The sequence below is a fragment of the Tardiphaga sp. 42S5 genome, assembly GCF_034044155.1.
Classification (GTDB): domain Bacteria; phylum Pseudomonadota; class Alphaproteobacteria; order Rhizobiales; family Xanthobacteraceae; genus Tardiphaga; species Tardiphaga robiniae.
The window spans coordinates 4,906,251-5,018,172 of sequence record NZ_CP139027.1 but is presented as its reverse complement, the minus strand read 5'-3'; the positions used below and the strand labels follow the sequence as shown (position 1 = coordinate 5,018,172).

The window sequence follows — 111,922 nt, the reverse complement described above, 5'->3', positions numbered from 1 at the left end:
AGCGCCGTTGGCCAGCGCGGTGGCCTGCGCCGCCGTGGCCAGAGCCGATGTGCCGAATGCGCTGGAGCCGAGCCCGGACGAAATGGCGGAGGAGCCGTAGGCCACGCTCGAGCCCCCGGACGCGAGTGCATGATAGCCGGTTGCGATGGCAGACGTGCCCGTCGCCCCGTACAATTGGTTGCCGCCGCCATCGGTCCCCGAACCCGTGTTGATCGCGATGCTGTAGTCGCCCTGTGCAAGGCTGCCGAAGCCGAACGCCGCGCTCTGCTGGCCGGTCGCCGAGGTCGATCCACCGACGGCTGTGGTGAAGCTGTTGGTCGCGTGCGCCACATAACCAAACGCCACGCTATTCATGCCGATCCCGCTTGCGATGGCGTCGACGCCGCAGACGGTATTCTGGAAAGCGCCGGCATCCGACGTTCCCGAAGCCGCGCCGGCGGTTCCGTCGCAGGTGAAGGCGTGCGCCGGGTCCGTTCCGAGGCACGACACGGTTGCGGCCGATATCGCGATGGCCGCAGCGAAACGCCGCACCCGGCTTGACGATCGGGCAGCAAATGCCGTTCCTACACGTCGGCAGAGTGTCGTCCGCGTCGTCAATTCAAGTCCCCTTGTTCGGGGCGAAACTAGACGCTGGCGGTGCGCCCGCAACTGCAGAAATTTGGTCGTATCTGGCGAAATGTAGTGTCTCGCGAATTAACTAAAGTAGCGCGCGAGCGCGAACGGACGTGGAATGAAACAGGTGGCGGCGCCGGGGGCAGGTGATCTCGAGGCGAAGATTGCGGCTCTGCGCGCGCATCCCGCGTTCCCGCAGGCCGCCCGCAACATGGCGATCGGACTCACCGGCTTCTATCGTGGCGGGCCGCTGCTAAACTGGCTGATGGACGACCGTGCCCGTGTCGTGCTCAGCCATGTCGTGCTCCATTGCCATTTCGCACGCGATCCCGCCGATCCGTCTTCCGGCCTGACGCCGACCCGGATCAAGCAACTCTGCCGCGAATTCGATCTCTGCAGTCCGGGGCGCGCCACTGCGATGGTGTCGCTGATGCGCTTTGCCGGCTACGTCGCGCCGGATCCAGATGCCGACGATCGGCGCCGGCGGCCGCTGGTGGCGACACCCAAGCTGCTCGACCTGCTGCGGCCGCGCTGGCGATCGCATTTCGTCAGCGGCGTTCCGGTGTTTCCCGACGGCGCTGTGCTGGCTGATCGCCTCGACGATCCGGTCTTCGTGCGAGCCTTTGTTGCCGCGATGTTCGCGCGCTACGAGGACGGTTTTCGGCTGATCATGTACACGCCGGGGCTTGGCCTGTTCGGCGACCGCAGCGCCGGCATGATGATCGCCTCGACCTTCCTGGCGGCGGGCGCCGAAGACGACACCGTGCCGCCGTCGCGTCCGTTCGCGATCTCGATCTCGGAGCTGTCGCGGCGGTTCGGCGTGTCGCGCGCCCATGTCGCCAAGATGCTGCGCGACGCTGCGGACGAAGGGCAGTTGGTGCGCGCCGGCGACAATGGTGAGGAGATTACGCTGACGCCGGTTCTGGCGGAGGCGCTGAGCGTGTTCTACGCCAATGCCTTCATCTACTTTTTCGACAGCGCGCGCGAGGCCGCCACCACGCTCGATGCGAACGCTCGCGCCTCCGACGAAAGCCGGCAGCGTTCCGCCTGACACCGCGCATCTGACAAGATTGTTGCGTTTTCGACGAACCGAAACGGGCCCTAAGGCCGCGTCTTTTCCGGCATCTTGGAGGCGCGGTCCAGCAGATCCCGGCCCAGATCCTCCAGCACGGCCCGCGAGGCCAGATAGAGGCTATGGCCACGCTCAGTCTCGAATGCCAGCGCGACCACGTCCGGCCGGTTGGGATCGGCGATCAGCTGATAGGACCGAAGCGGATAGGCTTCGATCTCGATCTCTTCATCGTCGCTCATCGGCTCAGCCCTCTGCCAGTGTGCGCTTCACGTCGGGCGGTGTCGCCTCATCGACCAGCGCGGCAAGGGCTTCTTCGAGCGAACTCACCTTCTGGCCATCGCTGCCGAGACGACGCACCGAGACCTGGCCGGTTTCGGCTTCCTTCTTGCCGACGACGAGCAGAGCAGGGATCTTGGCCAGCGAGTGTTCGCGGACCTTGTAGTTGATCTTTTCGTTGCGCAGATCGATCTCGACGCGGAGGCCAGCCTTGCGCGCGGCCGCGGCGACGACCTTGGCGTATTCATCGCCTTCCGAGGTGATCGTGGTGACCACCACCTGCACCGGCGACAGCCAGAGCGGGAAGTTGCCGGCGAAGTGCTCGATCAGGATACCGATGAAGCGCTCCATCGAACCGCAGATCGCGCGATGCACCATGACGGGCGCCTTCTTCGATCCGTCGGCGTCGATATAGAACGCACCGAAACGTTCCGGCAGGTTGAAGTCGACCTGCGTGGTGCCACACTGCCAGTCACGGCCGATGGCGTCGCGCAGCACATATTCGAACTTCGGTCCGTAGAACGCGCCTTCGCCGGGGCTGATCTCGGTCTTGATGCGGCCGCCGGACTGGCTCTCGATCACCGACAGCACGGTGGCCATCACGCGCTCGGCGTGATCCCACATCTCATCGGTACCGACGCGCTTCTCCGGCCGGGTCGACAGCTTGACGACGATGTCGCCGAAGCCGAAATCCGAATAGGTCGACAGGATCAGGTCGTTGATCTTGAGACATTCGTCGGCGAGTTGGGCCTCGGTGCAGAACACATGGGCGTCGTCCTGGGTGAAGCCGCGCACGCGCATCAAGCCGTGCATGGCGCCCGACGGCTCATAGCGATGCACGACGCCAAATTCGGCGAGGCGCAGCGGCAGGTCGCGGTAACTCTTCAACCCGTGCTTGAATATCTGCACATGGCCGGGGCAGTTCATCGGTTTCAATGCGAACCAGCGCTTGTCCTCGGCCTCATCGCCAGCGGATTGCGCTGCGAACATGTTCTCGCGGTACCATTCCCAGTGGCCTGAGGTCTCCCACAGGACCTTGTCGAGGATCTGCGGCGCATTGACTTCGCTGTAGTCGCCATTGAGGCGACGCCGCATATAGGCGATCAGCGTCTGGAAGATGGTCCAGCCCTTGGGGTGCCAGAACACGACGCCCGGGCCTTCTTCCTGGAAGTGGAAGAGGTCGAGTTCGCGGCCCAGTTTACGGTGGTCGCGCTTCTCCGCTTCCTCGATCTGCTTGAGGTATGCGTCGAGGTCTTCCTGCTTGGCGAAGGCGGTGCCGTAGATCCGCGTCAGCATCGGATTGTTGCTGTCGCCACGCCAATAGGCGCCGGCCACCTTCATCAGTTTGAAGGCGTTGCCGACCTTGCCGACCGAGGTCATATGTGGCCCACGACACAGGTCGAACCAGTCGCCCTGGTAGTAGATCTTGATCGGCTCGTTGCCGGGAATGGCGTCGACCAGCTCGACCTTGAAGGCTTCGCCCTTGTCGCGGAACACCTGCTTGGTCTTTTCGCGATCCCAGACGTCCTTGGTGAACGGTTTGTCGCGCGCGATGATCTCGCGCATTTTCTTCTCGATCGCGCCGAAGTCCTCGGGCGTGAATGGCTCGTTGCGGAAGAAGTCGTAATAGAAACCGTTCTCGATTACCGGACCGATGGTCACCTGGGTGCCCGGCCACAGCGTCTGCACGGCTTCGGCGAGCACGTGCGCCGCGTCGTGCCGGATCAGCTCCAGCGCGCGGGGGTCGTCGCGGTTGATGAAATCGATCTTGGCGTCGGCGTCGATCGGATCGGAGAGATCCGAGACGGTGCCGTCCAGCGCCATAGCAACGGTGCGCTTGGCCAGCGACGGCGAGATGCCCTTGGCGATCTCGAAACCGGTCGTGCCCCTGGCGAATTCGCGCTTGGCGCCGTCCGGGAAAGTCACGGTGATGTTGTTGGTTTCGGCGGGGGTGAGGTTGGCGAGGCCGAACTTGAATCCCGAGCCTTCATTCTCAGTCATGTCTTCTCTCCTGTGGCTCACTCCTGCACACGGGCGCAGGTAAGCGGACGAGCGGTATAGCAGCCGATTCGGGCGTTGCAACACCAGTCTGGCTGACCTGATTTGCACGCTTGGCTTGCAGGTTTGACTTGCATGCAGTTGCATCCATAAGATGCGATATCTTGACAGTTTCCCGCCCTTACGCGCCCACCGCACTCATGATCGGCAATTTCGTCACCGGCATCGGTCTGCTGGGGCCGACGGCGATGCCGGGTGAATTGTCGGCAGGCCTCGGCGTCACGATCCGCGAAGCGGGACTGCTCATCACCTTCGGCGCAGTGATGCTGTGCATCTGCTCGCCGCTGATGTCGTGGCTGACCAGCCGGATCGAGCGACGGCACATGTTGATCGGCGTCATCGCGGTCGTGGCCGTGTGCAATCTCGCTTCGGCCCTTGCGCCCAACTATGCGGTGCTGCTCGCTATCCGCCTGGTGATGTGCATCGCTGCGGCACCGTATACTCCGCAGGCGGCAGGCGTGGTCGGCATGCTGGTGCCGCGGGAGAAGCGGGGCAGCAGCGTCGCTTACGTCTTTCTCGGTTGGACCCTTGCTGCTGCGGTCGGTCTGCCGCTGGTGACGTTCATCGCCAGCCGCTTCGGCTGGCGCGAGGTCTATGGCTGCGTCGGCGTAATGAGTTGCATCAGTCTCGTGTTGCTGGTGTGGCGGATTCCGCGCGGGCTGTTCGGCGCCACTGTCGATCTCAGCACATGGTCGTCGCTGGCGCGCAACCGGCTCGTGCTGTTGTTGCTGTCGATCACCATGCTGCAGATCGCCGGGCAGTTCTCGATCTTCACCTTCATGGCGCCGCTGCTCGAACGTCTCGCGGGCGCAGGGCACGACGCAGCGGCATCCGTCTTCGCGATCTACGGCGTCTGCGGTTTTCTCGGCATCATGACGGCGACGCGGATTGTCGATAGCTGGGGGCCGCTGAGGACCTCCATTCTATCGACATCGCTGGTGTTGGCTGGCATGACGGTCTGGACGCTCGGCGCAGGCCATCTGCCCGTAATGGCGCTCGGCGTCGCGATCTGGGGGCTCGGCTTCGGCGCCATCACGTCGATGCAGCAGGTCCGCTTGATCATGGCGGCACCGTCGGCCGGAGCAGCATCGGTGTCGCTCAATACATCGATGCTCTATGTCGGCCAGGCGATTGGATCGGGCATCGGTGGCGCGCTGTTCGCCGGCGGATACTTCTACGCGTCGGGGTTTGTCGCGATGGGTTTCCTGACGACGGCACTGGCGGCTATCGTGTTCAGCCGTAAAATGTCGGGACGTGTCGCTTAGTCGCAGATGCGGGTCAGTTGCGCCTTGAACGGCACGCCGGGCAATTGCAGCGCACTGCCTTCGAAATCGAGCAGGTCGCCATTGACGCGACCGGTCAATGCCAGTGTGACACCTTCAAAGCCGAACACCGACTTGAAGTTCTGATCCGGGTTGTAGCGTTTCGATGACACCTTGACAGAGATGGTCTCGCCTCTGTTTTGATAGTTGCCCATGAAGGCGAAAGCGGAGTTGCCGCCGCGCAGCTTTCCGCCGATTGCATAGACGACGCCGGTCCCGGTGCCATGAATAGTATGAAAATGTACTTCGTATAGGCCGTCTTCCACCTGAGTGCCCCGGGCAATGATGTTAAGTGAAGATGAATTTGGCGAGATGAAGTGGCGGCACCCTATGGTATCAAATGTTATTCAACAATCCCACCAGTAGGCATTTTGTAAAAATAGCTTTGATAATTTGAGGTTCGGCGTGCCGCGACATATCCGCCAACTGTTCTCCGCATGCCTTGCTGCATTAACAGTCAGTGTGCTGATGAGCGGCTGTGCATGGCTGCCGCAAGCGTGTCTGCCGCCGTCGCGTGTGATGGCTTCTGCGGAGATGATCTTCGGTCGCAACATTGGCGATCGGCCTGGTATCAGCGAATCTGTATTTGCAAATTTCGTCGCAAGGGAAATCACGCCTCGCTTTCCCGATGGTCTCACCGTCGTCGATGGAGACGGGCAGTGGCGCGACGGCGTGCGTAATGTTGATGTCCGCGAAAGGGCAAAGGTCGTTCTGATCACTTTCGCCGACGACGCTCAGAAACGTGCCGACCTCGTTGCCATCGCGGAAAGCTATAAGCGGCAGTTCAGTCAGCAGTCGGTGCTCACGAAGGTCGGCAATGTCTGCGCAAGCTTCTAGTTTGCGCTGTCATTGACACCGCGCCAGCGTGCGTAGCGCCACGGTGTATACCAACGGGCATCGGGCGTCAGCTTGGCCGGCACGTTATCGATACCCGAAGTGCCCCATGGCTGGCAGCGGAGCAGCCGCGCCAGTGTCATCCAGCCGCCGGCCCACAATCCGTAGCGCTCGATCGCTTCGTCGCCATAGACCGAGCAAGTCGGGAGATGACGGCAATTGTATCCGACCAGCGGAGACAGCGTGTGGCGGTATATCCAGATCATGCCGCGACCGGCATTGCGTGGCAGCCGTTGAATAGTACCGGCGCAGTTGGGGCACATGGATGAATGTTTCATGGTCGGATTGCTATCAGATCAGCCGGGTTTTGCCCGGTTCCTTTGCATGGAACCCATCTACTTATGCATTGGAGACACACCTGCCAATTTATTGCATGCAGTGCAGCAAAAGTAACTGGACGCTGCGGCGAAGCTCGTTAGGTTTTCACTTAACGCCCGTGTGACAGAATCATGAGCGTTGTTTGGGGCCGTTGCCATTGCTCATGAGAGTGCGGGGAAGGAACCGACTTGGGACGTATGAGGTCGCTTCGATCGGGTAGTTCGGCGCTGTTTCGCGCCGCGGCCTTTTGCATCGTTCTTCCAGGACTCGCGGCCGGCCTGCTGGCTTCGGTCGCGTTTTCTGCCCAAGCTGCAGCCGTTCTCGAAGAACGCAAACTCCCGATGCGCTTCACCTGGGTCGCCTGCGAGCCGAATTGCCGTGGCTGGATCGGCGCGGTGGGGATTGTCACCGGCGACACCGTCAGGGATTTCGACGAGTTTTCCAAAGGCCGCGATCTGACTGACGCGACAGTGGTGCTGGATTCCAGCGGCGGCTCGGTCAATGACGCCATCACCATGGGCCGGCGCTGGCGCAAGCTTGGTCTGCGCACCACAGTCGGTATCACGGTCGACCTGCAATCGTCCTCGGGCGTCATGAAGCCGGCGGTCGTGCCGCAGGCTTATTGCGAATCCATGTGCGTTTTTCTGCTGCTGGCGGGCAAGACCCGCTATGTGGCCGAGGAATCCCTTGTGCGCGTCCATCAGATCTGGATGGGCGACCGCGCCGACGACCCGAAGGCTGCGAGCTATACAGCAAACGATCTGATGATCGTCGAGCGGGATATCGGCCGTCTCGCCAAATACACCTTCGACATGGGAGGCACGGGTGATCTCTTGTCATTGTCGCTCAGCGTGCCGCCGTGGGACGATCTGCATCGGCTTACGGAAGCCGAATTGAAGATGACCAATCTGGTCACCAGCCATAGTGTCGATGATGTGTTGCCCGAGCCTCGCGAGCAGGAGGCGCCGGTCGCATCACTGGTGCCGAAGTCGGTACAGGATCGTTTCGTGAGCGGGCCGGAGAATGAAAAGACCCCGGTCGCTTCGGCGCCGGTCGTGTCTTCGACGAAGTCGACCAAGACGGCCGAGGCCTCGGTACCGACTGGCGGCGTCGCATCGGCACCGTCAGGGAAATAGCCGCGCTGGCGTTACGCCGGCGTCGGCTGGCTGGCCTTGGCGTTTGACTTGGCTTCGATCTGCCCGATGGCGTCCACGACCGCATCGAATGTGAGAAGCGTCGAGGCGTGGCGCGCCTTGTAGTCGCGTACCGGTTCGAGCAGGGCGATATCTGCCCACTTTCCGTCCGACGGCGGTGCGCCGTTTTCCTTCAGCATCTTGCGCACGGTCTCGCGCAGCGCACGCAATTCTTCGGCGGTCGAGCCCACCACATGACGCGCCATGATCGACGACGAGGCCTGGCCCAGGGCGCAGGCCTTCACGTCATGGGCGAAGTCGGTGACCACATCGGCATCCATCATGAGATCGATCTTGACGGTCGATCCGCAAAGCTTGGAATGGGCGGTGGCTGACGCATCGGGGGCAGGGAGGCGGCCCAGCCGGGGAATGTTACCGGCGAGCTCGATGATGCGCTTGTTATAGATGTCGTTCAGCATCTGGTTCGGACCTTAACTGTGCCATCGGTCACCGGGATCACGTCTTTGGCGCGCGAGGAACTGGACTCTATATAGCGTCCATTCCATGAAATAAAAGATCAGCAGTTTCAATGGTCTGTGAGCAGTTATGTTTTGGCGGCGCGCGGATTTTGCACGTCGCAGCCGTCCCCGTCGTGTAGGGACACTCTAGCGATCGCCCAACATCTTCAGAAAGAAGGCACGCCGATCGGATCACATGCGATCCGTGATGGGAACAGACCCAAAGGCTCGATGCCTCCGATCAGCCGGCGCTCGTCCTTGGGACAGACAAAAAAGAATCTCGGATCCCGCCGCGCCGCTTAATCGCTTCCGCGGCTGACGTCTCGCCGAGCCTGCGCGCGCTTGTTCGCCTGCGACACCCTCCCAATCCGTGAAGGAGGAATCTTGATATTCCGGCGCCGGCTCGGGATGGCGCGCATTCCTTCACCAGGGCGAAGATCATTTTGAGGTCGAGAGAATTGCTGTGCCCGTCGCAGGGCCAATGCGCGCCTGGCGGCCTCTCCGAGTTCCTTTTTCGCTTCGAAGTTTTGCAGGCGCTTTAGCTCCTTGCTAACGCGTTTTATAGCAGCGACGAAGAGTTGCTTGCGCTGAGTTGCATGCTCTGCTGTTCCCGAAAAGCTGCTGCCCCGCGGTTCGGCTTTTCCTCTTGCTTCGCGCTGTCGATGCCGCGCTAGGGTGTGCTCCTTGCCATGAAAATCCCGTAGCCTCGAACGAAGGATCTCCAGCTTGTCGCGCGTTAATTCGCCGATGGCGGGATGATGAGTAGCAAGAACGATTTCTTGCTCGTCGTGTTTCAGAATGCTGATTTCATACTTGCAGGATGCTGCCATCGCCTTTTCCTCCAACCAATGCCTGGGTTACGGATCGTTCGCGCTGTTTCTGGCACGTCCCTCCGGACCTGCGTCCTCCATAAGAGTCGCGCGGGGAGCTGTTTGACGCGATGCGCGCTGCCAAGATTGTTCCTCCGTGCCGTTCTGAAGTATCGGGTCATCACCCTAGGCTCACATGGGAACTGCCCGCATCGCCCTTGAATCGCGTGCTGGGAATAATAGGAAAAAGACCAACGATTTAAATGTGATGAGTGGGTAGCCTGATGGCTGGCAACAGTCGTAATGGTCCACTATATAGGGCGCAGCCTGGGCAACAGAGCGCCGGGCGTTCTCCAGATCGCCGGAATTTGAGAATTCAGTTCGGCGGCCTCGGTGTTATTGTCGCAAGACGATGTTTTATTGACGGACTCAGGCGTCCGGCGGCCTTGCCGCCCCGTCTGCCCGGTGACACTCCGGCCTCCCGTGGGGCCGGTCGAACGGAGTAAAGATGGACGCTGTGATCAAGCCGCTTCGCGGCAAATCCCCGGATGGCAAATCTTCTGAAGTTAGATCTGCCGAGAGCAAAGTGCAGGAATTCCGGCCGGCGGAGCTCGATCCCGCCGAATTTCTGGCTGCGGCGGTAAATCCCGACCAGCTGCGGCCCTCGCGCGCCGAGGCAGAGCAGGCCGTGCAGACGTTGCTCGCCTATATCGGCGAGAATCCGCAGCGTGAAGGCCTCATGGACACCCCGCGACGCGTGGTCGAGGCCTATGACGAGCTGTTCCAGGGCTATCATCAGTGCCCGGCCGAGGTTCTGAATCGGACCTTCGGCGAGACCGCGGGCTATGACGATTTCGTGCTGATCCGCGACATGGCCTTCGTCTCCCATTGCGAGCATCACATGATGCCGTTCTACGGCAAGGCGCATATTGCCTATACACCGGTGGAGCGTGTTGTCGGTCTCTCCAAGCTGGCGCGTCTCGTGGATATCTTCGGCCATCGGCTGCAGACCCAGGAGCATCTGACCGCGCAGCTTGCTGCCGCGGTCGATGAAGTGCTGAAGCCGCGCGGTGTTGCGGTGATGGTCGAGGCCGAGCACACCTGCATGTCGGCCCGCGGTATCCGCAAGGAAGGCTCACGCACTTTTACCACGCGTTTCACCGGCAATTTCCGCGACAATCCTGCCGAGCAGGCGCGGTTCATGTCGATGATCCAGTCCATGTCGCGCTAAACCCACGTCGCGCTGATCGCGCGACGATCGTGATTTGCTGCTAGAGTATCGGGCGCATCAGGCGCCCGATTTTCGTTTGACGACCACAGCGAGAGATTTTCCCGTGTCCAATACATCGCACGCGCACAGCCATGATCTCGAAGAAGGCCTCGTGCTCACGCCGAAATTCGACGCTGCCGGTCTCGTTACCGTCGTGACGACCGACGTGGCGAATGGCGACGTGTTGATGGTGGCGCATATGAATGAAGAGGCGCTGCGCAACACTATCGAAACCGGCGATGCCTGGTATTACAGCCGTTCGCGCAAGGCGCTATGGCGCAAGGGCGAGAGCTCGGGCAAGACCCAGCGCGTGGTCGAGATGCGAATGGATTGCGACCAGGATGCGATCTGGATCAAGGTCGAGCAGATCGGCGGAGCCGCCTGCCACACCGGCCGTCGCTCATGTTTCTACCGCGCGATCACCAAGGGCGAGGGTGGGGCAGCGAAGGTGTCGTTCATCGATGCGGACAAGGTGTTCGATCCGGCGTCGGTCTACGGAAGCTGAACTGGCTCTGATCTCAAGTTACGCCAGCCGGCTGGCAAAATCCTGCCGGGATTCGGCGGCGTTGATGCCGGTCGGATCGGCGATCATGTTCATGTAATCGACGGCCGCCGACCGGAGCTTGCCGTCCTTCATGGTCATGACGCCAGACAGGGTCTGGATGTTCATCGAACGGATATTGTAGTTCTTCCAGGCTTCCGCCTGTTTCGCTTCACTATTGGTCGATTTTTTCTGCTCATTATAGAGATCGAGCGAAGCTTGCGCCGCCTTCAGGGCATTCAGGCCCGAGACTTCCTTCATCTCCTTGGCGAGCGCCGGATCGTCGCTGAACATCTTCTCTATCTTGGCCTTCCAGGGGCCTTCGGCAGTCACGTTGCCGAATTTGTCGACCTTCATATGCGTCGCATACTCCGGCGGGATGTTCATTTTCTCGAACGCTTTGGAGAGGCGGTCGGCCAGGGCGTCGGTCCGCTTCGTCAGCATTTCGTCGAATGTATCGGTGAGTCCCTCGGTCGCGGCCTGATCGGCCTTGGCCTTTTCGATAATCGCCTTGGCGCGGTCTGACAGCGATACGAAGGCGGCAGGGGCTGTCGGCGCAGATGCAGGCTTGTCGGATGAGACGGATGGCTTGGCGGGTGCAACGGCGGCGGGCGCCTTGTCCCACGGTTGGGTCGACGTTGAATTCGCATTTGCGACCGCAACCATCGTGAGCTCCATTCTCGCTGCCGACGGGAGCGAATTTCCGTCAGAGACATACGGAAACACCCTCTCGTTAATGCTTTGTAAAATATGCAACCACGGATGGAGGTGTTGGGCGCCAAAACCGCCTTAGCGTTTCGTTAACCATGAATGTCCCACTGTGTCCGCGGCTTCCGCACGGCTGGCAGGGCACGATTCCCGGTAGTCATTTCGCGGCAGCGGGGCACCACACTATGGCGGTCGACGCGACCAACCTCGCATCAGCACTCTCGTCAACGCGCAGTCAGGTGACCGGCGCGATCAAGAATGCTGCCGGCACCACGGGCACGAGCTTCGAATATCTGCTCGCCACCGCCAAGATGGAATCCAATTTCAATCCCTCGGCCACGGCTTCCACATCCTCGGCCAAGGGCCTGTTCCAGTTCATCGAGCAGACCTGGCTCGGCACTGTGAAGGAAGCCGGCACGCAGCTCGGCTACGGCAAATATGCCGACGCCGTCACCAAGTCGCCGTCGGGCAGTTATTCGGTGAGCGATCCCGCTGCGAAGGCCGAGATCCTGAAACTGCGTGACGATCCCGTCGCGAGTTCAGCGATGGCCGGCGTGCTGACGCAGTCCAACAGTTTCAAACTCACTGGCGAGATCGGTCGTCGCCCCAGCGATGCCGAACTCTATATGGCGCATTTCATGGGCGTCAGTGGTGCATCGAAGCTGATCAACAATGCGGCGAACAATCCGAGCGCATCGGGCGCTGCGCTGTTCCCGAATGCCGCCGCAGCGAACCGGCCAATCTTCTACGATCAGAGCGGCAGCGCGCGCAGCGTGTCTCAGGTCTATTCGGTGCTGTCGGCGCGCTATGACAGTGCTGCGAATTCCACGGCGACACGGACGGCGATGGCATCTACTGGTGTGGTGACGGCGCAGGCAGTCTCGCCACTGACGCCGTCCAGCAATGCGACGTTCCTGTCGCGCTTCCCGGATCTGAGCACGGCGCAGGTCGCAAGCTTTGCATCCGATCAGTCATCGACGGCCGTGCAGGAACAGCCGATTTTCCGGTCGCTGTTCCAGGGCGGTGATCGTGCGCAACCTGTGTCGCCGGCCGTGCAGGAATTGTGGGGCAACCGCACGTCACTGACGTCCACGTCGCTGCCGAAAGCACCTGAAGTCGGCGTGCCCAAGCCGCTCGATCTGTTCAGCGATCGCGCCGGGACTTTTAGTAGTTAGCTCCGTCCCCTCATGGTGAGGAGGCGCGCAGCGCCGTCTCGAACCATGAGCTGTTGGCAGGCATCGCCGCTAGCGGCCATCCTTCGAGACGCGCGCAAGGGCGCGCTCCTCGGGATGAGGGCGGAGTGTGTGATATTCACCGGGAGCCACAGATTTCCCCGCGTGTCCGATCCCTTAATAAAACCTCAACAAACCCATAAGCTTATGGTGAACCGTTTGTTAAGTGGGATGGTTTATTTTCTCTGACAGTGGCATCGCGTTTCGGTGTTGATCTTGTTGCGTAGGCTGGCAGAACCATGATTGTTCGGCAGTTCATCAGTTGGGTACGGACCGCTCCAGCCAGCGAGCGGGCAGAGGCAACGCGCTCTTTGGCGCGGGCCTGGATTTTTTCTGATCTTTCAGACGACGACCGTGCCGCCGCCGAAGGCGCGCTGCTGATGCTGCTCGATGACGCATCGCCGCTGGTGCGCCAGGCCATGGCGCAGGTTTTTGCCCGCGCGCCGTCGGCGCCCCCGGCCATCGTACAGGCGCTGTCGGTGGATCAGCCCTGCGTGTCGCTTCCAGTGCTTGAACATTCGCCGCTGCTGATCGATGCCGATCTGGTCGACATCGTCGCGACGGGGAACAGCGAACTGCAATGCGCGGTCGCGCGCCGCATCAATCTGCCGATTTCGATCTGCGCCGCCATTGCCGAAGTCGGCTCTGCCGCTGCGGCGCTCGAACTCATTGAAAATCCGTATGCCGAACTGGCGCAATTCTCCTGGGACCGTATCGTCGAGCGTCACGGTCATCTCGCCGCCATCCGCGAAGCGATGCTGGCCCTTGGCGACCTGCCGGCCACGACGCGTCTCGCGCTGGTGGCCAAGCTCTCCGAAACACTGACCCGCTTCGTCGTTGCGCGTAACTGGCTGTCGCCGGATCGTGCCGAGCGCATTGCCGACGAGGCGATGGCGCGCTCCACGGTCAACATTGCCTCGCGTTCGCGCGGCGACGAGATGCGCGATCTCGTGCATCACCTGCGCGAAGCCGGGCAACTGACCGTCGGCCTGATCCTCCGCGCCCTGCTGTCGGGCAATCTCGACCTGTTCGACCAGGCGCTGGTGGAGCTGTCCGGCCTGCCGCAGAGCCGCGTGGCCGCGCTGGTCTATGACGGCGTCGGTGCCGGGCTGAACGCATTGCTTGCCCGCGCAGGCCTGCCGGAGTCGACATTCCCTGCCTTCCGCGCCGCGCTGGCTGCGCGCAATGAAATCGGTTTCATCGGCTCCGTTGGTGGCGCCGTGCGGCTGCGCCGTCGCATGGTCGAGCGGGTGTTGACGGTGTGCGAGACCGATGAAGCGGCGTCCGAGCCGCTGCTGATCCTGCTGCGGCGTTTCGCAACGGAATCGGCTCGCGAGGAAGCGCGGGTGTTCTGCGATGAACTGGCCGAACAGGCGAATGCGCGCGACGAGTATCAGCTGATCGCGGCGTAAGCATCGAATATCTCAGTCATGCCCGGCCTTGAGCCGGGCATCCATCGTTCGACATCAGCGCATTTCAATAGATGGATGGCCGGGTCAAGCCCGGCCATGACGTGGAGAGTGTTTCGATCGCATCAAACGAAATTGCGGAGCGACGCTATTCCTTCGGCACGATGCTCGGTGCCGAGATCATCTCAAGATGGTCCGGCCGATCCCGATTGACGACCGTCAAATAGTCATCCGCGACGGCACGCAGGCGGGCGCTGAGTTCGTTGGCTACGCCGGCCTTCTCGATGGTGTTGTGTTCGCGCACGATGGCCTGGATCGCATCGATATGGTGCTGGATCAGATCCGCCGGCACCACATCGAGATCGGGGGCGTGTTCGAGAATCCGGCACAGGCTTTCGGCGGCGACGCCAGCGGCAGGAAAGCCGAAGGTCGAGGCGTCGCCCTTGATGTCGTGAGCGGCGCGAAACAGCTCGCCGCGGGTGTGCGTATCGAAGCCCTTCTTCAGGATCGCGGCATGTGCTGCGGCAAGGCGGTCGCATTCGCTGCGCATCCAGGTCTTGAACTCGCCGGAGAGATTGGCCAGAGCCTGTTCGGCGCGCGCGACGGGATCGTCGAGCTCACGATCGATGACGCGGCGGATCGCGTGCTTCAGTGTGTTCGGCGGCGTGATGACCTGGTGATCGGCGAAAGCCTGCACCTTCGGCGGCGCCGGCGCTTTGTTCTTGGCCATGGTCGTTTCTCCGAACATTGCGCTAGCCAGTGACACGGGCTTTATCTAGCAGCGACGGCTGCTGCAGAACCTCGGCTTCGCCGCCGTTGCGGCGTTCAGGTCCGATATAGGCGACGGTTGTGTTGCGGCGGCGGTCGGGCCCGAAATAGTTCTTCGTCTTGATGAAGGGGCGGGGATGCGCGACCACGCTCATGATGCGCAGATAAAGGCCCTTGGCCGAGATCGGCTTGGCCAGAAATTCGGTGACGCCGGCATCGCGCGCCATGGTGATGCGTCGTTTTTCGGAATGGCCGGTCAGCATGATGATCGGCGCGTAGGGATTGCCCTTGGAATCCGGCTGCCGGATCATCTGCGCCAGTTCCAGCCCGTCGAAAATCGGCATCGCCCAGTCGGCGATCACGATGTCAGGCACGTAGTGGCTGTACATTTCCAGCGCCGTGGCGCCGTCCTCGGCTTCATAGACTTCGCGGGCGCCGAACGAATGCAGCAGCGTGCGCAGGATGCGCCGCATGTGCGGATTGTCGTCGCAGACCAGAAAACGCAGCTTGTTGAAGTCGATACGGAACATGATGCGGCTCGAACCGGGCTGGGACCGTTACCCGACGTTAACCATACCGCGCCGCGTCTTAACGAATGGTTGAGGCACTGCAGGAGCCCAATCCGCTATGGGGACGTCCCAAGTCGACGCGATATTGCAAGAATCGCGTCCGCGGTCTCTGCGGGGCGGAGCATGGGATGCAAATGCGTGCCATTTAGCCTCGTAACTGGCCAGGCGCGTCGCTGAGCTTCTGCGGCTGCATGATCGTAAATTGTTGAAGTCTGGATGAAGCCGGCAGGCACATGATCCCAGCGCGGGAGTTCGATCGTGTCATCGAACCAATCGACGTGCATTTTGGGAAGTTCACTTTCGAATTGCGCGAAGGCTACGGGATCTCTGGCCAAGATATCAATGCCAACCAGAGATGCGCGACGGGCATCCCCAAAAAACCATTGTGACCAAATCGGAAGCGTCCCGTCGGCACCGGCGAGGTTTTTCACGTGGTCGTGCAAGGCGGGTCTGACGGGTGAGGCTGCGCCATGCGATGGGGGCACATCGCCATCGACAATGATGACACCACGCATGGGCAGCCTGGTCGCCAGATCGACAGCAAGATGACTTGCAGAACTATGTCCCACCACAATCAGTTGGCTGCTCGGCACGATATGATCGAGAAGACTTTGGGTCCATGCGCTCTATGCAGGTGGCGAGGCATGGTAAGCCAATATGTCCGGTACTTGGACATGGCATCCTGCCCCCCGCAGATGTTCGGCCGCCGACTCCCAGCTTGATCCTCGGACCAAGGGGCCTGCCACAAGGACGAAATCGAACGGCATAAGTCCCTCGGCGGTATCAGTTGGATGAATTCTAGTATCCGAACTGTTCGCTCAGGATGCGTTCTTCCAGGCTGTGGCCGGGGTCGAACATCATGCGCATCGAGATCGACTTGTCGGAGATGATTTCGACCCGCCGGACATCGCGGGCTTCCTCATTGTCGGCGACGGCGGCCACCGGGCGCTTTTCGCCTTCCAGCACCTCGATCGCGACGATCGCCGTATTGGGAAGCAGCGCACCGCGCCAGCGCCGTGGGCGGAACGCGCTGATCGGCGTCAGCGCCAGCAGCGCGGCATTGATCGGCAGGATCGGACCCTGCGCCGACAGGTTGTAGGCGGTCGAGCCGGCCGGCGTCGCCACGAGGATGCCATCGGCGGCAAGTTCGGCCATCCGTTCGCGTTCATCGATGAGGATGCGCAGGCGCGCCAGTTGATGCGTCTGGCGAAACAGCGAGACCTCGTTGATGGCGTGATGGATGTGCACGCCGCCATGGACGTCCGTGGCGCGCATCAGCAGCGGGTTGATCAGCGTCTCGCGCGCCGCGGTGAGGCGCGCATGCAGATCAAGCGTTGAGAACTCGTTCATCAGGAAACCGACGGTGCCGCGATGCATGCCGTAGATCGGTTTGCCCGTGCGCATGAAGTCGTGCAGCGTCTTCAGCATCAATCCGTCGCCGCCGAGGGCTACGATGATATCGGCGGTTTCCGGATCGGCATTGCCATAGAGCTGCGTCAGCTGGTCGAGCGCTGCCTGCGCTTCCGCACTGGTGCTGGCCACGAAGGCGATCCGGTCATAGCGCTTGGACGGGTTCATCAGGGGATCGCCGGCTCATGCTGCGTGATTGCGCGGGGTCGTCTAGCCGACCTCGCTGGGGCTTGTCGAGCGAAAGGATAGCAGGTCTTTGAGACGGCCGGGCTGCAGGGAGCGCCGCATCGTTAACGGGGCGAGCGGCGCCCGGTTGCTCCATATTTGCGGGTCAGCTCCTCCGCGACCGCCTTTTCGGGCCTTAATTTACTGCCGGCGAGCCAAACCTCGGTCACTTTCCCGGTCTTGCTACGGACCCTCCGGACTGCTTCCCCATAACTGGAATAACCCGCGGCCGCGGCGATCGTGCCCTTGTCCTTGCCGGTCACCTCGATCTCGGCGACGTCCATGAAGGGATTGATCGCCTGAGGCGTGGCGACCAGCACCCGGTCTCCGATGGGCACCAGATCAAACGCGCTCCATGAGGTCCACATGCGTCCCGTCCAGTCGCGGACGCGCTTTTGCGGCGCGCCGCGCTGGGCGAATGCGCGCAGGATATGCATGGCGCCATCAACCCAGATGGGCGCCCAGCCGTCGGTGGCATTGGTGAAAATCGAGATCGTCAGCTCGCAGGCCGGGATCACGGCGGTGCGCGAGATATAGCCATGAAATCCGCCATTGTGTCCGAACCAGTCCCAGCCGGCGGTGGTGCCGTTCATGGTGCCGAGGCCGTAATAGCTCTCGATAGTTGCGTGCGGATTGCGCCAGTGCCGCCGCGTCATCTCACGCCGGCCCGCCGCAGACAGCACGCTGTGCTTTGCATTGGGTGCAAGCTGCGCGAAGAAGCGCGCGACGTCGGCTGCGGTGCTGACGAAGCCCGCAGCAGGCGTGATGGCGTGGCACGGCGTGTCGCCGGGAATGACCAGACGGCGGTCGAGCGGAAGCCGCGGCGTATGACCTTGCGCGAGGGGCGCGCCCTTTGTCAGCGGCATGTCGGGCTGGGTCTCGCGCAGGCCGACCGCATCAATGATCTCGCGCCTGATCCAGTCGCGATAGGGCTCGCCGGTGACAGCTTCGATGACGAGGCCGAGCAGGCCAAAGCCATGGTTGGAATATTTCAGCCGCGTGCCGGGCGCAATCGCGGGCGGTTGCTGCAGCTCGGACAATAGCTCCTTCTTGTCGAGATAGGGGCGGCTGTCGATGAACTGCCCGGCATCGACGCCGTCGCGCGTGAGGCCGGCGCTATGCGACAGTAATTGTCCGATAGTCGTTGCAGCGACCTGCGGATGCAGGCCTTTCACATGGTCGCCAACGGGATCGTCGAGGCGCAATTTGCGTTGCTCGCGGAGCTTCATCAGTCCGGCAGATGTGAAGCTTTTCGAATGCGAGGCGATCCGGAAGCGATGCCGCGGCGTCAGCTTCTCGCCGGTCGCGAGGTCGGCGTGACCGAAGGCATATTCAGCGACGATCTTGCCGCGATGCGCGATGGCCACGAGGCAGCCGGGTTGCTGCGTCGTTGCCATCTGGAATGAGAGCCAGTCGTGGATGTAGTCGAGTGCGGGCTTCAGCCAGGGATCCATCAGAGGTCTCAATGTGAGGAGAGCGTCGCAGCCGCGAATATGAGCTGATCTTTCAGCCATAACAAAGCCGGCACAATCCGAAGGATTGCACCGGCTGACTGATCCGCGAATGGGATCAGTAGGTGGGACCGGAGCCGGGCGCCTTTTCAAGCGCAGCAGCGAGCGATTTATATTCGGCGGAGTCCTTGCCGCTCAGCGAAGCAATCTTGTTGAGATGATATTGCGCCTGATCGCGGTTGCCCTGTTCGACCTGCCACAATCCGTAATACTGCCAGGTGCGGACATGAGCGGGGTCGGCCTTCAGCGCGCGCTCGTACCAGATCTGCGAGACCTTGTAGTCGCCGAGCTTGCGATAGGAGTAACCGATCAGATTGGCGACATCGGCGCGATCGTCCTGGCCGAGCGCTTTGAGCTGCGCGATGGCGGCCGTGTAGTCCTGCTTGTCATAGACCGTGGCATAGGCCGCACGATAGTCGGCGAGGAACGCGGTATTCTCGGTGTTCGGATTCCTGGTTTCGGTTTTCTTCTTCTTGTCCTTGGTGCCCTTGGTGTCGGACGCCGGCGGTGCGGAAGGCGTATCGCCGCCTGCGGCATAGGCCGAGGTCATGAAGGGCGTGGCGGCAACGGCCACGGAAAACATTGCCAGCGTCGTCAGCCTGATCGCGAGGTGGGTCATGCAGCGCTCCTGTTTGCAACAGCAATAATCTGACACGGAAGTCTCAGGTTGTGAACACCGGGCGTGGGTGTTCATTCCCGCTTTTGCCGACATGAGGAGCAGACTTGGGGCAGCAGACTTGGGGCAGGACGCCTGACCCAGCCGATCATGACGAGGATGTCACCGAGATGAACGAAGTCTGTCCGGCGCCGTCAGAGTGGGTTCAGGGCAGCGTCGCTAGTCTGACTGCATTGATCGACAAGCCCGGCCAACCGACCGGTCAACTTCGTGATCGAGACCGACAGGAGACGACCATGTTGAAGATGTTTTCCGCAGCTGTGATTGCCGCATCCATCCTCGCGGCGCCAGCGATGGCGGCCGGGCCGGGCCGCACCGTGACGACGCACAAGGTGGTGACGACCGAGCGTCACGTGCAGCCGGGTGCGCTGAATGCCAATGCGAAGATGATCCATCGTCATCACGACTATCGGCATCACCAGCGCCATGTGCGGCCGCATTTCCACTTCCACAAGAAGCTAGGCGTGAGCCACACGCACAAGCACACCGCCATCCAGACCACAGTCGTGCACAAACGCGGCTGAGGGGGCTCCGCGGTCGCGGCCTCATATTGCCCAGCCGCGATCGCGGAGTTTCAAGGCCGGCCTGCTGCACCTATCCCCTGGGATGCATAACATCCCTGAGGTGCGGCAGGCCGGTTCGTTTGCGCGGGTCCGTCACCGAGATGCGAATTCCAATTCCGGAGCGAACCGTCTAGGAGAGGCATGACGGGGACACGCCTGCGTAATTGAGACGGCGCGACAGATGAGACGGCATTTGGGGATATCTTTGAGACGGGCAGCAGCGGTACTGCTGCCGCTGTGGCTTGCAGCATGCGGAGGAGGCGGCGCCGGTGGTATCAGCTTCACGGATGATCAGGGCGTTGCCGCCCAGCCATTTCCGACCAATTATCGCGTGGACCTTTTGGCGTTCTTCAAGACCTATCTGAACAATCCGGTCGGCGTTCGTGACGCCATGATGGCTGAGCCGGTGCAACGCACCGTCGGCGGACGGCTGCGCTATGTCAGCTGCGTGCGCTATACGGCGAAGGATTTCGACGGCAGCTACACCGCGCCGCAGGAGCGGGCGGTATCCTATGTCGACAAGCGCCTCGATCGCATTGTCGAGAATGTCACCGAAGCCTGCGCCGGCGCCACCTACGCGCCGTTCCCCGAAATGGAAAAGATGACGCGGTAGCGCGTTGTTGGCAGCTCTTTAGATCTACTGTCCGGTGCTCGATGCGAGTACGCTTGATGCCGGCGTTGTCGCCCTCAACTGACCGCAACGTCGCCACAAGATTGCCGCAGCCCGACGTGGGTATCCAGACACTGAAAAACCCGATCAAGTTCGTGTGAGCACTGAACCAAAAGCGCTTCTGCTCCGTCTGAAAATGAATAAATCCAAAAGTGTTGCTGCTTTGTCGCAGTCGGCAAACATCGATGTGGCAACGCCTGCCGTGAAGCAACCAAACTGCCGCCACGTTGTTTTTCGATGGTCATTACGCAACACAGGGGAACAACCATGAAGAAGCTTTTGCTCAGCGCGTCGGCCATCGTTGCCGTGGCCGCGATCTCGTCTTCAGCCTTCGCTGCCGACCTTCCGGCGCGGACCTATACCAAGGCCCCGGCCTATACGGCGCCGGCTTTGGTCTACAATTGGACCGGTTTCTACATCGGCGGCCATCTCGGCGGCGCCTTCGGTGACGGCAACAGCCTCGTCGGCGATAGCGGCCGGTTCATGGGCGGTGTGCAGGGCGGCTTCGACTATCAGTTCGCCACCAACTGGGTGGTCGGTGTCGAAGCCCAGTACAGCTGGCTGGCGAGCAGCAATACCAGCCTCGTCTTCCCGAATGGCACGACCATCACGGGCGGCGGTAACGATCAGCTCGGCTCGGTCACCGGTCGTCTCGGTTACACCTGGGGTCCGGCACTGCTCTACGCCAAGGGCGGTTACGCCTGGAAGGATAACAACAACCTGACCATCGCCGCTGTGGCTCCCGCGGTTGCTGTCATCGATGGCAACAAGAAGGACGGCTATACGGTCGGTGGCGGTCTCGAATACATGTTCTCGCCGAACTGGTCGGGCAAGGTCGAATATCAGTACTACAACTTCGGCAACACCACGATCACCTCGACGGCCATTCCCGGCGGCTCGACCAGCTTCAACAACGACGAGCACACCATCAAGGCCGGCCTGAACTATCGCTTCGGCTGGGGCGGCCCGGTGGTCGCCAAGTACTGAGCAAGTACGAAACCGATTCAATCTTCGACGGAAAGGCCGGCATCACGCCGGCCTTTTTTGTTTGTGGGGGTGTCGTCCTGCCGCTACGTGTGTGGCGCTGATAACGCGTTACGTCGTCACGGATCCAAATTTCAAACAGCCACTGTTCTGCAGACATGCGTCATCGCCCCCATTATTTGCGGCGCGGGGGCGCCGTCGTCTCTTGCATTCCCACCCTCTTGTGAGAGGGCGTGCGGAACGCCGGGTGCCCGTTGCACCCTTGGGCCTGATGCGAATGCGGTCTTCCGCAAGGATAATGCATCAGGACTTTCGGAGGCGCCGAGCGATTGCCCGACGTTCCGCATACGGTGTTTTTTCGGTTGCTTGCACTTTGCCTCAGCGAACGATCCGATCACCGAATTAAAGTCCCAAGGCGATGGGAAGGGAGCCTCAAGCGAGTAAGCCGAACGCGTTTTGACTTGGTCGTCCGTCACACTGTCCAGGGGTCTTTCCACCCAGGGCCAGCCGTCTCCTTGCCAGTGGCAGTGCTGGCGCAGATCCGTCCTGCCCGAAGACAGACGTCACCCGTGAACCGCGTGACGCCGCATCTCCGGCGTCCACCGCATCCCACCCCGCGAACGTGACGATCGCGATCGCCCCTCTCGGTGGGGCAGCACGAAGGGGAATATAAACCTGATGGAGATGTTGTCAACGAGATATAGGAAAAAATGTTTGGGTGCTGTCTTGCCGCCCCGCACTCGTCATTCCGGGGCGACTGCGCGCGTTCGCGCAGGCGAACCCGGAATCCCGACCTGTTCAGCGCAAAACACTTCGAGATTCCGGGTTCGCGCTCTGCCGGCTTCGCCGGCGACGCGCGCCCCGGAATGACGAGCGCGGGGCAGTAGACAGTCGAGCTCTCCGCTGCCCCCGCACCAGGAATCGAAAGTAAACGAGTCCTGAATCCCGGGAAAAATAAGGTTCGAGACTCCCTTGCCAGAATCGCTTGATGGTTGTCGGGCGATGAGAATGATCGACAATATCCGCAGCGACGGGGTGCAGGTGGCACTCACGGTCGCCCTGATGGCCGCCTGTGCGGTCAATCTGCTGCTGCTTTACGCATGGCTGTAAGCGCATGCGCCGGTTTGGCGCGCGGGAGTAGCCCTTGCCGGACAACTCTGATATCTGACTGCGCGACGCGGGCAGGCGACTGATCCGGACGTCCCATTTCGATCTTGGGCAATCAATTAACCCATTGATCTTGTTGCCGGTTTAGCTCAGCGGTAGAGCAGCGGTTTTGTAAACCGAAGGTCGGGAGTTCAATCCTCTCAACCGGCACCACCAATTTAGCCGAAAGATAGTCATCTGGGTTTGTAAGAGCCGCTAGACGGCCCTTGTCTCGATACGATATGGCGCATTCTTAGATCTTGGCAGAACGACGACAGAATCAATGAGCTCACGGAGGTTGTGGCGTAGCTGTTGATCGACCGTTTCAGCGATGGTGATGTGTTCCAAACAATCTTGGAAACGCTTTATCGCAGCCGGCTGCAGATCAGCTTTTAGTATGCTTTCGTCTGATTTTGCGCTCTCTAGTCGAAGTTTGGCAAGCGCCTCCCTTTTGTGGAGGTACCGCCATAATCATCGCGTGACCGTCAAAGCCATCCGCACAGATGCCAATAGGCACGCGAACGTGCCCGATGGGGTTGAAGCCGCCGTCAGTCCGCCTTGGCTCGCGGCCCTAGTCGTTCTCCCGACGCGAAAGGGAAGCAGCCGATCCATTCTCAGGCGGCCAAATCGCTTGATACGTGTTCCGCGCGCTGCCTTTGGCTTGAGGATGGCTCGCGTCATATTCGGCTGCGATAAGGTCGCCGTAGGACCATTCAAGAACGCGTGAAAAATTGAGCTTCCACGATGACCAGTTTGGCGAGCGCATGTGTGCGTTTCATTCGGTTGGCGGTTGAAGCTTTCAACCAGTACAAGCAAAGGGTATGCCACCCTTTCTTGGTGCTGCTCCGAGTGTCGATCACATGAAAGGCGCCGTCTCTTGGGAGGCGGCCCGCTTCGCCGCTGCTGGGCGCGATAGGCGCCAGCGTTCCCGCTCTGAATAGCGTAGCGCCGGTCCAGTGTAACGGCCGCTCGCGCAGCGACTACGGCATGCGTTGACAAGGAAAAGACGATCGAGTGTGCGGATTGCAGACAGCCTGCTCGATTGAGACGGCAAGCTTGCCGGAGATTCAACCGAGGCATCTTAAGAAATAGCGGGCAACCCATCTCGGCTTTGGTTTAAAAGAGCGCTTGGATCGACGCACGCAATACGTCGCCGGCGCCCGCGGCCGCTTAGCGGCTCATTTGAATATCCTTCACGACCACATCGCCATCGATCACGACGGGCTCGTCGTCGAGCAGAAGTGAGCAATTGCGCATCGGGATGTCCAGGTGGCAGGCGGTGTCGTTGGGGCCGCCCAGTTCGCTGTTCGGGCCCGTCGAGAACATGACGTTCCCGTAGAAGCTGCGCGGCTCCATTCCCATTCCGCCGGTAAATTCGCCCGGTACGAAGTTGTGCCATCTGGCCTGCGGGTTCATGCCCCAGCCGACATGACTCATGCCGAAACCGCGCTTGTCGTTGAACGAAGCCATATAGGCTTTGACTATCTCCGCCTCGAGGCCACCGCGGATGTCGGTGACCCACCCCTTCTCGATGGTGTAGGTGATCGGTTCGCGCACCATGATGTTCTGCGGCAGCAGGATATCGCCAGTCGCCACGACGATCTGGCCGTCGACGCCATCGTCGTCTCCGCCGGTGAAGACGAAGCCTGATGGCCAATGGTCCCAGCGACCGGGTGTGTCATTGCAGGCATATTCTGCAATCGTATCGTAGGTGTTGAGCTTGTAGGTCACGTCGGTGCCGTGTGGCGACGTGATGCGCATGACCTTTGCCTTGTCGAGAAGGCCGGCGGCGATTTCGACTTTCTCGCGTAGCTCCGGATAAGGCAGCATCCGGGCAAGCAAGTCCGGTGGCTCGACCGCGGTGAGAATGCGGGTGCCGGCGGCCTGGATCGCAAACTGCTCGGGCGAGAACAGCAGGAAGATGCAGTCGATCAGCATGTCGCAATTCTTCAGCGCTTCGACTGCATCGGGCAGGGCGGCCAGGCCGGTCACGCCGACGTTCCAGCCCGCGGTCGGCATCGGTGCGGGAAGGCGCATGTGATACATCCTGGCGCCGAGACGCTGGCCTGCGGCCATGAAAGCGTCGGCATATGACAGGCGATCGCTACCCTGAGTCAGAACGACGAGGCGCTCGCCTTCGCGAACCCCGGACATCTTGAGCTGATGCAGGCAGATTTCAGTGAAGCTGGCGTGATCCATCACTCTTCCTCTCGAAAGCTTATTGCGAAAGCTCGGCTCCTTTGTGGAGCGGCGCCGCATGATCTGTCGTGTACGCTCGCAAGCGCCGAGATCGCCGAGCGCGTCTTCAACACTCGTGTTTGGCGCCACGCAAAATAATTAAACGCACGATTAGTTTTCTTGCAAGAGGTTTTGATCGGTACTGTGCCGGCGGGAACGCCAGCCGAGCTGCGAAGGTGCTCAGCCTCTGAAGCCTGAGGCCGTGAACCGAACGATCTCCTCGATCAGCTTGGCGGCGGGCGGCGGGCGGCGTCGTATCCCGCTGATCTCTTCGATCCGATGGGCGTCTGACAGGATGTAAATGTAGATGCCGATGAATTGCGCAAAACGGAGATAGAGGTGCTCATCCGTTAGACGCGGTAACAGGTTGGCCAGAATTTTTACATAGGCCCGCACCGGCTGGTCGTAAACCTCGCGGCGCAATGCGTAGGCCGTCTCATCCGGCTCGGCGTGAAGCCGCGCCTGCAGACGCAGGAACGCGCGCCCCTGAGCGGACTCGCGCAGCTGAAATGGCGGCGTGATATAAGCGCGAAGAATGTCTTCGAGGGCGTAACGCTTCTTGGCGGTCACCTCGTCGAGCAGTTCCATGCGGCGCGTCGCCAGCCACGCACCGCGCCGAAGATAGACCTGTCGAAACAGCTCCTGCTTTGTTCCGAACCAGTAGTTGGCCATGGCTTGGGTGACATTGGCGTCTTCAGCGATTTCGCGTAGATTTGCTGCTGCATAGCCACGCTCGGCGAAGTAGCGCTCGGCGGCATCGAGCAGGGCCTCGCGGCTCTCGGTGCGTCCTTCCGGCCGCCCCAGGCTTCCCCGTTTCTTGGTCGCGCGAGCAGTTTTCGCTACCGCCATTTCAACCTCAGTTATCGCCATATCGATGCCGCGCGTCCGACGCGGTGACGGCGAAGGCTTGTCAGGCATAGCAATCGTGAGCTTGAGAGGCCAGAGTCGGGGAACGATCATCGATATAGTGACTGGCCGTCATCGTCCCGATCCAGGTCCGGGACAACGGCACTTTCACGACGTTTTTCGCCGACGCTTGGCCTTCGTCGGCGCGGCGGCGAGAGGCGCGGTTGCCTCCCGGCACATGCCGCCGGCAATGAAGGCGACGGTCTCGGTCATCAATCTCGACGCGTCCTTGGGATCATAGGCGTCAGGTAACATGTCCTCCATGCGGTTGGTGTCGGAGAGCGCATAGAGATAAGTGCCGATCATGAGTGTCATACGCCAATGCACGTCGAAGCGTGAGAGATGCGGCAACGCCTTGTGCAGCGCATCGATATAGAGATGCGTGGACTCGTCATAAGCCGTCTTGCGCAGCTCGTAAGAGAGATTGGGCGGCTCGGTATGCAGGCGGGCATGGAGTCGCAGGAAGGCGGGGCCATGCTCGGTTGAGCGCAGTAGCAGGACAGGTTGCAGGAAGGCCTCGACGATAGCGACGACGTCCCCAGCTTTGCCTTCGGCTTGCAATCTCGCCAGGCTTTCGACGCGGGCGTCGCCGATCGCCGTTGCGCGACGAAGAAAGGTCTCGCTGAAGAGATCGAATTTGGAGCCGAAATAGTAGCTGATGAGCGCCTGGGTCACGCCGGCCAGTTCGGAGATCTCGCGCAGCGTCGTTCCCGCATAGCCTTGATTGGCAAACACAACCTCAGCGGCATCCATGATGCCGGCGCGCATCGTCCCGTTGCCGCCTTCCGGCCGGCCGGGACGCTTGGTCGGCGGTTCGGCAGAAGGAACGCCTCGGCGGCCTGAAATGCGGTTCATGCGGACCTCATCTGGAATCCAGTGCCGTGGCAGTAATTCGAGCAGGCCGGCGCATAAAATCGATGCAAGCGACGTCGCGGAAATCGCGAAGAAGGCATTGCGGAACCGTGAGTCGGTGTTGCGGAAGCCATTTCCTGCCTTTTCTCAGGCTGGCACGGGGATTGCAATTTGAAATTATATAGCTGGCCAACAAAATAATTATATGGCCGGCCAATTAATGTCAGGCTGCGGCCAGTGTTTGAGGAGCCACGAATGTCCGTCACGACTTTATCGGCCCAGCGGCCGATCACCGCGCAGGATGGCTGTCAGGATCCGGTTTTGCTCAACGACTGGCATGTCGTCGGCTATTCCTCCGATTTCGCCTCCGACAAAATCCATCCCGTTCGCTTGCTTGAGCGCGACTTGATCGTCTGGCGCTCGGCCAACGGCGACATCCATGTCTGGGAAGACCTCTGCATTCATCGCGGCGCCCGGCTGTCGAGAGGCTGGATCAAGAACGATCACGTCGTTTGCCCCTATCACGGCTGGGAGTATGACGGCGGCGGTCGCTGCACCCTCATGCCTGCTGCTCCCGACGAGACGCCGATGAAAAAGGCGCGCGCCTTCCCCTATCAGGCAGTCGAGCGCTATGGCTTCGTGTGGGTGTGTCTCGGCGAGCCGACGGCCGACATACCGGTGTTCCCGCAATGGGATGATCCGAGCTTTCTGAAGGTCCATAGCGGCCCCTATATATATTCGGCCAATGGCTTTCGCTCGATCGAAAACTTCATCGATGCCAGCCACTTTCCGTTCGTCCATGCCGGCCTGAACGGCGTCATGGACAATCCGGATCGGCTTGAGCCCTATGACGTGTATGAGGTCGATACCGGCCTCTGCTCGTCGGAAATAAAGGTGTTTCAGCCGTGGGGCGATGCGCGCGGCATTCCGCTGATGGCGTTCTACACCTATCACACGTTCCGTCCGCTGGTGGCCTACTTCTCGAAGCGAACCCAGCAGGCGGACAAGTCCGGCAATATCGTTTCCGACAAGTCCGATATCTTCGCCACCTTCTTCGTCTGCCAACCGGTCGATGAGAAGACGACTATCGCGCGCGTTTGCGCAGCGATGAACGTGAATCCGCATCCCGATCCGAAAGTCGTGCGTGATCGGGCGGACGTGGTCTTCAATCAGGATCGCGAGATCGTCGAGTCGCAGCGACCGGAGCGCATTCCAACGGAGCTGCGCTACGAGTTGCATCACCGAACGGATCTGATGGGGCAACGCTACCGGAGCTGGCTGCGCGCCAAGGGCATCACCTATGGCGTCATCTGACCTCGGTTTGAGGTTGCGGCTGGTCGAAGTGCGATACGGAGCGCCGGGGATCAATCTCTACCGGCTCGCTTCGTCCGACGGCGCGACGCTGCCGGCTTTCGAGCCCGGCGCTCACCTCGATCTCGAGGTGGCGCCCGGACTGATGCGGCAATACTCGCTGCTTTGGCCGCAGCCAGCTTCGGACTGCTACGAGATCGCGGTGCAGGAGGCGTTCGACGGAAGAGGGGGCTCGCGTGCCTGGCATCGGCAGTCGGTCGCAGGAGAGATCTATCAGAGTTCGATCCCGCGCAATCATTTCCCGCTCGGCGCTACCAATGAGACGACACGTTACCTGTTCGCTGGCGGCATCGGCATCACGCCGATCGTCTCGATGTATCGCAAGCTTGTCGCCGATGGTCAGCCGGTACAGCTGCACTATTGGACGCGCAGCCCCGAAGCGACCCTGTTTCATGCCGAGCTTGCCGCCGTCGCCGACGGTAGCGTGCGGATTCATCACACCAGTGGACCAGCGCCACGTCTCGCCGATGTCCTTGCGGATACGCCGATGGAGGCGCCGCTGTATTGTTGCGGGCCGACGCGCATGATCGATGCCTTCGACGAACTGACCGAGCGGCGTTCGATCGACCTCGTGCATCGCGAGCGTTTTGCCGTGGCGCCGGTGGATACCGGCCCCACGGGCAGCTTCACCGTTCGTCTGGCGCGCTCGGGGCGCACGCTCGATGTCGGGGCAGAGGAGACTGTGCTCAGCGCCTGTCTCGCTGCCGGCATCGATCTTTCCTACTCATGCGAGGAAGGCGTCTGCGGTGCTTGCGAAGTCCGCGTTCTCTCGGGGCGCGTCGATCATCGCGACCAAGTGATTGCGCCCGCGGCGAGAGCGTCTTCCAGCACGATGATGGCCTGCTGCTCGCGCGGGCTGACCACACTCGAGCTGGACCTTTAATTCACGTGACGTCCTGTGATCGGAGACAACATGAAACATAATTTCCAAGTAGCCATCATTGGCGGCGGTATCGGCGGCGCGGCACTGGCCCGCAGTCTGGACCGGCTCGGCATCGATTATCACATGTTCGAACGCGCCTCGGCCTTGAGCGAAGTGGGTGCTGGCGTGCAGATGACGCCCAACGCCGTCAAGGTGCTTGAAGCGCTTGGACTGGGACCGGATCTGGCGGCGGCAGGCTTCCTGCCAGAGGCCATGGTGGGATGGAATTGGCAGAGCGGAGAGGAGTTGTTCCGCACGCCGCTACGTGAAGTATGCCCTCGAGTGTTCGGGGCCGAATTTTATCACGTTCATCGCGCCGACCTGCACACCATGCTGGCGAAAGATATAGCACCTGAGCGCATCACGTTCGGTGTGTCCTGCACTGGGCTGCGCCAGCAGGCCGGGCGCACGATCGCCTGCTTCGACGACGGCAGCGAATATGCGGCCGATCTGGTGGTCGGCGCCGATGGCGTTCGTTCGGCTGTCCGCGCCGCGCTCTGGGGCCAGGAACCGGCCAGCTACACCGGGCATATGTGCTGGCGTGCCCTTGTTCCGGTCGAACAGTTTCCACTGCCTTTCGTCACGCCGACGTCTGCCTTCTGGATGGGACCGAAGGGGCACGTGGTGACCTATTACGTCAAGGGTGGCGCGATGGTGAACATCGTTGCCGTCAATGAGAATCACGATTGGGTCGAGGAGTCCTGGACCATCAAGAGCAGCCGGCAGGAACTACTCGATGGGTTCGCGGGCTGGAACGACAACCTGATCCGTCTGTTCGAGCTCACCAATCCCGACCAGATCTACAAGTGGGGGCTGTTCGATCGCGATCCGATGCAACGCTGGTCGCGCGGCAATGCCACGCTGCTCGGCGATGCCGCGCATCCGATGCTGCCTTTCCTGTCGCAGGGCGCAGCCATGGCAGTCGAAGACGGCTATGTTCTCGCGCAGGCACTGAGCCATTTCGGCCCGGGCGATCTCGGCGCGGCGCTCGATGCTTATGAGGCCGAGCGCCGTCCGCGCACTACCCGTGTCCAGCTCGAAGCGCGCGAACGTGGCCGCACATATCATCTGTCTTCGCCCGAAGAATCGAAAGCGCGTGACCTCGCATTCAAGCTCGAGCAGGCGAAGAACCCCAACGCAGTCGGGATCAAGGCTGAGTGGGTCTACCAATACGACGCTCGCACCTGCCGTGATCGCTTCGGCAAATCCCCAGCCCTGAGCGCTGCTTCCTGAGCTGCGCCCAGTCAGGCGGCATGCTCCAGATCGGCATTTGCCTGTTCGGCACGGTCGATCGTCGGGAGCCGCCACCACGTTGTTCCAAGCAACCACAAGCGTTTCACGATCGCATCACCCACCGGAGAAGGTAAGTCATGACCAAGCAAGTGAGTTTTAGACACGTCCTACTGTCTGGCCTGGCGACGATTGCCATTGGAGCCTCGGTCCCGGCCAGGGCCGAAGACACCATCAAGATTGGCGAGATCAACAGTTACAAGTCCCAGCCGGTCTTCACCGACGGCTACAAGAAGGGCATGATGCTCGCCATTGATCAGATCAACGCCAAGGGCGGTGTGGCCGGGCGCAAGCTCGAGCTCATCACCCGCGATGACAATGCCAATCCGGGCGAAGCGATCCGCCAGGCAGAAGATCTGGTCACCCGCGAAAAGGTCGACATCCTTGCCGGCGCCTTCTACGCGCATATCGGTACGGCATTGACCGACTATGCGAAGCAGAAGAAGCGCTTCATGCTGATCACCGAGGCGCTGAGCGATAACATCGTCTGGGCCGTCGGCAACAAGTACACATTCCGCCTCGACTCCTCGACCTATATGCTGGTTTCTTCGCTGGTCGACGAAGCGGTGAAATTGAAGAAGAAGCGCTGGGCACTGATCTATCCAAACTATGAATTCGGGACGTCGGCTGCATCAGCCTTCAAGAGGTTGATGAAGGAGAAGCAGCCGGACGTCGAGTTCGTCGCCGAACAGGCGCCGCCGTTCAACAAGATTGATGCGGGCAGTGTGATCCAGGCTCTCTCCGACGCCAAGCCCGAGGCCACGTTCAACGCATTGTTCGGCTCCGATCTCGCTCAGTTCATCCGCGAGGGCAATACGCGCGGGTATCTCGGCGACCAGATGCCGGTGTTCAGCATCATCACCGGTCAGCCTGAATATCTCGAGCCGCTGCGCGATGAGATCCCCAAGAACTGGATGGTGACCGGTTATCCCTGGTACAGCATCAAGACGCCAGCTCATCAGGAATTCCTGACCGAGTATCAGAAGAAGTACGGCAAGGAGAATCTGCGGTTCGGTTCGATCATCGGCTATTCCACGATCAAGGCCATCGAGGCGGGTGTCGCGGCATCCGGCGGAAAGACCGACAGCGATTCGCTCGTCGCGGCGTTCGAAGGGCTCCAGTTTGATACGCCGGATGGCAAGACGAGCTTCCGCAAGATCGATCACCAGGCGACCTGGGGACTCTATGTCGGCAAGCTTGCCGTCGAGGACGGCAAGGGCGTGATGGTCGACTACCATTACGCGCCGGGCGAAAAATTGCTGCCGTCGGACGACGAAGTGCGCAAGCTGCGTCCTGCCGACTAACCTGATGCCGGGCGCCCCCTGTCGAGGGCGCCCGGTCGCGTTTGGATGCCACATCTGTCCCGAGCGAGACTGCCATGGATCTGTCTGCCCTCTTGGCTCAATTGTTGAATGGCTTGGCCGGGGCGTCGTCCCTGTTCCTGGTAGCGACCGGCCTATCGCTGATTTTTGGCGTCACCCGGATCGTCAATTTTGCCCATGGCTCGTTCTTCATGCTTGGCATGTATGTGAGCTATTCATTGATCGAACGTATCGGCGTGGGGCCGTGGCGAGCGGTTGGCTTTTGGGGCGCGCTTGTGCTCGCAGCACTGGCTGTCGGACTGCTCGGCGCGCTGGTGGAAATTCTGCTGCTGCGTCGGATCTACAAGGCGCCCGAGCTGTTTCAGTTGCTGGCGACATTCGCGCTGGTGCTTGTCTTTAACGATGCCGCGCTATGGATCTGGGGGCCGGAGGATTTGCTCGGTCGTCGTGCACCAGGACTGGAGGGCGCTATCCAGCTCTTCGGTCGTGCCTATCCGAGCTACAATCTGTTCCTGATCGTGATCGGCCCTGCGATTTTCGGCCTGCTCTGGATGCTGCTGACCAAGACGCGCTGGGGCGTCATGGTGCGGGCGGCAACCCACGACCGCGAGATGCTGGGCGCCCTCGGCGTCAATCAGGCGTGGCTGTTCACCGGCGTGTTTGCACTCGGTTGCATGCTGGCGGGACTCGGCGGAGCGGTCCAGCTTCCGCGTCAGCCGGCGAGTCTCACCGTCGATATCTCGACGATCGGTGATGCGTTCGTCGTCGTCGTGGTAGGCGGCATGGGCTCCATCCCCGGTGCCTTTCTGGCGTCGCTCCTGATCGCCGAGGTGAAGGCGATCTGCATCGGCATCGGTACAGTTCATCTCGCGGGGATCGAGATCTCGTTCTCCAAGCTCACTCTGGTGGTTGAATTCCTGATCATGGCGGTGGTCCTTGTGATCCGGCCGTGGGGGCTGTTGGGACGACCTCAAGCGACCAGTCGAAACTCGGCGCCGGTCGAAGCACCGTTGAAGCCGGGTTCCAACTGGTTTCGCATGATGGTCATCGGCGTTTTCCTGTTGATGGCGGTGTTGCCTCTGCTCGATCAATCGCTGCCTTATGCTGCGGTGCTCGGTCAGGACATTCTGGTCGCAGCGCTGTTCGCGGTCAGTTTGCATTTCATGATGGGACCGGGCGGGATGCATTCGTTCGGGCATTCCGCCTATTACGGCCTTGGTGCCTACGGCGCTGCCATCCTGGTCAAACTGGCATTCATGCCCATGCCGCTCGCGATGCTGGTCGCTCCCCTGGTGGCCGGTCTTGGCGCCTTGCTGTTCGGCTGGTTCTGCGTTCGGTTGTCGGGCGTCTATCTCGCGATGCTCACGCTCGCCTTCTCGCAGATCGTCTGGTCGGTCGTGTTTCAATGGGATGCGGTCACCGGCGGCTCCAACGGCATGGTGGGCGTCTGGCCGGCGGATTGGCTGAGCGGAACGCGCTACTACTACCTCACGCTCGTATTGGTCGGGCTCTCGGCCTACGCGCTGCGGCGGTTCGTTTTTGCGCCGTTCGGTTATGCGATGAGGGCCGGACGGGATTCATCGCTGCGTGCCGAGGCCATCGGTATCGATGTGAAGCTCGTGCAGTGGCTGGCCTTCACGATCGCTGGCGTGTTCGGCGGATTGGCCGGCACGCTCTACATCTTCTCCAAGGGCAGCGTTTCGCCGGATGTGATCTCGGTCAGCAAATCGGTCGACGGTCTCGTCATGGTCCTTCTGGGCGGCATTCAGTCACTCACGGGCCCTGTGATGGGCGCTGCGGTGTTCGGCGTGCTGCAGGACTGGGTGATGCGCGCCACGGATTACTGGCGGGCCTTGTTCGGTGGCATTATTCTGTTTCTGGTGCTCGCCTTCCCGGAGGGACTGGCTGGTATCTCGCGCCAGATCGAAAGTCTGTGGCAGCAATATCGACCAGCCGTGGGCGTTGTCCGACGGGAGAAGCTGACATGAGTGGCGCGCTACTTGAGGTCCGCGATCTCTATATGGCCTTCGGCGGCGTATGTGCCGTCGATGGAATCAGCTTCGACCTTCATCCTGGCGAATTGCTGGCGTTGATCGGCCCGAACGGTGCAGGAAAATCCACCACCTTCAATATGGTCAACGGCCAGTTGCGCGCCTCGGGCGGCTCCGTGCGTCTGGCTGAGCAGGAGCTGGTCGGAATCAAGCCGCGCGCGATCTGGCGCCTGGGCGTCGGACGCACATTCCAGATCGCTGCCACATTCGCATCCTTCACGGTCGTCGAGAACGTGCAAATGGCGGTGATGTCCCATCAGCAGCAGATCTTTTCGCTGTGGCGTCCCGCGGCAAGCCGTTATCGCGATGAGGCGCTTATGCTGCTTGAGCAGGTCGGCATGGACGCGCAGGCTGACCGAGCTTGCAGCGAACTGGCTTATGGCGACATCAAGCGCGTTGAGCTCGCCATGGCCCTGGCGAACAATCCCAGGCTGCTGCTGATGGACGAGCCGACTGCCGGGATGGCGCCACGCGAACGCAACGAATTGATGGCTTTGACCAAGCGGCTGGTGATCGAGCGCGGCATGGCCGTGTTGTTCACCGAGCACAGCATGGACGTCGTCTTCGCCCATGCCGACCGCATCATCGTGCTCGCCCGCGGCAAATTGATTGCGGAAGGGGACGCAGACGAAATCCGCAGTCATCCCAAGGTCAAGGAAGTCTATTTCGGCAACGGCCTGACTTTCGAACATCCGCCGGAACTGGCCGTCGCGGCAAGGATACCCGCATGACTGTATTTGTGAACCCGATCCTGCTCGACGTCTCCGGCCTGAACGCCTGGTATGGCGCAGCTCACATCCTGTTCGACGTCGCGCTCAACGTGCGCCGTGGCGAAGTCATATCGCTGATGGGGCGCAACGGCGCCGGCAAATCCACTACGCTCAAGGCCATCATGGGCCTGCTGTCGCGCAGCGAGGGGCAGATCAATTTCCTGGGGCAGGACATCGCTGGCAAGGCGCCTTTCCAGGTGGCGCGCATGGGGCTTGGGTTCGTGCCCGAGGATCGGCGTATCTTTCCTGATTTGACGGTGACCGAGAATCTCGAAACCGGCAGGCAGGCGCCGCGGCAGTGGGCGGATGGAAGTGCCACGCTCAACTGGACGCCCGACGCGCTCTACGAGCTCTTTCCCAATCTCGGCCGCATGCAGGACCGGCGCGGCGGCCAGATGAGCGGCGGCGAACAACAGATGCTCACGGTGGCCCGTACGTTGATGGGCAATCCGCTACTGGTCCTGCTCGACGAACCGTCAGAAGGTGTTGCTCCGGTGATCGTCGAGCAAATGGCGCATATGATTCTGGCGCTCAAGGCGCGCGGCGCAAGTATTCTGCTGTCCGAACAAAACTTTCATTTTGCGCACCTGGTATCGGACCGGGCTTACGTGCTTGAGAAAGGCCAGATCGTGTATGAAGGGTCGATGCAGGATCTGGCGCACAACGACGACATTCAGCGATCTTACCTTAGCGTTTAGCTTTTCCTGTAACCGAAGAAAAAGATGGGCTTCAAGATCACCGATCACCGATCGCCAAGCGCAATCTGCGACTCGACCAAATCTACTCTAGGCCTGAATTACAGACAGTCGCGTAGGTGCAAGTATATTTTCTTCGACGCCTGTCTATAGGGCGTCCGTTTCTGGCGCGAAGCGGACCGGCGACCAACCTGCCGAAGATCGACGAAGTCCAATCCTGCTCTTAGTCGGCAGCTCTCAACCTGGGCACAAGCAAGCCAGATACTCCCGTAATTCCAGTCTGGCGGCTCAATCTCCCAATGGCGGACCGAACTCATCGGAGGTCGGCGAGGAGTCCACTCCCGCTCCCGCCAACCAGTGCGATCGACCAAATCTCCGCGCAGTCTCCCGAAAGGGAATGTCTACCGTAACTGCCAAGGACTTTCGGGAATTGAACCGTCCCAAGCGCCAATTTCGCCACCCGGAGACTTTTCCTGAAACGCAGAAGGGGCGGCCAGAGATACTGGGTTGGTCGATTAGCGAATGCGTGATGCCATTGCAAAGCGAACATCTGCCGATACGCGGGTGTCACGTATATGCCAAGACAAAATAGCTTATTGAGCTTCCCCAACCGTGCCGTGAAAATTTGTGATGGACCTTGGGCGCATCGGCGAGCATGGGCAACGTGCTGGCCTCCCCCCTGAGAAGTGGTCCGGTTTGAGAGTTAGAGTTTCGGCTATTTTGGGCTTTGAAAGGAGCACGGAATGGCACGGAAACACTACACGGCAGAGCAGATCATCGGGATGTTGCGCGAAGCTGAGGTTCGGCTTTCACAGGGTGAGAAGACCGGTGCGATCTGCCGCAGCCTCGGGATATCGGAGCAGAGTTACTACCGCTGGCGTCGTGAGTATGGCGGTCTGAAGATGACCCAGGCAGCACGGCTGAAAGCGTTGGAGAAGGAGAACGCGCGGCTCAGGAAAGCGGTCTCCAATCTGACGCTGGACGCGCTGATCCTGAAGGAAGTCGTCGAGGGAAAGTACTGAGCCCTTCCCGACGTCGTGCTGGCGTAGCCCATGTCTGTGCGGCGCTCGGTGTGTCCGAGCGTCGTGCATGTCGTGTGACTGGCCAGCACCGCTCGACCCCGCGCCGGCGTTTGCAGCCACGATCCGATGAGAAGCGCCTGACGGCGGATATCGTCCGGCTGGCTTCGAACTATGGTCGCTATGGCTATCGCCGCATCACAGCCCTGCTTCGTCAGGAAGGCTGGACGGTAAATGCCAAGCGGGTGGAGCGCATCTGGCGTCGAGAGGGGCTGAAAGTGCCGCACCGACAGCCGAAACGTGGCCGTCTATGGCTGAACGATGGATCGTGTGTTCGACTGCGTCCACGCTATCGCGGTCACGTCTGGAGCTATGACTTCGTGGCTGACCGCACCCACGACGGCAAGGCCTTCCGCATGCTGACGGTGATCGATGAGTTCAGCCGTGAGTGCTTGGCGATCCACGTCCAGCGTCAGATCCGAAGCGACGACGTGCTGGCGGTGTTGACCGATCTGTTCGCTCGGCATGGTCCGCCGGCGCATATCCGGTCAGACAATGGCGCCGAATTTACCGCCATTACTGTTCGCGAATGGCTGGGCCGCATCGGCGTCAAGACGCTCTACATCGAGCCAGGATCACCTTGGGAGAATGGATACTGCGAGAGCTTCAACGGCAAGCTTCGCGACGAACTGCTCAACGGGGAAATCTTCTACACACTGAAGGAGGCTCAGATCCTGATCGAGAACTGGCGGCAGCACTACAACACGATCAGGCCGCACAGCTCACTCGGCTATGTACCGCCGACACCGCAAGCCATCTTGCCTCGTGCGGCCAGCATCCTCTACGCTCCACCACGCTCAGCCAATCTCGGCGACTACAACCGCCGGAGCTCTAACTTATCCAGCGGACCTCCCTAATGGGGCAGGCCAGCGGCGACGCCGCTTCTGATCAAATGTCGCGATTGTCCTGAGGATACCAGCTTGCGTTGGATTTGCGCTCACACAAGCGAGTGGGCAGTTCCGTCGCCAGCAGAAATATGTTCGTTGACGAGACAGTACCAATGGTGTGAGGCGGATTTCGTCTAAAATTCATAGACGAGTAGTAGCATCCGAGCAGGCGGATGCGATGTTCTGTATTTTGTTACCTTGAAAAATTCCACCAGATCTCCGCTGAGATTTTCCCATCAACCATGATTACGCATGGTTGCTTACGGTTCAATTCCGAAGTCTGGAATGAAATTTGCAGCGCATTAGGCGTTGGGCTGAGTTGAGTATTAGGAGGTAAAGATGGCGATGTTACACCGGCCTTGGACTGCCGATGAAATTGCAATGCTTCACCACTTGGCGGGAACCCTGCCGCCGGAGGAAATAGCGAAAGAAATTGGGCGCACCCGAGCTGCCACGACGATCAAAGCCCATGAGTTACATCTGTCCCTAAGACGACCAAGCGCGGAGCGCCTAAGCAAGGGTTGGACGAAGAGTTCGGTTCTCGGCTAGGTCGTTAAACTCAGGCCGCCATAAAGCTGGCATCGTGACATTGATCGACCGTTGGGCAATGCGTGACGCCCTCGGGTGAAGTTATCGGTGCCACTTTGAGGATGGTCACAAATGCGCAGCAGCCGGTGCTGAAAGTGGCGTGGTGAGGCGTGTAATTTGTCGTCTCAGCCAATCGTTGCGTCAGTATGTTGTCGCGCATCGATCGACTTATCGTCGCTGTCTACCCTGGAACATTAATACGCATTCGTGCCGCAACATATTGACGGTCGCGCGCGAGTTCCTGATTTTGATCTAAAGCGCGCTCGCTTTATCCAAACCGCGAGATCCCGGGGCGCGCACGTCCGGCCCTGCCTAACGGGACACCTAAAGAACTGGCCCGTCGTTTGACGGCGGCCAAGGTGCGGTCCAGGTCTTGCGCGATCTCGAGATTGGATCGGCCCGCTATAGCCAGTTCCCTCAATCTCTGATCGTCCTCAACCGACCAAGCATTGTTCGATGGAACTGTCACGTTACTCCCCCTTGTTCGCGAAAGGCATTTACAATGAGTAGAAGCCCGTTGGAGAAATCGGATCGGTGATCATTGGACTCCTGCAGAGGGGGCGACGGATATCATGACGATCCCATCGACATTGATAAGGAACACCATAGTCGGTTCATCAGACTCGGGAGCGCGAAGATACGCGTGCTCAAAGGCAGCGATCTCGCGTGGCGAGGCAAGGCGGTATGCGAGGCGGGAATGGCGGGCGCAAATCGGCTCGCCATTGGCGGTCAACGACTCGAGATCTGTTCTAAGCAGATCATCGGCACACATTGCACCAGCGATATCCGCATCGGGTGCGTCAAATACAAGCGTCGGCCTGCCGTCAATCTCAAGAACAAATACTCGAGCCGCTGTCATTAGAAGACGTGCCTCGTAACAAAAACGGAAACTAAAATCCAACAATAGAAAAATAGAATGAACCGCGTAGTTGTCTCCGAGCCGTGCCGCGGATTGATGAGCCGGCCGTGGTCGGTCAATCCAGGAATAATCCGTGAAGGGAAAATCAGAACTCAACGCTCCTGTACAGCTCCTTCACTCGCTCTCGTCGGTATGTTGATTTGATCCAGCCGGCGGCACAATTGCCCAAATATTGCCGATGATTCTCGCAGTCGAGATGTCTCCCAATAATATCGGCCACATACTGCGGATCCATCGATGCCAGGTGAACAGCCGTCCTCCCGTCGCAAGAGTAATCGCGTATCCCGCCCACGGCATTTGCGATAACGGGCAAGCCTACCATCATAGCTTCGGCGACGACGATACAGAATCCTTCCTCGTCACTCATATGGATAAAGAGATCGTGCTCAGCCGCATCGGCGTACCATTTATGCTTGAAACCGGCGAACTCGACCTGTTGGCCAATGCCAAGCTCGTTCGCCAATTGTTGAAATGCGGATTTCATGGGGCCCTCGCCATAGATGGTCAGAACGACGATACGACCACGATCGGCAAGAATCCGAATTGTCTTGAGCAGGAGATCGACGCGTTTTCGACTGACCAAGCGACCAGCGGTTACGATCCGCGCGGGGCCAGAGAGTTCATAACAGCTCTTCAACGGTGCTTCATCACTGGCAAGGAACAGCGGTACGACTTTCTCCTCACGCGGCCGCGGTTTGAAATAAACGCGCGTTGCATTTAATGTCGTCGTGCAATCTGCCCAAACGCTATCGACGCGACCGGAAGTCAGTCTCAGTAGCTTGCTATATAACGCGACGGCAGGTCCGCGCTCCAGTTCGGCAATGTGCTCGAAGGCGATGCACTTGACCTTGGGAAATGCATATAAAACGAACCTGCCAATAATGTTTGCCTGTTTGAGTGACAAAATGACGGAGTCCGGGCGGAAGGTGACGATGGTCCGGAACAGCAGATACATTCCGATGACGCAGCCGCGGATTGTCAGCTTCGGCGACGTGCTGGCTTCTATAATTCGGTCTTCGCCTGCCAAAGCCCCGACTTCACGCCTGAGTTCGGCGGAGCCTCTGTGCAGAATGATGACCCGGAAGTCGTAACCTTCGAAAAGGCCGTTCTCCAGCAGGCTGCGCAACCCGATCTCGGCGCCACCTCGCGTGAGGCCATTGATGAAGTAGATGACGCGGCCTTGCTCGGTCATGATCGGCTCGCGCGTGACAGCGTTAATTTTACGGCTCTCATGGCCGATTCACCACCTAGATAGTGCAATGCGAGAGTCAGCAAGGCTCGCAGATTGAACGGGTTGAAATAGATCGCCGACGTCAGAAGATTCACGGCGCTCTCGCTGCGGCCGTCCAGCGCCTCCAGATTGCCGAGCTTTCGCGCTCGTTCGGATAGCCGCCTAGCTGCGTAACGAAGCAGACGTGGATCCTGAGCGGCGATATGAAACGCTACGTAAGCGTGATGCTTCATCAACTGGTTACGTTTGGAGGTCATGGCCGAATCGTGAAGTCGCTTGTCGACCAGAGGGATCTTCACCGCTGCAACCCGACCTAGCTTCGTTGCACGGAAGAAGAACTCAGTGTCCTCGAATACTTCCAGTGCCGCGTCAAAGCCGCCAAGCTTGTCCCATAATGATCGCCGCATCAGAACCGTAGACGGGACGATAGGGGGGTCGTCCATGAAATATGCCAGGCTCTGATCGGATTGAAGGGTAAGATCAACGAGCGGAGCCACTTCGGGTGGCTTGCGATTGTCTGACCAGAATAATGAGAATGCAGTATAGACGAGCGCGGTCTCCGGCATGGCGTCGAAGATGGAAAGCTGCCGTTCGAGTTTGTCCAATCGCCAGAGATCGTCGGCATCCAGGAAGGCGATATAGTCGCTATCGGTGACAGCGACGCCACGATTGCGGTTGAGCGACACGCCGCGTGTGCCCTGGATCTTGTTTGTGGCGACCGGCAAGATCGATATGCGGGGATCGCGCGCGGGCAGCTCCTGCAGGATCGCCTGGGTCTCCGCGTCCGACCCGTCGTCGCAGATAACGATGTGGTCGATCAGGTCAGCGCGACTTTGCTCGAGCACGCTGGCAATCGCTGCATGCAGAAAAGGTCCCTCGTCAAAGCAGGTAACGATAACGGAAACACTCATACGACTACTCACTACTACGTTCTAACCGGATTTTCCCTGTCAGGCGCCGTCCATGCATGTCGCCACCAGCTCAGGTGGCCCGATTCTCCATGATATACCGATGCCGTTTTTCGGGTTCGGTCGCATGCTGCGCGCAGGCGGCTGCGGCGTATTGCTCCGCGTAAACCCGCGCGCGCATGACAATATTGGGCAGCAAATCCGGCATCAGGGTAATCAAGACGATGATCACAAACATCTCGGTGCCGGACCCTTCGTACCACATGTAGGTCAGCACCGGGATGAACATGATGAACAGGAGTCGGATGTAGGCATAGTCGCCGAAGCGGCGGCGCATCCAGACGGCATCACGAATACCAAGGACCATTGAACGGCCAAGCGCAGCAAGTACGATCCCCGTACCGAGAATCCCGTTCTCGGCCAGCATGCGCAGAAATTCATTATGCACGGCTGCCCGCAAATACGGCGGGTAGTTCGCGAAATAGGTACGTGCGAAATTTCCGGTTGCGTCGGTACCCGCGCCCAGGAACGGGTTCTGGGAAAACATCGCCCACGCGACTTCGGTGCCAAGCTTGCGAGCGGTGTCACTGATGGAGGAGGGTAAGCCGCCTTCGATCGCGTACCAGATCTCATTCCGGTCCTGCTCGACAAATATGCTGCCAACTCGCTGCGATATCTGTCCGTCGGTCAGGATGTCCGTAAAGACCATGGCCAGGGCGCCCGCGGCCGCAGCCAGAACGAGAGCGCCCAGGTTTCGAACATTGAGGAACACCGCGAGTGTGATGGCCAGAAACGGCACCAGCGCCTTCCGCTCGGCTGACATCAGGATCAAGACAAAAAGCAGAGCCCAGATCGAGAGCCAGAAGCGGTTGGTCGGCAGTGCGCCGATCGCGAGGCCGATGGCAATGCACATGGGGAGAAACAGAAAGGCCGATTTCGGATCGCCCAGCTGCTTCCAAACGATGATATGGCCATGCGAGACATGCCAAATGACGTTGAATGCAATTGTCGCGGCCAGAAGTCCGAGAAGTAGCTGGTAATGCCAACGTTGCAGGCCGGACGTGTCGATATTGCAGATGAGAATTCCAAGAGAGATAAGAATCGCGATCTGCAAGAATCGCTTGCTGATGTAGACCAGTTCACCAGTCCAAAGTGCCGGAACCGTCGAAACCAGATAGAACATGACGAGAAGGAGCATGCCTGCACTAATTCTGATGTGATGTGGATGCGTCGTGCATAGATACAGTGCAATGAGACCCAAGGTGACTATGTCGATAGGCTTCAGCGTGCCGACCGGGGTTCGCAGCTCCAGTCCCATGAAAAGTGCGCCGAGCGAACAGACGATACCGGCCGTGACGATGCTTCGCGGTGTAACCTCAAATCGGCCTCTGGAGGAGTTATTGTACAATGGCCCGCGCTCGCATGATGGCAGTTTGGTAGATCGTTTCTAGAGAGACACCCATACTGGCAGTCGACCACTTTTCCAGATCGATGGATTTTGCATTTGAGCTCATGCTGGCAAGAAGAAACGGGTCGTCGAGCAGGTTGCGGACGGAAGTCAGCATTGAATCAAAGTCACCCTGCTTGCAGACCACGCCGTTATACTCCGACTTCACAATCACCTCGATGCCAGGCAGGTCGAAAGTAACGGCAGGCTTTCCGCTGGCACAGTATTGAACAACGGCTCGCGGCAGGCCCTCTCTGCCGGAGCAATAGATGCACAGATCTGCCGTCTCAAGCAGTGCGGGTGCATCCGAAGCGTATCCGCATACGTCAATGATCTCCTGAAGACCAAGATTGGACACGTGTTCCTTCAAGGGAGCCTCAAGTGCGCCCGTGCCAGCCAGCACGAATGTCGTGTCGCCAAACTGTGCTCTTCGCTCGCTGATACCGTCGATCAACTCGCGATGAGCCTTCCGCCGTTCGTAGTTGGCCAGATAGACAACTCGCCGGCGCGGACGGCTCGTCGGAGTTTCGATGCGCACCTGCTGCGCTTGCCGGCTCCGGAAGGCATCAATGTCCATGCCGCTGGGCACGATATAGTGTAAATCGGGGGTGCCGACGCCATGCGCGAGCGCTAGCTCCATCATGCCGGGGCTCACATCGACGAAAGCATGGGTGCATGATGCAGTGACCCGCTCCAGAGCAACATAGATCTGACGCTGCAACCAGCCGACATTGATGAAGGCGAGGATATGGATTCCGTGAACGACGGCGAGACTTGGGATGCTCATTGCCGCCATGCGTCCGATGACGCCGGCCTTGCTGGTGTGCGTATGTACGACGTCCGGACGGAGCCACCACAGCAGGCGCCTAATCGTGCGCATGGCACGAAGATCACGCATCGGGCTGATGCTTCTGGTGAGGGACTTGACCTGAATGGCTTTCACCGCCGGATGCAACCGGGCAATCATTTTCGGATCGAAGTCGTGACCATAAATGATTGTGACGGGGTGCCCCAGTTGCGCGAAATGGTTGCAGCTGAGGACTGTATTTTCATCAGCTCCTCCTGCAACGAGACGAGTGATGATGTGAAGAATATGATGCGGATTCGTATTGTACATGTCGATTTCTCCGGAAGAGAAAACGTAAATTTTCAAACGAGTCAGGGAACGCGACGTCCCGGTAAATCAGTAGACATCGCGAATTTTCATAACCGAGTAGATAGTTCGAAAGATAATTTTGATATCGAGAACCAGACTCCAATTTTCGATGTACCAGAGATCTTGCTCCACGCGCTTGGCCATAAGGTCCGTAGTGGCCGTCTCGCCGCGATAGCCGGTGACTTGCGCCCATCCCGTAATGCCCGGCGGCATCCGATAGCGAAGTGCATAGTTATCGAGCAAATTGCTGTAGGTGATGTCATGCGCAACGGCATGCGGACGAGGTCCGACGATCGACATCTCGCCGCGGAGAACGTTGATCAGCTGAGGCAGTTCGTCGATGCTCGTCGATCTGAGCCAGCCACCGATCCTGGTGATGCGTGCGTCGCCACGCGATGCTTGCCGGATAACGTTGCCGTCATCAGCGGTGGTCATTGAGCGGAATTTCAGAATTCGGAACACGCGGCCATTAAAGCCAGTGCGTCTTTGTGCGAAGAAGACGGGTCCCGGGCTATCCAGGCGGATCAGTGCCGCGATCATCAACATCATTGGACACAGAGCAAGTAGGCCGGCACCGGCCAAAGTAACGTCAATCAGGCGCTTTATGCTCTGTTCGAACGTTGAGCATGGTCGGCGCTGCAGCTCGAAAGCAACACCAGCCCCGATATCGACCAGCGGTCGTTGCAGAAGGGAATGTAGTTCACTATGCGGGATCAATTTCACGGAAACGGGAATGCGACGCAGTTGATGCATCAGGTTTGTAAGCTGCGTCGAATTCATAGCGCCGGCGCAAATGACAATCTCGTTGAGTTTTCCGTCGCGGTTAAGATTGAGGAGGTCGTCGCGGGCTAGCGCGCTGTCCCGGCCCAGGGTGTCCGCGAGATCATTGGCGGGATAAGATCGAACAATCTCATACCCATGCTGTGACAGAGAGTGAATAATGTCATTGGTTGTTGACAGCGGCACGTGCGGGTCGGAATCCTGGATCAGGGCGATCCGCTTGCGCTTGAGGCCGCCGTGGCGAAGCGCATTCGTTAGAAGACGTCCAGCGGAATACCTTACAGCTCCGAGCGCTACGGCACCGGTCACGAAGTACAGAATAAGAGCGCCTCGCGAGAATTGATCGCCGATTTTCAGCAAAAACGCCGCCAGAGAGCCAAAGAGAAAGACGCCTACCCAGTTCGTCAGTATCTTGGTCAGTGTGGTTCCGTTTCGCAACAATGAGGACGGGCGATATATCCCTCGTGCTTGTGCCGAGGCGAGATACAAGGCGCCAAGTATGAAACTCGCGCCGAGCGGAGCGCTCAATTCGCTGAAAACTGGAATCTGGGCGTGAGAATAGAAGTATGCATATGTCAGCACGGAGATACAGCCGGTCAAGATAATGGCGCAGGCGTCGCTTGTTGCCAGCGCGTAGCCCCATGCTTCATACGATAGCGGAAGTCGGTGGCTCGGCTTGAACAGGAGCTGTGGCCCGTTGAACTCTGATACCGATGCCATAGTTGCTACCGACGCGTTGCATTGAAAAGAGATAGAAAGTCGAACCGGTATGAAAGCCCCGCATGGGGACCGTCGCTTTGTATCGTTCTGCAGTCGAGGTCGTTGAGCGTAATTCTTGATAGTCAGGAATTGTTAGTTCAGAAGAAAATATCGTGGCCCTATTCAGGGTTGCGAAGGCGCTTAACGTCAAGATTAAAAGTTTAGCGGTGTTTGCTTTCAAAAGCGTAGGTTCGTCGTCACGACATGACCTATGACGAAGAAATTACGGATGCTCTGCGAGATTTCGCGGCAGCGGCCGCCGAAGATGTGGACGTTACGATTGCTCTGCAGGCAGTGTCCCGAGTTCCATCATTAATCATCGCGGCGGCAAGATATGAAGTATTACGCAGTCTTCGTGTAGTGGTGTGCTTGCTCTTGCGTCGATAATAGTTGGCATAGCGTATGCTTGCTTTCTAGCGACTGCTTTGAGTCGGAGTACTCGATTATGTGGTTGCGGCATAAGCAGGACGATCGCCAGTCCCTCGTTGTTATGCTCACATGCCAGTTCGTGGAGATCATGGGCGGCGCGGAGAAGCAGTGCTTGAGCCTGTCCCGGGCCTTGGAAGGTCGTGGAGAGAATGTCATCGTCTTGTCGAGCCGCGTCCCCGGTGTTGCTCTCGATGATGGTGCAATCGGTATCCGAGTGATCCGATTTTGGTGTCCGTCGCCGCCACAGCTCGCCGGTCGCCATTTGTTGTCGTCATTACTATGGGCGGTTCAGGCACTGTTCTGGCTATCCTGGCATCGCCAAAACATCAAAGTCGTTCACGCGCACCAGCTCCGGATCAACGCCTATGTCGCCGCGGTCGCGAGCAAGTTCCTGAAGCTGCCATCGGTCCTGAAGTTGGGCGTTGGTGGAGAAGAGAACGATCTCGTGGTGATCGGACGGAGGAAGTATCTGTTCGGGAAGGCCGGTGTCGATTTTGTGGTTAGGCATGCGAGCCGGTTTATTGCGATCAGTAAGCAGATCGAAGACGACCTGAAGGCGCATGGCGTATCCCCATTTGCAATCGCGTCGATCCCGAACGGTGTCGATCTCACTCGTTTCGCAGCGCGCATTGAGGAGACGCAGGCAGCCCGGGCCGCAAGTGTCAAAGACGCGGCGGTGTTCAGCTTCGTGGGGCGGTTGTCTCCCGAGAAGAATGTGTTGTCGATGATTGCGGGCCTCCAGTCCGTACCGGCGCCGAAGGGGACAATGGTGATGCTGGCCGGTGAGGGACCTTTACGGGGAGCGATCGAAGCCAGATTGAAAAGTGCGCGAAATCCGCTAGATGTACGGCTGCTCGGTGCCATTACGGACGTTAGCGTACTTCTTCACCGCTCGCATTTTTTGCTGCTGCTCTCAAGTTCTGAAGGCCTCTCTAACGCGCTGCTGGAGGCGCTCGCGGCTGGTGTGGTGCCAATCATTACGGATATGAGCGGTGCGCGCGACGTGATTCCGTTCGAGAATTATCCGTTGTTTTCGGTGAGCGGTAGCGAAGTCGATATCGCGGTCGCCGTTCGCAGGGCCTATACACTCGATCCAGCGGTCTGGTTGGAGTGGTCGCGGCGGCTGTCCCAGCACGCGGAGAGAACGTTCGATCTTGAGTCAGTCGCGATGCGCTACGTTGAACTCTATCGTGCCCTGTCCGAGCCAGGCGCTTCTGTCGGACTAAGGACTACTCGCGAGACATCTCAGGTCAATCAAGCCTAGTGATCTTTCAACCCTCAGAAAAGGGGATGCGACCGTGCTGGCTAACCTCACCGAGATCGCCCATTTGCTCAGGCGTCCTGAATGTCTGGAGACGCCGTTATTCTTGAAGGAAGCTATTGGCACCAGCGGTGGCGAAGCGGTCCAGACGGAAGACGCCGTCCGCCGCATTCATGGGCAGCCGATACTAATTGATTTCAACACCAGCGTGGCGCGACCGGAGGACTTCAGCGAGGGATTTCGCCCGCTTCTGGATAGGAAGCGACACTCTTTTTTCAGACGGTTCGCGAAAAGTCTCTATGTGTCTACGGCGACGAGCGCACGGAACTACAAGCGGGTAGCGGCGGAGATCAAGGCGCGTGTCGCCAAGCCGGTTGTGCTGGTGATTGGTGGCGGAACCAGGGGAGAGGGGGCGGACGCGCTTTATAGTGATGCCGAATTACGCGTCGTCTCGTTCGACATCTATCCGAGCGAGAATACGCTCTTCATCGCCGACGCGCACTCGATCCCATTGATGTCGGGGTGTGTCGATCTTGTTTGCATTCAGGCCGTGCTGGAGCATGTCGTGGATCCTGTCCGAGTGGTCTCCGAGATCGTTCGCGTACTGAAGCCGGGCGGGTTTGTCTATGCGGAAACACCGTTCCTGCAGCATGTTCACGAGGGTGCCTATGATTTCTGGCGTTTCAGCGAAAGCGGTCATCGGCTGCTCTTCCGCGAGTTCGAGGCAATCGATCGTGGTACTCTCGGTGGGCCCGGTCTTTCGCTTTACTGGGCCGTTCGTCAATTCTGGAGGGCGGTCACGCGATCAAAGACGCTAGGAAATTTGTTGGCAGCTCCAGGACTGGCCTTCGTCATGCTGGATCGATTCATCCCCGAGCAGCGGCGGATCGACGGTGCAAATGGCTCATTCTTCTTCGGCGTTAAATTTTCGGGGAATGTTCGGCCGCAACTGCATCCAGCGGATATCTATCTGGGCTAGCGAGGTGGCGTCGTGAACCGTAACACAGTTGATACTGGAGGGACGTTTCGCTGATGGACGCGCGTGGGGAATCCTCCGGCGGCAGCCTCACACGAAGGCTCGGTACCGGCGTTGGCTGGCTGATGATCGGGCGCCTCGGGTTGGCACTTTCCGGGCTTGCGTCGTCAGTGGCGCTAGCACGACTGATGTCACCGCGTGAATTTGGCATGATGGCCGCGATCATGGTCGTCCTGTTTCTCGGCAATGCTCTGACCGAGGGCGGGTTTGTCTCTCCCATAATTCAAAGGACACAGGTCGATGCTGATCTCAGAAATGCGGTTTTCAGTCTGTCTGCAATATTTGGCCTTGTGCTCGGAGCTTTGGCAGCCGCTGCATCGCCGTGGGTGGCCGGGTTTTTCAGGATAGAAGGACTTGAATGGCCGCTGTTAGCTGCGGTTGTCATCATTCCGATCAAGGCGATGGCGGCGCCTGCCATCGGGTTGCTGATGCGGGATCATCGCTATCGGGAGGTCACGGTTGCCGCACTGTTATCGAACATATTCGCTTACTCCATCGTAGCCATCTTGCTTGCCGCGCTGGGACTTGGGATTTGGGCTTTGGTGATCCCGAGCATTCTCGCCGCGTTGACCGAGCTGGTTCTGGTTGGCCGCGCAGCCGGCCCGCCTCGAAAATTCGTTTGGCGTATTACAGATCGGAATTTCATCAGCGACTGGCGCGCCTCCGTCTCCAGTGGGCTTTTGAACTGGGGTGCGCTTTCGAGTCCGAATGTCATCGTCGGACGACTGTTCGGCGCGGATGGACTGGGGCTTTACTCACGTGCCGGTAGTCTATTCTCCATGGCAACGCAACTGTTCTCCACGACGGTTGAGCGGGTCATGTTCTCGGGCTTGTCGGGAGTTCAGGACGATGGCGAGCGTGTAACGTTGCTCTTTCGGCGCATGCTGTCCGTGCTGCTGCCTATCTACGTCACTATAGGCGTCGGGCTCGCCATCCATGCCGAGCCGATCGTTCGTATCCTGTTCGGTTCTCAATGGTTGGCCGCGATCCCCGTGACCAGTGTGTTGTTCCTGGCATTTTCAGGTCGCGCCAGTTACAAAATATCGGAGTCGCTAGCGCTCAGCAAAGGGCGTTTCAACAGCGTTGCCTTTCGTCAACTGCTCTATCTTGTCCTTGTGAGCGTTGGCTTGCTGGTCGGATCTCCGCACGGCCTGGTCGGAGTTGCGAGCGGCTTCACTGCTGCAATCTGGATATTCTACGTGGTGAGTGTTCTCCAGGCTCGGCGTCTTGTTAATCTCAGCTGGGCAAGCATCGCCTTCGTGCACGTGCGCGCCGTTGGGATCGCTGGCGTTGGCGCATTCGCCGACATCGCGGTGATCTGGTCCTTCTCACAGTTTGGCTGGCTTTTGTCGCATGGTGCGGGGGCAATGGCGCTAATCATCGTTCTTGCGGTGACGATGTCGCTGTTGCCGGATCGGATCATCGGCGAGGATCTGGTTTGGGCGCGGCGCAGAATATTCTCACTGATCAAGATCCGGACGGGCAGGCCGGTGGTTGGCCTGCCCGTTGTGTCGGTCGACTGAGGCTGACTGACAGCCCAGGCGCCTACATGTTGCCATCTAGCTGACGGCGCGAAGCAAAGACCTGGGTCGCGAAGGCTTGTGACCGACGCTGTTGTAAATGAAGCCGTGGCGTTCGATCTCGGCCGCCCGGTAGACATTCCGGAGGTCGACGAGAATAGGCAGATGCATCAGCTCGAGAAGGCGTGGAAAGTCCAGTGCACGATAGGCATCCCACTCCGTCACCAAAACAAGGGCGGACGCGTTGTCGGCGCAAGTGTAGGCATCCGGGTAGAACGTCACTCCGCTGATAACCCCCTGGGCCTGCGCCATTCCCACGGGATCTGTAACATTGACCGTCGCTCCAGCATCGAGCAACGCTTGAACGATCGCGATGGATGGAGCGTCACGCATGTCGTCGGTGTTGGGTTTGAATGTCAGTCCCAGCAATCCGATCGTCTTGCCTTTAACGGAGCCGCCGCAGGCGGCAATGACCTTTCGGGCCATGGCGCGCTTTCGCTGGTCGTTTACGGCGGCAGCCGTCTCGACGATACGTAGAGATCCGCCGTAGTCCTGCGCCGTCTTGACGAGTGCCGCCGTATCTTTCGGAAAGCATGACCCGCCATAGCCTGGGCCGGCGTGCAGGAATTTCTGACCGATCCGGTTGTCTAGCCCCATACCGCGCGCGACATCCTGGATATTGGCATCGGCCAGCTCGCAAAGGTCTGCGATCTCGTTGATGAACGTGATCTTGACGGCCAGGAAGGCGTTAGATGCGTATTTGATAAGCTCGGAAGTTCTCCGCTCCGTGAAGAAGATTGGCGATTGGTTGAGGAACAGTGGGCGATAGACTTCGCTCATCACATCCCGTGCACGCTCTTCCTCGGTGCCGATGACAATACGATCTGGCCGCTTGAAGTCGCCGATCGCAGCACCTTCACGCAAGAATTCTGGATTTGAAACGACCGAAAACTGCAGATCAGGCCGCGCCGACCTGATGATGCTCTCGACTTCATCGCCGGTTCCAACTGGTACCGTCGACTTAAGAACGATGACTGTATAGCGATCGACGGTTCCCGCTATATCGCGCGCTGCCTGGTAGACATAACTCAGATCCGCATGGCCGTCGCCCCGTCGTGATGGCGTGCCGACGGCGATGAAAATGACGGATGCGCCTTTGACAGCATCCTTGAGATCTGTGGTGAATCGCAATCGATCGGCGGAAATATTCCGGGTGACGAGGTCGTCCAGTCCGGGTTCAAAGATCGGAATGGTACCAATCTTGAGGTTCTCGACCTTGGTGGAGTCCGTATCCACGCAAGTCACAGAGTGGCCAAAATCTGCGAAACAAGCTGCCGAAACAAGTCCGACATATCCAGCGCCGACTACCGTAATATCCATCGCTCAAACCTCTTTTACTCGAGAAAACGAAAGTCCGGCAATTGCACATATACCAGGCAACGCGTGAGCGGCACCTCATAGTCTGATATGCAGAATTCCTGCCAATTCGCGGGATCGGTGGACGGTATGACCCAGCTTGAGGAGTTCACGTGCAACGTGAAGACCGATGAAGCCGGCTGTGCCCGTGACAAGAAAACGCATTATCGGCTTCCTTTCGGGATATGCGGGGTGGCCCGCGTTAGACCCCGGGCAACATCGTCCTCATAATTCCGTCGGCGGCCCGGAGCGCCAGCTGGATGATGGTGAAAGTTGGATTGGCGCTGCCAGAAGTTGGGAATGCCGATGCGCTGGCGATCCAGACGTTCGGAACCGCATGGCATCGCAGATCCGGATTGACGACAGAATCTGCCGGTATGGTGCCCATGCGTGTCGTGCCGGATGGGTGAGAAGTGTCAATAGAGTCGGAGAGGGACAGGGTTCCCTCGATCACGTTCGGATTCCAGATAACCGGACAAAGCCGTTCGATCCCCGCACGAACCCAGAAATCGCGGAGGCACTGAATCGTCCGCAGGAAGGTGCGGAGATCGGTCTCGCCTGGCGCCCATTGCAACTTGGGTAGCGGAACGTCGAAGCTGTCGCGCTGCTGCGAGAGTGCAATCTGGTTGTCGTAGACGGGGACTTGCTCAATCCTGACATCGAGGCGTAGTTCGGCGGCCGATGGTAGAAAATTTTTCTGCGTCAGCGCGCGCCAGAGGCCAAGACTCCTCAGCAAATTGACGTTCGTCGAGAGATAAAGAAACTTTCGTAACGAATGCTGTATCTCGTTTCGCTGGAAATCGCGAACGAGGGCTCTCAGCATGTCCAGGGGTGTTCCGTCGGATATATGCAGGCGCACTTCGGCATAGGCGCTGGCGACGGCATTGATATCCTGCGCCTGGTCACTGAGCTGGAAGTAGAGCTTTCGGCGAGTATTCCCCCAGTAGTCGTAACCGAACAAGCGGGTTACGCGACTATCGTCTCCGGGCTGCAGGCGCCCGACTTCGAGCCGGATATGATCCTGGAAATAATGGCCTAGTGCACGGCAGTTTTCGAATGCGCGATATTGTGTCTGCAAATTGAGCAATAGTAGCAGGCGCGTCGTTTCTATCGTGCCGGCTGAGATCAGGAACTGATCGGCCCTGACCTGAAGCTTGCGGCCTCTGAGCGAACGTGCCTCGACCGAGGTCAGTCGACCCGTCGCTTCATCGACTTGCAGGCGGCAAGCGGTTGCTCCGAGATAGAGCTGGAGACCGGAACTGCGTGCGATCTCCCGCCTTAGCCGCTGGCCGATATTTCGGCGTCGGAAGTTTGGCCATTTTGGCAGGCGGATCTGGATATCCGGATCGCGCCGCGGAATGACAGTATCGGGGTCCAAGCTGTCAAGAACGTCGCCCTCGAAAGCGCTGTTGTCCAGACCGAATAAGCGCTCAATCTCAGTCGTATAGATATCGAGTTCATGGATCGGAAACGGCCAGCCATCCAGCGACAGGTGCGGTCGTGGACCTGTGTCGTGCGGTGTCAGTGGAAGAAGGCGGCCACCCCACCGGCGCGATGTGCCGCCAAGGCCGCGCATCCGTCCCGTCATGGCGCCAGCATATGACGTCGTCGATGTGTCCGCGCGGTTCAACTCGTTGATGTCAGACTCGACCGTCTGATAACCGCTTTCAAGAAGGATTACGGAATAGCCCTGCCTGGCCATGCGCAGCGATGCAACCAAACCGGCAAAGCCGGCGCCGATGACACATATCTGTGCAAACTTCGTCTCGTCGATCTCTGCGTCGCGGAGGTCTCGAATAGACATTCGCTCGTCCACGGTAAGTCGCATCGCGCAAGCGCGATACAATGGATTTAAAAGGATGCGAAAATAGCCCCAAGAATGTAGTGCAAGAAGAATGCCGCAAAGCTCTCGCGGGAGTCATGTGGCGCTATCGGCAGCAGCTCTGTCTCAGCTGATATTGTTTTCGATCGAAGTTCTAAAATTACCCCACGTCGAGACGACGAAGTCGCAGCGCTGACATCTGACTTCCTGATCCTCTCTGAGGACCTTCGGGATCCGAATGGATGGGCTTCCGCATGCTGCGCAGTGAAACTCGCGCCAGCCTGACGAGCGAGACTCGTCTTCCCAGCTATGATCCGACATACGCACCTCTAACGCTCGAGATGAATTGCTCATGCAATAGTGAGGCCAGCTCTGGCATGTCGATTGCTTGACGCAGGATGTAGTGCGTCATGGGCTTCATGCCCGGGGCCGGCGACCGATTTCGACGGAGCAAAGGACCTATGACCTATTCCGCAACTCGTCCGACGCCGGAAGTCATTGATGAGCAGAAGTCGCAGCAGGAGCCGCATGCTGGAAGGTTGGAATCGGCGTCGGCTGATGCGTTCAAAGGTATCTGCATCTTCCTTATCATCTTCGGACATAACAAAAGCCTGGAATATGCGAGCCCGGAGTTCCGGGCTTTTCTGTATTTGTTTCACGTCGCGATGTTCTTGTACTTACCATTCCTGAGGCCGTGGCAGACGTGGGGGCGGGCAAAACCACTCGACCTGATCATCCGCTACGGCTGGCCATGTGTGGTGTTCACACTCGTCTACTCACTTATCTTTGTAAAATTCTCCGGTCGCTCATTGACCGAAGTACCCATGCTGGTCGCTGAAGCCGTGCTTGCCATGAGCGCGCGCGGCTTCGATCACGCGACAGGCCTTCAACTGCTCTGGTTTTTGCCAGCGCTGATCGGCATCCGTTTCGCGATGATGCTCGTAGCATCGCTCGCAGGCGCGCAATTATGGCCTGTTCTGGCCGTCGCGGCTTTCGCCCACAGCCTGATAGGTCTGTTGCCGGAGAGTCTGAAATACGTCACGCCATTCGGGTGGCCGATTGCGGCGTTGCTGCTGTTTCCGGGAATGGTAATTGCGCTCCTCGACCTTGGGCGACGCCGAATACCAGTGTGGATGCTCATCGGGCTTGGCGCGATTGCATTGACGCTCATGCTCGCGACGGGGCTGATCAATCGTGGTCATCCGCTTAATGTCGGAATGATCTTTGTGCCCTCAATCGCAACGCCGTTGAAATTGATTGCGCTCGACCTCATCCAGATATGGGCCTTTGTTACTCTCATGGCCGTCAGCCGGTTATTGCCGGTGCAGAGGTTGTTCGGCGGGCTTGGCAGGATGTCCTTCGAGCTCTTTGTCCTTCACCAGCCGATCTATATCGGGATCCGCGCGATATCGCCGGCGGTGCTGGTCACCAATTGGGGGCCTTGGGCGACAGGCGCTGTGACGCTCGCTTCGACGATTGTGATCGCCGTGGGTGTTGCTGTTGTCATTCGCAGCGTGCCGCCAGTGCACCGGCTCCTGTTTCCGGCCGGCGTGGGCTCCTTCGGTCGCTTGTGGAATCCGCGCCTGCAGCAGTGAGAACCCTGGCCTGGCCGAGCCGGCGAACGCGCGAGCTGAAAGTAAACGTGGCAGAGTGAGGCAATCATGCAGGCCGAGACGAGTTCTTCGAATGACGCAAGCGCCGTCAAAGAGATGGCTCACGCCGCAGCTCTTTATATCAAACCGGGAGGCTCATTCGTTCTGCTTGGCATTGCCTTCGTCCTGACGCTTGCGATGCTGGCCCGTAACGGCATTTTCGGCGTTGTCGAAACATTCTCGGACGAGCATGATCACTTCAAGCGGTCAATGATGTTTGCCAGCATTGTCCGCGGAAATGCAAATCTCGAGGCCATCGGCACATTCTATGCGGGGGGAATCTGGCCGCCGCTCTATCCGATGCTGATGGGCAGTATCCAGGCGCTAACGAATTGCGGTGTGGGGTTTCTTCGGGGAACCAATGTATTGCTTGCCTATGGTGGCTTTGCGTTTTTGATCGGCGCGATAGCGCAGCCATGGGGTCGCTATATCGGTATCGTCGTTGTTGCTCTGTTCGTTATCGGAACACATTATTACTTTCAAATTCGTCCTGAAAGCCTGGTTCTCCTGTTGCTCGGTGCCGCGATATTTCTGATCGTGAAGTATCGCCTGTTCTCCGTTGGTACGCAGGGGCAACCTAGCCGATATGTGCTTTGCGGGGCGTTGTTCGCGATGGCTTGTCTGACACACGCTTTCGTTGCGGTGCTGGCCATTTATCTTGTGATACTCGCTCTGCTCAGGGTCCGGTATCGGTTTCATTTTGTGGTGGCATTTGCCCTGATCGCCGGGCCCTACGTTGCTGCGCAGGCGATGATACATAACGGCGTGGTGCTATTCGCGACCACGGCCGAGGAAAATCTTGCACGGAACAATAATGTGTTCCTTCGGAATCATGAGCGACCGCAGGCGGATGAACTGCTCTTCGCGGAAATGGAGCGGCGGTATCAAGCGGGTGACAAGGTGACATACCCGCGCCCCATGTTGTTGCCCCAGGGAAGATACGAGCAGTGGCTCCATGACGAAAACAAGCGCCGCATATTCAAGGAAATGGCCATGGAGGAGGTCCGCGCCGATCCGGCGGGCGCAGCGATCCGGGCGATGCAGCGCGTCACAGGCCTGATTGGCGGAGAGGGCTGTGTCCCGGGCCAGCGTTATGGCTGTAATGTCAGCCCAAAACTCGACCTGATGGCATTCTACGGCCTCGAGCTAATGGCACTCATCGGTTTGATCTATGCGGCACGAAGTGAACGAATTCGAGTTTCATCATTCTCATTTGCAATCGCATGCGTCGCGTTGCTCGCTCCCATGATTGTCACCCAGGCGGTGGAGCGCCAGTTCGTTATTGTGCTGGTATTGGCATCGTTCGGTGGATTGGCTCGCCTCAAATCGCCGCGAACATAGGCACTGCGCGCGACGCGGGCGCAGTCCGCAGTGCGAGCGATGCGCTATCGGACATCGCGCGCTTCCGAGGAAAACCTGCGGAAGGCTAATTTTGCAGGAAAAGTTAAGTCTCGGTTCCATCCGAACAAACTCGGAAGTGTAGTTTCTGGAGATGTCATAAATGAAGGCGTTTCCTGCATATAATATGTACTTGCCGAAAATTGTACGCGTTCGATAGCCTACTCGAAGTGGAATTTTCCTTTAGGAGGATCCATTGCGTTTCGCAGCTTTGGACGGCTGGCGTGGTATAGCAGCCATCGGGGTTGCAGTTTTCCATCTCAGTGTTTTGGGTCATTTTTTTGAAATTCCCTTTGTCCGAAAGGCGGACGTATTCGTCGATTTCTTCTTTGTCCTGAGCGGCTTTGTTCTTACTCACGCTTATGGAAATCGCCTCTCGAACAAGGACGAATTTTTTCGTTTCGCTATTCGTCGCTTCGGCCGGCTGTGGCCGCTGCACGTTGTCACTACGCTTGTTCTGCTCGCAAGCGAGGTCCTGAAGTATGCGACGATGAAGTTTGCAGGCCTCGGTGCGGGTGCGCCTGCATTTGCCGGACGAACAAGCGTGGAGGCGCTCATCTATAATGTGTTCTTGCTGCATGGCCTTGGCTTCTTCCCGGACTTCACCTGGAACCTGCCGAGTTGGAGCATCAGCACTGAATTTTACGTCTATGCAGCATTCGCGAGTGTTTGCGTGGTGTTCGGACGGCCATCCGTGGTGATTGCGGGGGTAGCCGCTGCGCTGGCTGCCGTCGTCTTCTACATGTTGATCGGTCAACGTACCGGGCCGCCGCCGCTCTATACCGCTGTTCCGCGATGCATGTGCGAATTCTTCGTCGGCGTTTTCGTCTATCGGCTCTTTCGCATGACGCCGTCATCGGGGATGCGCGTAGCTTCGTGGTTCGAGGTCCCAATCGTTATCGCGATGGTCGTGCTGGTTTCGATTTCATCCCGCAGCCAGCTAGCCTTCGTGAGTCCGTTTCTCTTTGGAGCGATGGTCTTTGTCTTCGCGGGCGGGGGCGGGATCGTATCGAACGGGCTCAAGTGGCAGCCGCTTCAGAGTATGGGAGAGATTTCGTATTCGATTTACCTGGTTCATTTTGTTGTTTTGACTATCTTCAACGCGCTGACGCGGGCGCTGGAGCAAAAATTGCATATGTCGCTGCGCGCGCAATTCGTTCATGACGGAGCGCCGTTCGATGTTCTCACGGTGGGTGGCCCCTGGTTTCTTGATCTCGTAGCGGTTGGCTATCTCGTCGTCGTGATCTTCGTGTCGCGTCATACGTACAATCTAATTGAAGTCCCGGCGCGAGATTTCTTTAACAATGTGGCCGCAAAGATGTTTCCGGTCGCACCTGCGGGGAGTGCAGAGAAGCCGATTCCGTGTGGCCTGCGAGATGCGCTCTGAAGTCCGAGGCGGCGACAAGGTGGGTCCTCTATGGGCTAACGCGACGTGAGACGAGATGCAGACGAGTTGATGTGAGACGACCGAAATACTGTGAGGCGAGCTGGAGTAAGGCGTATGGGCTTAGCAGAAGCGTCGTTGTCCGGTCTGTCGGTTCCGCTTATTGTCGATGTCGACGGAACGCTCCTGAAGACAGATTTGCTCGTCGAGTCATTTCTTGCGTTGCTCTCACGCAAGCCATGGAGAGCGCTGCTGGCACTGGCGGAGTTGCGGAAAGGCAAGGCTGCCTTCAAGGCGCGGCTAGCGAGCGAAGCCGAGATCGATATCTCGCTGATGCCCGTGCGGGAAGAGGTCATCACGTTCCTTCACGGTGAGAAGGCTCGAGGGCGGAAGATTTATCTCGCGTCAGCGGCAGATGCGCAGCTTGTATCCGCATTGTCCGATCACCTCGGCCTGTTCGACGGTGTGCTTGGATCGGACGGCACGATCAACCTGTCTGGTGCTGCCAAAGCGGATGCCTTGTGCGAGCGATTTGGCAGGGCTCAGTTCGACTATGTTGGCGACAGCCGGGCGGACCTCAAGGTCTGGAGCACCTGCAACGTTGCGATCGTCGCGGGTGGTCGGGGCGCGTGGCACTCCGGGATTTCAGGCGGCCAGCCCGGCGTGGTGGAGATTGTCGGGTCCCAGCCGGGCCTTCGCGATTACATCGCGGCGCTGCGCCCGCATCAATGGCTGAAGAACGCGCTCGTGTTTGTTCCCGCTATAGCCGGACACGTCCTGATGACGACCTGGTTCGGGTCGATCCTCGCCTTCATCAGTTTTTGCCTGTGCGCGTCCGCAGTCTATATTCTCAATGATCTACTCGATCTACGAGCCGACCGACAGCACCCGCGCAAGCGCAATCGTCCGTTCGCATCAGGGCGCGTTCCCATCATCCATGGGGCGGTGATGGCGCCGAGCCTGTTGCTTGCGGCGTTCTCCCTCACATTGTTTCTGCCGAAGGTCTTTGCGATCGTCCTAGCCGGCTACCTGGTTTTAACAACGCTTTATTCTTTTTGGCTCAAGCGCAAAGTGTTGGTGGACGTCATCGCGCTTGCGTGCCTGTATGCCGCGAGGGTGGTCGGCGGATCAGTGGCGACCGGCGTGCTGATCTCGCAGTGGCTGGAAGCATTTTCCATCTTCCTGTTCCTCAGCCTCGCCCTCGTGAAGCGTTCCGGCGAACTAGTCGATCGCGTTAAGAGCGGACGTGGTGATCCGGGCGGGCGGGGGTATCGGCTCGACGATTTGCCGGTGATCGAGTCCATGGCCGCTGCCAGCGGCTATTTGTCGGCGCTGGTGATGGCGCTCTACCTGAACAGCGAGGCTGTCGTAAACCTCTATAACAAGCCGCATCGACTGCTGCTGATTTGCGTGGCGTTGCTGTTCTGGACGAGCCGGATGTTGCTCAAAGCTCATCGCGGACAGATGGATGATGATCCCATCGTGTTCGCTGCGCGGGACCGGGTCAGCCTGGGCGTAGGAGCGGTATGTCTCGGTGTCGTGTATATCAGCCTATGAAGTCATCGACTCACAGCCTGATCGCGACTTATGTCGTCTTTTGCGTCATAGCAATGGCGACCAACCTCGGGACGCAGAACGCGTTAAACTGGCTGTTGGTAGAACAGGGAGTCGCGGACCAGTTTCGACTGCTTGTCGTACTCGCCGGCGGTACACTGGCGGGCCTTCTGATTAAGTACGTGCTGGACAAGCGCTATATCTTCGAGGACCGTAGCCGCGACCTTAACTCCCATGCGCGCAAGTTCTCGATGTATACGGCGATGGGACTAGTGACGACGGCCATCTTCTGGATATCCGAATCCGTGGCGTTCTTCATCGTGCCGACGACAACGGGATTGATGGTCGGCGGCGTGATCGGACTTACGATCGGCTATGTCATCAAGTACCACCTCGATCGGCGATTTGTCTTTGAGGCGGCGGTATGATGCTTTCGGGATGGGGACGATATCCTGTGCTGCCATGCACAGCCCGGAAGGCGCGCGGCGAAGCTGATGTCATAAAATTAATGGCTTCAACAACAAGTCTGATCGCTCGTGGAGCCGGCCGCGCCTATGGCGACGCGGCACTGAATTCGCAGATGACGCTGCTGATGGAGGGCAGCGACCGCATTCTTTTTTTCGACGACCAGACGGGTCGTCTGACATGCGAGGCGGGAGTGCTTCTCGCGGACATCCTGAACGTCTTCGTACCGCAGGGCTGGTTTCCGCCCGTTACGCCGGGCACGCAATACGTGACCGTGGGAGGCATGATCGCCTCGGACGTCCATGGAAAGAATCATCATGGCGCGGGAAGTTTTGGCGAATATGTTGAGTCCCTTGAACTCGCGGTCAGCGATGGACGAACGTTGCGCTGTGCGGGTGATGAGAATGTCGACCTGTTCAATGCCACGATCGGCGGCATGGGACTGACCGGCGTCATCCTGCGCGCGACCTTCCGCATGCTGCGCATCGAGACGGACCTGATCGTTCAGGAAACGATCCGTGCAAACAACCTGAGAGAAGCTTTCGACGTGCTGGAGAACTCGCTTTCTGCAACGTATTCGGTCGCATGGATCGATAGCCTGGCAAAGGGTGACAAGTTCGGCCGCTCGGTTGTGTTCACGGGAGAGCATCTAGCGGCGGCGGAATTGCCGAAGGATCGGGCATCTGTGCCATTTTCCGCCAAGCTTCCGAACGGGCGAAAAGTGCCATTTGACCTTCCTGGAATGACTCTGAACAGATTTAGCGTATCAGCCTTCAATGCACTCTATGTCGGATCGCGCAAATTCGGGCGCTCGTTGATCAATTTCCAGCCTTACTTCTACCCTCTAGATAGTATCGCGGAATGGAACCGGATCTACGGGGCCGCGGGATTCGTTCAGTATCAGGTGGCATTTCCGCGCGCGAGCAGTTTCGAAGGGATAAGTGCGATCCTTCGGACTGCCTCTGACTACGGACTGGGGTCATTTCTCTCCGTATTGAAGCTCTGTGGCAGACAGCGGAATAGTCCACTTTCGTTTCCACGGGAGGGCTACACGCTGACTCTCGATTATCCCATTAGAGCAAGAACTTTCAGCATGCTCCTCGAACTTGATCGCATCGTCGATGATCACGAGGGGCGGATCTATCTGGCGAAGGATGCCAGGATGGGAGCCCGCATGCTGGAGCGTGGATATCCGCGGATCTCCGAATTTACCGCCATACGGCAACGGTTCGATCCAGATCGCAAAATGCGTTCCTTACTCTCTGACCGGCTGGGCATCTAATGACAATCGCTTCACCTGTTTTGATCGTGGGTGCAGCGTCCGATATCGGACGCGCGATTGCGGCGGAGTATGCCAAGGCGGGCGCTTCGCTCATTCTCGCCGCGCGAGATGTCAGCAGGCTGGAGCCCGACGTGAAGGATCTCTTCTATCGATATAAGGCGAACGCGCAGCTCATGGAGCTTGATATTCTTGACGAGGGGCAGCGAGAAGCACTGCTTGGAAAATTAACGGAGGTTCCCGGTACCGTCATTTCCGTTGCTGGCGTTCTCGGCGACGAAGCGGCCGCATGGAGCAGTGCCGCTGCGGCTAACCACATCATGCAAGTAAATTATGTTGCTCCGTCCCTATTGCTCGGAGCATTCGCCAATCTCATGGCGGACCGGCCAGGCGCGTGCATCATCGGAATTAGCTCGGTCGCGGGAGACCGGGGACGCAAGAAGAATTATACATATGGTTCTGCCAAGGCGGGTTTTACTGCGTTTTTATCCGGTCTGCGTAATCGCTTCGGATCGAGCGGACTTCATGTGCTTACGGTCAAACCTGGATTTGTCGCCACCCGAATGACCGAGGGTATGGCACTTCCATCGTTTCTCACAGCGAGTCCGCAGCAGGTTGCCAGTTCCATCATCAGTGCCCACCGCAAGAAGAAGGACGTACTCTACGTGCTGGGTGTCTGGCGAGGGATCATGTTCATTATCCGGGCGATCCCCGAGCGCATGTTCAAATCCATGGATATCTAAGAAGGAACGAGCATGGAGATGTCTGAGTGAGATCGTGGCCGATATCTGGCACCGTCCTTGCTTACTATTTGGCTCGGCTCAGAAGATTTCGAGTCCAACTGCCTTTCTATGCTTTCTACGACGCGCAGTATTGTGAAGTAGTGTCAGAGTAAGGGAGCATGCCGTGCTCGAATTGCATCGAAATTCGTTTCGTGTTGACCAAGAGATCAATCAGGCGCCGCCTTTTGGCGATCGAAGTCTGAGCCTGTCCGGATTCCTGGCAATATTCCGCCGAAACCGCTGGTTGGTGATAGGCTGCCTCGTCCTCGCTTGGGGCATTGGTGCGACCGTCTATATGACGTCTCCCAAGCTGTACACGTCGAAGGCCCGCATGATGCTGGATGCGACGAGGTCAAAGTTCCTGTCGTCGCAGCAAGCTAGCGCGCCCGACGGGGTTCTGGATGCCATGACCGTCGAGAGCCAGGTCGAGGTGGTGCGGTCGGAAGGCGTTGCCATTGCTGTCGCCAAGAAATTTGATCTTGCCAACGATCCTGACTTTACTTCGCCGGGAGGGTCTCCAGTGGCGACTGTTATCCGTTTTGTTGTCGGCCTCTTCACGGAATCGTCCGATCCCAGCGAAAGCCGGGTTTCGCGTGCTGCCGTCGATAATCTGCTTGAGAATCTGACAGTCACTCGGGTTGGATTGACTTACGTCATCGAGATCAGCTTTCGTGCCCGCGACCCCAAGAAGGCTGCCATCATCGCCAATGCGTTTTCGGATGCATATATCGCAGGTCAACTGGAAGCAAAGTATAGTGAGGCGAAGAGAGCGGCCGACTGGTTGCGTGAACGAATTGCAGAGCTTCGGCAGGAGTCATTCGTTGCTGAAAGCGCCGTGCAGGATTTCAAATCGCAGAACAATATCGTCGACACCAAGCAGGGCCTCATTAGTGAACAGCAATTAGGCGAACTGAACACGCAATTGGTGCTCGTCCAAGGGCAGGTCGCGGAAGCCAAAGCGCGACTGGATCGTGTGAACGTGGTCATGACCGAAGGTGTTACCAACGCCGCGGTCGCAGATACGTTGAAAAGTGAAGTTATCAACCGAATGCGCCAACAATATCTCGATATGCAGCAGCAAGAAGCACAATTGTCGAGAAAGTACGGGCGCGAACACGGAGCCGCCGTCAACCTGCGAAACGTGATGATTGGCCTCGAGCGGTCGATGGCCGACGAAGTAAGCCGCGTTGCCGAGGCGAACAAAAGCGACTACCAAATCGCCCTGCTACGTCAGCAAGCGATTACTGCAAACGTAAATACCTTGATCAAAGGCGAAGCGCTGACGCGCAAGGCGCAGGTGACCCTACGCCAACTTGAAAGCACAGCGCTGAGCTATCGTGCGATTTTTGACTCGTTCCTCCAAAAGTATGTGCAGTCGAATCAGCAAACCTCGGTTCCTTCCACGGAAGCGCGCGTTATCACGATTGCGACGCCGCCAGAAAAGAAGAGCAATCCAAAGGGCGGAATAATTCTTGGTATCGCAAGTGCGCTTGGCTTGATGGCCGGTGCGGCGGCTGCGTTTGGACGCGAGGCACTCGATCGGACGTTCCGTTCGATTGAAAGTGTTGAGTCGACGTTGCGCGTTTCTTGTTTCGGAGCTTTGCCATTCGTAGCGGGGAGGAAATTGCGCAGGTCGGGACCAAAGATCCTAGGTCTGGGACAACCTAAGATCGACGCCCCGGCCCGTGACCTCGACCCAGGCGAGTCGATCGCGCGCTATGTTATCAATGATCCCTTCTCGCGCTTTGCTGAAACTCTTCGCACGATCAGGGTCGCTGCTGATCATGCCGGGTTGATCGGGAAGTCGAAGGTCATCGGCGTTGTTTCAGCGATGCCTGAAGAGGGTGCAACCACGATTGCTGCTAATCTCGCTCATCTGGTGGCGCATGCAGGCAATCATGTGTTGTTGATCGACGGCGGTCTGAGGGATGCCGGCCTGACGCGTGCGCTGGCTCCAACGGCGGCAACCGGACTACTGGATGCGATCGGACGTCCTGAAGATACCGATGAATTCTTCTGGCAGGATGCTGAAACGGGATTGAAATTCCTGCCAGCGATAACGCAGGAAAGGCCAATCCACACGGCGGAGAAACTCTCGTCGCTCGGGATGGATCTGTTGCTGAAGAAGGCCAAGGAGAACTTCGACTATATCATCATCGATTTGCCGCCGCTGACCAAAGCGGTCGATGCCAGGGCAATTAGTCCTCTGATCGAAAAATTCGTCTTCGTGGTGGAGTGGAGAAAGACCTCCTACGACGAAGTCATTGGCGCGCTGTCTACGGCGCCAATGGTCTACGAGAAGATGCTCGGTGTTGTGCTCAATAAAGCGGCATCCTGAGAGCATCTTTTGAGATCACCGCATGAACTGAGCGTATTCGATTGCCCGCGAATCCGCGGTGCGCTGTTGCTCGTCGGAATCTTTCACCACTGCGCTCAGGATTCCTAATAATATCAGTGCGTTATTTTGATTACCCCGCGCATAAGCATTCGTTAATCGTCTTTGGTCATCATCGATTAACCAATGTTGCCTGAAATCCTCCATTCCCAATAAAAAAGCACTGGTAGTTCAAAGGGGTTGGACGAGTCTGACCTGCCTTGGTACGGCATCTGCAGGCTATTGTTCAGAAATGCGTTTGCGTTCTTGCCAATAAGGCTGCCCTTTTGATGAATAAGTCCACGCCAACCAATCCCAAGGGCGGTTTACGGATCACGCTTTCCTCGAATTGCGCGCGGCCTCGGCCTGTCTTGGCGGGGCTGGCATTTGTTTGCCTGCTCTTGGGAGGCTGTGCGGGCGGGGTGCTTCCGTCCAGCGGTCCTCCATCGGCTAGGGTCTTCAAGGAGTCGGTCGACACCGTCGGTAACCCCAATTCGACCGTCGGCTATGTGGTGGTTAACCTCCGCCCCGAGGTGGTTACGCATTTGAACTCTGAGGATGGCGGGCGCCTCTTCAGCAACATGAGGGGACGTGCGAAGACAAGTGTTGCGCTTGGAATCGGCGATGTAGTCAGCATCACAATTTATGAGGCGCAGCGCGGCGGTTTGTTCACGTCGACCGAGGGCAATGCCGCGCCTGGCAATGCCGTGGAGCTGCCACGTCAGCAGGTCGACCTGGCCGGCAACATCACCGTGCCTTATGCTGGCGCCATCAAGGCTGCGGGCCGGTCGCCGCAGGATGTGCAGCTTGAGATCAAGAGCAAGCTAAGCGGCCGTGCGATAGATCCTCAGGTCCTTGTTTCGGTCGCGGATCGAATCTCCAACAGCATCAGCGTTCTTGGCGAGGTGAATACGCCTGCTCGTATTCCGATCGAACCTGGTGGCATCCAGCTGCTGCCAGCGCTTGCCCGGGCGGGCGGCACAAAGGCACCGGCGTTTGAAAGTCTCGTCTCGATCCAGAGAGACGGGAAAATCGACAGCGCGCTGCTCGTTGCTGTGAATGAACGCCCGGACAACAATATTCAGCTTCGTCCCGGTGACGTCGTGACCGTTACCCGTCGTCCGCGCTACTTCTTGGCTTTCGGTGCTACCGGCCAGACAACGACTCTGGGTCCGCTGGATCGTCGCTTCCCGTTCGATTCTTATCGTATGTCTCTCGGAGATGCTCTCGCCAAGGCCGGCGGTCTTCAAGATGACCGCGCGCAAGCGGCAGCCGTATTTCTCTATCGATTTGAGTCGCGCCAAGCGCTTGAGCGCATGGGCGTAGACGTCAGCCTGCATCCCGGCCCGCTTGTCCCGACAGTGTATCGGGCAGACCTTGAAGATCCGTCCGGTTACTTTCTTATCTCAGATTTCATCATGCGGGATCGAGATATGATCTACGTCTCGAATGCGCCCTCTGTTGATTTCCTGAAGTTTATCACTCTTATCCGATCGGTCCCGCAGACCGTATCCGACTACAGGGTGGCTGCGGAAGCTCGCTTCTGATTCTTTGAAATCACGCGCATCAGATGCACGCTCGTCCCATGTGTCCAAAACATGGGCGCCTACCGCGAATGCTAACAAGATTTTGCGCCGCGGAATCGAATATTCTGGACTCTGGGTGTAGTTCCGTTAGTTCGATAGTTGCCTCACAAAATTTAGCTTGGGACGCATTAATGTTCTGCTTAGGCGGCGAGAGCTGACATGAGCGTCATCATGATGCTGATTATAATCAACGGGCTGGCTGGCTTTGCGCTCGGTCTGCTTGGACGGAGCGGCATCGCAATTTTTGCGCTACTTGGCTCGATGCTTTTCTCAGCAATTGTACTCTCAGCTAATGTCGAAGGCCAGATTGTTTGGAAGACGCTTCTTTGCATGTTCACCGGGCAAGCCGCATTTCTGTTGGCTTCCGTGTTCGTCTTCTTGCGGGGCAATAAGCGCCGTTCTTCCGAAATTCCTTTATCGCAAGATGTCGCAATCAAGGAAGCAAAGCGGTGGGAGAAGAAGCCCGCTAGCAAGACGCACTAATTGTTAAGGACCGATGGCCTGTATGCGATCAGGGTGCCTTTCAAGACCTTGAGCTAGCCGGCTTATGCGGGGCGGTTTGGCGCATAGAGACATGCTCCGATGATCTCGTCGATGGCGGTCGCGATATATCGGCCCTGTTTGTCTTTCGGGACGTCAGGTAACTTCCGCTTAGTGACGATCATCTCTGCCTTTCGCAAAGGTAGTAGTGCCGTTCCAGGTGCTCTCGCCAACCCAGACGGATGGCCGTCCTTCTGGAAGGCATCCTCGGAAGGTCTAGCTGCGACGCTTAAAACTCCTGCAGCCGGCCACGAATGTCCGACTTTGGCGATTTCGACCAGGAGAGTAGAGTGGGCATGCGCTTATTGATGGTGAAAGCACGATCTTCGAGCGAACTCTGCGGCGCCCTTCAGGGCGACCGGAAGCGATAATCTGAGTTCAATTTACGATAGCAACGGCTGGCCTGACGGGCTCCTAATCCAGCGATCCTCATCCATTGATAATGCACATCTTCTAGACGCCGCTGTTCACTAGCCGGAAAGGCAGAAACACGGATTCCGGTCGTGTTGTCGGGAGTCTACATGTCTGTATGATTAATTACACAGCGTATGCACCGATCAAAATCTCTGAGCGAGCAGCATAGGGCTAATGTATCGACTATGACCGTTTGGCGCAAAGCGGACCGAGCCTGTTTTCCCATTTTGCGGATACGCAGATGTATCGCCGGTCAGCGCGTAGCCGCACCACTGCTGCAGGAAGCGGATGAGGCCCTCGTCGCCCTTGGTCGCTTCCGACAAGAACCGTCGCCAAGTGGGGAACATGCTGTATCTGAAATTGGTTCAGCAGCTTGCCGATCCGAAATTCAACGACAGGTTTAATCCATTCGCCACGGTCGTCTCTGACCCGGAAACCAAAGCGATAGATCGCTGTTTCAGGCTTATCTTCGATCGGCGCAAGGTTCAGGTTGAGTAGTTGTAGTAGTTCGCAGCAAAAGTCTTCGGTTATTCTCGCGTTCGCCAATTCGGAACAACGCGATTCGAATTCCAGAAGTGCCATTGTTTGAGTGAAGCCAGTTCGACGGCCACGTGTCCTTGGTATCAACACTCGCTCGGCGTCTTTGCGTAGCATGGATACCAGCCAGCCGCGAAGTCCCGGCGTTAGATCGCCATCTTTTGCAGATCCCGTCGTGAGCGATGCAGTTTTTGGGCGTCTTGCTCGTCGTCTGAAATCGAGGAAATGTCGCTGGTCGGAATCACCTCGAAGCAGTGCGATGAGCCATTGCCGAAGAAAAGGGGGAAGCTCCTTTCCCTCGTGAAGATATGCCGCGAAAGGCTCGATTGTGAATTCATCGCCGTCGCTAACGCATCTATTCCAGATCGTCAGGTCTCTGAATGATGGTCTGATGATATCAACGTGAGTGCTTCTTTTCGCCTGACAGTCGCGTACAACTAACTCCTTCGCTAGTCACGAAACTGTACGGCGAGAAACGCTTTGGCTCGCAGCGAGGTTGAATGAAACGATAAGGTTTGCATTCAGCTATAGTTGCGCGCAGCCAGATATGTAGCTTTTGCGTTGAAGATTTGCTCGATAGATCAATAGGCATCGCTCATGAAAGACATGCAGCGTCGGCGTGGAGGTTTTTTTAGTATGCCGCAGGCAAGACTTTAGAAATGTCGGAGTCGATGAGCGTGAGAGCGGCAAATCCTCACAGGCCATTATTTCAGAGGATGCTTTGCGGAGACTGGCTGGCAGATAGTTGTCGGCATCAGGCAAGTGGCCGACCGCGAAGGTATTCAAGTAGCGTGAGGCTGTTTCTTGGTCCGAGCTGTACGCAGTGAGGGTTCGGACCAAATGCCGAGGCTAATAATTTCAATAGGTTGTTGTCGGCTAAAGCGCGCAAATCGCTCAACCGGCACCACCATTTCAATAACTTGGCCAAAACGGTCTTTTCGCACCGGCTCGCATCGGTGGGGTAGACCTATGAACGTTGTTCCAAGGCAGCCCGGACTTTTGCGATGACCTCTTGATAATCGGCCTCCCGCTTGTCCTGCATTTCCTGCTGCCGTGCCTTGAATGATGCCACGCGATTCCGGATGTCTTCCCGGAGATCAGTCAGCTTCATCGGCTGCGCAGGTTCCGGGACGATCTGCTTCGGATTTTCAGCAGCTTTCATCTCGGCGTCTACCGCAACGGTCAACCTCGCGGCCAGCTCGGGCTGGTTGCCCGAGACCTCTTTTACAAATGCCAATGTCTCCGCGATTAAACGATCGCGCTCTTCGACCCAACTCATGGCGTCATCATTTAGATTGAGCGACGTTAGTGCAAGCGCGTCAGCGGGTTAAGCCTAACGGGGCACAGTGCAGAATCTGGCTCCGTTGTCGTGTCGGCGCCAATGCGTCTCCAAGCGGCCTGCTGACGCCTTTGGGCGGCTGGCTGTGGGAGGTTCGCCGAAGGCGAACGGGCGTCAAATAAACAGACAGGCTGCGAACGAGGCCGTCAGGCCGAAGAGTAGGGCGCCTGCGCAGAGGGCGCGCTCCAAAACCTCGCGTGCGTGATGTCGCTCGAAGCACTGCCGGCTGAAATACTGGTGAGTGAAGTGGTCTTCCATCTCCGCCTCCCTGAACGGGGATAGAGAATCCTTCATGTGATTCGCCGTCAAGCGGAGTGTGTGTTAAACTGTTAAATAAGCCCCGCGGCGAATTGAACCATTTTGCCGTTCGCGCGACTTAAGCGCGTCTCAATGAGTAAGGGGAATCGCATGACTTTTCGCGAATCCATCACCCGGCTTTTCGGCAGCACCTCAACGCCCGAATCTGAAGAGCGCGCCAGGCGACTGAACGCGTCCATGGATGAGTTTGTGCGGCTACTGCATACCAATGGCTACGACAGCAAAAGCCCCACCACCCTTAGAGAGGTGGCAGGACTTTCGGAACGTCCATCCTGCGCTCAGGACGCTCAGTCTTCCAACCAAGGATTGTGAGAGTCGTTCCTAGGTCACTGCTGGCGGTACCGCGATCGGCTTGCCCGTGTCCTCTTCGGTGCTGCACGGCTGAATAGTGTAGCCGTCCTCCAGCACCGTCTTGCCGTCCACAACGTCAACGAGTCCGGCTTCGTCGGCATGTTGCCAGACGTCCTCCTCGGTCGGGAATTCCTGGCTGAGCTTCTGGTCGTCTTCGAATAGCGCGTAGGGCATGTGCCACCTCCGACGCGGCAACGCGGCGGAGGTTGAGTAGTTCGATCGCAGCGGCCAATCGCCCACCCGTCAACCGGCCTGTGGAACCTCGGTCAGAAGCAGGGATACGCCCGGCCGTCCTGGCCGCGATAGGCCGCGGCCGATTGCTTGCAGCGGGCGGCGAGGGCGCCGTCGTAATAGGCGAAGGTGCCCGGCTGCAGACCCGGACCGTAATTGTGCCCGAACTGGATCCGGTAGGGCTGGCCGGGTGCGGCAAAGACGAAGGTCTCGGCGCTGTGATGATGCTTCCAGTGGCGCGCGAAAGCGGGAGTCGCGACCAGCGTCGACAGGATGATGGCTGCACTGAGGAACTTCATCGGGGCTCTCCGGACATGACGACTGCAGATGTCTGCGACAACGGCTGAAGGGATCAGATCACGTTGCGACGGCGATACGCAAGATGTGCGCGGCGCGGGCTTAACGCCTTTCGACCGGGATCGGATCGCCGTGCGAGCGCGTTGCGTTAACGAATCCACGCTGCGATCCAGCGCATTTGAACTTCGCCTGATGCTTGCGCGTTAGGCTTACCGGCAGTTTAGACCGCGCCCTTAACCCATCCTGCCAGGCGTTCGAATATCGTACCGCCGAGATGCAGGACATGGCCATGCGAACCCTTTCAGCACTGCTTTTTGTGATTGCGACCACGCTTCCGGCTGCAGCCGCCGATGGTTTCAACATCGTCGTGCCCGGTCGTCCCGGCGTGCCGATCATCATCAATGGCGTCGATGCGTCCTATCGCGTGATCGAAGGCGATTGGGGCTTGCAGCGCGGCATTCATATTCAACCGACAGTCTTTGGCGGTCGTTACGTCGATCCGGTGCCGAATGTCGGCCACTACTATCCGAGCCTCGGCCACAAGCCCGGCTACGGGCGTCTGGAAATCGAGCCGCCGGCCAATCGCAAATTGCCGCAGCCGGCCGAGAGTTTCCACGAAAGCTGGTCGGCGAGATCTGCGCCGATGGAGCGGCAAAATGAAGTGCCGTTCAATCCACCTGAGGTCATCGTCGCACCGCCGGAATTCCGGCGCTGACCGATCAATCACCAACACCAAAAAAAGACACCCGACAGGAGAGAGTATTCATGCGTAACGCGATTTCGAAATGGGTTGCGGCATTTGCCGTTGTCACCGCCACTGCCGGCGCTGCGCCTGCAATGGCCTGCGGCGGCGGCCTGTTCACCTCAAACGGCTGTTCGCCTTGCGGCCAGGTCTATGTCAGCCCCTGCGGACAGGGCTATAGCGCCGGTTACGGTTACGCCGGCGTGGCCGCCTATGAGCGGCTGCCCGATCCGACGCCGGTGACGCGTCAGTATTATTACGCCAATCAGGGCCCGACCTTCAGCGGCCCGGGCATGTTCGCGCCGGTTCCGACCTATCAGGAAACCGCGATCGGCTGGCGCGGCTATGGCCAGGGTTACGGTCAAGGTTACGGTTACGGCTATCGTCGCGGCTATTACGGCGGCCCCTATGCCAATCCGGTGAACTACTCCTATGGTCCGGCCTATCGCGCGCCGGCGATCTACAGCTATCCGTCGCGCAGCCAGTATCGTGCGCGCCCAAGCTATCGTTACGGCTACAGCATGCAGCCGCGCACGCGTTACGGCACTACGCAGCGCAGCTACGTGTCGCGCACCGGTTATCATCAGGCGCATCGCTATGGCGCGCCGAAGGTGATGTATGCGCCGCGCGCCGCAGGACCGCAGCGTGGTTATCACCAGTCGCAGCAGCATCGCCGCGCGTACTGATCTGCACTGATTTGAACGCAAAGAAAAAGCCCGCTCGCAGCGATGCGAGCGGGCTTTTTTGTTGCCTGCGGATCTAGCCCATCAGGCCGAGCTTGCTCGCGCCGACATAGAGCGCAAGCACGGCAGCGTTCGACACATTGAGGCTCTTGATCTCGCCGGGCATGTCGAGCCGCGCGACGACACTGCAGGTCTCTCGCGTCAGCCGTCGCAATCCGCTGCCTTCGGCGCCGAGCACCAGTGCCAGCGGCTGTTGCAGCGGGATCGCGCTGATGTTTTCGCTGCCCTCGCTGTCGAGACCGACGGTCATGAAACCGAGGTCGTTCAATTCGTTCAGCGCCCGCGCCAGATTGGGCACCGTGATCATCGGCACCAGTTCCAGTGCGCCCGAGGCGGATTTCGCGAGGACACCGGTGGCTTCCGGGCTGTGCCGCGCCGTGGTGATGATCGCTTTGACCGCAAAGGCCGCGGCGGAACGCAGGATGGCGCCGACATTATGCGGATCGGTGATCTGGTCGAGCACCAGCACGATGCCGTCTTGCGATAGGCTGTCCAGATCCGGCGATTCCAGCGGCTCGACCTCGGCCAGCAGGCCCTGATGCACGGCATCGGGCCCCAGCCGGCGGTCGATCTCGTCCGGACGGACCAGGACCGGTGCCACCCGAGTATCGATCTTCTCCTCCGCAAGGCGCCGGGCGGCGTTCTCGGTCAGAATCAGCTTGAGGATTTTCCGCTGCGGATTGGCCAGCGCCATGGTGACGGTATGCCAGCCATAAAGGATGGCCGGACCATCGCCGCCGCCGGATTCCCGGCCGCGCCGGGGCGGGCGCCGTCCGTGATCTCGGCCCTGATCGCGGGGTTTATCCCGGGTTTTGTCGCGGCTTTGGCCGCCGTGGCCGTCGCGCCCCTTGTCGGGGCCGCGCTGGAATCGCTGTTTTCGCTCTCGATCGCTCATGCACGGCTTGTCTCACGGGGGCCGAATAATGGCAATTTGGGGCCCCGGAAAGAGGTTCGGACAGGGCGGATATTCCGGCCCTGGTCGGTTGACTTTGCCCCATGGCTTCCGTCATAAACGCGCCAACCGGGAGCCCGTTTACGGGCGCGCGTTTTAACGTCATCCATGGCCGTCCAGCCACTGATTTGGTGGGACTGCCGTGTTGGGCCAAGGTCTTGTTGGGCTTGGGTCCGATGGCGTCAGGCGGGGGAGTGTCCCGAGTGGCAAAGGGAGCTGACTGTAAATCAGCCGTCTTATGACTTCGAAGGTTCGAGTCCTTCTTCCCCCACCATTTTCAAATCGCTGACGAATTGGCCCTGCGGGGCGGCGGCCTGTAAGCAATCCGATTTTCGGTGTTTGTTCGCTTCGCGCAGCGGGCTTGCACTGGCCTAGTTTGAAGCCGCGGCCGATGGCGGCTTCCGCATGTTCGCCGTCTCAGGATCGTAGCCAATCGCGTAGACGTCAGCGACGCCAGCGTCGCGGAGCTTCCGAAGTTCGCTGGCCGCCTGCTCAAGGGTCTGCACAGTACCGTAGAACACCTTCTCCGGCCGCCTCTGAGGGGTCCCATAGATGCAGTAGGCCACGACCGAAGAACGCTCCGTTATTGCTCAGAAAGTTTCGAAAACAATAAAGCAGCCGCCGGCAATTTGTCTATAAAATTAGACAACTGACCGTCGTTGGCCGTAGCCAGTTCTATCTGATCGCGCGTCAGTTTCTCGATCAGCGGCCGGTTGGCCTGTTTGCTGTCGGTTACCCCAGGATAGATTGGTACAGAGCCAGGTAGCGATCTGCCATTCTATCGACGGTAAAGTGCTCGGAAACAGCCGCCCGGCAGGCGTGTCTATCCAGTTCGTCAATGCGCTCAACCGCTTCTGCGGCTTCGATGGCACTATTGACCAGGAAACCTGTTACGCCATCTGTGATCAATTCGGGCATCGATCCGCGGTTGCGCGCGATCACGGGTGTTCCGCAGGCAAGTGCCTCGACGACTGATAGCCCGAATGGCTCATCGAAATTGATCAGGTGAAGCAATGCCCGCGCGGACCCCAGAACGCGAGTCCGCTCCAGACCTCCGACCGGACCGAGATAAGTCGCGGACCGCCCCAGTGCTGGCGCCACATGACGTCGGTGATAGTCCGCATCCTGAACGATACCGGCCATGATGAGGTGGCGGCCAACCGCTTCGGCAGTTGCTATCGCTTCCGCAGCCCCTTTATCGGGATGAATGCGACCGAAGAATAGAAGGTCATTACTGCCAAGCGGATCGAATGGAAACTCGTCGATCGGAATGCCGTGGTAAATCGTTGCCGCGTAGCGAAGGTCGGGATGGCGATTGGCATCGCTTATTGCGACGTAATGGACACGATCTTCGTATTCCTTGAAAACCGGAATGATACGGGCTGATGAAAAGCCGTGAATGGTTGTGACGATCGGCGTGTCTACAAGGCGAGAGAAACCCAGCGGTACAAAATCTGCCTGATTGTGGATGATGTCGAATTCGCCGGCCCGCTCAAAGACATTCGCAACATGCAGGAGTTCCCACGTCTTGGCATCGAGCGACGAGTCTTCAGAGTATGGTGCCGGGACGACACCGGCGAGATTTCCCGACGTCAAACTGTCCTTGGTGGCAAACAGTGTGACGTCAACTCCCCGCACGAGCAGCGCTTCCGTAAGCAAGCTCGTCACGAGTTCCCACGGGCCGTAGTGCCGGGGAGGAGTTCGCCAGGATATAGGTGCTAACATCGCGACGCGCATCGTGTTTAGCCTCGCAGGATGGATGGCGGACAATCAGCGACGTCAATCCGGGCACGGATGTATGGCCGAAGGATTGTCTGAAGACCCGCTGTAAATTGGATTGACGCGACGACTCAGGAGCGCATGGTGAATGTCATCGATGGCTGGTTCGGTGGTGTCATCATCACTGCAGAATGAGAGGCGCTCGGCCCGTCGTCTGTCAAGAACACCGGCCGCCGCAGAACGGGGCGCGGCACCTTCAGATAAACAGGCAGGAAGCGACCTTTTGTAAATGCTGTTTCGAAAGTGAGGCTCGACATGGTGGCTATGTATCGCCAACCAAACCTGGAAGTCATCGTCACTCCACATCCGTTGCTTTTCTGGGAATGGCAGGTGCAGGACAATGGTGACCTGTTCAACAGTGGCTTTAGCAGTACGCGATGGAAGGCTCGGTATGATGGAAACGCGGCGCTTTTCGAGGTCCTGGCAGCCGGATTCTACTCTGAGCCTCTGTTTGACTGATATTTAAAAGTGCCGCAACGCGGTCTTGCCCTCAAGGCAATCCGATCTTGCTGGGTTAGCGCGGTTCTTCAATAGGGGCCCAGTGCGTTGGGGGCAGTTCGGGTGACGTTGACGCATCCTGCTTCAGCCAGGGTAATAATCCAGTCGCCGTCGTTCCACCATGCGCGGCAGGCAATTCGCATTTTTTCTGCCTCGGATTCCATGGCATGATCCGAATTGTCATCGTAGCCGCCAGCCAGAAATATGGGCGTTCCGTCTATTGGTGCGGTGTCTATAGGTTGCCAATTCAACGGTTCATGTCCTGTCATTGGTCGAAGAAATTGAGCTGATGTGATCCGACGCGATGACTACGTGCCGCGGCTTCGTCGGCAAGAAGCATAAGTCGCCGGTACACCTCAGGCCTGCTTTGGGCGGCTGCCAAACGTCTGTACCGAGCAGCACGCGCGCCGTTCATGGAAAGGCCGTCGTCAGATGCTGCGTGTCTGCCGGCCTGATGGAGGTCATGTGGTCGTTCGAGTAACTGGTTGCGAAGCGATAATGGCATCGAGTGCTGCTCTACCGAGTAGCCGCGCTTCATCTTCGTAAAGCGGTGATGGCATGTCGCCCATCGTATCCCAGGTCTTTCTGATTGCCTTCGCAGCAACCTCGACCGCAGCATCATATTCGGACTGCTCGTTACATCTGGCGTGGTGCGGCGTGTGTTGAAGGTCATTCACGGCACTGAATTCCAGCTCCGACATTGAGAGCTCCCCTCAAGTTGAGATCGTGCAAGATCTGCTTCCGTTCAATCGAGGATTTGGCGTCACGCAGATTATGACGCGTTCTGACCGGAGGTGATTTAGCGCGCGACTGAACAACGATGGCGTCAAGCATAGGAAGAGCCAAGAAGAGGGGCAGCAGCACCGAACGCACAAGCTGATCCCGGATAGATACTGATGTTCCGACGCTCTGACATGACCTCCCGCAACTCTGCTAGCGAGGCGCTTTGTTGGACTATTTCTTTCTGGGCTTTTCCGCTTCGGGGTGCATCAGGCCCTTCATCGTCGGAGCTGCGGCGATCGTCTTGGCCTTGTCCTTCTTGGGCTTCTTTGCTTCCCGGTTGTTTCGTTGTTCGCCTTTGGCCATGGTTTCGTCCTCCGCCCGCACGGGGCTCCGATGACAATAGCACGTCAGTTGGGCTTCCCGGAGATTATGTTGCCCAAAACCGCTGTCACATCACGGCAGTGCGGACGGATGACTGTCCACCGTTTGCCCCGACAGCGGTTCCTGTATCCCACTGCGAGAAGCAAGGTTTGCTCGATTGACTCGTCGCGGAATAGAGCGCTGCTGTATTTCCAGAGACAACCGGGAGAACTGAAGTGACGACTGGCGTAGTAAAATGGTTCAACGCGACGAAGGGCTTCGGCTTTATCCAGCCGGATGATGGCAGCAAAGACGTCTTTGTTCATATCTCGGCTGTCGAGAAAGCGGGACTGAGCACTTTGAATGAAGGGGCCAAGGTCAGTTTCGAGGAGGTGGCTAACCGTGGCAAGACGTCGGCAGAAAACCTTCGGGTTGGCTGATCGAGGCCTCCTTTTGCTTGGCGCCGCCTCGCTGGAACATAAATCCCCAGGGCGACTTTTCGGGCGTGAGTAATCCCAACCAGAGAATGTGAGGCCCCTGCATCAGCGGGGCTTTTTATTGGAGAAACCGATGGCCAAAAAGCCCAAGCTGCTCGCCGACCTTTTCCATGACGCCCTCAAGGATGTTTATTTCGCCGAAAAGAGGATCTACGGTTCGCGCACGCGCTTCGCTGACATCGTCGCGTCGTCCGCGCGCTAACGCTGCTGCCCCGTTATTTCCTTCGCTCAATGTCACGCGCTTGTTGTTCCAGCTCGTCGGTGAGCTGCAGTATCTGACGTTGGATTTCTGCGTCAGTGACCCCGCGCGCCAGAGCGCGATACTTGGACACCTTGTTCCGCAGATCCCTGACATTGTTTCGCCGGTTATCTATTGTCGTCCTCCACGACCAAGACTCCGGCGGGCCGAAAATGCGATCTCTATTGCTCATAGAGCGATAGTCATTCTGCATCGCGTTCTGCGATCTGATGGAATTATGTTTCCTATTTTTCAGAATCCGTAGAACTTCCTCCTTAAATCATGCGTCAACTGGACCGCTTCTGAAACTGCCAGTAGTAATCCGGCGTCATCACCTCAAAATCACGTTCGGATCATTCGATGTTTGCGTTCCCGGTTGTCGCGGGTTTTGCGATTGGCGCCGTTTTCGGCGTGGTCGGTCTGCTGAGCGGTTTCTGCCTCATGAGCAGCCTGCGCGACTGGTGGGCGCATGACGATGGACGCAAGATCCGCAGCTATGCGCTGGCGGTTGCCGTGGCGGTTGTTGGCACACAATTCATTGCCGGCGCTGGGATCGTCGAGATCGCCAAGTCGCTTTATCTGCAGCCGTCATTCTCGGCGCCTTTGATCTTCGTCGGCGGCCTGTTGTTCGGCTTGGGCATGGTGCTGTCGAACGGCTGCGCGTCCCGTGCACTGGTGTTGCTGGGCAAAGGAAATCTGAGATCGCTGGTCGTGATCGCGATCATCGGCGTCACGGCGCAGATGACCTTGAAGGGCTTGCTCGCGCCGATGCGGCTGTCGATCCTGCAATGGACGCAGACGACGCCTGGGGTGAATTCTCTCCCGTCGCTGTTCGGAACGCTCGGCCTGCCTGACGCAACGGCGCGCGTCGTAGCAACTTTGATTGTCGGCGTTGCGCTGTTGGTATTTGCGCTGTCGCATCGTGCGTTCCGCCGTTCGCCGGGGCAACTCGCGGCGGGTCTCGTGATGGGCCTCCTGGTGATCGCCGGCTGGCTGACAACCGGTTGGCTTGGTGCCGATGAGTTCGATCCGATTCCGGTGGCGTCGCTGACATTCGTGTCGCCGGCTGCCGATACGCTGCAATTCATCATGCTGTCGACGGGCATGACGCTGAATTTCGGCATCGCGCTGGTGGCGGGTGTGTTCGTCGGCAGTCTGTTGACCGCGCTGCTGACAGGCCGGTTTGAATTCGAGGGCTACACCTCTGCGCGTCATACCGGCCGCTCTATGGCCGGCGCGGCGCTGATGGGGATCGGCGGCGCGATGGCTTATGGCTGCTCGATCGGGCAGGGGCTGACAGGTGTGTCCACGCTCGCGCTGCCATCCTTCGTCGCGGCCGCTGGTATCTTTGCGGGCGCTGCAGTTGCGATCCGCGGCCTGGCACTGCGTCCTGTGTTTGCGACGCAATAAATCCTCTCTAGTCCGCTTCGTTAGTTTGATTGCGCTGGCGCAGGGCGATTGCTAATCAATCCCCTGATCGTCAGAGGTTTTGTGCGCAATGAATAAGCGAGGACTGTTTTTCTTTCTGTCGATCCTTGCGCTGACGTCATTTGCAACGGGCCCGGTCACTGCGCAGACACGGCCCGCGAAGCAGGACGCCGCCGCGCCTGACAAGCCCTTCGCCGAGCATTTCATCGCCTTGCAGCTGTCCGATTCCGATCCGAAGAAAGAACGCCTCGTTCTCAGCGTCGCCAGCAATCTCCTGAAAGCCTATGGGCCGGACAAGGTGGCGGTCGAGGTGGTCACCTTCGGCCCCGGCGTCGATCTGCTCCGCGACACCAACGAACATCGTGCGCTGGTCGATAGTCTGGTGACCCAGGGCGTGCGCTTCAGCGTCTGCGGCAACACGCTGGACACGATCGAACGCGACACCGGCAAGCGCCCGGCGATCAATCCGCATGCGGTGGAAGTGCAGGTCGGCGTCGGCCATTTGCTGGATTTGACCGAGCGCGGTTTCACGATCGTGCGTCCCTGAAATTATACGTCCCTGAAAAGGAATTTCGAGATGCGATCATTGTTGAGATCGATTGCCGGAGCCGTCCTGTTGTCGCTGATCGCGTTGTCCGCTTACGCAGCAGGCGCGAAGGAGCATCGCGTCGCCATTCAGGTCAATCAGAACGATCCGGCCCTGATGAATCTGGCCTTGAACAACGCGACAAACGTCATGGAATTCTACAAGGCGAAGGGCGAGGACGTTCAGATCGAGATCGTCACTTATGGGCCAGGTCTGCACATGCTGCGCGACGACACCTCGCCGGTGAAGGACCGCATCAAGCAGATCGTCGATGCCAGCTTTCCGTCCAGCGTCAAATTCATCGCCTGCGGAAATACCAAAGAGGGCATGGAGAAGCGCGAGGGCAAGGCTATCAGTGTCGTATCCGAGGCGACGGTGGTGCCATCGGGCGCGGTTCGGCTGATTGAGTTGCAGGAAGCCGGCTGGAGCTACCTCAAGCCTTGAAGATTCGCTTTTTTTGACGCGTTTTCTTGACGCGAACCGGTCTCCACTTCGCTCGAAAACGCTATGACTACTTGGACGGTGGCGCTTTCCGCGCCAGCAGCATCCAGTTGCGCTGAATGAGGTCGCGTGGCGAGCCATCGACCAGGATCGCAATGCCGATGCGTGCGCCAAGTATCATGCCGCCGACGGCAATCGGCCAGGACAGCGCCAGCATCGATCCCGCGGTGATGCCCTGACCGATGGTGCAGCCGCCCGCCAGAATGCCGCCGACACCCATCAGGCACGCGCCGATAAGATGACGGCGCATTTCGTGATCGTCGTCGAAGGCTTCCCATCGGAGTTCAGCCGCGAACCACGCTGCAGCCAATGCACCGGCAATGACGCCGAACACGCTGCCGACGCCGAAATCGGCGAAGTTCGCGACATTCAGGACCCCGGCATACAGTGCTTTTCCGATGGTCGACACGAATGTCAGGCTTTGCGGGCGCGGCGGACCCGCGAAATCGTCGTTCAATTCCACCGTGACAATCCAGCCGGCAATCGTGAGTAATCCGAGTGCGATACCGGCAGTGAGCAGGCGCGGCGCGCGGCGCAGGCGTTTGTCGCTGAGTGCCAGCCAACAAAGGCCGCTGCCGACAATGATGGCGAGCGGCACGCGCAGATCGCGGCCGGTCGCTTGCGTCAGCAGCGATGCAAAGTCGGAGCGTATGCCGTCCGGCATGCGGATCGCTAGCTGCTCAAGCACGCCAATGCGGAGATCGGCGAACAGTCCGCGCAGAGTGGCATAGGCCGTCGCGCCCAGCACGAGGATCACGATCAGGCTCCTGAGATCGCCGGTGCCGAGCCGGACCAGCGAGCCGAAGCCGCACGTGCCGACCATCGCCATGCCGGTGCCGAACATGATGCTGCCGATGACGATCGCAATGAGGGGCAATGCAATGGGAACGTAAGTGGTGTGTTCGGGCGCGAGAAAGCCGGACAGGATCAGCGCCTGCGTGCCGAGCACGGCGATACCCAGCGCCAGCCCAAAGATCTTCAGGCGGCGATTGTCACCGCCCATCAACGCATCTTCAATCGCGCCAAATGTGCAAAGCCGCGCGCGTCGTACGGCAAACCCTGCAGCAGCGCCGATGGCAAATCCAGCCAGCGCGGATAACCAGGCAGACATGTTCTGCATGGGTTTCCTCCTGATGTGAGGTGCGCTGGCCTTACGGGCCGCGCGCCTCCGCCTGCCAGATCGGCGGCGTTATTTTTTCTTGGTCGGCGCCGGCGTGGCGCAGAAAATATCGTAGATGACCGAGATGACGCTTCGCACATCGTCATTGGCCAGGCTGTAATAGATCGTCTTGCCGTCGCGGCGGGTCTCCACCATGCCGTCGTAGCGCAGACGCGCGAGTTGCTGGGACACGGCTGACTGCCGCAGCGACAGGATGTTCTCCAGTTCGGACACCGACCGTTCGCGCTCAGCCAAAAGGCACAGCAGGAGCAGGCGGTTTTCGTGCGAGATCGCTTTCAGGAAATTGCTGGCCTTGCGGGCCTTGCGCATCAACTGGTCGAGTTCGGGGGAATACTCCGCACCGTCGCGCAGTTCGTCTTCGAGTTCGGATGGGATGATAGAAGCCATGGCAGCGTGCGTGTCCCGCGAATGTTTGAAGAGGATCAGGAACGATTGGCGTTGGGCTGTGAGTTGGTCAGTCTGGCAGCATACTTCCCGAGCAGGCTCCAGAAAGATTCGTCGTTCATGTAACCGGTGATGCGGCCGATCTCGCGGCCGTTATTGTCCACGATCAGAAAGGTCGGCGTGAAACGCACCGGCGACGCCAGTGCGACGCCGGGCGACTTGTCGCGATCCATATCGATGCGGCGCAGCGGAAGAAGCTTGGCTTCGTCGGTCCTGTCATAGACCGGCGCGATCTCGCGATTCCAGCGCGCGCACCAGACGCAGCCATCGCGCTCGAACATCAGTAGTTCGGACGCATCAGCGATGCTCGGCGACAGCGCCGCAGTCATCACCAACAATGTTGCGATCAACGAGGTTTTCAGAGGCAATTTCCACGTCATGTGCTACATATACACGAATTCGAATATTTATGCCAGAACCGGATCCGCCGTGGTGTCCTCAATCTCGTTCCTTGGTGCGCTGGGCGCAGGGCTGTTGTCGTTCTTGTCGCCCTGCGTTCTGCCGCTGGTGCCGCCCTATCTCTGCTTTCTGGCAGGCGTCAGTCTGGACGAACTCGACGATCGCGGTGGTCAGGCCGGCTGGCGACCGAACGGACGCGTGGTCGCGTTGTCCTTCGCTTTCGTGCTGGGTTTTGCCACTGTCTTCGTCGCCTTGGGCGCATCGGCATCGCTGATCGGCAAGGCGATCACGGCCTATTTCGATACGCTGGCCGTCATCGCCGGTCTGCTGATCGTCATTCTCGGACTTCACTTTCTCGGCGTCTTCCGGATCGGGCTGTTGTTTCGCGAAGCGCGCTTTCAGGCGGTGCGCAGACCGGCGGGCTTTCTTGGCGCCTATCTGGTCGGCCTCGCCTTCGCCTTCGGCTGGACGCCATGCGTTGGTCCGGTGCTGGCCGCCATTCTGATGGTCGCAGGCGCGGAAGGTGCGCCGGCGCAGGGCGCACTTCTGCTTGCGGCCTATGCGATGGGGATTGGAATTCCCTTCATGCTGGCCTCGCTGTTTTCGGGGCCTTTCATGCGGCTGATGGCGCGGCTGCGTCAGCATATGCTGGCTATCGAGAAGGTGATCGGCGCCGGCCTTGTCCTGACAGGTGTTCTGTTTTTGACTGGTGCCATGCCGCGGATTTCAGGTTGGATGCTGGAGACCTTTCCGGCCTTCGGCACGATCGGATGATGTGTGGCTCGGGAGGATCGAATGTCTGAGGTAACTGGCGTGATCACCAGACGGCATGCGCTCGCGGCCATCGGTTTCGGCGTGGTCGGGTTACGCGCTGCACCGGCATCCGCAAAGGCGACGCTCGGTGATGACGGGCTCTATCAGATGGACTGGTATCTGGAGAGCTTCCTCGATCTCTCCGAGGATCTGGCGGGCGCGACCGCCAAGGGCAAGCGCTTCGCTGTGATGTGGGGGCTCAAGGGCTGTCCGGCCTGCAAGCGCATGCACGAAAGCTACATGACCGATCCGAAGATCGAGACCTATATCCGCGACAATTTCGAGATACTGCATCTCAATCATATCGGTTCACGTGAGGTCACGGATTTCGACGGCCGCAAGCGCGGCGAGAAAGCCTTTGGCGAAGCCTATGGCATTCGCTTCACGCCGACGATCCAGTTCTTTCCGGAGACCGTCGCGGGACTGGCATCGAAAAGCGAGCAGGCGCGGGAAGTCGCGCGCATGCCCGGGCTGCTGGAGCCGACCGAGTTTCTGGCTATGTTCCGCTACGTGCGCCAGAAGGGCTACGAGACCGCGACGTTTCCGGAATGGCTGAAGAAGCAGGCGTAGTCGCTAACGACCAGGTTAAAAATCAAGCTTGTCCTGGATCGCGGCAATGCCTGCCTTGGCGCAGGCTTCGTCCGCATCCCCGCCGGGGGCGCCCGAGACGCCGATGGCGCCCAGCATTGCACCGCCGCCTTCAATCATGACGCCGCCGCCGATGATCACGACACCAGGCAGGTTGCGCAGCCCGGCCTGCATCATGCCGGGCTGGCTGATCGCATTGAGTTCGGTGGTGCTGTTGCGGAACGTCGCGGAGGTCCACGCCTTGCCGGTCGCGGTCGGCGGCGTGTGCGGTCCGGCAAAGCGATCGCGCAGCAGGACTTGCGGTGTACCGAAGCGATCGACCACGGCAACGGCGACCTGATAGCCGCGCTTCTGGCAGTCCTTCAGCGCCGCACGCGCGGCATCTAGCGCCAGTTCAAGTCCGAGGGACTTGTAACTGACGACGGCTTCTTCCGCCTTTACTGCAGATGACGCAAGCGTCGACAGGACGATGGCAATCCATGCGTTTCGCATCGTCATATCGATCCCCTCTCAGCTTCGGTTACTTGTTGACCGGCGATTCCGGATCGAACAGGAAAGCCACAATATCCTTGATCTGCTGTTCGCTCAGCACCTTGTTGACGCCGAAGCGCGGCATGTTCGAGCAGGCGAACATGGCTTGCGAGTCGTAGACCTTGGTGAAGGCGTTCTTGATTTCCTGCGGATCGTATTTGCGATCCTTGCCGTAATTGGTCAGGCTCGGCCCGAGCGTGCCGTAGCTGACTTCCTTCTGCTCCATCTGATGGCAGGCGTAACAGTTGCCGCCGGCGACCGTATCAGGCGGATCCGAGAACTGGCCGCCGCGGCCGTTATTGGCGATCTTCGCGCCTTCCTTCCAGTTGCCGAGAAATTTGCCGTCGGCGGGATACACCACCCGCGCCAGTTCGCGCGCGGTGATCTTGTCGGCTTCCGCGCTGGGCACCTCGTTGTGAAAGGCATTGCAGGTCTTGAGCGTTTCGTCCGGCTCGATGCGGGCCTGCCATTCCGGCGGCGCCTTGCCGAAGGTGGATTTCATATAGGCATCGACGAGGGCCGGATCCGGCGCCTTGGCAGCGGTCTGCGCCGATGCGGATGTCGTGAGCGAGCCTGCTGCGAGAACGAGCGCGGCGAGTGTCAAAACGCGTTTCATCCCGGGCTCCTTATCGCTTGATCGACGGAACGTTGAGTTCGCCGGCCACCGCTTGTTTCTGCAGGAAAGAGGTGAGGGCGGTCAGTACGTCCGAGCCGTATTCCGGCACGGGCCAGCGCTGCTGGCGGAAGCAATCCCACAGGCGGTGCTGCATGGTGCGCAACGCGCCCTGCGAGACGCGGTAGGTCGGCCAGCCGCCCATGGTTTCCTGCGCCGGCTTGCCGGGCTTGGAGAAGTTCGGCAGTCCCTGCAGCCGGATGCGCTTGCCGTCGTCGGCATGGCAGGTGGCGCAGGAGAAATCGTTGACGCCGCCGCGGCGATAGAAGAGGGCTTCACCGACCGCCACCATCTCCTGCTCCTTGGGATGGCTCAGCGGAATGTCGATCTTCATGCCGTTCGATTTGTTGGCGATGTAAGCGACGAGGTCTTCCATGTCCGACGCACGGCCCGGGCCTGAAAAGCGCCGCGCGACGACATCCTTGGTGTCGAGACCCTGAATGTTCTGCATGCACCACAGCAGGCGCTGTTCGAGGTCCATGACCTTGTCGGCATCTGCGAAGTAGCGCGGCAATTGCGCGAAGGCGCCTTCGAGCTTGCCGGCGCCGAGACCGAGGTTGCAGGTTTCCAGCGAGACGTTCTTGGTGCCGCGGGCTTCGCTCCACAGCGCTTCGCCGCGGTCGACGGCGAGATAGCCGGGATTGGACATCGGGTCCGAGATCATCTCGCGATAACGTTCGATCTCTTTCTCGCTGGCGTCTTGCGCATGACTGCCGAAGCTCCCCGCGCAGAGTACCAGAATGGCCGCTGCCGCTGACCGAATGACGGTCTTCCTCATCTGTCCCCTCCCACATCGCCGTCTGTGCGGCACTTGTGCATTTCAGATCTTTACATTCAAGAAAAAGAATATAATGATATGTCCCAGATAAGATAGATCAGACTTGGAATCGTCAAGCGATACTATTGTAAAGGGATTGCTCAAATCCCGCAGGAGGAAGCACTCATGATTTTGAAGTCGGTCGAGAAGACCCGTCGCGAAACGCTGGCCATGGCCGCGATCGCCGGTCTCGCAGCAATCCTTGCTCCCAGACTATCGTTGGCCGATGAACAGGCCGTCGCCGCCGAAATCAAGAAGCTGTATGGCGACAAGAAATTCGAAAGCGGCAAGATCAAGCTCGACGTGCCCGAGATCGCCGAGAACGGCCTCGTGGTCCCGGTCAATGTCGATATCGAAAGCCCGATGACCGATGCCGACTACGTCAAGTCGGTGCATGTGTTCGCCGAAGGCAATCCGTTGCCGGCCGTCGTCAGCTACCGGTTCACGCCTGCCTGTGGCAAGGCCTCGGCCTCGACGCGCATGCGCCTTGCGGAAACCCAGAACATCGTCTGCATCGCCGAAATGTCCAACGGCAAGCTGCACATGGCGAAGGCCAATGTGAAAGTCACGATCGGCGGCTGCGGCGGCTAGTCGCGCGGCTTCGTTCACAGAACAGATTTATCAGGCGAGGACTTTCCCATGGCAACCAAACCAACCCCGCGCGTTCGCGTTCCGACCCAGGCCAAGCCGGGCGAACTGATCGAGATCAAGACGCTGATCTCTCACGAAATGGAATCCGGCCAGCGCAAGGATGCGGCCGGCAAGGTCGTGCCGCGCAAGATCATCAACAAGTTCACCGCAGCCTTCAACGGCAAGACGGTGTTCGAGGCCGACTGGAATCCCGCCATCTCGGCCAATCCCTATCAGTCGTTTTTCTATAAGGCTGCCGAGTCCGGCGAATTCACCTTCACCTGGAAGGATGACGACGGCTCCGACTATGTCGCGACCAACAAGCTGACCGTGGCCTGACGGATTGCAGACTTTGTATTGCAGATCCTGAATTGAAGATTCTGGATCTGACGTTCTTCTGAACATTCACCCTTCCATAGCGGAAGGGATCATAGGTGGATCATGATATCGAGGCGGGATTTCCTGCAAGCGACGGCGGCTGCGTCGGCGCTGACGATTGGAAGCGGCCTTGGCCCGCTCGGCCGCGCGGCGGCGCAGCAACGCCTGACACAGGCCGATATTCTGCGGTTCGATCCGCTGGGCACGGTGACGATCCTCTATGTCGCAGATACCCACGCGCAACTGATGCCGCTGCACTTCCGCGAGCCGTCAGTCAATCTCGGCGTCGGCGAAGTGAAGGGCATGCCGCCGCATCTCACGGATACCGAGTTTCGCAACTACTTCAAGATCGCGGCCGGCACGGCCGATGCCTTCGCGCTGACGGCTGATGATTTCGTAGCACTCGCCAAGAATTACGGCCGCATGGGCGGCATGGACCGTATCGCGACATTGATCGGCGCCGTGCGCGCCGAGCGCGGCGACGACAAGGTGCTGCTGCTGGATGGTGGCGATAGCTGGCAGGGCAGCTGGACGTCACTGCAGACCAAGGCGCAGGACATGGTCGACGTGATGTCGGCCCTGAAGCTCGACGCCATGGTCGGCCATTGGGAATTCACTTACGGCGCCGAGCGCGTCAAGCAGATCGCCGATAGCGCACCTTTCGCCTTCCTCGCACAGAACATTCGCGACAACGAATGGCAGGAGCCGGTGTTCGAGGCACGCAAGATGTTCGAGCGCGGCGGCGCCACCATCGCCGTGATCGGTCAGGCACTGCCGCGCACGGCCGTCGCCAATCCGCGCTGGATGTTCCCCAACTGGGAATTCGGCATTCGCGAAGAGGACATCCAGAAGCAGGTGGATGAAGCCCGCGCTGCCGGTGCGTCCATTGTGGTGCTGCTGTCGCATAACGGCTTCGATGTCGACCGCAAGCTGGCCGGCCGCGTGAAGGGGCTCGATGTCATCCTGACGGCGCACACCCATGACGCGATGCCAGGCCTGATCAAGGTCGGCAATACGGTGCTCGTCGCCACCGGCTCGCACGGCAAGTTCGTGTCGCGTCTCGATATCGAGGTGAAGGACAAGAAAGTTGCGGATATCCGCTTCAAGCTGATGCCGGTCTTCTCCGATGCCATCAAACCCGATCCGGCAATGACCGCGCTGGTGGAAAAGGTGAGGGCACCTTTCGCGGGGGATCTGGCGCGCGAGATCGGCAAGACGGATTCGCTGCTGTATCGCCGCGGCAATTTCAACGGCACTTTCGACGATCTGATCTGCAACGCGATGATGTCCGAGCGCGATGCGGAGATCGTGCTGTCGCCCGGCTTCCGCTGGGGCGGCACGCTGATCCCCGGTGATGCGATCACCTGGGAGCAGATCACCAACGCCACCGCGATCACCTATCCGAACTGTTATCGCAACCAGATGACCGGCACGCAGATCAAGGAAGTGCTGGAGGACGTTGCCGACAATATCTTCCACCCCGATCCTTATTTCCAGGGCGGTGGCGACATGGTGCGCATGGGCGGCATGGGCTACGCGATCGATATTTCCAAACCGATGGGTTCGCGCATTTCCGGGATGACTCATCTGAAGTCCGGCAAGCCGATCGAAGCCAGCAAGACCTACACGGTCTCGGGCTGGGCCAGCATCAATGAGAACACCCAGGGGCCGCCGATCTGGGACGTGGTCGCGGCGCATGTCGCGAAGGTGTCGACCGTGAAGATCGAACCCAACACCGCCGTCAAGGTGACCGGTTCCTGATCGCAGGCCCCTGCATTGCAGAGATACGAAAGCTGGTCGCATGACTGATCGAACCTCAACCGAAACGCTCAATCGCCGTCGCTTTCTCGGCGCAGCGGGTCTGGCCGGTGCAGCACTTTCGGCGATTCCGGCGCTCGCAGGTGAGACGGCAAAATCCGAAGCACTCATTACGGATGTGCAGGACTGGCAGCGCTATCTCGGCGATGGCGTCGACAAACATCCTTACGGCGTGCCCTCGAAGTTCGAGAAGAACGTGATCCGGCGCGATGTTCCGTGGCTCACCGCGTCGGCGGAGTCCTCGGTCAATTTCACGCCACTGCACGACCTCGACGGCATCATCACGCCGTCCGGCCTGTGCTTCGAGCGGCATCACGGCGGTGTGGCCGAGATCAATCCGGCGGATCACCGGCTGATGATCAACGGGCTGGTCGACAAGCCGCTGGTCTTCACCATGGACGACATCAAGCGGATGCCGCGCGTTAACAAGGTGTACTTCCTCGAATGCGCGGCCAATTCCGGCATGGAATGGCGCGGCAGTCAGCTCAATGGCTGTCAGTTCACGCACGGCATGATCCACAACGTGATGTATACCGGCGTGCCGCTGAAAGTGTTGCTGGATGAGGCCGGGCTGAAGCCGAATGCCAAGTGGCTGATGCTGGAGGGTGCAGACTCTGCCGGCATGAACCGCTCGCTGCCGATCGAGAAGGCGCTGAACGATGTCATGATCGCTTTCGCGATGAACGGCGAGGCGCTACGTCCCGAGCAGGGCTATCCGCTACGCGCCGTCATTCCCGGCTGGGAAGGCAATCTGTGGGTCAAGTGGTTGCGCCGCATCGAGGCTGGCGATCAGCCGTGGCAGACCCGCGAGGAGACGTCGAAATATACGGATCTGCTGGCCGATGGAAATTCCCGCAAGCATACATTCGTGATGGATGCGAAATCGGTGGTGACCAATCCGTCGCCGCAGGCGCCATTGAAGCACAAGGGCCGCAATGTGCTGAGCGGGCTCGCGTGGTCCGGGCGCGGCACCGTGAAGCGCGTTGATGTTTCGATGGATGGCGGCCGCAACTGGCAGACTGCGCGCATCGACGGCCCGGTCTTCGACAAATCCGTCGTGCGCTTCTACGTGGATTTCGACTGGACCGGACAGGAGCTGATGATCCAGTCCCGCGCCATCGACTCCACCGGCTATGTGCAGCCGTCGAAGGACGATCTGCGCAAGGTGCGCGGCGTCAATTCGATCTACCATAATAACGGCATTCAGACCTGGCTGGTGCGTTCGGGCGGGGAGACTGAAAATGTCGAAATCGGCTAATGCCCTGACACTAATGCTGGCGGCATGTCTGCTCGGCGGCACGAGTGCGCCAAGCGCTGCCCAGCAGATGGCGGGCCGCGACGCTACCAAGCCCGCCGCGAAGCTCGGGCTGGGGCGGGCGGCCACGGCTGAAGAAATCGCCGCGTGGGACACCGACGTGCGGCCGGACGGGCGCGGTCTTCCGGTGGGCAAGGGCACCGTGAAGCAGGGCGACGATTTGTTTCAGGAAAAGTGCGCGTCCTGTCACGGCGAATTCGGACAGGGCGTCGGTCGATGGCCGGTGCTTGCCGGCGGCGCCGGGACGTTGAAGGCGGACCGGCCGGACAAGACTGTCGGCTCGTTCTGGCCCGATCTGTCCACCGTGTTCGACTACATCAAGCGCGCGATGCCCTATGGTAATGCGCAGTCGCTGACCAATGACGAGGTCTATGCGCTGACGGCTTACATCCTCAGCATGAACGATATCGTCAAGGACGAGACATTCGAACTCAACGAGAAGAATTTTACGTCGATCAAGATGCCGAATGCAGCGGCGTTCTTTGAGGACGATCGTGAGACCTCAGAGAAGCAGTTCTGGAACAAGAACCCGTGCATGAAGGATTGCCGGCCAGCGCCGAAGGTCACCGGGCGGGCCATGGCCATCGACGTCACGCCTGACGGCAAGTCCGGCCCTAAGGTCGAATAGTGCGACGGCATTCTTGACTTGCCGCCCTCGCAGACACGCCACGACAATCACCGCAATCGAGGTTTGATCAGGATGACGTTTCGCTTTTCGCTGCTCGCTCTGTCGCTCGCACTGATGACAACCGATGCCATGGCGCAGGATGTTGCAGCCGGGGAGAAGTCCTTCAACAAGTGCCGCGCCTGCCATCAGGTCGGTGAGACCGCGAAGAACACCGTGGGGCCGATCCTGAACGGTCTGTTCGGGCGCAAGTCCGGCACCGTAGCGGGCTACAATTACTCCGACGCCAACAAGAATTCCGGCCTGACCTGGGATGATCAGGTGTTCACCGACTATATCAAGGACCCGAAGGGCAAGATCCCCGGCACCAAGATGAGCTTTGCCGGCATCAAGAACGAGCAGGAGATCAAGGATCTCGCCGCGTTCCTGAAGCAGTTCGCGGGGGACGGCAAGAAGGGCAGCTAAAGCGCTGTCACTTCTTAAGCGGCCCTGATGCTCGCCAGGAAGCGGTCGACTTCGTTGCGCAGCACTTCTGATTGCGACGCGAGTTTTGTCGCCGAGCCCAGCACCTCCTGCGCCGCAGAGCCGGTCGTGGAAATGCCCGACGTCACGCTGGAGATGTTGCGAGACACGTCGTCGGTACGCGCCGCTGCTTGATTGACATTGCGGGCAATCTCCTGGGTTGCAGCACCCTGTTCTTCAATAGCTGCGGCAATAGCCGACGAGATCTTGTCCACCTCGTCGATGGTGGCGCAGACCGCCTGGATCTCCTCCACCGCGGCGTTGGTCTCGCCCTGGATTGACGCGATCTGGGCGCGGATTTCCTCGGTGGCCTTGGCGGTCTGGGTCGCCAGCGATTTGACTTCACCCGCCACGACCGCAAATCCCTTGCCAGCCTCGCCGGCGCGCGCCGACTCGATGGTGGCATTCAGCGCCAGAAGATTGGTCTGGCTGGCGATGTGATTGATCAAGGCGACGACCTCGCCGATCTTCTGGGCCGCAGCGGCCAGACTCTGCATGCGCGCATTGGAGCGCCGTCCGCTGTCGGCGGCCTTTCCGACCGCAGCGGAAGATTGCGCCAGTTGCCGGTTGATCTCGCCGATCGAGGACGACAGCTCTTCCGACGCTGCAGCGACGGTCTGCACATTGTCGGTCGCCCACAATGACGCATCGGAAACTTCGTTGGACTGGATCCGGCACTGTTCGACCACTGACGACATCGACTGCGCCGTGTTCTGCATGTCTGCCGCAGCCGATGAGACGTGGTCAACGACCTTGCGGACATTGCCCTCGAAGCTGTCGGCGAGCGAGGCGAAGATCGCACGTTTTTCCTGTTCGGCGCGTGCAGCACTCGCATCCTGGTCAGCCTGAAAGTGGCTGACCCGGATTGCGTTTTGCTTGAAGACCTCGACCGCCTGCGCCATCTGGCCAACTTCGTCCTTGCCGCGATGTTGCGGCAGGGCGACCGACAGATTTCCTTCGGCGAGTTCGCGCATCGCCTGCGTGATGGCAAGAATTGGTCGCGAAATGCCGCGGGCAATCAGAAGGCCCCCGGCGGCAGCTAGCACCAGACAGATCGCTGCGATACTGGCGGCCAGCAGACGCGCGTGCGCGATGGACGCCGCATATTCGCTGTTGTCCATGACGATCTCGACGGCGCCGATGGATTGACCGGAGAAGTCCTTGATTGGTCCCAGCAGGGCGACCACGGGTGTCGTCTTCATCTCGCCCTGCCGGACGATGAAACTGCCGTTCGTAGCGTTGCGATAGGCGTCGGCATCAAAGAAACTCGTGCTGCCCAGCGTACCGCCGAAGGTTTTGAAGCCGTCATTCCCTGCGAGATAGAACGCGACGTCGACGCTGCGCGCGCGCTTGAACTCGTCGAAGAAGCCCTGTCCGAACGTCAACCCGAACTCGACAGTGCCGAGATGTTTGTCTTTCTGTGCAACCGGCACGACGCCGCGAATGCCGAGGCCGGCGACGCCGCCTTCCAGGCCGACAACGGGTTTCATTGTCGAATTGGCCACGACCACGGTCTTGCGGAAGCCGGTCAGATCATCGCCGAACTTGGCAGGCTGATGCACCCGGAACTGGGATAATCCCGATGGCGTATGGAACTGAAATTGGTCGACGCCGTAGTCCGACTTGAGCTGGGCGAAGCCCGGTCCGAACAACTGCAACAGCGCGTCGCGATCGTTACGTGCGACCGCGTCCTGCACCGCCGGAATGGTTGCTACCACGGCGCTCATGGCCGCCGCCCGGCGGGATTCCTGCATCAATCGCGACTTTAGGGCATCGTAGTTGCTTTGCAGTTCACTGCGATCGGCCCGATCGACGATGCCACCGATGATCCACATGGCCCCGAAAAGCACGGCGAGGGCGGTTGCTGCCGCAGACACTGCAAGTGCTGCTGTAATGCGGGCCTTCAGGCTCAGATTTGCAAGCATGTCTTGTTCCGTCTGGCGGCGTCGCGCCGAACTACTCAACTTCTGACGAGTCTTTGGTCAACTGTAGATTGAATAGGTTAAAATACAGTCGAGCTGTCAGATGCTTGCAGATTCGTCGCGGCGACCCGCGCAAAGGGGCCGCTTACGGCGATGGCAACGGCGTTCCACCCTCGCGCAGTCAGACGACGAGCGTGATCGAAAGGCCAAGCAGCTATAATTTGTACGGTGCCGCTCAGTGCCGCGGTATGCTGGATGATGAATAGAATGCAGGCCACTGGAGGAGGCGCGCTGCCACGTTAGTTTACATCCGCCGCCGCTCTCTTAGTACTGCTGTTGGCACAACTCTTGCTCGCCGCAATAAAGAGATAGGGCAGTAGCGGGAGTGAATCTTGAGAAACGCGTTGACCCACGGAGCGAGAAACTGGTGTGTGAACATCTGGCGTGAAATCAGGGATTCCTTGAAACACGCGCCAATGCACTAGAGCCTTTTCGGTTCTGATAGAATCAGAACCGAGGTCCTGGCTTTTTGGTTAGACGCGTTTCCAGACGCAAACCGGCCCCCACTTCGCTCGAAAACGCTCTAGCCGGATGCCGACCGTGCACCGCATGTCATCCGGACCGACGTTTTCGGCCGGTTTTCTTCGATTGGTCACCTCGCACATTTTTACCCAGCGACGGACGACGCCGCCTTCGGGCTTTTCACCTACGGCAAGAGCAACCTCTGAACCATACTGAAATCCGTCGAACCGCATAGGTTCTTTCGATTTCTGCAACGAAGCGGGTCTCTCTAAGGTTCAAATTGCGGATGCGCTGCGTCGATGCGTAGGTGCAGGCGTCCTGTTGGTGGAGGGATGAGCATCTGGGATCATCCGACGTCACTCGTTCGTTGGTATTTTCTCCCGGTTCGGTCTTGCCTCTCAAGAATACCCGATTGCCCTCCAGACAGATGAAAGCGCGGCCATGACGTCTCCAGTTGTCTATTTCCTCAATGGTCCCAATGCCAATCTTTATGGGCTGGACAAAAGCGGCACCTATGGCCGTGAAAGTTTCGTCTCGATCAAGAAGCGCTGCGAAGACCATGCAGTTTCGCTCGGCTTGACGGTCGACTTCCGCCAATCCAACCACGAAGGCGTTCTGGTTGACTGGATTCAGGAGGCGAGGGAGAAGGCCGAGGGGATCGTCATCAATGCCGCCGGTCTCACTTACTCGTCGGTACCGATCCTCGATGCGTTGCTCGCTTTCGAGGGGCCGATCATCGAGGCGCATATGAGTAATATCTGGAAGCGAGAGCCGTTTCGCCATCACTCCTATGTGTCGCGTGCTGCAACGGGAGTCATCGCCGGGCTCGGCGCGCTGGGCTATGAGCTGGCATTGACGGCGGTATCGCGTCTGATTGCCGAAAAGGCCGCGCAATGACATCGGAGGTGATGGCGTTCTACAGCGCCTTCGATGACTTCGAAACGTGGCGTGCAGCGCTCGCCGTAGAGGGGATTGATCTGCGTCAGGCAGATGATATCACCGATCCCACGCGCGTACGGCAGGCACTTGTCTGGAAGCCGCCGCATGGCTTCTTCGCGCGTTATCCAAATCTTGGCCTCGTCGTCAATCTCGGCGCAGGAGTCGATGCACTGGTCGGGCGTGACGATCTGCCTGAGGTGCTGATCACGCGCCTGTCCGATCCGAAGATGGCGCGGATGATGGCTGGCTATGTGTTGTTCGCGGTGATGCGCCATGCGCGCGACATTCCAGCCTTCGAGCGCGCTCAGCGCGAGCGCCGCTGGCACTATATCCATCCGCGCGATCCAGAGTCCATCACCGTCGGCATTCTCGGCCTTGGCGAACTCGGCCTGACCGCGGCGCTCGAATGCGCCCGGCAAGGCTATCGCGTGCGTGGCTGGTCCAACTCCTTGAAGTCGGTGGAGGGCATCGAGACATCGGCCGGTCTGTCCGCATTGCCGGATATCCTGGGCGATAGCGACATTCTCGTCTGTATGCTGCCGCAGACGCCACAGACGCGCGAGCTGCTGAATGCCGAGCGTCTGACACAAATGAAGCGCGGCGCGGTCTTCATCAATGCCTCAAGGGGCAGCATCGTCGATGAGCCGGCGCTGATCGAAGCGTTGCGCTCCGGCCACATCGCTGAAGCCACGCTGGATGTTTTCGCGACTGAGCCACTGTCTTCCGAGAGCCCACTCTGGGCGATGGAGAATGTTCTGATCACGCCGCATCTCGCATCGGTGGCGCTGCCGGGGTCGGCTGCGCGGCAGATCGGCGAGAATGTGCGCCGGCTGCGGTCCGGGCAGGAGCTGCTAAGCCGCGTCGATTCGCGCCGGGGCTATTGAGCCCGGCGCGAATTGGCCGCCAACGGCAAAGGCGTCGCGCGCGTAGTCGGCGAATGTCTGCACCGCCGGTCGCAGCGCGTGGCGTTTCAGACGCAGCGCCATCACATGCGTGGCCGGCAGTTTTTCGGTGATGGGAACCACGGCGACGCGGCTGCCGTCATAGCCGATGGTGGTGCGCGGCACGGCATTGTGGATCGAATATCCTTGGCCATTTCCGATCAGTCCGCGGATCAGCTCGAATGACCGGGTCCGGAAGGAAATGCGTGGCTCGATACCGGATGCCGTAAACAGGCTGGCGAAATAGTCGCGCGAATGCGGCAGGTCGAGCAGGATGAACGGCTCGTCGCGCATCTCGGTCAGGCTGATCGACGCCCGGTTTGCCAGAGGGTGATCCGCCGACAGCACGATATAGGGCGGCAGCTCGCAGAATTTCTCACCGACGATCTCGTCGGGAACGGCAAAGGAATAGGACAGCGCGAGTTCGGTCCGTCCAGAGACCAGCCCATCGATGATCTCCTGCTGGTCGCCTTCCTCAAGTTTTACCGAGATGCCCGGCTGGCGTTCGCGAAAGCCAGACAGCAGCCCTGGCATGAAGCGTGTGGCGAGGGTCGAAAAGCTGCCGACGACGATCTCGCCGTGCAGCGTGCTGCCAAGCGATTGGGCGCTCTGGGCAAAATCGCGCGCATGCGCGAGCAGCAGTCTCGCGTCGTTTACCAGCCGCTGGCCCGCGGGGGAGAGGGTCACGCCCTTGGCGAGATGGCGAATGAAGATCTGGACGCCGAGTTCGGCCTCCAGCTGGCTGAGAGCGGCCGAAATCGAGGGCTGTGACACGTTCAGGCGCTTGGCGGCTTCCGTCACGCTGCCCGCATCGGCCGTCTCAACCACGTAACGCAGGGCCCGGAGCGAGAACCTCATCGTGTTTTCCTATGCATCTCCAAACATAAAAATATTTTCCTTATGATAGGCCCTTCGGCACCCTGTCGTCCAGTCGAACAGGAGCCGATCAATGATCCGCACGGGTGAAGAATACAAACAGGGCATTCGCGATGGCCGCGAGGTCTGGATCGATGGCGAGCGCGTCAAGGACGTGACCACGCACCCGGCGCTGAAGCCGATCATCGACGTCAAGGCCCGCATGTATGACATGGCGCGTGAAGAGCGTTACGCCGCCGATCTCACTTACGTTGAAGACAACGAGACACATTCGGTCTTCTACAAGCCGCCGACGGAACAGAAGGACTGGCACGACAAGATCAGGGCCGTCGATCACGTGATGAAGGACATCGGCGGCGTGGTCACCCGCGTCGGCGACGAGACCATCGGCGAAATGTGGTCGCTGACCGATGGGCGCGATGTGCTGGCCGAGATTGATCCGCGCTTCGCCGCCAATATTGATCATCACATCCGTGCCGTGATCGAGAAGGACATCTTCCACGTCTCGGCCAATACCGATCCGAAGGGCGACCGTTCGCTGCCGCCGCAGCAGCAGGATCCGGACCTGATGGTTCACGTCACCCGTGAAACCGATGCCGGCATCATCATTCGCGGCGCGAAGTATGAGACCGCTGCGGCCTATGCCGATCAGGCCTATCTGAAGCCGACCGTCGGCGCCTGGGCCAATGAGAAGCTGTCCGACTATGCGGTGGGCTGCATCGTCAAGATGGGCGCGCCGGGCGTAAAACATATCTGCCGCGGCGGCTTCGCCAATCGCAGCAGCGCCAATGCCAAGGACTATCCGCTTGCAAATCGCTTCGATGAGGTCGAGGCGCTGGTGGTGTTCGACGACGTGCTGATCCCGTGGGAAGACGTGTTCTTCTATCGCCATACCCGCGCTGCGCAGTTCGTCCGTTCGACGCTGCATCGTTACTCGGCATTCCCTTATGTGCTGCGTCTCCTCTACACCGCCGATATGATGATCGGCGCGGCGATGTGGAACGCCAAGCAGACCGGTCTCGACAAGCTGCAGTCGGTGCGCGAGAAGCTCGCCGATCTAGTCTGCTACCGCGAAGGCATCAACGCGCATCTCACGGCCTCGATCGCCATGGCGGAGAAGAGCCCGGGCGGCCTTCTGATGCCGCAGCAGTCGATGCTCTATGCCGGCCGCGTGTTTGCCTGTTCGCAGCTCCCGGCGATGATGCATATCGCCCGCGAGCTGTGCGGCGGCCAGATCTGCATCACCCCGAATGCCGATGCGTTCGAGGTCGAGGGATCAGGCAAGTGGCTCAACAAGTTCTATTCCCTGAACGACCAGTGGCAGGCCGACGATCGCCGCAAGCTGCTCGCCTTTGCGCGCGATCTCTTGAACTCCGACTATGCCGGTCATCGCCTGACCTTCGTGCAATTCGCACAGGCGCCGCACTTCAATCATCTGGCGGCGGTCTATAACAGCTTCGACTTTGCGGGGCCGCTGGATTTCGTCAAGAAGTCGGCGGGTCTGTCAGATCGCATCGATGGAGCGAAGTCGTGAGCGCTGCGGCGCATCCCCTGGTCGAGGTCGATATCTTCCGCGACGCCATGCGGATGACGGCTTCGGGCGTGGCGGTGGTGACAACGGATGGCGAAGCGGGGCGCGCGGGTGTCACGGTGTCGTCGCTGTGTTCGCTCTCGATGGAGCCGCCATCGGTGGTGTTCAGCGTTCACCGCGATAATCGCCATCTCGAAAAGCTGCTCGCCAATGGCGTGTTCGTCGCCAACATTCTGTCCGATACGCAGGAGCGTGTTGCCAACAGCTTCGCCGGGTTGATCCCTGAACTGCGCGACAACCGTTTTCTTGCCGGTGACTGGTCGGAACTGCTCACCGGCGCGCCTGCGCTCGATGGCGCGTTGTGCAATTTCGATTGCCGCGTCGCCAGCGTGTTCGATTTCGGCTCGCATCGCATCGTCGCAGGTGAGGTGCTGAACGTTCGCAACCAAGCTTCGCTGCCCCTGATCTTTTCCGATCGCACATTCCGTCGTCTCGCCGCCTGAGGATCTGCTCCATGACCACTCATCAGCGTTTTCGCAAGTTCAACACCAAGGATGCGTATCCCGAGCAGTCGCTCGACAACGATGTCTGCATGGTCGTTCGCGCCAACAACACCGTTTATGTGCGCGGCCAGACGGCCATGGATCTCGACGGCAAGATTGTCGGTATCGGTGATGCCGCTGCGCAGACCGAGAATGCCATGACATGCGCCAAGGTGCTGCTTGAAGAGGCAGGCTCCAAGCTCGAGGACGTGGTGAAGATCGTCATCTACATCACCGATCGCGCCTATCGCGAGCCGGTCTATCGCGTTGTCGGCAAATGGCTGAAGGGCGTCTATCCGGTTTCGACGGGGATTATCGTGCAGGGCCTCGCCAAGCCTGAATACCTGATGGAAATCGACATCATCGCGGAAATTCCGGCGTAACGACGCGTCTTTCGCCGGCACTACAGAGATCAATCGGACGTTTGCGGCTTCATCCTTCGCATGATCGATGAGTGCGGATGCGCGCGCCCGTGCGGCGGAAATTCTTTAGGTAAATCAATCGTCTGGCACGATGCTTGCTTTTCTTTCTGGGTCATAATCCTTGTGAGGTTTCGAGATGAAGCGCGCCTTGAAGTTTACTGCATTGATGTTGCTGTCGACGCTCGCGATTGGCGGGCAGGCATCCGCCCAGGAGAAGCTGGTGGTCAGCACCTGGGGTGGAAGTTTCCGCGATCTGATCGATGAAGCGATCGCCAAGAAGTTCACTGCCGAGACCGGCGTGAAGGTCGAATACATCACCGGCGGCACGATCGATCGCCTCAATCAGGCCAAGCTCGCTGCTGCCAAGCCCGAGAGCGACGTTACCTTCACGACGGCTCATGTCGGCTGGCTCTATGCCAACGACAATCTGTTCGAGAAGCTCGACATGGCGAAGATCCCGAATGCGAGCCATCTGGTGGAGCAGGCCAAGATCAGCCCGTATCACATCGGCGCCTGGGCCTATGTCTACACCATCGGCTATCTGCCCGATCAGTTGCCCAAGGGCGTCAGCTTCGAGAGCTGGGAAGGCCTGTGGAATCCTGCGCTCAAGGGCATGATCTCGTCGCCCGATTTCGATCCGAGCCATGTGATGGTCGTTGCAGCCAAGCTCTCTGGCGGCGACGCATCGAATTGGGAAGTCGGCGAAGCCAAGATGAAGGCGCTGAAGCCGAACTACAAGGCGTTCTACACCAACGATGCCAACAGCCAGCAGCTGTTTGCCACGGGTGAGACGCCGGTGCAGGTCGTGCTGTCGATGAACGCCTATTACATGCAGGCCCAGGGCGTGCCGATCAAGCTGGCGATTCCGAAGGAAGGCGCCGTGCTCGGCGTCGATACCATGGGCATCACCAAGGGCTCGACCAAGGCGGAGCTGGCCTACAAGTTCATCAACACCGTGCTCGATCCGGAAGTGCAGGCGAAGATCGCCGAACTGAAGAAGGGCAGCCCGGTGGTCGATAACGCCAAGGTCAAGCCCGAGATCGCAGCACTGCCGGGCGTGTTCACGACCGCGGATCAGTGGGCGAAGCAGACGCTGGTGATCGACGCCAAGCTGCGTGCCGAGAAGACCGGCACCTGGCGCAAGTGGTTCACCGAGAACATCATGGCTCCGTAAAAGAGTTCTAGCCGCGATCCGGCTGATACCGCCGGATCGCGGTCCATGACGTCACGTTCGCCCACCTCGAGTTTGTCCATGAACACACGTCCATTTCTGGGATGGTTTGTCTCGCCGGCCGGCCTCGTTGCTGTGGGCCTGATCGCGGCGATGCTGGCTGTCTTTCAGTACAGCGTGCGGGCCTATATTCCCGGAACGCTCGAAGTCGGCGGGTTCACCTGGGCCAATTTCGAAGCCATGCTGCGGCCGCTTTACGCCCTGGCATTCTGGAATACGGTGCTGATCTGTTTCGAGACGGCGGTGTTCACGCTGCTTCTTGCCTATCCGCTAGCCTATGCGTTGACGCGCACCAACAGCTCTGCGTTGCGCTCCTTCATCCTGATCGTGTCGGTCACGCCGCTGTTTCTCGGCGAGGTGGTGCGGACCTATTCCTGGATGATCGTGCTTGGCAATAACGGCTTCCTGAACACGCTGCTGCTCAAGCTCGGCCTGGTGGATCGCCCGTTACGCATGATGTTCACCTCGGGTGGTGTGATAGCGGCGCTGGTGCATGTGACCATGCCGATCATGGTCATCATGCTGGCCGCCGCGCTGTCGCATATCGACCGCAATTACGAGAAGGCCGCTGAAAGTCTCGGCGCGGGTCCGATCCGCATCTTCATGACCATCACGCTGCCGCTGTCGATGCCCGGCATCGTTGCCGGCTTCTCGACCGCCTTTGCCTGGACCTTCAGCGCCTTTGCGACGCCGCAACTGATCGGTGGCGGCCGTGTCGCCACCGTATCGACGCTGATCTATCAGCTCGGCTTCTCGTCGTTCAATTTTCCTTTCGCCGCCAGCCTCTCCATCATTGGCCTCGCATTGTCGCTGGCCGTGATCGCGCTGCTGAAGAAAGCCGCGAGTCCGCTCGAACGTATGGCGGGCACGACATGAGACGCTCACCTGCAACCCTTGCGCTGCGCTGGTCGGGCCGCGTCCTCGTTGCCGCCATTCTCCTCTTCGTGCTGCTGCCCGGCGTTGTCGTTGCAATCTCGGCCTTCAACGACCGTGCGATCCTGCAGTTTCCGCCGCAGTCCTGGTCGCTGCGCTGGTTCTACCGCGCCTTCTCTTATGCCGATTTCGCCAGGGGATTCTGGAATGGCCTGACCGTGACGGTGTGGGCATCGAGCATCGCGGTGGTTGTTGGTTCAGCCTTCGCTTTCGCGATTCACCGCTACAAATTCGCACTCAGGGATTTTCTCGAAGGCATTCTGCTGTCGCCGCTGATCATCCCGCATTACACCGTCGGCCTTGGCATTCTCATCCTTGCCTCGCAGACGGGGATCGGCCGCGGCTTTCCGCTCGTGATCTTCGCCCATGTGGTGATGGTGCTGCCCTTCGTGATGCGCAGTACTTACATCTCACTGGAAAATCTCGACACGCGCCTGGAACTGGCCGCGTCCAGTCTCGGTGCCACGCCGCTGCGGATCCTGTTCACGGTGACGATCCCGCTGCTGATTCCAGGCCTGCTGAGCGGCTGGCTGTTCGCCGCGATCCTGTCCTTCAACGAATTCACGGCGACTTTGTTCGTCAGCAGCCAGGCCACGCAGACGCTGCCGGTCGCCATGTATAATTATGTCCGCGAATTCGCGGACCCCACGCTGGCCGCGCTGTCGGTCATCTACATCGTCGTGACGGCGACTTTGCTCACGATCGCCAATTCCTTCCTGGGCCTCGGGAAAATCCTGAATGTTGATGCGCACTGATCCAATGACGGCACCCACGCCAGCCGCGGCGAGCGACAAGATCCGCCCGGCGGTGCAGCTCGACGGCGTCACCAAGCGCTTCGGCGATTCCATGGCGCTGCATGAGGCCTGGCTGAAGATCCGGCCGAGCGAGTTCATGACCCTGCTGGGCCCGTCCGGCTGTGGAAAGACGACGCTGCTCAATCTCGTTGCCGGCTTCCTCGAAGCCGACAATGGCGAGATATTCATCGATGGCGATCTGGTCACCGAGACGCCGGCGCATATGCGTGAGATCGGCATCGTGTTCCAGAACTATGCGCTGTTCCCGCATATGAGCGTCGCCAAGAACGTCGCTTACGGATTGAAGACCCGCGGCGTCGAGAAGAGGGAGATCGCGCGCCGCGTCGACGAAGCGCTGGCGCTGGTCAAGCTCACAGGTTTTGCCGATCGCAAGCCTAAACAACTTTCCGGCGGCCAGCAGCAGCGCGTTGCGCTTGCGCGGGCGCTGGTGATCAAGCCGAAGGTGCTGCTGCTCGACGAGCCGTTCTCGGCGCTCGACAAAAATCTTCGCGGCTCGATGCAGGTCGAGCTCAAGCAGATCCAGCGCGAGCTCGGCGTCACCACGATCTTTGTGACGCATGATCAGGGTGAGGCGCTGTCGATGTCGGATCGTATCGCGGTGATGTCGGCCGGGCGCATCCGCCAGATCGCGGCACCCGACGATATCTATCGCCGTCCGGCGGATCGCTTCGTCGCGTCCTTCGTGGGCGACGCCAATATCCTCAACGGGCGTCTTGTCGAGAAGCGCGGCGATGTCGCGGTTGTCTCGGTCGGCGACATCAGTGCCGAAGTTCCTGCGGCGCCGATTGCCGCGCTCTCGATCGGCGATGCCGTCGAGGTCTTTGTGCGGCCGGAGCATCTCGCCGTCACGGCGCGCGGCACTTCGGGATCGCTGCCCGGCACTGTGACGACGCAGGTGTTTCAGGGCGGCCATGTCGATCTCTATATCGAGGTGCCGGGCAGCGCGCGCGAGCGCATCTTGCTGCGTTCGCCCGGCATTGCGGCACTGTTGTCATGTCCGGTCGGAGCCGAGATCGGATTGACCATCGGCTCCGACGATATCGTGGCGTTTCCGCCAGGCGAGGCGGCGTGAGGCTGTCGCGTCTAGAACGACGGCGCGGCGCCCGGATTCATCGCGCGCGCGACATAGTCCTTCTGCTGCGGCCGATAGCGCTCCCACAGCGCGCGGAGTTCACCGATCGGGGCGTCGTGCCAGTCGACACGCAGGTCGACCACCGGCCAATCGAACATGTGGGCAACATGCAGGCCCGCGGCATGTTCGTCGTCGGTCTCGCCGCCGGCATCGAGGCCGGCTTCCAGCGCCGACATCAGCCGCTCCGCCAGCGGCTGGCCTGCTGTCGCCTCGAACCGCGCGATCATCACGCGCGGCACTTTTTCATCGACCAGCAGATTGCCCATCGCGAGACAACCATTGCCCTGCGCAATGCCAACGATCGGCAGCGCCTGCGCGCCGGAATGCCACGCCACCTGACCGTAGCGATCGATCACACCCACCTGCCGCCACGCCAGTTGCGGTGTCCCTTGCGTCAAGTTGCCGAGCACAGCGCCTGCGCCGAGGCCCTGACGCAGCAGCGCAAGACCGGCCGGGCCGAGTGCCGGGTCAGTGACGTTCTGCGACACCACGAGACCCAGAGGTCCCACCCAGGCGCAGCGCGCCGGCACGGCAATCGAGGACGACGTGATGGCAATGCCGAACGCGCCGGTCTCCGGACAACGTGCCGAGATGGAATAGGTCATCGTGATGCTCCCGCAATCGTAAAAGTATTTGGAGTATAGATGATCGAGAGAATAGCTCAAATACTTTGCGAGCTGATCAGTATTGAAAGTATAAGTTCGAATTCGAATCTCGATGTCATCACCTATATCGAGAAGATACTTGCGTCGTCCGGCGTGCCCGCACGGCGCGTGCCGTCGCCCGATGGACGCAAGGCGTCGTTGCTCGCAACTATTGGTCCGGCAGATCGCTCCGGCCTTGTTCTCTCGGCGCATACGGATGTCGTGCCGGTGGAAGGGCAGGCGTGGACCGTGCCGCCATTCGCAGGCGTCATCCGCGATCAGCGTGTCTATGGTCGCGGCGCGACCGACATGAAGGGCTTTCTCGCCGTCGTTCTCGCAAGCGTGCCGCGGTTGAAGGACGCGGCAACTGCCGCGCCCGTGCATCTTGCGTTTTCCTATGACGAGGAAGTCGGATGCCGCGGCGCGCCGGATCTGGTGCGCGCGCTGATGCAATCTGTTGCACCACCAGCACTCGCCATCATCGGTGAGCCAACTACGATGCGCGTCGTTCGCGCGCACAAGGGCAAGGTCGCGCGTCGCCTGATCGTCACCGGTCGCACCGGTCATTCGGCGATGCCGCATCGTGCGGCCAATGCGGTCGATGCGGGCGTTGCGATCGCGCATGCGCTGCGCGGTCTGGCCGATGAAGAAATCGCGCGCGGCGGCGATGCGGCATTCGATCCGCCATACACGACCATTCACGTTGGCTCGCTGCATGGCGGCAGTATGGTCAATCTGGTGCCGGAACGGGCCGTGCTGGAATACGAGATACGCACCATGCCGGGCCGTGACGCGGGCGAGATTCTTGCGCGGGTCGATGAGGTGGTTGCGCGCGAGCGCGATCGGTTGCGCGCCAATGCGCCGGAGGCTGACATCGTCTCCGAGGAACTGTCGGCCTATCCCGGGCTCGATACTGCTGCCGATGCCGCCATGACGCGTCTGGTCGCAGGAATGGCAGGCGATACGCAATCCGCAACCACAGTCGCCTTCGGCACCGAGGCCGGCCTCTACGCAGAGGCGGGGATCCCGACGCTGGTCTGCGGACCCGGCGATATGGCGCGGGGGCACAAAGCCGACGAGTGGATCGGCTTCGACGAACTCGCGGCTGCGAACGCGATGATGGACAGGCTGGCGGATTTGCTGCGTCGGCCGAGTGAAGAGTGGATACGCGTATCATGAAGAACGAAGTGTCGACGATCATGTCGACCATGCAGGCGATCATCGCAACGCAGGCAGGCGGTCCTGACGTTCTGACCCAAGTCGAACGACCGGTGCCGGTGCCCGGTCCCGACGAAGTGTTGATCGAGGTCGCGGCCGCAGGCGTCAATCGCCCGGACCTGATGCAGCGAAGCGGTGCCGTGCCGCTGCCGCCGGGTGTCACTGACGTGCTCGGTCTCGAAGTCGCTGGCCGCGTGGTCGGCGGCGACGCTGCGTTGCAGGGGCAGGCGGTGATGGCCCTCGTGAAGGGCGGCGGTTATGCGCGCTATTGCATCGCCAAGGCGTCGCATTGTCTTGCGGTGCCCGAGGGGCTGACGATGGAGCAGGCGGCGGCATTGCCCGAAGCGCTGTTCACCGTCTGGCACAATCTGTTCGAACGCGGCCGGTTGTCGAAGGGCGAGACCGTGCTGGTGCATGGCGGTGCCAGTGGTATCGGCACCATTGCTATCCGCATGGCCATCGCCCGCGGCACGACGCCAATCGTCACGGTCGGCAGCGGTGCCAAGAAGGAGGCGGTGGAAGCCCTCGGCGCCATCGCCATCAACTATCGTACCGACGACTTCGTTGTCGCAGTGCGCGACGCCACAAGCGGGCGGGGCGTCGATGTCGTGCTCGATATCGTCGGCGGTTCCTATGTCGCGCGCAATCTCGATGCGCTGGCACCCGGCGGACGGCACGTCAGCCTGTCCTTCATGGAAGGCGGCGTGGTGCCGATCGATCTCGGACTGGTGATGCGGAAGGGATTGTATTTGACGTCGTCGACACTGCGGCCGAAGTCCGACGAGGAGAAGACCGCAATCGCTGCCGCGCTCCGTGCCGAGGTGCTGCCGCTGGTGGCATCTGGCGAGTTGAGGCCGCTGATCTGGCGCGAGTTGCCCCTCGGGGAGGCAGCGCAGGCTCATCGCATTCTGGAAGCCAATGAAAACATCGGCAAAGTTCTGTTGCTGTCGGCAGGCGCTGCGTCATGAGCGGCCATGTCGAGCGTAAGGGCCGCATATCGATACAGGAGCAGTCCCATGGCGACGACTAAACCCTCTCTCAAGCTGACACATGAAGGCGCGCTCAAAGCGCTGGCTGGCGCCATCGCCAAGGCGGAAGAGTTGGGCGTGGCACAGAACATCACGATCGTCGATGACGGCGGCAATCTTCTGGCCTTCGTCCGGATGGACGGCGCCAAATTGCTGTCGCGGGAAACATCGATGTCCAAGGCCATCACGGCCGCATCGCATAGGCAGCCGACCTCTCGTCTCAATCCCGCCGACGAGATCAAGCTTGCCATCGCGGGCGGGGGGCGGCTTACCAATCTCGAAGGCGGATTGCCGATCGTGATTGCAGGCCAATGCGTCGGCGCGGTCGGCGTCGGGTCGGGCACCGGCGCGCAGGATGTCGAAGTCGCGCGTGCCGCGCTGGCCGCCATCGACGCGGAGGATCAGAAGCCATGATTGACAAGATCGAACTGTTCTACGCGCCGACATCGCCCTATGTGCGCAAGGTGATGGCCTGTGCGATCGAGCTCGGGATCGCCGATCGTATCGTGAAGCTGCCCAGCGCCGCGCATCCGCTCAAGCGGGACGCGCGGATCGCAAGTTTCAACCCGCTGGCCAAGGTGCCCGCGGCGAAGCTGGCGGATGGCACGCTGCTGTTCGACAGCCGGGTGATTTGCGAATATCTCGACGACCTCGGACACGGTTCGCTGTTTCCGCGCGGCGCCGAGCGCTGGCAGGTGCTCACCGAGCAGGCGCTCGGAGATGGCTTGCTCGATGCGGCGCTGCTCACGCGCTATGAAAATACCTGCCGTAGCGACGAGATCAGATCGGCGGAGTGGATCGATGGTCAGATGACCAAGATCGCTGCGGCGCTAGACCAGATGGAAAACGACGTCGCAGTGTTTGGCACCCGCATCACCGTCGGCAGCCTCACCATCGCCTGTGCGCTCGGCTATCTGGATTTCCGTTTCGCATCATTCGACTGGCGCAGCTCGCGGCCGGCCCTGACCGACTGGTTCGCAACCGTGTCGGAGCGGCCGTCACTACGAGGTACGTTTCCGGCCGAGGGGTAATTCTGTCGTCAGCTTTCAGCCTCGACCCAGTTCAGCGTCATCCGCATCGCATGGCTGTGCCGGGCTTCGATCAACCACTGTTCTTCGCGATAGCAGATCGAGCGCAGCAGGCTCTCGATGGCGAAGGAGGCGAAGAACCGCGGCGTGATTTGCTCGACCTCGATGGGGCCGAGCGGAAAAGCGACGATCGACGCCGCCTTGAGGTGGCTGTCGTTGGGACGTGGTTCTGAGGCGCGCAGCAGATTGAGCGCCTCTATGGCAATGGTTTTCTGACCGGGCATCGGGGCATTCTGCCGAAAAACCTTACGCTGCCAGCCAGTGCTTAATTTTTCGTGGAACCGGGCGTCGCGCGGCTCAGGCGGCCAGATGAAAATCAGAAATCTGTACGCGATTTCGGCCTGCCGCCTTGGCTTGGTAAAGCGCAGCATCTGCTCGGCTAAGCAATGCCTGCAGTGTTTCAGGCTCGGCTGACCGGATCGCGATTCCCACGCTGACCGTGGCGTGGATAACACCGGCGGAAGTCGGGAACGTCTTTGTCTCCAGCGTTGATCGGATGCGCTCGGCGACAGCGGCCGCCGCTTTTGGGCTCGACGCGGCTAGGACAATGCAGAATTCCTCGCCGCCCAGACGCGCGGCAACGTCTTCGGCGCGAATGTTCGAGAAGATCACTTCAGCAAAGGCCCGCAGCACGCGGTCGCCGGCGGCGTGGCCGAACCGATCGTTGATCGTCTTGAAGTGATCGAGATCCATCACCAGAATTGCGGTGTTGGATGCTGTCTCCGTTACCTTTTCGCCAAACAGCGCGCGCCGATTGAGCAGGCCGGTCAAAGGATCGGTCATGGCATCGGATTTATGCCGGTTCGACGTCCGGATCTGGTTGATTGTCAGTGACAGCGCACCGATCCCGGTCAGACCGACGATCACCATCAGTGAATTGAACTGTTCTGCCCAATTCATCGGTCGATCGGTCAGCACGAATTGCCCGGTACGCAAAAGTTCGGCACCGCAAGCCACGAACGATGCGGCCGTGACGAGATAGAGTAGCGCATTTGCGACCATCAGCAGCGGTGCTTCGGCGCGCGCGTGCCAATATTGCGCAGCCGAGAGCGCAACGAGAAGGCCCGTGCCAAAATTCGCGGCCATCGTGCCGGTGCCGGTGTAACCAAGCGCAAAGCCGATGATCATCGGAACGAGCCCTGCAGTGGTGACGAGGGCGGCGCGGATCCAATGGGCCTGGTTCGAGCAAAATTGCGTGGTGCCCGCATAGATCACCCCGAAGCCGACAAGCAGCAATATGAATGCAGCGAGCTGTAGCCTCGAATCATACTGTTCGAAGCCTGCATAGATGATGACGGCAACGACCGTGGTCGCGAGACCGATCGACCAAGTCAGCAGATAGGTCTCGGATCGCGCGACGAGCCAGGTGGCGAGCAATGTGAGCGCGAGCGCCGCGCTCGAGAGTCCGATCGCTGCGAAGATGGAGGACTGATCTAGCAACATGATGTCCGAACGCGGTGTAATTTATTTGATGCGCAATAAGCAGCACCCACTTACCACCGATCGCGGTCGGGGCCACCCATTTTGTATGGTGAGCAAAGCGTTACCAGACCGATGGAAGGGATGTCCGGAGATCGTCGTAAGACCGTTTTTTGCAACGATTTGCGCCGGAACGAGACGCAGCGACCGGCGTTTTCCTGCAGGGCGTTACAGAGGGTTGAACATGAAAAAGATTCTGGCGACGGCGGCAGCTGCACTGATGATCGCGAGTTTCACGGCGACGGCGGCGTCGGCGAAGAAAGTCCATCGCGGCTACAAGGCGCACCACGGATATTATGGGACCTATGGCCAGATGCGAGGGCCGGCGATCTTTCGTGGCAATGCCGCGATGAGCGGCAATCATGGCAATTCTGCCTATGGCAGCAACTCGCTCGGCCATATCAAGGGCGGCAATATCGGGGGCGGCAAGTAGCGCGGCATTACATTGGGGAAGGCGAGATCGATCGTTTCAATGCGACCGATCTGGTTAACGTCTTTCTGATGGGTTGGTGGTAATTGGCTATACCGCAACTTACAGTTTAGGTTTGTCATGCTCCCGGATGGTCGTTATTCGGCGTGGTTTCGTATTCCCGAGAAGGAAGGCATGGGGATTATCACGCTCGCTGATGGTCGATTGTCGGGCGGCGATACGGTGATCGCCTATAGCGGTTCCTATATCCAGAACGGCGATGCTTTCACGGCGACGATTGCAACCCGCCGGCATGCGGACGGCCAGCCAACGATCTTCGGCATCGACGAGGTCGAGATTGATCTGGTCGGGACATCCAAGACCACGACGGCGTCCTGCAGAGGCGTCGTCAAGCAACGCCCCGGCGTGCCGTTTGAGGTCGTGCTGGTGCGCATGGAAGGCTAGGCCTCCGGTCTATTCGCGCAACTCGTATTGATGTCGCAACAGCTGAACCATGTCCTGGACCCGCTGGCGCCAGGCACGCGCGTCAGACACCGCGCCGGCGGCCGGCGTGATGCGCAACATGGCGTTCCACGGGCGCGTGCCATAGACGACCACCTCGAAGCCGGCTGTCGGACAGCCATCGATACCCTTTAGCGCGCGCAGGATCACATCCGCGATTTCCGAGCGGTCAAGCGTGCGGGTGCTCTCGACCGCAAGTTGCGGCTCCAGCGATGCCGCTGGATTCTCCTCTGCGACGACCGGATCGAAACCGTCTCTGGTGTCCGCGTCTGGCTCAGGCCTGATCGGTTCGGGATCGCCTGGCCTCCTCATGAGTCGTTCGACCAGACCGAGCAGGCCTCGATCGCGTTCGGGCGTCTCTTTCACATCAACGGTCCAATATCAGCGGCGACGGGCGATTTCACATCCTCCGCGGGGTGTTGTCGATGGGCTTCACGGTCATTGCGGTGCACAAATGCGCTGCGGGTTGGCTTTGTCGCAAAAGTTTCATCTGCGGCCTATAGTGGGGCGTCACGCATTCCCCTCAGACTTCTATGCGCCGGCCTTAAAGCCTGCGTCAGGATGGAGACGATCGCCGTGAAACCGTTCCGTTTGGTATTTGCTCTGTCCGCGCTGGCGCTCGCCGCCCTATCGCAGCCCGCCCGTGCTGCGGATGTCATCTGCTACAATTGTCCGCCGGAATGGGCCGATTGGGCCTCTATGATCAAGGCGGTGAAGACCGACCTCTCGATCGAGATGCCGCACGACAACAAGAATTCCGGTCAGGCACTGGCGCAGATCCTGGCCGAGAAGGCCAATCCGGTCGGCGACATCGGCTATTTCGGCGTCACCTTCGGCATGAAGGCCAAGGCGCAGGATGCACTCGAATCCTACAAGCCCGCCGGCTGGGATCAGGTCGATGCAGGTCTGAAGGACTCTGAGGGTTATTGGACCACGATCCATTCCGGCACGCTCGGTTTCTTCGTCAACAAGGATGCGCTCGGCGGCAAGCCGGTGCCGAAGTGCTGGAAGGATCTCGCGAAGCCCGACTACAAGGGCATGGTCGGCTATCTCGATCCGACCTCGGCCGCCGTCGGCTATGTCGGCGCCGTTGCGGTCAATCTGGCGCTCGGCGGTTCGGACCAGAATTTCGATCCGGCTATCGCCTTCTTCAAGGATCTGAAGAAGAACGACGCGATCGTGCCGAAGCAGACGTCCTATGCCCGCGTCGTCTCCGGCGAGATGCCGATCCTGTTGGATTATGATTTCAACGCCTATCGCGCCAAGTATTCCGAGAAGGGCAGTTTCGAATTCGTCATTCCCTGCGAAGGCTCGGTCGTGTTTCCCTATGTGGTCGGTCTGGTGAAGAACGCGCCGCACAAGGACAAGGCCAAGAAGGTCATGGACTATCTCCTGTCCGACAAGGGCCAGGCGATCTGGACCAACGCCTACCTCCGTCCGGCCCGCAAGATCGAACTGCCGGAAGCCGTGAAGGCCAAGTTCCTGCCGGATAGCGAATATGCCCGCGCCAAGAGCGTGGACTGGGGCAAGATGGAGCTGGCGCAGAAAGGCTTCAGCGACCGCTATCTCGCCGAAGTCCGTTGATGCACAATGGTGCCCCGGCGGGGGCAGGGGCACCATAATTTCATGTCGCATCGTAATTTCATCTGGATCTGCCTGTTGCCGCTCGTGGTGGTGACAGCAGCCTTCTTCCTCTTGCCGATGGCGCAATTGCTCGCCGTCGGTGCCGGTGGATCGCGCGGCGTGTCCGCCTATCTCGCGATCATTACAGAACCGCGCTATCGCGCCACGCTGATCAATACGGTCGTACTCGCTGCGGCGACGACTATCGCTACGCTGGTGATTGCCACCATCGCCGGCCTATTCCTGCAGCGGCATCGCTTCCCCGGCCGCGCCGTGCTGATCGCGATGCTGACATTTCCGCTGGCATTTCCCGGCGTCGTGGTCGGCTTTCTGATCATTCTCCTTGCAGGACGTCAGGGCCTGATCGGCGCCATCACCGCCGCGGTGACGGGCGAGAAAGTCGTATTCGCCTATTCGATCTTCGGTCTGTTTCTCGGCTATCTCTATTTCTCGATTCCGCGCGTGATCCTCACGGTGATGGCCGCGGTGCAGAAGCTCGATATCGGATTGGAGGAGGCGGCGCGTTCGCTCGGTGCGAGCCCGTGGGCGGTCCAGCGCGACGTGGTACTGCCGGCGCTCGGGCCGGCTTTTGTGGCCTCGGGCGCGATTGCCTTCGCGACGGCGATGGGTGCGTTCGGCACTGCCTTTACGCTTGCGACCAATATCGATGTGCTGCCGATGCTGATCTACACAGAGTTCACGCTGGCCGCGAATTTTTCCATCTCGGCGGCGCTGTCGATCGGACTTGGTGCGATCGCCTGGGCAATCCTCGCGCTGGCCCGCTCAATGAGCGGCGGCGCTGTCGCGGCGGCGGGGTGAGCCGATGCGCGATCGCCTGATCTTCGCTGGCCAGCTCGGCTTCACACTGCTCGTCGCGGCATTTCTCGTTGTGCCCGTTGTGCTGTCGATTTCCGCCGGTGTCACCGTCAATTACTTCCGTGGCATCCAGTCGGGCGTCACGCTGCAATGGGTGGTGCAGGTCTGGAACCTCTATGCTGGCGAAATCGGGTTGTCGTTTCTGATCGCCTTCGCGACCCTGGCGGTGACGCTGGTTGTCGGCGTGCCCGCGGCTTATGGATTACACGTGAAGGGCGGGAGGTTGTCGCGCGTAATCGAGGAGATCATCACGCTGCCGCTGGCGATTCCCGGCCTCGCCATCGCGCTGGCGCTGCTGCTGACTTATGGCGGCTTCGGTGGCTTCAGGCAGTCGTGGCTGTTCATCCTCACAGGCCATGTGGTCTTTACGATGCCCTTCATGGTGCGCTCGGTGATGGCGGTGTTCGCTTCGGTGGACATCAAGACACTGGACGAGGGCGCTGCCTCGCTCGGCGCCTCGCCATGGACGCGGTTTTGCAATGTCATCGTGCCGAACGCCATGCCCGGCATTCTCGCCGGATCGCTGATGGTGGTGACGCTGTCGCTCGGCGAATTCAACCTGACCTGGATGCTGCACACGCCGCTCACCAAGACGCTGCCGGTCGGTCTCGCCGACAGCTACGCGTCGATGCGGCTCGAAGTGGCATCGGCCTACACACTGATCTTTTTCATCATGATTGTGCCCCTTCTGGTGGCGATGCAGATGTTTGCCGAGAAGGGCGAAACGAAATGAGCGCTGTTGCGGGCCACGGTGCGGCCGTTCATATCGAGAACTGCGGCAAGACCTTTCCGGACGGCACGCAGGCGCTGGCGCCGGCTTCACTGGATATCGTGTCAGGCGAGACGCTGGTTTTGCTCGGTCCTTCCGGCTGCGGCAAGACCACCATGCTGCGGATCATCGCCGGGCTGGAGACGCCCGATGCAGGCGGCCGTGTGTTGTTCGACAAGACCGACATGACCGCGGTGCCGATCGAGCAGCGTCATGTCGGCATGGTGTTCCAGTCCTATGCGCTGTTTCCCAACATGACGGTGGCCGAGAATATCGGCTACGGGCTCAAAATCCGCGGTGTCGACAAGGCCGCGCGGCAGGCGCGCATCGCCGAGATGGTGGCGCTGACCAATATCGGCGGGCTCGAAAACCGCCGGATCGATCAATTGTCTGGCGGCCAGCGTCAGCGCGTCGCGCTGGCGCGTGCGGTGGCCGTGCGCCCGCGCGTGCTGCTGCTGGATGAGCCGTTGACGGCGCTTGATGCGTCGCTGCGCGACCGGCTGCGCAGCGAACTCAACAGCCTGCTGCGCTCGCTCGGCATCACCGCGATCTACGTGACCCACGACCAGGCCGAAGCCATGGAGCTCGGCGACCGCATCGTGGTCATGCGCAAGGGTGCCATCGCGCAGATCGGCACGCCGCGCGAGATCTACTTTGCTCCTCAGAACCGTTTCGTCGCCGAATTCGTCGGTGCGGCCAATATCGTCGAAGGGCCGGTGGTGGCCGGCCGACTGACGCTCCCCGGGGGCTGGCTGGCGCTCGATGACGCGGCCGACAATGCTACGGCAGTGGCGATGATCCGGCCGGAGACCATCGGAATTGTCGCCGAGGCGGACGCCTTCCTGCGCGGCACGGTCGAAAGCGTCGCCTTTATCGGCGATCGCCAGCGCCTCGTGGTGACGGGGGCGGCGAACAAGCCGTTGACGGTGGACGCGCCGAACACCATCAATGTGCGTGCAGGGGAGCGCGTCGGCCTGTCGGTCGCGCCTCAAGCGGTTCGCGTGTTGCCGAAAGAAGATTGATGTCGAAGCCCAAGCCTACCATCATCGCGCAGATCTCCGATCTGCATATCAAGGCGCCGGGCGAGCTGGCCTATGGCAAGGTCGATACGGCCAAGGCGCTGGAGCGCTGTGTGGCCGAGCTGAACGCACTTGATCCGCGGTCCGATCTCGTCGTCATCTCCGGCGATCTCGTTGATACGCCGACGCCCGGCGAATACGAGCATCTGTGGCGACTGTTGGCGCCGCTCAAGATCCCTTTCATCGGCGTGCCCGGCAATCACGACGCCCGCGACATGATGCGCGCGGCATTTCCCGATTGGGCCTATGCCAAGTCGTCGGGCCCGCTCGATCAGGCGCGGACGGTTGGTCCGCTTGATATCATCCTGCTGGACTCGCATGTTCCGGGAAAGCCGCACGGCACGCTGGAAGCGGCAACGCTGGAGTGGCTGGATGCCACGCTGGCATCATCGCGCGAGCGGCCGGCGCTGCTGTTCGTGCATCATCCGCCGTTCCGCACCGGTATCACCCATATGGACGTGCAGGACCTGTTCAATGCGGATGAGCTCGCTACCATCGTCCGCAAACATCCCCGTATACGGATCGTCGCCGCCGGCCACGTCCATCGTGCGACGCTCGCGACATTTGCCGGGACCACGGCGACCATTTGCCCGGCGCCGAACCACGCGGTCGATCTCGATATCGCCGAATTGCGCCCGCCGTCGTTTCGTGTCGAGCCGCCAGCTTTCCACCTGCATGTCTGGTTTCCAGATGGCGAGGACGGTGGCCATCTGGTCACGCATCAGGTGCCGATCGGCGACTTCGACGGCCC

The 111,922-nt window shown here is 59.6% G+C and carries 114 protein-coding genes, 2 tRNA genes and 1 pseudogene (2 of these 117 only partly in view); 71 read left to right on the top strand and 46 right to left on the bottom strand.

Annotation, left to right across the window (positions count from 1 at the left end):
- Positions 1-489 carry the start of a YadA family autotransporter adhesin gene (locus tag SFY93_RS23385; protein ID WP_320444796.1) on the bottom strand. It extends 1,701 nt beyond the left edge of the window, so 489 of the gene's 2,190 nt are visible here — the first part of the coding sequence; the start codon lies at positions 487-489; its stop codon lies off the left edge, out of view.
- A gap of 241 nt (positions 490-730) precedes the next feature.
- Here SFY93_RS23385 and SFY93_RS23380 point away from each other — a divergent pair, with 241 nt between their 5' ends.
- A complete protein-coding gene (locus SFY93_RS23380; RefSeq protein WP_320444795.1) occupies positions 731-1,663 on the top strand; it encodes a helix-turn-helix domain-containing protein in 933 nt (310 codons plus the stop codon).
- Between the two features lie 50 nt (positions 1,664-1,713).
- On the opposite strand, the gene SFY93_RS23375 is transcribed toward SFY93_RS23380, so the two are convergent.
- Complete coding sequence (locus SFY93_RS23375) at positions 1,714-1,923, bottom strand: hypothetical protein (RefSeq protein WP_320444794.1); 210 nt, start codon at positions 1,921-1,923, stop codon at positions 1,714-1,716.
- 4 nt (positions 1,924-1,927) lie between these two features.
- Positions 1,928-3,961, bottom strand: a complete 2,034-nt coding sequence (thrS, locus tag SFY93_RS23370) for a threonine--tRNA ligase (protein WP_320444793.1) — start codon at positions 3,959-3,961, stop codon at positions 1,928-1,930.
- A gap of 197 nt (positions 3,962-4,158) precedes the next feature.
- Here thrS and SFY93_RS23365 point away from each other — a divergent pair, with 197 nt between their 5' ends.
- The gene (locus SFY93_RS23365) at positions 4,159-5,283 is read left to right on the top strand and encodes an MFS transporter (protein ID WP_320447832.1); all 1,125 of its coding nucleotides are present in this window, start codon (positions 4,159-4,161) and stop codon (positions 5,281-5,283) included.
- Here the strand turns inward: SFY93_RS23365 and SFY93_RS23360 are convergent.
- Positions 5,280-5,606 carry a GrlR family regulatory protein gene (locus SFY93_RS23360; protein ID WP_320444792.1) on the bottom strand — a complete coding sequence of 109 codons (327 nt, stop codon included), beginning with the start codon at positions 5,604-5,606 and terminating at the stop codon, positions 5,280-5,282. The two genes, SFY93_RS23365 and SFY93_RS23360, sit on opposite strands and share 4 nt — an antisense overlap.
- 139 nt (positions 5,607-5,745) lie before the next feature.
- On the opposite strand from SFY93_RS23360, the gene SFY93_RS23355 reads away from it, so the two are divergent.
- Positions 5,746-6,177: a DUF3574 domain-containing protein gene (locus tag SFY93_RS23355; RefSeq protein WP_320444791.1), complete on the top strand. Its 432-nt coding sequence runs from the start codon at positions 5,746-5,748 to the stop codon at positions 6,175-6,177.
- On the opposite strand, the gene yidD is transcribed toward SFY93_RS23355, so the two are convergent.
- The gene (yidD, locus tag SFY93_RS23350) at positions 6,174-6,512 is read right to left on the bottom strand and encodes a membrane protein insertion efficiency factor YidD (RefSeq protein WP_320444790.1); all 339 of its coding nucleotides are present in this window, start codon (positions 6,510-6,512) and stop codon (positions 6,174-6,176) included. The genes SFY93_RS23355 and yidD overlap by 4 nt on opposite strands.
- 237 nt (positions 6,513-6,749) lie before the next feature.
- Between yidD and SFY93_RS23345 the strand changes: the two genes are divergently transcribed.
- On the top strand, positions 6,750-7,688 hold the full coding sequence (locus SFY93_RS23345; protein WP_320444789.1) for a COG3904 family protein: 939 nt from the start codon (positions 6,750-6,752) through the stop codon (positions 7,686-7,688).
- Positions 7,689-7,699: 11 nt separating this feature from the next.
- Here the strand turns inward: SFY93_RS23345 and SFY93_RS23340 are convergent, their stop codons facing one another.
- Entirely contained in the window at positions 7,700-8,164 is a 465-nt protein-coding gene (locus tag SFY93_RS23340; protein WP_320444788.1) for an iron-sulfur cluster assembly scaffold protein, read from the bottom strand.
- A gap of 338 nt (positions 8,165-8,502) precedes the next feature.
- On the bottom strand, positions 8,503-9,033 hold the full coding sequence (locus tag SFY93_RS23335) for a hypothetical protein (RefSeq protein WP_320444787.1): 531 nt from the start codon (positions 9,031-9,033) through the stop codon (positions 8,503-8,505).
- 487 nt (positions 9,034-9,520) lie between these two features.
- On the opposite strand from SFY93_RS23335, the gene folE reads away from it, so the two are divergent.
- Complete coding sequence (gene folE / locus SFY93_RS23330; RefSeq protein ID WP_089264896.1) at positions 9,521-10,243, top strand: GTP cyclohydrolase I FolE; 723 nt, start codon at positions 9,521-9,523, stop codon at positions 10,241-10,243.
- A gap of 103 nt (positions 10,244-10,346) precedes the next feature.
- Positions 10,347-10,787, top strand: a complete 441-nt coding sequence (hisI, locus tag SFY93_RS23325) for a phosphoribosyl-AMP cyclohydrolase (RefSeq protein WP_231080212.1) — start codon at positions 10,347-10,349, stop codon at positions 10,785-10,787.
- An 18-nt stretch (positions 10,788-10,805) separates the two neighbouring features.
- On the opposite strand, the gene SFY93_RS23320 is transcribed toward hisI, so the two are convergent.
- Positions 10,806-11,489 carry a hypothetical protein gene (locus SFY93_RS23320; protein ID WP_320444786.1) on the bottom strand — a complete coding sequence of 228 codons (684 nt, stop codon included), beginning with the start codon at positions 11,487-11,489 and terminating at the stop codon, positions 10,806-10,808.
- A 227-nt stretch (positions 11,490-11,716) separates the two neighbouring features.
- Between SFY93_RS23320 and SFY93_RS23315 the strand changes: the two genes are divergently transcribed.
- A complete protein-coding gene (locus tag SFY93_RS23315; protein WP_320444785.1) occupies positions 11,717-12,706 on the top strand; it encodes a transglycosylase SLT domain-containing protein in 990 nt (329 codons plus the stop codon).
- Positions 12,707-13,002: 296 nt separating this feature from the next.
- On the top strand, positions 13,003-14,175 hold the full coding sequence (locus tag SFY93_RS23310; protein ID WP_093762054.1) for a DUF2336 domain-containing protein: 1,173 nt from the start codon (positions 13,003-13,005) through the stop codon (positions 14,173-14,175).
- A 145-nt stretch (positions 14,176-14,320) separates the two neighbouring features.
- Here SFY93_RS23310 and SFY93_RS23305 read toward each other — a convergent pair whose 3' ends face one another.
- From SFY93_RS23305 to SFY93_RS23280, 6 genes and pseudogenes are all read right to left on the bottom strand, one after another.
- Positions 14,321-14,902 (bottom strand): Hpt domain-containing protein, encoded by a 582-nt coding sequence (locus SFY93_RS23305; RefSeq protein ID WP_320444784.1) that lies wholly within the window; start codon positions 14,900-14,902, stop codon positions 14,321-14,323.
- Positions 14,903-14,924: 22 nt separating this feature from the next.
- Complete coding sequence (locus SFY93_RS23300) at positions 14,925-15,470, bottom strand: response regulator (protein ID WP_068731951.1); 546 nt, start codon at positions 15,468-15,470, stop codon at positions 14,925-14,927.
- Between the two features lie 95 nt (positions 15,471-15,565).
- A pseudogene (locus SFY93_RS23295) lies at positions 15,566-16,108 on the bottom strand (alpha/beta fold hydrolase); the annotation flags it as partial.
- A gap of 199 nt (positions 16,109-16,307) precedes the next feature.
- Positions 16,308-17,087 carry an NAD kinase gene (locus SFY93_RS23290; protein WP_120286903.1) on the bottom strand — a complete coding sequence of 260 codons (780 nt, stop codon included), beginning with the start codon at positions 17,085-17,087 and terminating at the stop codon, positions 16,308-16,310.
- A gap of 122 nt (positions 17,088-17,209) precedes the next feature.
- The gene (locus tag SFY93_RS23285) at positions 17,210-18,598 is read right to left on the bottom strand and encodes a serine hydrolase domain-containing protein (RefSeq protein WP_320444783.1); all 1,389 of its coding nucleotides are present in this window, start codon (positions 18,596-18,598) and stop codon (positions 17,210-17,212) included.
- A 115-nt stretch (positions 18,599-18,713) separates the two neighbouring features.
- The gene (locus tag SFY93_RS23280) at positions 18,714-19,274 is read right to left on the bottom strand and encodes a tetratricopeptide repeat protein (RefSeq protein ID WP_320444782.1); all 561 of its coding nucleotides are present in this window, start codon (positions 19,272-19,274) and stop codon (positions 18,714-18,716) included.
- Between the two features lie 293 nt (positions 19,275-19,567).
- Between SFY93_RS23280 and SFY93_RS23275 the strand changes: the two genes are divergently transcribed.
- From SFY93_RS23275 to SFY93_RS23260, 4 genes are all read left to right on the top strand, one after another.
- The gene (locus SFY93_RS23275; protein WP_320444781.1) at positions 19,568-19,855 is read left to right on the top strand and encodes a His-rich protein BRANT; all 288 of its coding nucleotides are present in this window, start codon (positions 19,568-19,570) and stop codon (positions 19,853-19,855) included.
- 220 nt (positions 19,856-20,075) lie between these two features.
- Entirely contained in the window at positions 20,076-20,507 is a 432-nt protein-coding gene (locus SFY93_RS23270; protein ID WP_414716957.1) for a hypothetical protein, read from the top strand.
- Positions 20,508-20,831: 324 nt separating this feature from the next.
- A complete protein-coding gene (locus SFY93_RS23265; protein ID WP_089264886.1) occupies positions 20,832-21,551 on the top strand; it encodes an outer membrane protein in 720 nt (239 codons plus the stop codon).
- A gap of 1,242 nt (positions 21,552-22,793) precedes the next feature.
- Positions 22,794-22,868, top strand: a tRNA-Thr gene (locus tag SFY93_RS23260).
- Positions 22,869-23,864: 996 nt separating this feature from the next.
- On the opposite strand, the gene SFY93_RS23255 is transcribed toward SFY93_RS23260, so the two are convergent.
- From SFY93_RS23255 to SFY93_RS23245, 3 genes are all read right to left on the bottom strand, one after another.
- The gene (locus tag SFY93_RS23255) at positions 23,865-24,893 is read right to left on the bottom strand and encodes a 2,5-dihydroxypyridine 5,6-dioxygenase NicX family protein (protein WP_320444779.1); all 1,029 of its coding nucleotides are present in this window, start codon (positions 24,891-24,893) and stop codon (positions 23,865-23,867) included.
- A gap of 219 nt (positions 24,894-25,112) precedes the next feature.
- Positions 25,113-25,781 carry a TetR/AcrR family transcriptional regulator gene (locus SFY93_RS23250; RefSeq protein ID WP_320444778.1) on the bottom strand — a complete coding sequence of 223 codons (669 nt, stop codon included), beginning with the start codon at positions 25,779-25,781 and terminating at the stop codon, positions 25,113-25,115.
- Positions 25,782-25,946: 165 nt separating this feature from the next.
- Positions 25,947-26,693, bottom strand: coding sequence for a TetR/AcrR family transcriptional regulator (locus SFY93_RS23245; protein WP_320444777.1), 747 nt, complete (start codon positions 26,691-26,693; stop codon positions 25,947-25,949).
- A gap of 252 nt (positions 26,694-26,945) precedes the next feature.
- Here SFY93_RS23245 and SFY93_RS23240 point away from each other — a divergent pair, with 252 nt between their 5' ends.
- From SFY93_RS23240 to SFY93_RS23205, 8 genes are all read left to right on the top strand, one after another.
- Entirely contained in the window at positions 26,946-28,004 is a 1,059-nt protein-coding gene (locus SFY93_RS23240; protein WP_320444776.1) for a Rieske 2Fe-2S domain-containing protein, read from the top strand.
- Entirely contained in the window at positions 27,991-28,944 is a 954-nt protein-coding gene (locus SFY93_RS23235) for a PDR/VanB family oxidoreductase (RefSeq protein WP_320444775.1), read from the top strand. Before SFY93_RS23240 ends, SFY93_RS23235 begins: the two co-directional genes overlap by 14 nt.
- Positions 28,945-28,974: 30 nt before the next feature.
- Complete coding sequence (locus tag SFY93_RS23230) at positions 28,975-30,216, top strand: FAD-dependent monooxygenase (RefSeq protein ID WP_320444774.1); 1,242 nt, start codon at positions 28,975-28,977, stop codon at positions 30,214-30,216.
- 137 nt (positions 30,217-30,353) lie between these two features.
- Positions 30,354-31,577, top strand: a complete 1,224-nt coding sequence (locus SFY93_RS23225; protein ID WP_320444773.1) for an ABC transporter substrate-binding protein — start codon at positions 30,354-30,356, stop codon at positions 31,575-31,577.
- A gap of 74 nt (positions 31,578-31,651) precedes the next feature.
- Positions 31,652-33,583, top strand: a complete 1,932-nt coding sequence (locus tag SFY93_RS23220; protein ID WP_320444772.1) for an ABC transporter permease — start codon at positions 31,652-31,654, stop codon at positions 33,581-33,583.
- Positions 33,580-34,377, top strand: coding sequence for an ABC transporter ATP-binding protein (locus tag SFY93_RS23215; RefSeq protein WP_320444771.1), 798 nt, complete (start codon positions 33,580-33,582; stop codon positions 34,375-34,377). The genes SFY93_RS23220 and SFY93_RS23215 overlap by 4 nt, the downstream gene beginning before the upstream one ends.
- A gap of 17 nt (positions 34,378-34,394) precedes the next feature.
- Positions 34,395-35,114 carry an ABC transporter ATP-binding protein gene (locus SFY93_RS23210; protein WP_320447830.1) on the top strand — a complete coding sequence of 240 codons (720 nt, stop codon included), beginning with the start codon at positions 34,395-34,397 and terminating at the stop codon, positions 35,112-35,114.
- Between the two features lie 740 nt (positions 35,115-35,854).
- Positions 35,855-37,047, top strand: a protein-coding gene (locus SFY93_RS23205) for an IS3 family transposase (protein WP_320444660.1) whose coding sequence is annotated in 2 segments (ribosomal slippage) — positions 35,855-36,116 and positions 36,116-37,047 — 1,194 coding nt in all. Because the reading frame shifts where the segments join, the coding sequence is not laid out codon by codon here.
- Between the two features lie 1,156 nt (positions 37,048-38,203).
- Here SFY93_RS23205 and SFY93_RS23200 read toward each other — a convergent pair.
- From SFY93_RS23200 to SFY93_RS23175, 6 genes are all read right to left on the bottom strand, one after another.
- Positions 38,204-38,680: a hypothetical protein gene (locus SFY93_RS23200; RefSeq protein WP_320444770.1), complete on the bottom strand. Its 477-nt coding sequence runs from the start codon at positions 38,678-38,680 to the stop codon at positions 38,204-38,206.
- Positions 38,670-39,776: a glycosyltransferase gene (locus SFY93_RS23195; protein ID WP_320444769.1), complete on the bottom strand. Its 1,107-nt coding sequence runs from the start codon at positions 39,774-39,776 to the stop codon at positions 38,670-38,672. Before SFY93_RS23195 ends, SFY93_RS23200 begins: the two co-directional genes overlap by 11 nt.
- Positions 39,773-40,726 carry a glycosyltransferase family 2 protein gene (locus tag SFY93_RS23190; protein ID WP_320444768.1) on the bottom strand — a complete coding sequence of 318 codons (954 nt, stop codon included), beginning with the start codon at positions 40,724-40,726 and terminating at the stop codon, positions 39,773-39,775. The genes SFY93_RS23195 and SFY93_RS23190 overlap by 4 nt, the downstream gene beginning before the upstream one ends.
- Positions 40,727-40,796: 70 nt before the next feature.
- Entirely contained in the window at positions 40,797-42,041 is a 1,245-nt protein-coding gene (locus SFY93_RS23185) for an O-antigen ligase family protein (RefSeq protein ID WP_320444767.1), read from the bottom strand.
- 79 nt (positions 42,042-42,120) lie between these two features.
- Complete coding sequence (locus SFY93_RS23180; protein ID WP_320444766.1) at positions 42,121-43,287, bottom strand: glycosyltransferase; 1,167 nt, start codon at positions 43,285-43,287, stop codon at positions 42,121-42,123.
- Between the two features lie 66 nt (positions 43,288-43,353).
- Entirely contained in the window at positions 43,354-44,826 is a 1,473-nt protein-coding gene (locus SFY93_RS23175) for an undecaprenyl-phosphate glucose phosphotransferase (RefSeq protein ID WP_320444765.1), read from the bottom strand.
- 484 nt (positions 44,827-45,310) lie between these two features.
- Between SFY93_RS23175 and SFY93_RS23170 the strand changes: the two genes are divergently transcribed.
- Genes SFY93_RS23170 through SFY93_RS23160 form a run of 3 tightly spaced genes read left to right on the top strand, consistent with a single transcriptional unit; the run spans position 45,311 to position 49,114 of the window.
- Positions 45,311-46,558, top strand: coding sequence for a glycosyltransferase family 4 protein (locus SFY93_RS23170; RefSeq protein WP_320444764.1), 1,248 nt, complete (start codon positions 45,311-45,313; stop codon positions 46,556-46,558).
- Between the two features lie 34 nt (positions 46,559-46,592).
- Entirely contained in the window at positions 46,593-47,534 is a 942-nt protein-coding gene (locus tag SFY93_RS23165) for a class I SAM-dependent methyltransferase (protein WP_320444763.1), read from the top strand.
- Between the two features lie 53 nt (positions 47,535-47,587).
- On the top strand, positions 47,588-49,114 hold the full coding sequence (locus tag SFY93_RS23160) for an oligosaccharide flippase family protein (RefSeq protein WP_320444762.1): 1,527 nt from the start codon (positions 47,588-47,590) through the stop codon (positions 49,112-49,114).
- A 36-nt stretch (positions 49,115-49,150) separates the two neighbouring features.
- Here the strand turns inward: SFY93_RS23160 and SFY93_RS23155 are convergent, their stop codons facing one another.
- The 3 genes from SFY93_RS23155 to SFY93_RS23145 all read right to left on the bottom strand — a co-directional run bounded on the left by SFY93_RS23155 (position 49,151) and on the right by SFY93_RS23145 (position 52,331).
- Positions 49,151-50,491 (bottom strand): UDP-glucose dehydrogenase family protein, encoded by a 1,341-nt coding sequence (locus SFY93_RS23155; protein ID WP_320444761.1) that lies wholly within the window; start codon positions 50,489-50,491, stop codon positions 49,151-49,153.
- 75 nt (positions 50,492-50,566) lie between these two features.
- A complete protein-coding gene (locus SFY93_RS23150; RefSeq protein ID WP_320444760.1) occupies positions 50,567-50,692 on the bottom strand; it encodes an NAD-dependent epimerase/dehydratase family protein in 126 nt (41 codons plus the stop codon).
- 37 nt (positions 50,693-50,729) lie between these two features.
- Positions 50,730-52,331, bottom strand: a complete 1,602-nt coding sequence (locus tag SFY93_RS23145; RefSeq protein WP_320444759.1) for a GMC oxidoreductase — start codon at positions 52,329-52,331, stop codon at positions 50,730-50,732.
- Positions 52,332-52,810: 479 nt separating this feature from the next.
- On the opposite strand from SFY93_RS23145, the gene SFY93_RS23140 reads away from it, so the two are divergent.
- From SFY93_RS23140 to SFY93_RS23090, 11 genes are all read left to right on the top strand, one after another.
- Positions 52,811-53,944: an acyltransferase family protein gene (locus SFY93_RS23140; protein ID WP_320444758.1), complete on the top strand. Its 1,134-nt coding sequence runs from the start codon at positions 52,811-52,813 to the stop codon at positions 53,942-53,944.
- A 66-nt stretch (positions 53,945-54,010) separates the two neighbouring features.
- Positions 54,011-55,342, top strand: a complete 1,332-nt coding sequence (locus SFY93_RS23135; protein ID WP_320444757.1) for a hypothetical protein — start codon at positions 54,011-54,013, stop codon at positions 55,340-55,342.
- Positions 55,343-55,595: 253 nt separating this feature from the next.
- Positions 55,596-56,786 carry an acyltransferase family protein gene (locus SFY93_RS23130; protein WP_320444756.1) on the top strand — a complete coding sequence of 397 codons (1,191 nt, stop codon included), beginning with the start codon at positions 55,596-55,598 and terminating at the stop codon, positions 56,784-56,786.
- Positions 56,787-56,900: 114 nt separating this feature from the next.
- On the top strand, positions 56,901-58,340 hold the full coding sequence (locus SFY93_RS23125) for a UbiA family prenyltransferase (protein WP_320444755.1): 1,440 nt from the start codon (positions 56,901-56,903) through the stop codon (positions 58,338-58,340).
- The gene (locus tag SFY93_RS23120; protein ID WP_320444754.1) at positions 58,337-58,765 is read left to right on the top strand and encodes a GtrA family protein; all 429 of its coding nucleotides are present in this window, start codon (positions 58,337-58,339) and stop codon (positions 58,763-58,765) included. The genes SFY93_RS23125 and SFY93_RS23120 overlap by 4 nt, the downstream gene beginning before the upstream one ends.
- Positions 58,762-60,084, top strand: coding sequence for an FAD-binding protein (locus tag SFY93_RS23115; RefSeq protein ID WP_320444753.1), 1,323 nt, complete (start codon positions 58,762-58,764; stop codon positions 60,082-60,084). Before SFY93_RS23120 ends, SFY93_RS23115 begins: the two co-directional genes overlap by 4 nt.
- Positions 60,084-60,824: an SDR family oxidoreductase gene (locus tag SFY93_RS23110; protein ID WP_320444752.1), complete on the top strand. Its 741-nt coding sequence runs from the start codon at positions 60,084-60,086 to the stop codon at positions 60,822-60,824. Before SFY93_RS23115 ends, SFY93_RS23110 begins: the two co-directional genes overlap by 1 nt.
- 163 nt (positions 60,825-60,987) lie before the next feature.
- Positions 60,988-63,201: a Wzz/FepE/Etk N-terminal domain-containing protein gene (locus SFY93_RS23105; RefSeq protein ID WP_320444751.1), complete on the top strand. Its 2,214-nt coding sequence runs from the start codon at positions 60,988-60,990 to the stop codon at positions 63,199-63,201.
- Positions 63,202-63,458: 257 nt separating this feature from the next.
- Positions 63,459-64,784 (top strand): polysaccharide biosynthesis/export family protein, encoded by a 1,326-nt coding sequence (locus SFY93_RS23100; protein ID WP_320444750.1) that lies wholly within the window; start codon positions 63,459-63,461, stop codon positions 64,782-64,784.
- A gap of 198 nt (positions 64,785-64,982) precedes the next feature.
- Positions 64,983-65,306: a hypothetical protein gene (locus tag SFY93_RS23095; protein ID WP_320444749.1), complete on the top strand. Its 324-nt coding sequence runs from the start codon at positions 64,983-64,985 to the stop codon at positions 65,304-65,306.
- 816 nt (positions 65,307-66,122) lie between these two features.
- Positions 66,123-66,275, top strand: a complete 153-nt coding sequence (locus SFY93_RS23090) for a hypothetical protein (protein ID WP_320444748.1) — start codon at positions 66,123-66,125, stop codon at positions 66,273-66,275.
- A gap of 1,006 nt (positions 66,276-67,281) precedes the next feature.
- Here SFY93_RS23090 and SFY93_RS23085 read toward each other — a convergent pair.
- Positions 67,282-67,593 carry a hypothetical protein gene (locus tag SFY93_RS23085; protein ID WP_320444747.1) on the bottom strand — a complete coding sequence of 104 codons (312 nt, stop codon included), beginning with the start codon at positions 67,591-67,593 and terminating at the stop codon, positions 67,282-67,284.
- Between the two features lie 468 nt (positions 67,594-68,061).
- On the opposite strand from SFY93_RS23085, the gene SFY93_RS23080 reads away from it, so the two are divergent.
- A complete protein-coding gene (locus SFY93_RS23080; RefSeq protein ID WP_320444746.1) occupies positions 68,062-68,283 on the top strand; it encodes a hypothetical protein in 222 nt (73 codons plus the stop codon).
- A 9-nt stretch (positions 68,284-68,292) separates the two neighbouring features.
- On the opposite strand, the gene SFY93_RS23075 is transcribed toward SFY93_RS23080, so the two are convergent.
- Positions 68,293-68,496 carry a hypothetical protein gene (locus tag SFY93_RS23075; RefSeq protein WP_089264883.1) on the bottom strand — a complete coding sequence of 68 codons (204 nt, stop codon included), beginning with the start codon at positions 68,494-68,496 and terminating at the stop codon, positions 68,293-68,295.
- A gap of 92 nt (positions 68,497-68,588) precedes the next feature.
- Positions 68,589-68,852: a hypothetical protein gene (locus tag SFY93_RS23070; RefSeq protein WP_320444745.1), complete on the bottom strand. Its 264-nt coding sequence runs from the start codon at positions 68,850-68,852 to the stop codon at positions 68,589-68,591.
- A gap of 287 nt (positions 68,853-69,139) precedes the next feature.
- Between SFY93_RS23070 and SFY93_RS23065 the strand changes: the two genes are divergently transcribed.
- Both SFY93_RS23065 and SFY93_RS23060 read left to right on the top strand, forming a co-directional pair.
- On the top strand, positions 69,140-69,565 hold the full coding sequence (locus SFY93_RS23065) for a hypothetical protein (protein ID WP_320444744.1): 426 nt from the start codon (positions 69,140-69,142) through the stop codon (positions 69,563-69,565).
- Between the two features lie 50 nt (positions 69,566-69,615).
- The gene (locus tag SFY93_RS23060) at positions 69,616-70,278 is read left to right on the top strand and encodes a hypothetical protein (RefSeq protein WP_320444743.1); all 663 of its coding nucleotides are present in this window, start codon (positions 69,616-69,618) and stop codon (positions 70,276-70,278) included.
- 73 nt (positions 70,279-70,351) lie between these two features.
- Here SFY93_RS23060 and rlmB read toward each other — a convergent pair whose 3' ends face one another.
- Entirely contained in the window at positions 70,352-71,230 is an 879-nt protein-coding gene (gene rlmB / locus SFY93_RS23055; protein ID WP_320444742.1) for a 23S rRNA (guanosine(2251)-2'-O)-methyltransferase RlmB, read from the bottom strand.
- Between the two features lie 245 nt (positions 71,231-71,475).
- Here rlmB and SFY93_RS23050 point away from each other — a divergent pair.
- A tRNA-Tyr gene (locus SFY93_RS23050) sits at positions 71,476-71,561 on the top strand.
- A gap of 458 nt (positions 71,562-72,019) precedes the next feature.
- Here the strand turns inward: SFY93_RS23050 and SFY93_RS23045 are convergent.
- The 4 genes from SFY93_RS23045 to SFY93_RS23030 all read right to left on the bottom strand — a co-directional run bounded on the left by SFY93_RS23045 (position 72,020) and on the right by SFY93_RS23030 (position 74,650).
- Entirely contained in the window at positions 72,020-73,024 is a 1,005-nt protein-coding gene (locus SFY93_RS23045) for a glycosyltransferase family 4 protein (RefSeq protein ID WP_320444741.1), read from the bottom strand.
- A gap of 569 nt (positions 73,025-73,593) precedes the next feature.
- Positions 73,594-73,728: a hypothetical protein gene (locus SFY93_RS23040; protein WP_320444740.1), complete on the bottom strand. Its 135-nt coding sequence runs from the start codon at positions 73,726-73,728 to the stop codon at positions 73,594-73,596.
- 297 nt (positions 73,729-74,025) lie between these two features.
- Positions 74,026-74,265 carry a hypothetical protein gene (locus SFY93_RS23035; RefSeq protein WP_320444739.1) on the bottom strand — a complete coding sequence of 80 codons (240 nt, stop codon included), beginning with the start codon at positions 74,263-74,265 and terminating at the stop codon, positions 74,026-74,028.
- 253 nt (positions 74,266-74,518) lie between these two features.
- Entirely contained in the window at positions 74,519-74,650 is a 132-nt protein-coding gene (locus SFY93_RS23030; protein ID WP_320444738.1) for a hypothetical protein, read from the bottom strand.
- A gap of 233 nt (positions 74,651-74,883) precedes the next feature.
- Between SFY93_RS23030 and SFY93_RS23025 the strand changes: the two genes are divergently transcribed.
- From SFY93_RS23025 to SFY93_RS23005, 5 genes are all read left to right on the top strand, one after another.
- Positions 74,884-75,087: a cold-shock protein gene (locus tag SFY93_RS23025; protein WP_068734860.1), complete on the top strand. Its 204-nt coding sequence runs from the start codon at positions 74,884-74,886 to the stop codon at positions 75,085-75,087.
- 130 nt (positions 75,088-75,217) lie between these two features.
- A complete protein-coding gene (locus SFY93_RS23020; RefSeq protein WP_320444737.1) occupies positions 75,218-75,346 on the top strand; it encodes a hypothetical protein in 129 nt (42 codons plus the stop codon).
- 396 nt (positions 75,347-75,742) lie between these two features.
- Complete coding sequence (locus SFY93_RS23015) at positions 75,743-76,792, top strand: YeeE/YedE family protein (RefSeq protein WP_320444736.1); 1,050 nt, start codon at positions 75,743-75,745, stop codon at positions 76,790-76,792.
- A gap of 88 nt (positions 76,793-76,880) precedes the next feature.
- Positions 76,881-77,357, top strand: coding sequence for a DsrE family protein (locus tag SFY93_RS23010; protein WP_320444735.1), 477 nt, complete (start codon positions 76,881-76,883; stop codon positions 77,355-77,357).
- A gap of 30 nt (positions 77,358-77,387) precedes the next feature.
- Positions 77,388-77,840 carry a DsrE family protein gene (locus SFY93_RS23005; RefSeq protein WP_184518027.1) on the top strand — a complete coding sequence of 151 codons (453 nt, stop codon included), beginning with the start codon at positions 77,388-77,390 and terminating at the stop codon, positions 77,838-77,840.
- A 67-nt stretch (positions 77,841-77,907) separates the two neighbouring features.
- Here SFY93_RS23005 and SFY93_RS23000 read toward each other — a convergent pair whose 3' ends face one another.
- From SFY93_RS23000 to SFY93_RS22990, 3 genes are all read right to left on the bottom strand, one after another.
- Complete coding sequence (locus SFY93_RS23000; RefSeq protein ID WP_320444734.1) at positions 77,908-79,017, bottom strand: YeeE/YedE family protein; 1,110 nt, start codon at positions 79,015-79,017, stop codon at positions 77,908-77,910.
- A gap of 69 nt (positions 79,018-79,086) precedes the next feature.
- Positions 79,087-79,464: an ArsR/SmtB family transcription factor gene (locus SFY93_RS22995; RefSeq protein WP_068731992.1), complete on the bottom strand. Its 378-nt coding sequence runs from the start codon at positions 79,462-79,464 to the stop codon at positions 79,087-79,089.
- Between the two features lie 35 nt (positions 79,465-79,499).
- Positions 79,500-79,871 carry a thioredoxin fold domain-containing protein gene (locus SFY93_RS22990; protein WP_320444733.1) on the bottom strand — a complete coding sequence of 124 codons (372 nt, stop codon included), beginning with the start codon at positions 79,869-79,871 and terminating at the stop codon, positions 79,500-79,502.
- Between the two features lie 79 nt (positions 79,872-79,950).
- On the opposite strand from SFY93_RS22990, the gene SFY93_RS22985 reads away from it, so the two are divergent.
- Positions 79,951-80,694 (top strand): cytochrome c biogenesis CcdA family protein, encoded by a 744-nt coding sequence (locus SFY93_RS22985; RefSeq protein ID WP_320444732.1) that lies wholly within the window; start codon positions 79,951-79,953, stop codon positions 80,692-80,694.
- Positions 80,695-80,715: 21 nt separating this feature from the next.
- Positions 80,716-81,303 (top strand): SoxW family protein, encoded by a 588-nt coding sequence (locus SFY93_RS22980; RefSeq protein ID WP_320444731.1) that lies wholly within the window; start codon positions 80,716-80,718, stop codon positions 81,301-81,303.
- Positions 81,304-81,318: 15 nt separating this feature from the next.
- Here the strand turns inward: SFY93_RS22980 and SFY93_RS22975 are convergent, their stop codons facing one another.
- The 3 genes from SFY93_RS22975 to soxA are packed head-to-tail and all read right to left on the bottom strand — an operon-like array spanning position 81,319 to position 83,303.
- The gene (locus tag SFY93_RS22975) at positions 81,319-81,819 is read right to left on the bottom strand and encodes a GlcG/HbpS family heme-binding protein (RefSeq protein WP_414716955.1); all 501 of its coding nucleotides are present in this window, start codon (positions 81,817-81,819) and stop codon (positions 81,319-81,321) included.
- A 22-nt stretch (positions 81,820-81,841) separates the two neighbouring features.
- Positions 81,842-82,468, bottom strand: a complete 627-nt coding sequence (gene soxX / locus SFY93_RS22970) for a sulfur oxidation c-type cytochrome SoxX (RefSeq protein WP_320444730.1) — start codon at positions 82,466-82,468, stop codon at positions 81,842-81,844.
- A 10-nt stretch (positions 82,469-82,478) separates the two neighbouring features.
- On the bottom strand, positions 82,479-83,303 hold the full coding sequence (soxA, locus tag SFY93_RS22965; RefSeq protein WP_320444729.1) for a sulfur oxidation c-type cytochrome SoxA: 825 nt from the start codon (positions 83,301-83,303) through the stop codon (positions 82,479-82,481).
- Between the two features lie 165 nt (positions 83,304-83,468).
- On the opposite strand from soxA, the gene soxY reads away from it, so the two are divergent.
- From soxY to SFY93_RS22935, 6 genes are all read left to right on the top strand, one after another.
- The gene (soxY, locus tag SFY93_RS22960) at positions 83,469-83,933 is read left to right on the top strand and encodes a thiosulfate oxidation carrier protein SoxY (protein WP_068732003.1); all 465 of its coding nucleotides are present in this window, start codon (positions 83,469-83,471) and stop codon (positions 83,931-83,933) included.
- 48 nt (positions 83,934-83,981) lie between these two features.
- Positions 83,982-84,311 carry a thiosulfate oxidation carrier complex protein SoxZ gene (gene soxZ / locus SFY93_RS22955; RefSeq protein ID WP_089264796.1) on the top strand — a complete coding sequence of 110 codons (330 nt, stop codon included), beginning with the start codon at positions 83,982-83,984 and terminating at the stop codon, positions 84,309-84,311.
- 102 nt (positions 84,312-84,413) lie between these two features.
- Entirely contained in the window at positions 84,414-86,111 is a 1,698-nt protein-coding gene (gene soxB / locus SFY93_RS22950; RefSeq protein ID WP_320444728.1) for a thiosulfohydrolase SoxB, read from the top strand.
- A gap of 40 nt (positions 86,112-86,151) precedes the next feature.
- Positions 86,152-87,426, top strand: a complete 1,275-nt coding sequence (gene soxC, locus SFY93_RS22945) for a sulfite dehydrogenase (RefSeq protein ID WP_320444727.1) — start codon at positions 86,152-86,154, stop codon at positions 87,424-87,426.
- Positions 87,410-88,111: a c-type cytochrome gene (locus SFY93_RS22940; protein ID WP_320444726.1), complete on the top strand. Its 702-nt coding sequence runs from the start codon at positions 87,410-87,412 to the stop codon at positions 88,109-88,111. Before soxC ends, SFY93_RS22940 begins: the two co-directional genes overlap by 17 nt.
- A 72-nt stretch (positions 88,112-88,183) precedes the next feature.
- Positions 88,184-88,573, top strand: coding sequence for a c-type cytochrome (locus tag SFY93_RS22935; protein WP_320444725.1), 390 nt, complete (start codon positions 88,184-88,186; stop codon positions 88,571-88,573).
- A 14-nt stretch (positions 88,574-88,587) separates the two neighbouring features.
- On the opposite strand, the gene SFY93_RS22930 is transcribed toward SFY93_RS22935, so the two are convergent.
- On the bottom strand, positions 88,588-90,555 hold the full coding sequence (locus tag SFY93_RS22930; RefSeq protein WP_320444724.1) for a methyl-accepting chemotaxis protein: 1,968 nt from the start codon (positions 90,553-90,555) through the stop codon (positions 88,588-88,590).
- Between the two features lie 960 nt (positions 90,556-91,515).
- Between SFY93_RS22930 and SFY93_RS22925 the strand changes: the two genes are divergently transcribed.
- Positions 91,516-91,971: a type II 3-dehydroquinate dehydratase gene (locus SFY93_RS22925; protein WP_320444723.1), complete on the top strand. Its 456-nt coding sequence runs from the start codon at positions 91,516-91,518 to the stop codon at positions 91,969-91,971.
- Positions 91,968-92,897: a 2-hydroxyacid dehydrogenase gene (locus SFY93_RS22920; RefSeq protein ID WP_320444722.1), complete on the top strand. Its 930-nt coding sequence runs from the start codon at positions 91,968-91,970 to the stop codon at positions 92,895-92,897. The genes SFY93_RS22925 and SFY93_RS22920 overlap by 4 nt, the downstream gene beginning before the upstream one ends.
- Here the strand turns inward: SFY93_RS22920 and SFY93_RS22915 are convergent.
- Complete coding sequence (locus tag SFY93_RS22915) at positions 92,865-93,812, bottom strand: LysR family transcriptional regulator (protein ID WP_320444721.1); 948 nt, start codon at positions 93,810-93,812, stop codon at positions 92,865-92,867. The genes SFY93_RS22920 and SFY93_RS22915 overlap by 33 nt on opposite strands.
- 91 nt (positions 93,813-93,903) lie before the next feature.
- On the opposite strand from SFY93_RS22915, the gene SFY93_RS22910 reads away from it, so the two are divergent.
- The 7 genes from SFY93_RS22910 to SFY93_RS22880 all read left to right on the top strand — a co-directional run bounded on the left by SFY93_RS22910 (position 93,904) and on the right by SFY93_RS22880 (position 100,376).
- Complete coding sequence (locus tag SFY93_RS22910; protein WP_320444720.1) at positions 93,904-95,364, top strand: 4-hydroxyphenylacetate 3-hydroxylase family protein; 1,461 nt, start codon at positions 93,904-93,906, stop codon at positions 95,362-95,364.
- Entirely contained in the window at positions 95,361-95,864 is a 504-nt protein-coding gene (locus SFY93_RS22905; RefSeq protein ID WP_320444719.1) for a flavin reductase family protein, read from the top strand. The genes SFY93_RS22910 and SFY93_RS22905 overlap by 4 nt, the downstream gene beginning before the upstream one ends.
- Before the next feature lie 11 nt (positions 95,865-95,875).
- Entirely contained in the window at positions 95,876-96,286 is a 411-nt protein-coding gene (locus tag SFY93_RS22900) for a RidA family protein (RefSeq protein ID WP_092151745.1), read from the top strand.
- 175 nt (positions 96,287-96,461) lie between these two features.
- Positions 96,462-97,499: an ABC transporter substrate-binding protein gene (locus tag SFY93_RS22895; protein ID WP_320444718.1), complete on the top strand. Its 1,038-nt coding sequence runs from the start codon at positions 96,462-96,464 to the stop codon at positions 97,497-97,499.
- 78 nt (positions 97,500-97,577) lie between these two features.
- Entirely contained in the window at positions 97,578-98,432 is an 855-nt protein-coding gene (locus SFY93_RS22890) for an ABC transporter permease (protein WP_093762116.1), read from the top strand.
- Positions 98,429-99,244 (top strand): ABC transporter permease, encoded by an 816-nt coding sequence (locus SFY93_RS22885; protein WP_320444717.1) that lies wholly within the window; start codon positions 98,429-98,431, stop codon positions 99,242-99,244. The genes SFY93_RS22890 and SFY93_RS22885 overlap by 4 nt, the downstream gene beginning before the upstream one ends.
- Positions 99,228-100,376 (top strand): ABC transporter ATP-binding protein, encoded by a 1,149-nt coding sequence (locus SFY93_RS22880; protein ID WP_320444716.1) that lies wholly within the window; start codon positions 99,228-99,230, stop codon positions 100,374-100,376. The genes SFY93_RS22885 and SFY93_RS22880 overlap by 17 nt, the downstream gene beginning before the upstream one ends.
- A gap of 11 nt (positions 100,377-100,387) precedes the next feature.
- On the opposite strand, the gene SFY93_RS22875 is transcribed toward SFY93_RS22880, so the two are convergent.
- Positions 100,388-101,041, bottom strand: a complete 654-nt coding sequence (locus tag SFY93_RS22875; protein WP_320444715.1) for a DUF1028 domain-containing protein — start codon at positions 101,039-101,041, stop codon at positions 100,388-100,390.
- A 39-nt stretch (positions 101,042-101,080) separates the two neighbouring features.
- Between SFY93_RS22875 and argE the strand changes: the two genes are divergently transcribed.
- From argE to SFY93_RS22855, 4 genes are read left to right on the top strand one after another with little or no spacing between them, the layout of a single operon-like run.
- Positions 101,081-102,259 (top strand): acetylornithine deacetylase, encoded by a 1,179-nt coding sequence (gene argE, locus SFY93_RS22870; protein WP_320444714.1) that lies wholly within the window; start codon positions 101,081-101,083, stop codon positions 102,257-102,259.
- Positions 102,256-103,266 (top strand): NAD(P)H-quinone oxidoreductase, encoded by a 1,011-nt coding sequence (locus tag SFY93_RS22865; protein ID WP_320444713.1) that lies wholly within the window; start codon positions 102,256-102,258, stop codon positions 103,264-103,266. Before argE ends, SFY93_RS22865 begins: the two co-directional genes overlap by 4 nt.
- Before the next feature lie 48 nt (positions 103,267-103,314).
- The gene (locus SFY93_RS22860; protein ID WP_320444712.1) at positions 103,315-103,740 is read left to right on the top strand and encodes a GlcG/HbpS family heme-binding protein; all 426 of its coding nucleotides are present in this window, start codon (positions 103,315-103,317) and stop codon (positions 103,738-103,740) included.
- A gap of 8 nt (positions 103,741-103,748) precedes the next feature.
- On the top strand, positions 103,749-104,357 hold the full coding sequence (locus SFY93_RS22855; protein ID WP_320447828.1) for a glutathione S-transferase: 609 nt from the start codon (positions 103,749-103,751) through the stop codon (positions 104,355-104,357).
- 8 nt (positions 104,358-104,365) lie between these two features.
- On the opposite strand, the gene SFY93_RS22850 is transcribed toward SFY93_RS22855, so the two are convergent.
- Positions 104,366-104,638 carry a hypothetical protein gene (locus SFY93_RS22850; protein WP_320444711.1) on the bottom strand — a complete coding sequence of 91 codons (273 nt, stop codon included), beginning with the start codon at positions 104,636-104,638 and terminating at the stop codon, positions 104,366-104,368.
- Between the two features lie 73 nt (positions 104,639-104,711).
- On the bottom strand, positions 104,712-105,857 hold the full coding sequence (locus tag SFY93_RS22845; RefSeq protein ID WP_320444710.1) for a GGDEF domain-containing protein: 1,146 nt from the start codon (positions 105,855-105,857) through the stop codon (positions 104,712-104,714).
- 220 nt (positions 105,858-106,077) lie between these two features.
- On the opposite strand from SFY93_RS22845, the gene SFY93_RS22840 reads away from it, so the two are divergent.
- Positions 106,078-106,326, top strand: a complete 249-nt coding sequence (locus SFY93_RS22840) for a hypothetical protein (RefSeq protein WP_184517958.1) — start codon at positions 106,078-106,080, stop codon at positions 106,324-106,326.
- 171 nt (positions 106,327-106,497) lie between these two features.
- On the top strand, positions 106,498-106,767 hold the full coding sequence (locus SFY93_RS22835) for a hypothetical protein (protein WP_231080251.1): 270 nt from the start codon (positions 106,498-106,500) through the stop codon (positions 106,765-106,767).
- Positions 106,768-106,776: 9 nt separating this feature from the next.
- Here SFY93_RS22835 and SFY93_RS22830 read toward each other — a convergent pair whose 3' ends face one another.
- Entirely contained in the window at positions 106,777-107,190 is a 414-nt protein-coding gene (locus SFY93_RS22830) for a hypothetical protein (protein WP_184517955.1), read from the bottom strand.
- Between the two features lie 210 nt (positions 107,191-107,400).
- Here SFY93_RS22830 and SFY93_RS22825 point away from each other — a divergent pair, with 210 nt between their 5' ends.
- The 5 genes in view from SFY93_RS22825 to SFY93_RS22805 are tightly spaced (at most 42 nt apart) and all read left to right on the top strand, a layout consistent with a single transcriptional unit that may run on beyond the window.
- A complete protein-coding gene (locus SFY93_RS22825) occupies positions 107,401-108,408 on the top strand; it encodes an ABC transporter substrate-binding protein (protein WP_320444709.1) in 1,008 nt (335 codons plus the stop codon).
- A gap of 42 nt (positions 108,409-108,450) precedes the next feature.
- A complete protein-coding gene (locus SFY93_RS22820; protein WP_320444708.1) occupies positions 108,451-109,266 on the top strand; it encodes an ABC transporter permease in 816 nt (271 codons plus the stop codon).
- Positions 109,267-109,270: 4 nt separating this feature from the next.
- On the top strand, positions 109,271-110,056 hold the full coding sequence (locus tag SFY93_RS22815) for an ABC transporter permease (RefSeq protein ID WP_320444707.1): 786 nt from the start codon (positions 109,271-109,273) through the stop codon (positions 110,054-110,056).
- Complete coding sequence (locus SFY93_RS22810) at positions 110,053-111,114, top strand: ABC transporter ATP-binding protein (protein WP_320444706.1); 1,062 nt, start codon at positions 110,053-110,055, stop codon at positions 111,112-111,114. Before SFY93_RS22815 ends, SFY93_RS22810 begins: the two co-directional genes overlap by 4 nt.
- Positions 111,114-111,922, top strand: partial view of a phosphodiesterase gene (locus tag SFY93_RS22805; RefSeq protein WP_320444705.1) — the 5' portion only. The gene runs 37 nt beyond the window's last position; the window shows 809 of its 846 coding nt (coding positions 1-809); the start codon lies at positions 111,114-111,116; its stop codon lies beyond the right edge, outside the window. The genes SFY93_RS22810 and SFY93_RS22805 overlap by 1 nt, the downstream gene beginning before the upstream one ends.

Coding starts and splice junctions, on each gene's coding strand:
- SFY93_RS23040 (WP_320444740.1), bottom strand. CDS start 73,728: ATGGAATCCGAGGCAGAAAAAATGCGAATTGCCTGCCGCGCATGGTGG.
- SFY93_RS23180 (WP_320444766.1), bottom strand. CDS start 43,287: ATGTACAATACGAATCCGCATCATATTCTTCACATCATCACTCGTCTC.
- SFY93_RS23255 (WP_320444779.1), bottom strand. CDS start 24,893: ATGGATCACGCCAGCTTCACTGAAATCTGCCTGCATCAGCTCAAGATG.
- SFY93_RS22935 (WP_320444725.1), top strand. CDS start 88,184: ATGACGTTTCGCTTTTCGCTGCTCGCTCTGTCGCTCGCACTGATGACA.
- SFY93_RS22815 (WP_320444707.1), top strand. CDS start 109,271: ATGCGCGATCGCCTGATCTTCGCTGGCCAGCTCGGCTTCACACTGCTC.
- SFY93_RS23160 (WP_320444762.1), top strand. CDS start 47,588: ATGGACGCGCGTGGGGAATCCTCCGGCGGCAGCCTCACACGAAGGCTC.
- SFY93_RS23090 (WP_320444748.1), top strand. CDS start 66,123: ATGCTGTATCTGAAATTGGTTCAGCAGCTTGCCGATCCGAAATTCAAC.
- SFY93_RS22925 (WP_320444723.1), top strand. CDS start 91,516: ATGACGTCTCCAGTTGTCTATTTCCTCAATGGTCCCAATGCCAATCTT.
- soxC (WP_320444727.1), top strand. CDS start 86,152: ATGACTGATCGAACCTCAACCGAAACGCTCAATCGCCGTCGCTTTCTC.
- SFY93_RS23320 (WP_320444786.1), bottom strand. CDS start 11,489: ATGGTTGCGGTCGCAAATGCGAATTCAACGTCGACCCAACCGTGGGAC.
- SFY93_RS22930 (WP_320444724.1), bottom strand. CDS start 90,555: ATGCTTGCAAATCTGAGCCTGAAGGCCCGCATTACAGCAGCACTTGCA.
- SFY93_RS23135 (WP_320444757.1), top strand. CDS start 54,011: ATGCAGGCCGAGACGAGTTCTTCGAATGACGCAAGCGCCGTCAAAGAG.
- SFY93_RS23270 (WP_414716957.1), top strand. CDS start 20,076: ATGAGACGGCATTTGGGGATATCTTTGAGACGGGCAGCAGCGGTACTG.
- SFY93_RS23275 (WP_320444781.1), top strand. CDS start 19,568: ATGTTGAAGATGTTTTCCGCAGCTGTGATTGCCGCATCCATCCTCGCG.
- SFY93_RS23080 (WP_320444746.1), top strand. CDS start 68,062: ATGACTTTTCGCGAATCCATCACCCGGCTTTTCGGCAGCACCTCAACG.
- SFY93_RS22850 (WP_320444711.1), bottom strand. CDS start 104,638: ATGCCCGGTCAGAAAACCATTGCCATAGAGGCGCTCAATCTGCTGCGC.
- SFY93_RS23085 (WP_320444747.1), bottom strand. CDS start 67,593: ATGAGTTGGGTCGAAGAGCGCGATCGTTTAATCGCGGAGACATTGGCA.
- soxX (WP_320444730.1), bottom strand. CDS start 82,468: ATGAAACGCGTTTTGACACTCGCCGCGCTCGTTCTCGCAGCAGGCTCG.
- thrS (WP_320444793.1), bottom strand. CDS start 3,961: ATGACTGAGAATGAAGGCTCGGGATTCAAGTTCGGCCTCGCCAACCTC.
- SFY93_RS23150 (WP_320444760.1), bottom strand. CDS start 50,692: ATGCGTTTTCTTGTCACGGGCACAGCCGGCTTCATCGGTCTTCACGTT.
- SFY93_RS23375 (WP_320444794.1), bottom strand. CDS start 1,923: ATGAGCGACGATGAAGAGATCGAGATCGAAGCCTATCCGCTTCGGTCC.
- SFY93_RS23300 (WP_068731951.1), bottom strand. CDS start 15,470: ATGTTCCGTATCGACTTCAACAAGCTGCGTTTTCTGGTCTGCGACGAC.
- SFY93_RS23095 (WP_320444749.1), top strand. CDS start 64,983: ATGAGCGTCATCATGATGCTGATTATAATCAACGGGCTGGCTGGCTTT.
- SFY93_RS23060 (WP_320444743.1), top strand. CDS start 69,616: ATGCGTAACGCGATTTCGAAATGGGTTGCGGCATTTGCCGTTGTCACC.
- SFY93_RS22885 (WP_320444717.1), top strand. CDS start 98,429: ATGAGACGCTCACCTGCAACCCTTGCGCTGCGCTGGTCGGGCCGCGTC.
- SFY93_RS22900 (WP_092151745.1), top strand. CDS start 95,876: ATGACCACTCATCAGCGTTTTCGCAAGTTCAACACCAAGGATGCGTAT.
- SFY93_RS22835 (WP_231080251.1), top strand. CDS start 106,498: ATGGGGATTATCACGCTCGCTGATGGTCGATTGTCGGGCGGCGATACG.
- SFY93_RS23110 (WP_320444752.1), top strand. CDS start 60,084: ATGACAATCGCTTCACCTGTTTTGATCGTGGGTGCAGCGTCCGATATC.
- SFY93_RS23155 (WP_320444761.1), bottom strand. CDS start 50,491: ATGGATATTACGGTAGTCGGCGCTGGATATGTCGGACTTGTTTCGGCA.
- SFY93_RS22995 (WP_068731992.1), bottom strand. CDS start 79,464: ATGGCTTCTATCATCCCATCCGAACTCGAAGACGAACTGCGCGACGGT.
- SFY93_RS22910 (WP_320444720.1), top strand. CDS start 93,904: ATGATCCGCACGGGTGAAGAATACAAACAGGGCATTCGCGATGGCCGC.
- SFY93_RS22845 (WP_320444710.1), bottom strand. CDS start 105,857: ATGTTGCTAGATCAGTCCTCCATCTTCGCAGCGATCGGACTCTCGAGC.
- yidD (WP_320444790.1), bottom strand. CDS start 6,512: ATGAAACATTCATCCATGTGCCCCAACTGCGCCGGTACTATTCAACGG.
- SFY93_RS23140 (WP_320444758.1), top strand. CDS start 52,811: ATGACCTATTCCGCAACTCGTCCGACGCCGGAAGTCATTGATGAGCAG.
- soxZ (WP_089264796.1), top strand. CDS start 83,982: ATGGCAACCAAACCAACCCCGCGCGTTCGCGTTCCGACCCAGGCCAAG.
- SFY93_RS22920 (WP_320444722.1), top strand. CDS start 91,968: ATGACATCGGAGGTGATGGCGTTCTACAGCGCCTTCGATGACTTCGAA.
- SFY93_RS23365 (WP_320447832.1), top strand. CDS start 4,159: ATGATCGGCAATTTCGTCACCGGCATCGGTCTGCTGGGGCCGACGGCG.
- SFY93_RS22875 (WP_320444715.1), bottom strand. CDS start 101,041: ATGACCTATTCCATCTCGGCACGTTGTCCGGAGACCGGCGCGTTCGGC.
- SFY93_RS23290 (WP_120286903.1), bottom strand. CDS start 17,087: ATGAACCCGTCCAAGCGCTATGACCGGATCGCCTTCGTGGCCAGCACC.
- SFY93_RS22915 (WP_320444721.1), bottom strand. CDS start 93,812: ATGAGGTTCTCGCTCCGGGCCCTGCGTTACGTGGTTGAGACGGCCGAT.
- SFY93_RS22940 (WP_320444726.1), top strand. CDS start 87,410: ATGTCGAAATCGGCTAATGCCCTGACACTAATGCTGGCGGCATGTCTG.
- SFY93_RS23175 (WP_320444765.1), bottom strand. CDS start 44,826: ATGGCATCGGTATCAGAGTTCAACGGGCCACAGCTCCTGTTCAAGCCG.
- SFY93_RS23240 (WP_320444776.1), top strand. CDS start 26,946: ATGTCCGTCACGACTTTATCGGCCCAGCGGCCGATCACCGCGCAGGAT.
- SFY93_RS23265 (WP_089264886.1), top strand. CDS start 20,832: ATGAAGAAGCTTTTGCTCAGCGCGTCGGCCATCGTTGCCGTGGCCGCG.
- SFY93_RS22810 (WP_320444706.1), top strand. CDS start 110,053: ATGAGCGCTGTTGCGGGCCACGGTGCGGCCGTTCATATCGAGAACTGC.
- rlmB (WP_320444742.1), bottom strand. CDS start 71,230: ATGAGCGATCGAGAGCGAAAACAGCGATTCCAGCGCGGCCCCGACAAG.
- SFY93_RS23030 (WP_320444738.1), bottom strand. CDS start 74,650: ATGGCCAAAGGCGAACAACGAAACAACCGGGAAGCAAAGAAGCCCAAG.
- argE (WP_320444714.1), top strand. CDS start 101,081: ATGATCGAGAGAATAGCTCAAATACTTTGCGAGCTGATCAGTATTGAA.
- SFY93_RS23125 (WP_320444755.1), top strand. CDS start 56,901: ATGGGCTTAGCAGAAGCGTCGTTGTCCGGTCTGTCGGTTCCGCTTATT.
- SFY93_RS23195 (WP_320444769.1), bottom strand. CDS start 39,776: ATGACCGAGCAAGGCCGCGTCATCTACTTCATCAATGGCCTCACGCGA.
- SFY93_RS23235 (WP_320444775.1), top strand. CDS start 27,991: ATGGCGTCATCTGACCTCGGTTTGAGGTTGCGGCTGGTCGAAGTGCGA.
- SFY93_RS22840 (WP_184517958.1), top strand. CDS start 106,078: ATGAAAAAGATTCTGGCGACGGCGGCAGCTGCACTGATGATCGCGAGT.
- SFY93_RS23015 (WP_320444736.1), top strand. CDS start 75,743: ATGTTTGCGTTCCCGGTTGTCGCGGGTTTTGCGATTGGCGCCGTTTTC.
- SFY93_RS23005 (WP_184518027.1), top strand. CDS start 77,388: ATGCGATCATTGTTGAGATCGATTGCCGGAGCCGTCCTGTTGTCGCTG.
- SFY93_RS23340 (WP_320444788.1), bottom strand. CDS start 8,164: ATGCTGAACGACATCTATAACAAGCGCATCATCGAGCTCGCCGGTAAC.
- SFY93_RS23310 (WP_093762054.1), top strand. CDS start 13,003: ATGATTGTTCGGCAGTTCATCAGTTGGGTACGGACCGCTCCAGCCAGC.
- SFY93_RS23335 (WP_320444787.1), bottom strand. CDS start 9,033: ATGGCAGCATCCTGCAAGTATGAAATCAGCATTCTGAAACACGACGAG.
- SFY93_RS23245 (WP_320444777.1), bottom strand. CDS start 26,693: ATGAACCGCATTTCAGGCCGCCGAGGCGTTCCTTCTGCCGAACCGCCG.
- SFY93_RS23380 (WP_320444795.1), top strand. CDS start 731: ATGAAACAGGTGGCGGCGCCGGGGGCAGGTGATCTCGAGGCGAAGATT.
- SFY93_RS23000 (WP_320444734.1), bottom strand. CDS start 79,017: ATGCAGAACATGTCTGCCTGGTTATCCGCGCTGGCTGGATTTGCCATC.
- SFY93_RS23190 (WP_320444768.1), bottom strand. CDS start 40,726: ATGAGTGTTTCCGTTATCGTTACCTGCTTTGACGAGGGACCTTTTCTG.
- SFY93_RS22880 (WP_320444716.1), top strand. CDS start 99,228: ATGTTGATGCGCACTGATCCAATGACGGCACCCACGCCAGCCGCGGCG.
- SFY93_RS23035 (WP_320444739.1), bottom strand. CDS start 74,265: ATGTCGGAGCTGGAATTCAGTGCCGTGAATGACCTTCAACACACGCCG.
- SFY93_RS22895 (WP_320444718.1), top strand. CDS start 96,462: ATGAAGCGCGCCTTGAAGTTTACTGCATTGATGTTGCTGTCGACGCTC.
- SFY93_RS22890 (WP_093762116.1), top strand. CDS start 97,578: ATGAACACACGTCCATTTCTGGGATGGTTTGTCTCGCCGGCCGGCCTC.
- SFY93_RS23070 (WP_320444745.1), bottom strand. CDS start 68,852: ATGAAGTTCCTCAGTGCAGCCATCATCCTGTCGACGCTGGTCGCGACT.
- SFY93_RS23285 (WP_320444783.1), bottom strand. CDS start 18,598: ATGGATCCCTGGCTGAAGCCCGCACTCGACTACATCCACGACTGGCTC.
- SFY93_RS23250 (WP_320444778.1), bottom strand. CDS start 25,781: ATGGCGGTAGCGAAAACTGCTCGCGCGACCAAGAAACGGGGAAGCCTG.
- SFY93_RS22860 (WP_320444712.1), top strand. CDS start 103,315: ATGGCGACGACTAAACCCTCTCTCAAGCTGACACATGAAGGCGCGCTC.
- SFY93_RS23280 (WP_320444782.1), bottom strand. CDS start 19,274: ATGACCCACCTCGCGATCAGGCTGACGACGCTGGCAATGTTTTCCGTG.
- SFY93_RS23145 (WP_320444759.1), bottom strand. CDS start 52,331: ATGTCTATTCGAGACCTCCGCGACGCAGAGATCGACGAGACGAAGTTT.
- soxA (WP_320444729.1), bottom strand. CDS start 83,303: ATGAGGAAGACCGTCATTCGGTCAGCGGCAGCGGCCATTCTGGTACTC.
- SFY93_RS22820 (WP_320444708.1), top strand. CDS start 108,451: ATGTCGCATCGTAATTTCATCTGGATCTGCCTGTTGCCGCTCGTGGTG.
- SFY93_RS23170 (WP_320444764.1), top strand. CDS start 45,311: ATGTGGTTGCGGCATAAGCAGGACGATCGCCAGTCCCTCGTTGTTATG.
- SFY93_RS22980 (WP_320444731.1), top strand. CDS start 80,716: ATGTCTGAGGTAACTGGCGTGATCACCAGACGGCATGCGCTCGCGGCC.
- SFY93_RS23230 (WP_320444774.1), top strand. CDS start 28,975: ATGAAACATAATTTCCAAGTAGCCATCATTGGCGGCGGTATCGGCGGC.
- SFY93_RS23345 (WP_320444789.1), top strand. CDS start 6,750: ATGAGGTCGCTTCGATCGGGTAGTTCGGCGCTGTTTCGCGCCGCGGCC.
- soxY (WP_068732003.1), top strand. CDS start 83,469: ATGATTTTGAAGTCGGTCGAGAAGACCCGTCGCGAAACGCTGGCCATG.
- SFY93_RS23225 (WP_320444773.1), top strand. CDS start 30,354: ATGACCAAGCAAGTGAGTTTTAGACACGTCCTACTGTCTGGCCTGGCG.
- SFY93_RS23220 (WP_320444772.1), top strand. CDS start 31,652: ATGGATCTGTCTGCCCTCTTGGCTCAATTGTTGAATGGCTTGGCCGGG.
- SFY93_RS23185 (WP_320444767.1), bottom strand. CDS start 42,041: ATGGGACTGGAGCTGCGAACCCCGGTCGGCACGCTGAAGCCTATCGAC.
- SFY93_RS23120 (WP_320444754.1), top strand. CDS start 58,337: ATGAAGTCATCGACTCACAGCCTGATCGCGACTTATGTCGTCTTTTGC.
- SFY93_RS23305 (WP_320444784.1), bottom strand. CDS start 14,902: ATGGCCAAGAACAAAGCGCCGGCGCCGCCGAAGGTGCAGGCTTTCGCC.
- SFY93_RS23065 (WP_320444744.1), top strand. CDS start 69,140: ATGCGAACCCTTTCAGCACTGCTTTTTGTGATTGCGACCACGCTTCCG.
- folE (WP_089264896.1), top strand. CDS start 9,521: ATGGACGCTGTGATCAAGCCGCTTCGCGGCAAATCCCCGGATGGCAAA.
- SFY93_RS23045 (WP_320444741.1), bottom strand. CDS start 73,024: ATGCGCGTCGCGATGTTAGCACCTATATCCTGGCGAACTCCTCCCCGG.
- SFY93_RS23020 (WP_320444737.1), top strand. CDS start 75,218: ATGGCCAAAAAGCCCAAGCTGCTCGCCGACCTTTTCCATGACGCCCTC.
- SFY93_RS23315 (WP_320444785.1), top strand. CDS start 11,717: ATGGCGGTCGACGCGACCAACCTCGCATCAGCACTCTCGTCAACGCGC.
- SFY93_RS22975 (WP_414716955.1), bottom strand. CDS start 81,819: ATGACGATGCGAAACGCATGGATTGCCATCGTCCTGTCGACGCTTGCG.
- SFY93_RS23215 (WP_320444771.1), top strand. CDS start 33,580: ATGAGTGGCGCGCTACTTGAGGTCCGCGATCTCTATATGGCCTTCGGC.
- SFY93_RS23075 (WP_089264883.1), bottom strand. CDS start 68,496: ATGCCCTACGCGCTATTCGAAGACGACCAGAAGCTCAGCCAGGAATTC.
- soxB (WP_320444728.1), top strand. CDS start 84,414: ATGATATCGAGGCGGGATTTCCTGCAAGCGACGGCGGCTGCGTCGGCG.
- SFY93_RS23010 (WP_320444735.1), top strand. CDS start 76,881: ATGAATAAGCGAGGACTGTTTTTCTTTCTGTCGATCCTTGCGCTGACG.
- SFY93_RS23115 (WP_320444753.1), top strand. CDS start 58,762: ATGATGCTTTCGGGATGGGGACGATATCCTGTGCTGCCATGCACAGCC.
- SFY93_RS22865 (WP_320444713.1), top strand. CDS start 102,256: ATGAAGAACGAAGTGTCGACGATCATGTCGACCATGCAGGCGATCATC.